100 protein-coding genes and 8 tRNA genes (2 of these 108 only partly in view) are annotated in these 115,343 nt (G+C 44.3%); 56 read left to right on the forward strand and 52 right to left on the reverse strand.

Annotation, left to right across the window (positions count from 1 at the left end; translation table 11 throughout):
• The 3 genes from katG to CDG61_RS15200 all read right to left on the reverse strand — a co-directional run.
• Positions 1–851, reverse strand: partial view of a catalase/peroxidase HPI gene (katG, locus tag CDG61_RS15190; RefSeq protein ID WP_087550484.1) — the start only. The gene continues 1,339 nt to the left of window position 1, outside the view; the window shows 851 of its 2,190 coding nt (coding positions 1–851); its start codon is at positions 849–851; its stop codon lies beyond the left edge, outside the window.
• A 514-nt stretch (positions 852–1,365) separates the two neighbouring features.
• Positions 1,366–2,421 (reverse strand): MBL fold metallo-hydrolase, encoded by a 1,056-nt coding sequence (locus CDG61_RS15195; protein ID WP_087550483.1) that lies wholly within the window; start codon positions 2,419–2,421, stop codon positions 1,366–1,368.
• Between the two features lie 62 nt (positions 2,422–2,483).
• Complete coding sequence (locus tag CDG61_RS15200; protein ID WP_087550482.1) at positions 2,484–3,422, reverse strand: cation diffusion facilitator family transporter; 939 nt, start codon at positions 3,420–3,422, stop codon at positions 2,484–2,486.
• 196 nt (positions 3,423–3,618) lie between these two features.
• Here CDG61_RS15200 and CDG61_RS15205 point away from each other — a divergent pair, with 196 nt between their 5' ends.
• The gene (locus tag CDG61_RS15205) at positions 3,619–4,068 is read left to right on the forward strand and encodes a GNAT family N-acetyltransferase (RefSeq protein ID WP_087550638.1); all 450 of its coding nucleotides are present in this window, start codon (positions 3,619–3,621) and stop codon (positions 4,066–4,068) included.
• Positions 4,069–4,073: 5 nt separating this feature from the next.
• Here CDG61_RS15205 and CDG61_RS15210 read toward each other — a convergent pair whose 3' ends face one another.
• The 7 genes from CDG61_RS15210 to hcaE form a co-directional block, all read right to left on the reverse strand.
• On the reverse strand, positions 4,074–4,976 hold the full coding sequence (locus CDG61_RS15210) for a DMT family transporter (RefSeq protein ID WP_087550637.1): 903 nt from the start codon (positions 4,974–4,976) through the stop codon (positions 4,074–4,076).
• Positions 4,977–5,113: 137 nt separating this feature from the next.
• A complete protein-coding gene (gene hcaD / locus CDG61_RS15215; protein ID WP_087550481.1) occupies positions 5,114–6,346 on the reverse strand; it encodes a 3-phenylpropionate/cinnamic acid dioxygenase ferredoxin--NAD(+) reductase subunit in 1,233 nt (410 codons plus the stop codon).
• Positions 6,347–6,362: 16 nt separating this feature from the next.
• Positions 6,363–7,325: a 3-carboxyethylcatechol 2,3-dioxygenase gene (locus CDG61_RS15220; protein ID WP_087550480.1), complete on the reverse strand. Its 963-nt coding sequence runs from the start codon at positions 7,323–7,325 to the stop codon at positions 6,363–6,365.
• Positions 7,326–7,391: 66 nt separating this feature from the next.
• Positions 7,392–8,210, reverse strand: a complete 819-nt coding sequence (hcaB, locus tag CDG61_RS15225; RefSeq protein ID WP_087512711.1) for a 3-phenylpropionate-dihydrodiol/cinnamic acid-dihydrodiol dehydrogenase — start codon at positions 8,208–8,210, stop codon at positions 7,392–7,394.
• Positions 8,211–8,212: 2 nt separating this feature from the next.
• Entirely contained in the window at positions 8,213–8,539 is a 327-nt protein-coding gene (gene hcaC, locus CDG61_RS15230; protein WP_087512710.1) for a 3-phenylpropionate/cinnamic acid dioxygenase ferredoxin subunit, read from the reverse strand.
• On the reverse strand, positions 8,539–9,057 hold the full coding sequence (hcaF, locus tag CDG61_RS15235; RefSeq protein WP_087512709.1) for a 3-phenylpropionate/cinnamic acid dioxygenase subunit beta: 519 nt from the start codon (positions 9,055–9,057) through the stop codon (positions 8,539–8,541). Before hcaF ends, hcaC begins: the two co-directional genes overlap by 1 nt.
• The gene (hcaE, locus tag CDG61_RS15240; RefSeq protein WP_087512708.1) at positions 9,054–10,421 is read right to left on the reverse strand and encodes a 3-phenylpropionate/cinnamic acid dioxygenase subunit alpha; all 1,368 of its coding nucleotides are present in this window, start codon (positions 10,419–10,421) and stop codon (positions 9,054–9,056) included. Before hcaE ends, hcaF begins: the two co-directional genes overlap by 4 nt.
• Positions 10,422–10,701: 280 nt before the next feature.
• Between hcaE and hcaR the strand changes: the two genes are divergently transcribed.
• On the forward strand, positions 10,702–11,601 hold the full coding sequence (gene hcaR / locus CDG61_RS15245) for a DNA-binding transcriptional regulator HcaR (RefSeq protein ID WP_087550479.1): 900 nt from the start codon (positions 10,702–10,704) through the stop codon (positions 11,599–11,601).
• 289 nt (positions 11,602–11,890) lie between these two features.
• Positions 11,891–12,568, forward strand: coding sequence for a DUF1345 domain-containing protein (locus tag CDG61_RS15250; protein WP_087512706.1), 678 nt, complete (start codon positions 11,891–11,893; stop codon positions 12,566–12,568).
• Positions 12,569–12,648: 80 nt separating this feature from the next.
• Here CDG61_RS15250 and CDG61_RS15255 read toward each other — a convergent pair whose 3' ends face one another.
• The 7 genes from CDG61_RS15255 to CDG61_RS15285 all read right to left on the reverse strand — a co-directional run bounded on the left by CDG61_RS15255 (position 12,649) and on the right by CDG61_RS15285 (position 20,800).
• Positions 12,649–13,506: an alpha/beta fold hydrolase gene (locus tag CDG61_RS15255; RefSeq protein WP_087512705.1), complete on the reverse strand. Its 858-nt coding sequence runs from the start codon at positions 13,504–13,506 to the stop codon at positions 12,649–12,651.
• Between the two features lie 284 nt (positions 13,507–13,790).
• Positions 13,791–15,032, reverse strand: coding sequence for an OprD family outer membrane porin (locus CDG61_RS15260; RefSeq protein ID WP_087550478.1), 1,242 nt, complete (start codon positions 15,030–15,032; stop codon positions 13,791–13,793).
• 611 nt (positions 15,033–15,643) lie between these two features.
• Positions 15,644–16,663: a 4-hydroxy-2-oxovalerate aldolase gene (gene dmpG / locus CDG61_RS15265; protein WP_087550477.1), complete on the reverse strand. Its 1,020-nt coding sequence runs from the start codon at positions 16,661–16,663 to the stop codon at positions 15,644–15,646.
• Between the two features lie 11 nt (positions 16,664–16,674).
• Positions 16,675–17,574 (reverse strand): acetaldehyde dehydrogenase (acetylating), encoded by a 900-nt coding sequence (locus CDG61_RS15270; protein ID WP_087550476.1) that lies wholly within the window; start codon positions 17,572–17,574, stop codon positions 16,675–16,677.
• Positions 17,575–17,645: 71 nt separating this feature from the next.
• Complete coding sequence (locus CDG61_RS15275) at positions 17,646–18,443, reverse strand: fumarylacetoacetate hydrolase family protein (RefSeq protein WP_087550475.1); 798 nt, start codon at positions 18,441–18,443, stop codon at positions 17,646–17,648.
• 484 nt (positions 18,444–18,927) lie between these two features.
• The gene (locus CDG61_RS15280) at positions 18,928–19,596 is read right to left on the reverse strand and encodes an HAD-IA family hydrolase (protein ID WP_087550474.1); all 669 of its coding nucleotides are present in this window, start codon (positions 19,594–19,596) and stop codon (positions 18,928–18,930) included.
• Positions 19,597–19,849: 253 nt separating this feature from the next.
• A complete protein-coding gene (locus CDG61_RS15285) occupies positions 19,850–20,800 on the reverse strand; it encodes an RluA family pseudouridine synthase (protein WP_087550473.1) in 951 nt (316 codons plus the stop codon).
• A 758-nt stretch (positions 20,801–21,558) separates the two neighbouring features.
• On the opposite strand from CDG61_RS15285, the gene CDG61_RS15295 reads away from it, so the two are divergent.
• The 6 genes from CDG61_RS15295 (at position 21,559) to CDG61_RS15320 (ending at position 27,865) form a co-directional block, all read left to right on the forward strand.
• Positions 21,559–24,885: an Rne/Rng family ribonuclease gene (locus tag CDG61_RS15295; RefSeq protein WP_087550472.1), complete on the forward strand. Its 3,327-nt coding sequence runs from the start codon at positions 21,559–21,561 to the stop codon at positions 24,883–24,885.
• Between the two features lie 175 nt (positions 24,886–25,060).
• Positions 25,061–26,902: a long-chain-acyl-CoA synthetase gene (locus tag CDG61_RS15300; RefSeq protein ID WP_087550471.1), complete on the forward strand. Its 1,842-nt coding sequence runs from the start codon at positions 25,061–25,063 to the stop codon at positions 26,900–26,902.
• Between the two features lie 128 nt (positions 26,903–27,030).
• Positions 27,031–27,106, forward strand: a tRNA-Lys gene (locus CDG61_RS15305).
• A 115-nt stretch (positions 27,107–27,221) separates the two neighbouring features.
• A tRNA-Lys gene (locus CDG61_RS15310) sits at positions 27,222–27,297 on the forward strand.
• A gap of 144 nt (positions 27,298–27,441) precedes the next feature.
• A tRNA-Lys gene (locus CDG61_RS15315) sits at positions 27,442–27,517 on the forward strand.
• 272 nt (positions 27,518–27,789) lie between these two features.
• Positions 27,790–27,865, forward strand: a tRNA-Lys gene (locus tag CDG61_RS15320).
• 54 nt (positions 27,866–27,919) lie between these two features.
• On the opposite strand, the gene CDG61_RS15325 is transcribed toward CDG61_RS15320, so the two are convergent.
• Positions 27,920–28,555: a hypothetical protein gene (locus tag CDG61_RS15325; RefSeq protein ID WP_147387799.1), complete on the reverse strand. Its 636-nt coding sequence runs from the start codon at positions 28,553–28,555 to the stop codon at positions 27,920–27,922.
• A 297-nt stretch (positions 28,556–28,852) separates the two neighbouring features.
• On the opposite strand from CDG61_RS15325, the gene CDG61_RS15330 reads away from it, so the two are divergent.
• A complete protein-coding gene (locus CDG61_RS15330; protein WP_087550469.1) occupies positions 28,853–29,122 on the forward strand; it encodes a PspC domain-containing protein in 270 nt (89 codons plus the stop codon).
• Positions 29,123–29,192: 70 nt separating this feature from the next.
• On the opposite strand, the gene CDG61_RS15335 is transcribed toward CDG61_RS15330, so the two are convergent.
• Together CDG61_RS15335 and CDG61_RS15340 are read right to left on the reverse strand one after the other, a co-directional pair.
• On the reverse strand, positions 29,193–30,299 hold the full coding sequence (locus CDG61_RS15335) for an HPP family protein (protein WP_087550468.1): 1,107 nt from the start codon (positions 30,297–30,299) through the stop codon (positions 29,193–29,195).
• 97 nt (positions 30,300–30,396) lie between these two features.
• Positions 30,397–30,819 (reverse strand): lysozyme inhibitor LprI family protein, encoded by a 423-nt coding sequence (locus tag CDG61_RS15340; RefSeq protein WP_087550467.1) that lies wholly within the window; start codon positions 30,817–30,819, stop codon positions 30,397–30,399.
• Positions 30,820–30,843: 24 nt separating this feature from the next.
• On the opposite strand from CDG61_RS15340, the gene CDG61_RS15345 reads away from it, so the two are divergent.
• The 9 genes from CDG61_RS15345 (at position 30,844) to CDG61_RS15385 (ending at position 38,517) form a co-directional block, all read left to right on the forward strand.
• A complete protein-coding gene (locus CDG61_RS15345; RefSeq protein WP_087550466.1) occupies positions 30,844–31,278 on the forward strand; it encodes a hypothetical protein in 435 nt (144 codons plus the stop codon).
• A 139-nt stretch (positions 31,279–31,417) separates the two neighbouring features.
• Positions 31,418–32,410: a glycine--tRNA ligase subunit alpha gene (glyQ, locus tag CDG61_RS15350; protein ID WP_087550465.1), complete on the forward strand. Its 993-nt coding sequence runs from the start codon at positions 31,418–31,420 to the stop codon at positions 32,408–32,410.
• Positions 32,410–34,479 carry a glycine--tRNA ligase subunit beta gene (gene glyS, locus CDG61_RS15355; protein ID WP_087550464.1) on the forward strand — a complete coding sequence of 690 codons (2,070 nt, stop codon included), beginning with the start codon at positions 32,410–32,412 and terminating at the stop codon, positions 34,477–34,479. The genes glyQ and glyS overlap by 1 nt, the downstream gene beginning before the upstream one ends.
• Positions 34,480–34,549: 70 nt before the next feature.
• Positions 34,550–35,269 carry an adenylate/guanylate cyclase domain-containing protein gene (locus tag CDG61_RS15360; protein ID WP_087550463.1) on the forward strand — a complete coding sequence of 240 codons (720 nt, stop codon included), beginning with the start codon at positions 34,550–34,552 and terminating at the stop codon, positions 35,267–35,269.
• The gene (locus CDG61_RS15365) at positions 35,262–35,876 is read left to right on the forward strand and encodes a hypothetical protein (protein ID WP_087550462.1); all 615 of its coding nucleotides are present in this window, start codon (positions 35,262–35,264) and stop codon (positions 35,874–35,876) included. Before CDG61_RS15360 ends, CDG61_RS15365 begins: the two co-directional genes overlap by 8 nt.
• A 58-nt stretch (positions 35,877–35,934) precedes the next feature.
• Complete coding sequence (locus CDG61_RS15370; RefSeq protein WP_087550461.1) at positions 35,935–36,324, forward strand: hypothetical protein; 390 nt, start codon at positions 35,935–35,937, stop codon at positions 36,322–36,324.
• A gap of 327 nt (positions 36,325–36,651) precedes the next feature.
• Positions 36,652–37,191, forward strand: a complete 540-nt coding sequence (locus CDG61_RS15375; protein WP_087550460.1) for a hypothetical protein — start codon at positions 36,652–36,654, stop codon at positions 37,189–37,191.
• Positions 37,192–37,347: 156 nt separating this feature from the next.
• The gene (locus CDG61_RS15380; RefSeq protein ID WP_228199588.1) at positions 37,348–37,881 is read left to right on the forward strand and encodes a hypothetical protein; all 534 of its coding nucleotides are present in this window, start codon (positions 37,348–37,350) and stop codon (positions 37,879–37,881) included.
• A gap of 111 nt (positions 37,882–37,992) precedes the next feature.
• Entirely contained in the window at positions 37,993–38,517 is a 525-nt protein-coding gene (locus tag CDG61_RS15385; protein ID WP_147387800.1) for a hypothetical protein, read from the forward strand.
• A 22-nt stretch (positions 38,518–38,539) separates the two neighbouring features.
• Here the strand turns inward: CDG61_RS15385 and CDG61_RS15390 are convergent, their stop codons facing one another.
• On the reverse strand, positions 38,540–39,493 hold the full coding sequence (locus tag CDG61_RS15390) for a 2-hydroxyacid dehydrogenase (protein WP_087550458.1): 954 nt from the start codon (positions 39,491–39,493) through the stop codon (positions 38,540–38,542).
• Between the two features lie 65 nt (positions 39,494–39,558).
• Complete coding sequence (locus CDG61_RS15395) at positions 39,559–40,257, reverse strand: TetR/AcrR family transcriptional regulator (protein ID WP_087550457.1); 699 nt, start codon at positions 40,255–40,257, stop codon at positions 39,559–39,561.
• An 83-nt stretch (positions 40,258–40,340) separates the two neighbouring features.
• On the opposite strand from CDG61_RS15395, the gene CDG61_RS15400 reads away from it, so the two are divergent.
• Together CDG61_RS15400 and CDG61_RS15405 are read left to right on the forward strand one after the other, a co-directional pair.
• Positions 40,341–41,444 (forward strand): fatty acid desaturase, encoded by a 1,104-nt coding sequence (locus tag CDG61_RS15400; protein ID WP_087550456.1) that lies wholly within the window; start codon positions 40,341–40,343, stop codon positions 41,442–41,444.
• A 58-nt stretch (positions 41,445–41,502) separates the two neighbouring features.
• Positions 41,503–42,018 carry a hypothetical protein gene (locus CDG61_RS15405; RefSeq protein ID WP_087550455.1) on the forward strand — a complete coding sequence of 172 codons (516 nt, stop codon included), beginning with the start codon at positions 41,503–41,505 and terminating at the stop codon, positions 42,016–42,018.
• 58 nt (positions 42,019–42,076) lie between these two features.
• Here CDG61_RS15405 and CDG61_RS15410 read toward each other — a convergent pair whose 3' ends face one another.
• A complete protein-coding gene (locus tag CDG61_RS15410; protein ID WP_087550454.1) occupies positions 42,077–43,339 on the reverse strand; it encodes a hypothetical protein in 1,263 nt (420 codons plus the stop codon).
• Between the two features lie 123 nt (positions 43,340–43,462).
• On the opposite strand from CDG61_RS15410, the gene CDG61_RS15415 reads away from it, so the two are divergent.
• Together CDG61_RS15415 and CDG61_RS15420 are read left to right on the forward strand one after the other, a co-directional pair.
• Positions 43,463–44,239, forward strand: coding sequence for a class I SAM-dependent methyltransferase (locus CDG61_RS15415; protein ID WP_265936247.1), 777 nt, complete (start codon positions 43,463–43,465; stop codon positions 44,237–44,239).
• A gap of 19 nt (positions 44,240–44,258) precedes the next feature.
• Entirely contained in the window at positions 44,259–44,813 is a 555-nt protein-coding gene (locus tag CDG61_RS15420) for a hypothetical protein (protein WP_087550452.1), read from the forward strand.
• A 75-nt stretch (positions 44,814–44,888) separates the two neighbouring features.
• Here CDG61_RS15420 and CDG61_RS15425 read toward each other — a convergent pair whose 3' ends face one another.
• The 3 genes from CDG61_RS15425 to CDG61_RS15435 all read right to left on the reverse strand — a co-directional run bounded on the left by CDG61_RS15425 (position 44,889) and on the right by CDG61_RS15435 (position 47,226).
• On the reverse strand, positions 44,889–45,299 hold the full coding sequence (locus tag CDG61_RS15425; protein ID WP_087550451.1) for a GFA family protein: 411 nt from the start codon (positions 45,297–45,299) through the stop codon (positions 44,889–44,891).
• A 63-nt stretch (positions 45,300–45,362) separates the two neighbouring features.
• Positions 45,363–46,586 (reverse strand): TIGR03862 family flavoprotein, encoded by a 1,224-nt coding sequence (locus CDG61_RS15430; RefSeq protein WP_087550636.1) that lies wholly within the window; start codon positions 46,584–46,586, stop codon positions 45,363–45,365.
• Positions 46,576–47,226: an SAM-dependent methyltransferase gene (locus CDG61_RS15435; protein WP_171405653.1), complete on the reverse strand. Its 651-nt coding sequence runs from the start codon at positions 47,224–47,226 to the stop codon at positions 46,576–46,578. The genes CDG61_RS15430 and CDG61_RS15435 overlap by 11 nt, the downstream gene beginning before the upstream one ends.
• Positions 47,227–47,299: 73 nt before the next feature.
• On the opposite strand from CDG61_RS15435, the gene CDG61_RS15440 reads away from it, so the two are divergent.
• A complete protein-coding gene (locus CDG61_RS15440; RefSeq protein ID WP_087512677.1) occupies positions 47,300–47,485 on the forward strand; it encodes a DNA gyrase inhibitor YacG in 186 nt (61 codons plus the stop codon).
• 79 nt (positions 47,486–47,564) lie between these two features.
• On the opposite strand, the gene CDG61_RS15445 is transcribed toward CDG61_RS15440, so the two are convergent.
• The 5 genes from CDG61_RS15445 to CDG61_RS15465 all read right to left on the reverse strand — a co-directional run bounded on the left by CDG61_RS15445 (position 47,565) and on the right by CDG61_RS15465 (position 51,998).
• Complete coding sequence (locus tag CDG61_RS15445) at positions 47,565–48,209, reverse strand: MBL fold metallo-hydrolase (RefSeq protein ID WP_087550449.1); 645 nt, start codon at positions 48,207–48,209, stop codon at positions 47,565–47,567.
• Between the two features lie 19 nt (positions 48,210–48,228).
• Entirely contained in the window at positions 48,229–49,242 is a 1,014-nt protein-coding gene (gene hemH, locus CDG61_RS15450; protein ID WP_087550448.1) for a ferrochelatase, read from the reverse strand.
• Positions 49,243–49,306: 64 nt separating this feature from the next.
• The gene (locus CDG61_RS15455) at positions 49,307–50,335 is read right to left on the reverse strand and encodes a DUF4062 domain-containing protein (protein WP_087550447.1); all 1,029 of its coding nucleotides are present in this window, start codon (positions 50,333–50,335) and stop codon (positions 49,307–49,309) included.
• Positions 50,336–50,466: 131 nt separating this feature from the next.
• Positions 50,467–51,339 carry a glutamate racemase gene (gene murI / locus CDG61_RS15460; RefSeq protein WP_087512673.1) on the reverse strand — a complete coding sequence of 291 codons (873 nt, stop codon included), beginning with the start codon at positions 51,337–51,339 and terminating at the stop codon, positions 50,467–50,469.
• 47 nt (positions 51,340–51,386) lie between these two features.
• Positions 51,387–51,998 carry a DUF1285 domain-containing protein gene (locus CDG61_RS15465; RefSeq protein WP_087550446.1) on the reverse strand — a complete coding sequence of 204 codons (612 nt, stop codon included), beginning with the start codon at positions 51,996–51,998 and terminating at the stop codon, positions 51,387–51,389.
• A gap of 189 nt (positions 51,999–52,187) precedes the next feature.
• Between CDG61_RS15465 and CDG61_RS15470 the strand changes: the two genes are divergently transcribed.
• Positions 52,188–53,900 carry an electron transfer flavoprotein-ubiquinone oxidoreductase gene (locus CDG61_RS15470; RefSeq protein ID WP_087512671.1) on the forward strand — a complete coding sequence of 571 codons (1,713 nt, stop codon included), beginning with the start codon at positions 52,188–52,190 and terminating at the stop codon, positions 53,898–53,900.
• A gap of 111 nt (positions 53,901–54,011) precedes the next feature.
• Here CDG61_RS15470 and tusA read toward each other — a convergent pair whose 3' ends face one another.
• Positions 54,012–54,269 carry a sulfurtransferase TusA gene (tusA, locus tag CDG61_RS15475; RefSeq protein WP_087512670.1) on the reverse strand — a complete coding sequence of 86 codons (258 nt, stop codon included), beginning with the start codon at positions 54,267–54,269 and terminating at the stop codon, positions 54,012–54,014.
• A 186-nt stretch (positions 54,270–54,455) separates the two neighbouring features.
• On the opposite strand from tusA, the gene CDG61_RS15480 reads away from it, so the two are divergent.
• From CDG61_RS15480 to CDG61_RS15490, 3 genes are all read left to right on the forward strand, one after another.
• Positions 54,456–55,295, forward strand: a complete 840-nt coding sequence (locus CDG61_RS15480) for an HlyC/CorC family transporter (RefSeq protein WP_087512669.1) — start codon at positions 54,456–54,458, stop codon at positions 55,293–55,295.
• Positions 55,292–56,848 carry an apolipoprotein N-acyltransferase gene (lnt, locus tag CDG61_RS15485; RefSeq protein ID WP_087550445.1) on the forward strand — a complete coding sequence of 519 codons (1,557 nt, stop codon included), beginning with the start codon at positions 55,292–55,294 and terminating at the stop codon, positions 56,846–56,848. The genes CDG61_RS15480 and lnt overlap by 4 nt, the downstream gene beginning before the upstream one ends.
• 192 nt (positions 56,849–57,040) lie before the next feature.
• Positions 57,041–57,475 (forward strand): GFA family protein, encoded by a 435-nt coding sequence (locus tag CDG61_RS15490; protein ID WP_087550444.1) that lies wholly within the window; start codon positions 57,041–57,043, stop codon positions 57,473–57,475.
• A gap of 43 nt (positions 57,476–57,518) precedes the next feature.
• On the opposite strand, the gene CDG61_RS15495 is transcribed toward CDG61_RS15490, so the two are convergent.
• The 3 genes from CDG61_RS15495 to gspF form a co-directional block, all read right to left on the reverse strand.
• On the reverse strand, positions 57,519–57,854 hold the full coding sequence (locus tag CDG61_RS15495) for a hypothetical protein (RefSeq protein ID WP_087550443.1): 336 nt from the start codon (positions 57,852–57,854) through the stop codon (positions 57,519–57,521).
• A 557-nt stretch (positions 57,855–58,411) separates the two neighbouring features.
• On the reverse strand, positions 58,412–58,849 hold the full coding sequence (gene gspG, locus CDG61_RS15500) for a type II secretion system major pseudopilin GspG (RefSeq protein WP_087512664.1): 438 nt from the start codon (positions 58,847–58,849) through the stop codon (positions 58,412–58,414).
• 49 nt (positions 58,850–58,898) lie between these two features.
• Positions 58,899–60,104 carry a type II secretion system inner membrane protein GspF gene (gspF, locus tag CDG61_RS15505; protein WP_087512663.1) on the reverse strand — a complete coding sequence of 402 codons (1,206 nt, stop codon included), beginning with the start codon at positions 60,102–60,104 and terminating at the stop codon, positions 58,899–58,901.
• A gap of 150 nt (positions 60,105–60,254) precedes the next feature.
• Here gspF and CDG61_RS15510 point away from each other — a divergent pair, with 150 nt between their 5' ends.
• From CDG61_RS15510 to CDG61_RS15550, 9 genes are all read left to right on the forward strand, one after another.
• The gene (locus tag CDG61_RS15510; protein ID WP_087550442.1) at positions 60,255–62,477 is read left to right on the forward strand and encodes a primosomal protein N'; all 2,223 of its coding nucleotides are present in this window, start codon (positions 60,255–60,257) and stop codon (positions 62,475–62,477) included.
• A gap of 32 nt (positions 62,478–62,509) precedes the next feature.
• Positions 62,510–64,351, forward strand: coding sequence for a monovalent cation:proton antiporter-2 (CPA2) family protein (locus CDG61_RS15515; protein ID WP_087550441.1), 1,842 nt, complete (start codon positions 62,510–62,512; stop codon positions 64,349–64,351).
• A gap of 49 nt (positions 64,352–64,400) precedes the next feature.
• Positions 64,401–65,276, forward strand: coding sequence for an Hsp33 family molecular chaperone HslO (gene hslO / locus CDG61_RS15520; RefSeq protein ID WP_087550440.1), 876 nt, complete (start codon positions 64,401–64,403; stop codon positions 65,274–65,276).
• 171 nt (positions 65,277–65,447) lie between these two features.
• Positions 65,448–65,885 carry a DUF2147 domain-containing protein gene (locus CDG61_RS15525; protein ID WP_087550439.1) on the forward strand — a complete coding sequence of 146 codons (438 nt, stop codon included), beginning with the start codon at positions 65,448–65,450 and terminating at the stop codon, positions 65,883–65,885.
• A 245-nt stretch (positions 65,886–66,130) separates the two neighbouring features.
• Positions 66,131–66,586: a DUF2147 domain-containing protein gene (locus tag CDG61_RS15530; protein ID WP_087550438.1), complete on the forward strand. Its 456-nt coding sequence runs from the start codon at positions 66,131–66,133 to the stop codon at positions 66,584–66,586.
• Positions 66,587–66,784: 198 nt separating this feature from the next.
• On the forward strand, positions 66,785–67,246 hold the full coding sequence (locus CDG61_RS15535; RefSeq protein ID WP_087550437.1) for a DUF2147 domain-containing protein: 462 nt from the start codon (positions 66,785–66,787) through the stop codon (positions 67,244–67,246).
• A gap of 144 nt (positions 67,247–67,390) precedes the next feature.
• Complete coding sequence (locus tag CDG61_RS15540; RefSeq protein WP_087512656.1) at positions 67,391–68,359, forward strand: DnaJ C-terminal domain-containing protein; 969 nt, start codon at positions 67,391–67,393, stop codon at positions 68,357–68,359.
• Positions 68,360–68,369: 10 nt separating this feature from the next.
• Positions 68,370–68,708 carry a chaperone modulator CbpM gene (locus tag CDG61_RS15545; RefSeq protein WP_087512655.1) on the forward strand — a complete coding sequence of 113 codons (339 nt, stop codon included), beginning with the start codon at positions 68,370–68,372 and terminating at the stop codon, positions 68,706–68,708.
• An 85-nt stretch (positions 68,709–68,793) separates the two neighbouring features.
• On the forward strand, positions 68,794–69,054 hold the full coding sequence (locus CDG61_RS15550; protein WP_087550436.1) for a YdcH family protein: 261 nt from the start codon (positions 68,794–68,796) through the stop codon (positions 69,052–69,054).
• A gap of 45 nt (positions 69,055–69,099) precedes the next feature.
• On the opposite strand, the gene CDG61_RS15555 is transcribed toward CDG61_RS15550, so the two are convergent.
• The 3 genes from CDG61_RS15555 to rpsO form a co-directional block, all read right to left on the reverse strand.
• Entirely contained in the window at positions 69,100–70,323 is a 1,224-nt protein-coding gene (locus CDG61_RS15555) for a magnesium transporter CorA family protein (protein ID WP_087512728.1), read from the reverse strand.
• Between the two features lie 118 nt (positions 70,324–70,441).
• Complete coding sequence (pnp, locus tag CDG61_RS15560) at positions 70,442–72,529, reverse strand: polyribonucleotide nucleotidyltransferase (protein WP_171405479.1); 2,088 nt, start codon at positions 72,527–72,529, stop codon at positions 70,442–70,444.
• A 248-nt stretch (positions 72,530–72,777) separates the two neighbouring features.
• The gene (gene rpsO, locus CDG61_RS15565) at positions 72,778–73,047 is read right to left on the reverse strand and encodes a 30S ribosomal protein S15 (protein WP_010111798.1); all 270 of its coding nucleotides are present in this window, start codon (positions 73,045–73,047) and stop codon (positions 72,778–72,780) included.
• A gap of 237 nt (positions 73,048–73,284) precedes the next feature.
• On the opposite strand from rpsO, the gene CDG61_RS15570 reads away from it, so the two are divergent.
• Positions 73,285–74,583, forward strand: coding sequence for a serine hydrolase domain-containing protein (locus CDG61_RS15570; protein ID WP_087550635.1), 1,299 nt, complete (start codon positions 73,285–73,287; stop codon positions 74,581–74,583).
• Positions 74,584–75,089: 506 nt separating this feature from the next.
• Here the strand turns inward: CDG61_RS15570 and recD are convergent.
• Genes recD through CDG61_RS15585 form a run of 3 tightly spaced genes read right to left on the reverse strand, consistent with a single transcriptional unit; the run spans position 75,090 to position 84,308 of the window.
• Positions 75,090–76,865, reverse strand: coding sequence for an exodeoxyribonuclease V subunit alpha (recD, locus tag CDG61_RS15575; protein ID WP_416240692.1), 1,776 nt, complete (start codon positions 76,863–76,865; stop codon positions 75,090–75,092).
• Positions 76,866–76,893: 28 nt separating this feature from the next.
• Positions 76,894–80,625: a UvrD-helicase domain-containing protein gene (locus CDG61_RS15580; protein ID WP_087550434.1), complete on the reverse strand. Its 3,732-nt coding sequence runs from the start codon at positions 80,623–80,625 to the stop codon at positions 76,894–76,896.
• Between the two features lie 2 nt (positions 80,626–80,627).
• A complete protein-coding gene (locus CDG61_RS15585; protein ID WP_087550433.1) occupies positions 80,628–84,308 on the reverse strand; it encodes an exodeoxyribonuclease V subunit gamma in 3,681 nt (1,226 codons plus the stop codon).
• Between the two features lie 179 nt (positions 84,309–84,487).
• On the opposite strand from CDG61_RS15585, the gene CDG61_RS15590 reads away from it, so the two are divergent.
• A complete protein-coding gene (locus CDG61_RS15590; protein ID WP_087550432.1) occupies positions 84,488–85,000 on the forward strand; it encodes a hypothetical protein in 513 nt (170 codons plus the stop codon).
• 615 nt (positions 85,001–85,615) lie between these two features.
• Here CDG61_RS15590 and CDG61_RS15595 read toward each other — a convergent pair.
• Positions 85,616–87,034 carry a phosphate--AMP phosphotransferase gene (locus CDG61_RS15595; RefSeq protein WP_087550634.1) on the reverse strand — a complete coding sequence of 473 codons (1,419 nt, stop codon included), beginning with the start codon at positions 87,032–87,034 and terminating at the stop codon, positions 85,616–85,618.
• Between the two features lie 199 nt (positions 87,035–87,233).
• Here CDG61_RS15595 and CDG61_RS15600 point away from each other — a divergent pair, with 199 nt between their 5' ends.
• From CDG61_RS15600 to CDG61_RS15685, 17 genes are all read left to right on the forward strand, one after another.
• Positions 87,234–87,941: an FFLEELY motif protein gene (locus CDG61_RS15600; protein WP_087550431.1), complete on the forward strand. Its 708-nt coding sequence runs from the start codon at positions 87,234–87,236 to the stop codon at positions 87,939–87,941.
• 151 nt (positions 87,942–88,092) lie between these two features.
• Positions 88,093–89,037, forward strand: coding sequence for a bifunctional demethylmenaquinone methyltransferase/2-methoxy-6-polyprenyl-1,4-benzoquinol methylase UbiE (ubiE, locus tag CDG61_RS15605; protein ID WP_087550430.1), 945 nt, complete (start codon positions 88,093–88,095; stop codon positions 89,035–89,037).
• Between the two features lie 43 nt (positions 89,038–89,080).
• Entirely contained in the window at positions 89,081–89,746 is a 666-nt protein-coding gene (locus CDG61_RS15610) for a ubiquinone biosynthesis accessory factor UbiJ (RefSeq protein ID WP_087550429.1), read from the forward strand.
• An 8-nt stretch (positions 89,747–89,754) separates the two neighbouring features.
• Positions 89,755–91,374, forward strand: coding sequence for an ABC1 kinase family protein (locus CDG61_RS15615; RefSeq protein ID WP_087550428.1), 1,620 nt, complete (start codon positions 89,755–89,757; stop codon positions 91,372–91,374).
• A gap of 561 nt (positions 91,375–91,935) precedes the next feature.
• Positions 91,936–93,444, forward strand: a complete 1,509-nt coding sequence (locus tag CDG61_RS15620) for a hypothetical protein (protein WP_087550427.1) — start codon at positions 91,936–91,938, stop codon at positions 93,442–93,444.
• Between the two features lie 65 nt (positions 93,445–93,509).
• Positions 93,510–94,610, forward strand: a complete 1,101-nt coding sequence (locus tag CDG61_RS15625) for a hypothetical protein (protein ID WP_087550426.1) — start codon at positions 93,510–93,512, stop codon at positions 94,608–94,610.
• Between the two features lie 114 nt (positions 94,611–94,724).
• Complete coding sequence (locus tag CDG61_RS15630; RefSeq protein WP_087550425.1) at positions 94,725–95,807, forward strand: patatin-like phospholipase family protein; 1,083 nt, start codon at positions 94,725–94,727, stop codon at positions 95,805–95,807.
• A gap of 344 nt (positions 95,808–96,151) precedes the next feature.
• The gene (locus tag CDG61_RS15635; protein ID WP_087550424.1) at positions 96,152–97,423 is read left to right on the forward strand and encodes an FAD-dependent oxidoreductase; all 1,272 of its coding nucleotides are present in this window, start codon (positions 96,152–96,154) and stop codon (positions 97,421–97,423) included.
• A gap of 560 nt (positions 97,424–97,983) precedes the next feature.
• Positions 97,984–98,775, forward strand: coding sequence for a bifunctional phosphoribosyl-AMP cyclohydrolase/phosphoribosyl-ATP diphosphatase HisIE (gene hisIE, locus CDG61_RS15645; RefSeq protein WP_087550422.1), 792 nt, complete (start codon positions 97,984–97,986; stop codon positions 98,773–98,775).
• Positions 98,776–98,795: 20 nt separating this feature from the next.
• Entirely contained in the window at positions 98,796–100,298 is a 1,503-nt protein-coding gene (locus CDG61_RS15650; RefSeq protein WP_087550421.1) for a UvrD-helicase domain-containing protein, read from the forward strand.
• 24 nt (positions 100,299–100,322) lie between these two features.
• Positions 100,323–101,681, forward strand: a complete 1,359-nt coding sequence (locus tag CDG61_RS15655; RefSeq protein ID WP_087550420.1) for an ATP-binding protein — start codon at positions 100,323–100,325, stop codon at positions 101,679–101,681.
• Positions 101,682–102,068: 387 nt separating this feature from the next.
• On the forward strand, positions 102,069–104,909 hold the full coding sequence (locus CDG61_RS15660) for a monovalent cation/H+ antiporter subunit A (RefSeq protein ID WP_087550419.1): 2,841 nt from the start codon (positions 102,069–102,071) through the stop codon (positions 104,907–104,909).
• A gap of 1 nt (position 104,910) precedes the next feature.
• Complete coding sequence (locus CDG61_RS15665) at positions 104,911–105,276, forward strand: Na+/H+ antiporter subunit C (RefSeq protein ID WP_087512636.1); 366 nt, start codon at positions 104,911–104,913, stop codon at positions 105,274–105,276.
• The gene (locus CDG61_RS15670; protein ID WP_087550633.1) at positions 105,276–107,084 is read left to right on the forward strand and encodes a monovalent cation/H+ antiporter subunit D; all 1,809 of its coding nucleotides are present in this window, start codon (positions 105,276–105,278) and stop codon (positions 107,082–107,084) included. The genes CDG61_RS15665 and CDG61_RS15670 overlap by 1 nt, the downstream gene beginning before the upstream one ends.
• Before the next feature lie 2 nt (positions 107,085–107,086).
• Positions 107,087–107,608 (forward strand): Na+/H+ antiporter subunit E, encoded by a 522-nt coding sequence (locus tag CDG61_RS15675; protein WP_087550418.1) that lies wholly within the window; start codon positions 107,087–107,089, stop codon positions 107,606–107,608.
• A complete protein-coding gene (locus tag CDG61_RS15680) occupies positions 107,605–107,880 on the forward strand; it encodes a monovalent cation/H+ antiporter subunit F (RefSeq protein ID WP_087550417.1) in 276 nt (91 codons plus the stop codon). Before CDG61_RS15675 ends, CDG61_RS15680 begins: the two co-directional genes overlap by 4 nt.
• Before the next feature lie 11 nt (positions 107,881–107,891).
• Complete coding sequence (locus CDG61_RS15685; protein WP_087512633.1) at positions 107,892–108,281, forward strand: Na+/H+ antiporter subunit G; 390 nt, start codon at positions 107,892–107,894, stop codon at positions 108,279–108,281.
• Between the two features lie 90 nt (positions 108,282–108,371).
• Here CDG61_RS15685 and CDG61_RS15690 read toward each other — a convergent pair whose 3' ends face one another.
• The 10 genes from CDG61_RS15690 to tpiA all read right to left on the reverse strand — a co-directional run.
• The gene (locus CDG61_RS15690) at positions 108,372–108,779 is read right to left on the reverse strand and encodes a ribosome-binding factor A (RefSeq protein ID WP_087512632.1); all 408 of its coding nucleotides are present in this window, start codon (positions 108,777–108,779) and stop codon (positions 108,372–108,374) included.
• Positions 108,779–111,466, reverse strand: coding sequence for a translation initiation factor IF-2 (infB, locus tag CDG61_RS15695; RefSeq protein WP_087550416.1), 2,688 nt, complete (start codon positions 111,464–111,466; stop codon positions 108,779–108,781). Before infB ends, CDG61_RS15690 begins: the two co-directional genes overlap by 1 nt.
• A gap of 10 nt (positions 111,467–111,476) precedes the next feature.
• Complete coding sequence (gene nusA, locus CDG61_RS15700) at positions 111,477–112,961, reverse strand: transcription termination factor NusA (protein ID WP_087550415.1); 1,485 nt, start codon at positions 112,959–112,961, stop codon at positions 111,477–111,479.
• Positions 112,962–112,997: 36 nt separating this feature from the next.
• Entirely contained in the window at positions 112,998–113,522 is a 525-nt protein-coding gene (rimP, locus tag CDG61_RS15705; RefSeq protein ID WP_087550414.1) for a ribosome maturation factor RimP, read from the reverse strand.
• Between the two features lie 214 nt (positions 113,523–113,736).
• Positions 113,737–113,813, reverse strand: a tRNA-Met gene (locus CDG61_RS15710).
• Between the two features lie 94 nt (positions 113,814–113,907).
• Positions 113,908–113,984: transfer RNA gene (locus CDG61_RS15715), tRNA-Met, on the reverse strand.
• Between the two features lie 70 nt (positions 113,985–114,054).
• Positions 114,055–114,131, reverse strand: a tRNA-Met gene (locus tag CDG61_RS15720).
• Positions 114,132–114,178: 47 nt separating this feature from the next.
• Positions 114,179–114,263 (reverse strand) — tRNA-Leu (locus tag CDG61_RS15725).
• Between the two features lie 53 nt (positions 114,264–114,316).
• The gene (gene secG / locus CDG61_RS15730; protein WP_087550413.1) at positions 114,317–114,649 is read right to left on the reverse strand and encodes a preprotein translocase subunit SecG; all 333 of its coding nucleotides are present in this window, start codon (positions 114,647–114,649) and stop codon (positions 114,317–114,319) included.
• Positions 114,650–114,662: 13 nt separating this feature from the next.
• Positions 114,663–115,343 carry the 3' portion of a triose-phosphate isomerase gene (gene tpiA, locus CDG61_RS15735; RefSeq protein ID WP_087550412.1) on the reverse strand. Its footprint extends 111 nt past the window's final position, so 681 of the gene's 792 nt are visible here — the last part of the coding sequence; its start codon lies off the right edge, out of view; its stop codon occupies positions 114,663–114,665.

Here is a 115,343-nt window from a genome sequence, read left to right on the forward strand (position 1 = left end):
TCCGCACCGAGGTTTTCAGCTTTACCATTACCATGTGCTTTACCCACTGTATGACCACCAACGGTGAGTGCAACAGTTTCTTCGTCATCCATCCCCATACGGTCAAACGTGACACGCATGTCCTGCGCTGTACGCAGTGGATCCTGTACGCCATCGACACCTTCAGGGTTAACATAGATCAAGCCCATTTGTACCGCAGCAAGTGGATTTTCTAAAGATGAACGATCTTCATCACTTGCATAACGTTCTTTGGTTGGTGCAAGCCATTGACGCTCTTCACCCCAGTAAATGTCTTTTTCAGGTGCCCAGATGTCTAAACGACCGCCGCCGAAACCAAAAGTTTTTAAACCTGCAACTTCATAAGACACTGTACCTGCAAGGACGATCAAATCCCCCCAGGAGATTTTATTGCCATATTTCTGTTTGATTGGCCAAAGGAGACGACGACCTTTATCTGTATTGACGTTATCAGGCCAGCTGTTTAAGGGTGCAAAACGCTGGTTCCCAGTGTTGGCACCACCACGACCATCCTGTTTACGGTATGAACCCGCCAGGTGCCATGCTGTACGTACAAACATACCGATATAGCTACCATAGTCAGATGGCCACCAGTCCTGGCTGGAATTGATCAGTTCACGTAAATCCTGCTTCACCGCTTCCAGATCCAGTGATTTAAATGCTTTGGCATAATCAAAATCAGGATCCATCGGGTTGGTTTTCTGGTCATGTTGAGAAAGAATATCGAGATTCAGTGCATTCGGCCACCAGTCAGTATTGTTAGTGCTGGCTACGCTGGTCTGCCCACCGGCTTGATGGAAAGGGCAACCTGAAGCTGGCTTATTGTTATCCATATATAATTTCCTCATTCATCAATTCTGATTAAAACTTTAACCGTTTAAAATTTCTGCTACAGCATCAACATAGCTGTTTTTTATGACAAGCTAAAGAGAATTTAACGAATAAAAACAATCGGATTTTTCAATTTAAAGCATTATTTTTTAATGAGTTATGAAATTACAGTGTTTTAGCTGCATTTTAGCGCCAAATTCCATATAAACTTTATGTGATTCATTATTTTTATCAGACTTTTCGGTTATTTCGATGGTGATTTATTTCACATATTTCGCCTTTTTTTTAAACATATCTGTTCATAACAACCATCACATAACGCTGGCAGAACATCACTGTTGCGTGCTGTGAAAATACAGCTGAATTTTCGGCTTCAAACTCATGCAGCCCAGTTTGGTGGATATATTTAAGCGGGACAACCATAATCAGATCATAAAAAATGGTGCTGAATTTCATTGAGATCATTCTGACCTGAATAAAATGCAGCACCAAATTCTTTAACCTGAAACTCAGTGATCAAACCACGAGCCTGCGCCCTTCCTTGACACAGTAAAATGGATTCATCAGTTTGGATGAGTTTTTCATGGCTTTATGCAGATCCAGTTCGGGTTGTTCACGGCTTTCATCTGTTAACTGGAAAGTCCGGTAGTGAATCGCCATTGAACATTTTGAATGCAGATCTTTATGTGCCTGAAAGGCATCTTCAGGATTCATATGCAGGTATTTCATCAAAGCCCGTGGTTCATAGGCTCCGATCGGTAACAGTGCAATTCTTGGTGCACCATATCTTTGGTGAATTTCCCTGAAATGCGGACCATAGCCTGTATCACCAGCAAAGTAGCAATGATCTGTTCCATGCAGAATCGAAAAACTTCCCCAGAGCGCCCGGTTCTGATCACGGATACCGCGTCCTGAACTGTGCTGTGCAGGGGTATATACAATTTTCAGTTCATTAAACAGCGCTGACTGCCACCATTCCATTTCAATCACATTCATGTAAGCAGGTAAATACCAGCCATTGCCCAGACCAGTATAGACCGGCATGGCAAATTTTTCATGCAGCCATTTTAAACTGGCGATATCCATGTGGTCATAATGGTTATGACTGAGTAAAACAGCATGAATTTCTGGCAGTTCTTCCAGCGCAATACCTGCCGGACAGACCCGTACAGGACCTTTACCACGTGCAGGACCTGCGTAGTCCGCCCATACAGGATCTGTGAGCAGGTTATAAGGACCGATCTGAATCAGTACTGTTGCATGCCCGACAAACCATACCTGCCAGTCATCCAGTGCTGCATTGGGTCTGTTCTGTGGCAGACTCCGTTTTGAAGCATGAAATTCGCTGTGCTCCTGATTTATATCCACATTCCATGTGTAGGACTTTCGGCTGATCAGCCATTTAAACAGGTCGGATCGCTTCCAGCCTTGTGGAGCCCGTTGCTGATTAAAAAAACGTACCCCATTGAAGTGATCTGACTCCATAAAATGAAATACTGGCTGACGCCATGTGTGTGACCAACATGCTTCGGTTGGTAACTGAAAATGAACTTGTTGCTGATTTTGTTTCATGTACTTCAATTTCTAAAATTAATCACACTTCATTCGCATGAATGAAGTTCAGCGGAATATATTCAGTTCAGACGCCCTTTCATCCGTTCCAGCCATACTTCCTGAGTCTGAGGCTTCACAAACAATGCCACAATTTCAGGATGAATCTGTCGGATTCTTGCTTCAATTCGGTTAACACACAGTTCTATGTCATCCGAAGTCAGATTGTCTTTAAACTCCAGACTCAACGATGCGATCACCTGATGCGCCCCAATCTGCTCAGTCAATACACCATTTGCTGACTGAACTGCAACATCATCCTGTGCGATCTGCAACACATTATGCCTTAATTGTGGGTCTGCCGTTTCACCAAGTAATAATCCTTTGGTCTCACGGGCAAGTAAAAATGCTGAAACCGCCAGCACCACACCAATCAGAATGGAAGCTACCCCATCCAGCACAGGCATGTCCAGCTGATGTGCAAGAAAAATCCCCAGTAAAGCAATAAAAAGCCCGATCAGTGCTGCTGAATCTTCAAACAGTACTGTAAATGTCGTCGGGTCTTTACTGCGACGGAACGCTTCAAAATAGCCCAGACTCCCCTTGGTTTTCTTAAAGGCTTTTAAAGCCACAAACCAGGATGTCCCTTCACACAGAATAGCAAATCCCAGCACAATATAGTTTACCAGTGGGTTTTTCATTTCCTCAGGATGAAGAATATGCAGCACACCCTGATATACAGATACAATTGCACCCAGTGCAAACACCATCAGCGCAACAATAAAAGCCCAGAAATACAGTTCCCTGCCATAACCAAAGGGATGTTTTGCATTGGCAGGTTTCTGAGATTTTTTCATGCCGTGCAGCAGCAGGATTTCATTCAGCGTATCCACCACTGAGTGAACTGCTTCACTGAGCATGGCTGAACTGTTGGTGATATATGCCGCAACAAACTTCACCACAGCAATCGCAAGATTACCCAGCAATGCCGCATAAACAACAACCTTATTTGAATCTGACACCAGGAATTATCCTTGATAAAGAATTGAACGGCGGGATATTTTCATCATTGATTTTTATTTGAGCCTTCAAATATATTAACCAGGCTGGACTGAAGATATTGTTTATTTTTGATGTCAGATTCTGGCTTATCCCTCTGTTTTGGGCATTTTCCAGCAAACGTTTTTCTATTCAACCGATCAGTTAAAATCAAATATTATGAAAATTGTATCATCCACACCTGAACAACATGCAGAACTGCTGAAACTGTGGGAGGCTTCCGTCCGTGCTACACATCATTTTCTGAATGACAGGCAGATTTCAGAAATCAGACAACAGATTATTGACCATCAGTATTTTCAGCATGTAGCACTGTTTCATGTGGAACAGGAGCATGAGATTCAGGGCTTTATTGGACTGTCTGAAAATAAGATTGAAATGCTTTTTATTGCACCCGATCTGCGAAGACAAGGCATAGGTTTACAGTTGCTGCAACATGCACTGAGACTAGGTGCAACTCAGGTCGATGTAAATGAACAGAATCCTGAAGCGACCGCATTTTACTTAAAACATGGTTTTGAAGTGTATCAACGCTCTGAGACAGATGATGCAGGCAACCCATTTCCCATTCTGCATATGCAGCTGACCTCATCACATCAGCATGCATAGTCCGATCAGGATGAACGGTGCTGTTTCCGCCATTCCACCCAGAAGTACATTACAATCCCCATCATGACCACAGCAATACCTATAAAAGCATGACTGCTGATCTGTTCATGATTCAGCCCTGCACCGAGTACCAGTGCAATAACTGGGGTGATTACATTGCTTAAGGACACCGTAGATGGTTTAAGCCTCCTGATCAGCCAGAAATAGCAGAGCATTGCCACAATGGATGACATGATCATGGTGAACAGAAAACCGATGATGGTCTGAGTTCCAGGCAGACTGACAGGCATGTGCTGCCAGACAAAAGGCAATAAAAATAGCGAACCCAGTGCTGAAATCAGTAGAGAACCCGTTGCCTGAGACATAGCACTCAGGGGTGCATTGATCTGTTTAACCCAGAAAATGGAACTGATATAAGACAGCATACTGATCAGCATCAGTAAAATACCAATCGGGTTCACTTTACTGTCCGCTGATGCCGCAAAGACAAAAGTCAGCCCAGCTGTTGCAATCAGCATGCCTAGCCATTGCAGGGCAATCAGACGCTGTGTTTTTAAAATAACGTGTCCAATTAAACCGGCTAGCAATGGAGAAAAACCGAAAATCAGTGCCATCAGACCTGATGTCAGATAATTCGCTGCCAGATAAATAAACAATTGTGCTCCGATCAGATTCAGACTGCCTGCGACATAACTTTTCAGAGAAATACGGTCAAAAGGCAAAGGATTCCGCAGAACCAGTAAAATCAACACAGCAATTAAAGATGCACCAAAGTAACGGATGATCAGCACCCACATCGGATGCACTTCCTGCACACTCCAGACAATGGCAAGCGGTGTCGTCGCCCAGATCAGAATCAGCAGAACATAAACAGCTGCTGTGACAGGCAATGCAGAGGAAGATTTCATTTCAACAGTATCCTGATCCATAACCGTTTCCAGTTAATGGAAAGTAAAAAAACCGGTTTTCGGGGGTCCTCCAAAAACCGGTTCAGTTTGAATAGCCAGTTCAGCACATCATCGACATAAGATGTGCCGTGAACCAATTACACAACTTTTTTCAGATCAACAGTCAGATCCAGATGTCTGTCTGCATCAAAAACTGTATTTTTTGAAATCATTTTCTTTAAGAAACGCATTTCCTTCGCTGCATTGACTGTAATGCCTGCAACAACCTGCCCCTCACTGACTCCGATCATCACAAAGGAATTGTCGGCTCCTTTGGCTTCATCCATCTCACCACGGACCTGCCATTCATTTGCTGCCATATCGCCAGCAAACTGATAGTTGATGTCCAGCTGATCTGTCCAGAACCATGCAGGGTTCGGTGTCGGATGCTCTACACCCATCACGTGACGGGCAAAAATCCCTGCCTGGAGGTTGGCATTTTCCCAGGTTTCGACACGACCATATTGACCATTGCCACGCAACTGAGTCGCCACATCACCTGCGGCATAAATGTCAGGATGTGATGTCTGGCAGTTTTCATTCACCTGAATCGCAAAGTCTACGTTCAAGCCTGCATCCACAGCCAGCTGCGCATTTGGGATAATCCCGATGCCGTAAATGACAGCATCTGCACGAAGTTCTTCACCACCTTCAAGTGTGATGACCACTTCTTCATCCTCAAGCTTACAGTCCGCAATCCTGGTTTCAAGGCGTACATCGACACCTGCAAGGCGTTGTTGAGCCAACAGGAATTCACTCAAAATACGTGGCGATGAACGTCCCATCACCATGCTGCCCATTTCAATGACCGTCACCTGACAGTCTTTAAAACGCGCAGAAGATGCAAGCTCCAGGCCGATCACACCACCACCGATTAAGACAATACGGCGACCTGCCTGTAATACAGGGACAAGTGCCTGCGAATCTTCAAGATTACGCAAGGTATAAACGTGTTTACCTAATGCATCAAAATTCGGTAAACGACGTGCCGCACCACCTGTGGCAAGCAGTAACTTATCAAAGGCAATAATTTCACCATTTTTAAGTTCAACTGTTTTTGCCTCAGCGTTGATTTTCACCACACCATTGTCACAGATATGCTGAACACCTGAATCTGTCAGTTTCTGTTCTGACAAAATCTCAATTTTGGTTTCATCAGGCTTTAAGATCACATCTTTGGACAAAGGTGGACGTTCATACGGCAGATGTGTTTCATCTCCCACCAGAATGATATTGCCTTCATATTTGTTGGCACGAAGTTCTAAAATGGCGCTCGCACCTGCTTGACCTGCACCAACAATAACAATGGTTTTCGTCTCATTCTGGCTCATGGGAGATTTCCTTTATTTATTTCAATTCAGCAGATACGATGCCGAAGCCCGCAATCCACTCACTAATATCTTCGTAGCAATGTGTGGTCATGTCGTATTCACCCACTTCATGCATAGCTGCAAATGCTGCCATCCATGAACGGACTTCCTGACCACCACGACCGCCATCTTTACGGATTTCAGCTTCAGTCATCGCTTCAATCGCTGCAAAGTCAGCTTTAGCAAAAGTCTCAAGCAAGGCACGATCCCATTCAGGATTCAGCGGTACAGAAACTGATTTATCTCCCGCAGCCAGGCGTTGTCCAACTGAAATGACTTTTGCCTGGCGGTTGTTACGCGCTTCTTCACTTGGATTACGTCCACAGATCAGAAACTCTTCCACTTCAGGTGGTACTGAACCCATCTGTGGTGTTGGTGGATCGTGTGATAAGCCACCTGTTCCTAAAATCAGGACACGTTCATTTTCAAGGTTCAATGATTTAACAAACTGCCCCACAGCACGACCTAAAGCCACTGTGCGTTTCGTGGTTGGCATCGGTGCAGCAGCACCATTGATAAAAATCGGAATGGTTGGGTAACGATCCAGTTTTCCACCGCACAGGAAATGCAGGGGTTGAGTCACACCATGATCGGCCTGCATACGGTATGAATAGGCAACATCAACACCCTCATCCAGTACACGCCGCACTAAATCAATCGCTGTGTCTTCAGGAACATTGATATGATCATTGTCTTTACCATAGTCCCAGTCCCCTGCTGCTGTGGCACGAATCCCCACGCAGAAGCTCGGCATCAGGTCATAGAAAAAACCATTAAAATGGTCTGGACCAAAGGTGATGATTAGAGTCGGATCGTAATTTTCAACTTCTTTTGCAAGTCTGGCAAAAGTCTCACGGACTTTTTCCTCTTTGTATTTCTCTTGCGGAGAAGCAAATTCCATTAAGGGGCTGTGCGATGCACAAATAAGTTTAACGGCCATGTGTAACTCCTGAACGGAAGGCAGCCAGAGTCGGCTGCCGAGTAAGTCCTTTACGTTTCAGACGGATTAAATTTCGTCAAAGAAGCCGGCACGCGGTTGACGTAAACCACGGATACCTAAGCCACATTCTGCATTGATTAAAACACCCGTCAGTGGACGGTTGTTCTGACGGGATGCCAGTAAAACGTAAGAACCAGTCATATCTTCGGGTTCTGGTAAGAAGTTGAGCGGCATACCGCGGGCAATCTTCTCAGGATCACGCGCATCCAGTAAGCCAAGATTTTCCTGACCCAGAGATGCAGCGCCTTTAATGTTGACATTCATACCTGAGGGCGCCACAGCGTTCACTCGTACTTTAGGCGCAAGCTCATAAGCCAGTTCCTTCATCACACCCACACCAGCATGCTTGGATGCTGTGTACACAGGGCCTCCGCCTGCTGAATACAGTGCAGAATTAGACAAAGTAAATATGATGGAACCTTCAGAAGCTATCAATGCATCAAGCGCAGCCTTGGCACCCAGAATTAAAGACTTGGTGTTAATGCCCATGATTTCATCAAAGGCTTTTTCAAGCTGTTCACCTGATGTATTGACGATATCTGCGTAGTGATCCCAGATACCTGCATTTCCAACAAAACAGTCAAGCTTGCCATAATGTTCCACAGTCGCCTTTACAGCACGGGCATTATCTTCATAGCTGGCTACATCTCCTGCAATCGCCAGTACGCGGTCACCAAAATGTGCTTTCAGTGCATCCACTTTTGACTGTGAACGCTGAAGCACGGCAACCTTCGCACCTTCTTCAAGAAAACGCTCAACCAGTGCCCAGCCTAAACCAGAACCACCGCCGGTAATCAGTGCAACTTCGCCCTGTAGCCAACCCATGATCACTCTCCTGCCATTTCTACAAACAACTGCCCATCTTCCACAATCACAGGGAATGTTTTGATTGGATCAGTTGCAGGCAGACACAATGCTTCACCTGTTTTTAAACAGAAACGAGCTGAATGTAATGGACATTCCACAGTACCGTCATCTTCAAGATAACCTTCTGACATCGAAGCATTACCATGCGAACAACGGTCATTCATGGCGAAGAACTCTCCGCCATTATTAAATACTGCAAGCGCTTCAATACCATTCACGCCACAATCCACTTTCAGCGCGTCGCCTTCATCCAGATCATCCACCTGGCAAACAAAAATCTTATTCATCAGAAGAACACACTCAGGTTATGTGAGTTATAAGTCACCTGATCAAGGGTGATCTTACGGTTGAAAATCTGGAAGCCTAAGCCACCTTCAACTTTACGCAGTTTGTCGTGACGCTTACCGCAGTAGATGGTGACATCTTTCTCTTTCTGTGTGCGGTACAACAGGTAAGTGACATAGACATCGTATTCACCATCCACTTCAGTCGGCTCAATGATCACATTTGAAACCATGTGCGTGGTGCGTGACGGAGGTTCTTCAGCCCATGCCATACCTGTTTCCAGACGTGCAACACGGCGTTCCAGCAAATGTTTGTTGTCGTTGAATACCCACGTCGTTGGTGGTTCAACTGAACGGCGGCGGTCACGGGTCTGTGCATTTGGCGTCGTACGCAAGGTATACGAAATATCCTCTGCAAATACTTCCAGCCAGTCACGGAATTTCCAGTCATCCAGCAATTTTGCTTCACGGTATAAAAACTGGCTGATCTGATGCTGAAGTTCTAAGCTGACTAAACTCATTTCACAAGCTCCTTCTCATACGCTTCTGCAGCTGCTTCCACGTCTTCCCATTTTTCATGAATCAATAAATCTGCCCAGCGACGGTACATGCCACGTGCTGCTGTTTCAGAGAAAATGTAGTTGGTAATCCCTGGAATACCATCTTCACGGACTTTTTCATTCCCCAGACCCATTTCCATGATCAACGGGTTTTTACGTGCTTTATAGCCACGCAGAACTTTCTGAATTTCGATCCAGTTTTCCGAGTCATCCTGCTCAAGGAAACCGGCAGGACCAAAAGCACGGGTCGCAGAACGTTCAAAGGCTTCTTTGACTTCCTGAGAAGCTTCAGCATCTGCAATACAGAACGCCCACACTTCAGTTTTGTTTGGACCACGTGGATGCCATACACGAAGCGTTGCAGTACCGTTCAACCATGACATGGTTGGGAACATGGTGTTGTGACCCGCCAGACGTAATGCACGGACTTCACCTAAACGCTCTTTCACTTCATCAAATGTTTCACGGAAATAGTTGGCAACCTCACCATCCACCCAGACGTTTGCATCCGGTTTTTCAGTAAAGAAGAAGCCTGAACCATGACCACGTGAACCGTACTGGATCGCATCTTTAGCCGTTTCCCACACAGGACGTGCAGTCTGTGCAGCACCTAATTTTTTAGATGATTCATCATCCGGTTTTGCACCCAGTACCTGGATTGCAGATGCATGAGAGAACAGAGCGTGATACTGGTCAGATGCAAACTGCTCTGCTGCAAATTTCCAGTTACACTCGATTTCCCACTTGTGTACACCACCGATGATTTCAGTACCGCCAGGACGACGATCAATCACACCATCCAGATACCAGGCAATATCACCCATATATTCGATCAGATCAGGTGTAGACTCATCCCAGCACCCAAAAATCAGTCCTTTATAAGACTCAACACGGTTAACCTCTACCAGTCCCCAGTGCTCTTTACAGGCACCCTGTGGAAATGCACGGTCTTCCAGTGGAATATCTTTCAATGAACCATCCACGCCATAAGACCAGCCATGATATGGACAGGTAAATGCACGGGTATTCCCACAGTCAGCAAAGCTGACACGCATGGAACGGTGACGGCACTGGTTTAAAAATGCTTTGATTGAGCCGTCTTTCTGACGCGCCACGATGATTGGATCTTCACCCATATAGGTATTGAAGAAATCACCTGCCTTAGGAATCTGGCTTTCATGGCAAAGGAATAACCATGTACGACCGAACACACGTTCAAGTTCCAATTCGTACAGATCAGGGTCGGTATAGATGGATGGCGAGATACGTCCATTTTGCGCATCGACTAAAGCGTCGATTTCACGCACATCAATTTTTCCACTCATGAAAGCTCTCCTGCGACAAACGTGGGGTCACAAACTTAATTGCTCAACTTTCATGGATAATGGATTTTCAGATGATTTTGGTGAAATATTTTTTTTGTTTCAATTAATACGTTTTATCAATTATTAGCACAGTTATTTCTTATATGGAAAAGCTAATTGATTCTCACAAACCATTTATTATCTAAATGGCAGAATAATCTTCACCTCATAGTTGTTTATAGATTATACTCTTTCGAAATTATAGTAAGACATTTTTTGGATTACTCATCGGACTGTTTATATGGAATTACGTCACCTTCGCTACTTCATTACTGTTGCCGAAGAACTCAACTTCAGTAAGGCTGCACTCAAACTTTATACCGCACAACCCTCTTTAAGTCAGCAGATCAAAGACCTCGAAGAAGACGTTGGTGTAAAGCTTCTGCATCGTACCAAGCGTAAAGTCGAACTGACTGAAGAAGGTGCTGTATTTCTTGAACAGGCACGTCTGACCCTGGCGCAGGCAGACAAAGCCATTGCCATGGCCCGTCAGGTGTCCAAAGCCAAACAGCAGATGCTCCGCATCGGTTTCGTTCCTGTCGCTGAAATGAAAATTTTCCCTTATGTTCTGCCCAATTTACGGGTTCAGAATCCGGACCTGAAAATTGAACTGCTCAGTATGAACAACACTGATCAGATGAAAGCACTGAAAAAAGGTGAGCTGGATATCACCTTTACACGGCATAACTTTCACAATGACGAAGTGGAAAGTCAGTTTGTACTGCGTGAACCTCTAATTTTTATTCTGCCCAAAGATCATCCTTTAGCAAAATACGAAAGAATTCCAGTTAAAGCACTGAATGGTATAGATTTTATTATCCCTGCTGCGGAGCAGTCCCTGACCCTCCATAATACGATTCTCGATTTTGCAAAAACCAACAGTATTGAATTCAACATTGTTCAGAAAGCTGACAATATTCTGTTCAATATCAACTCGATTGGTATGGGACTGGGCTGTACGATCCTGCCGGGTTATATTGCCCCTCTGACCATGAGCAATACCGTAATCCGCCCTCTGGATGTAGAGCTGCCTTACCTGGATCTTTATGTCAGCTACCGCAAAAACAGCACCTCTGAATCCGTCAATAAATTTATTGAATTACTGACCCGTGTTTTTTATCTGAATATTAATCGTGACTGATTAACTTTTAACTCGTGGCTTATACTGTTTTCATGCACCAGTATTTTTAAATTGAATACTGGTGCTTTTTTTTATACAGATACGATAACATTTGATCAGATAAATACATCTGACTGCAAAATAAATCTCCTGAGACTGAACTGACTTATTGGAAATAACGTATAACTTTTATTTCCGAAACTGATAACCACCTAAAAATAAAACAGCTTTACAACTTAAGTCTAATGAAGCCCGTGGATATGAATTAAAATAATATTAAAGAATCAGAATAAATAAGGGATAAAACACTATGCCTATGCGTCATATTCATCGGATGAAAACAGGAATTCAGTCCCGCCCTTACTTTTTTGTTACTTTTCTGCTCACCGCACTGCTTTATATAGTCATCAGACTGATCAGTGAATGGCACTGGTCCAGTGCTGTATTACTGAGCTGGAATATTTCAGTATTTATCTACCTGAGTATTACCATGAAAATGCTCTGGTCCACGACTCAGCAGCATATTCTGAAACGGGCTCAGCAGCAGGACGGCAGCAAATGGATTATTCTGTTACTTGTTCTACTGACCTTAATCATGTGCTTTATTGCCATTTTTGTTGAACTGTCAGATCTGCCCACCGATCATCTACTGAAAAGCCGACATCTCATTCTCTCTATCAGCACCATTATTTTTGCCTGGTTTTTTATGCATACTGTTTTTGCTGTTCATTATGCACATGACTTTTATCTTGCACTGGACAAAGACCAGGATGGTGGACTGGATTTCCCAAAAACACCTCAGCCCTTGTACCCTGATTTTATTTATTTCAGCTATGTCTGCGGTACGTCTGCACAGACTGCTGATGTGTCCGTGACATCGCGCAACATGCGTGTACTGAACACTTTACATATATTGCTGGCATACGGATTCAACACCACAATCCTGGCAATCTGTATTAATGTTGCAGCGAGTTTGATTATGGGGTGAAATACTGACTGCTGAGAGAAACAGGCGGCCATAAAAAAGGACAGCTTGCGCCATCCTTTAGATGAATCAATATATAAAACTTACACGCCACGTGCGGTTAAATAGTCTTTGATCACGGTATTGAATTCTTCAGACTTTTCCACCTGTGACCAGTGACCACACTGACTGAAAATATGTGCATCAGCATGAGGTACCGTATTTAAAATATCCCATGAACGAGACACTGGAATCACCACATCCTGAACACCATGAATCAACAGTACAGGCACAGTAATGTCTTTCATTTTTTCAAAATCAAGCGGAAACTCAAAACGGTCACGGTCACGTGCGCCAACCACATCCATCAGACGGTCAGATGCGTAGTCATTTTTAGCTGCTTCATAGCGAACTTTCACCAGTTCATCTGTGATCAGGGATTTATCAACTACAAACATGGACAAAGTTTTTTTAATGCCTTCTTCGGTCAGTACAGGGTTTGCATGTGCTTTCAGTGCAGCAGTCTGTTTAGCACCGCCAGTCCCCATAGACACAATACCGAGCACACGATCCGGATAGTCCAGTGCCAGCTGGAATGCCAGCCATCCACCCAGTGAATTACCCACCAGCCATGTTTTTTCAATCCCCAGTGCATCCAGGGTACGGATTGCATGATCCACCCATGCACGGATACCATAAGCGGTATTTGGTGCAACAACCGTCTGACCATAACCAATGGTATCAATTGCGATACAACGTGCCTGCTCTCCAATCTGTGGCAGGTTCAGCCACCAGTTTGCAGCGGCAGAAACACCTGTACCAGAACCATGTAAAAACAGAATCGGAGTTCCTGTTCCGACTTCATGGTAATGGGTCAGCTCACCTTCCGCAGTTTCAATCCATTTGTCTTCAAGACCAAAAAATGCATCCGTTGTATAATCAGGAATCTGAACTGTGCTCATACTTACTCCTCGTATTGCTGCTGGCTGTTCAATCCAGTCTGCCTGTTTTTAAACATGGACAGACCAGAATACTTATCTCTGTTCCCCAATATTACCTGTTCAAAGCAATGAAACTGATACAAATTTACGATCACTACAAATAAAAAAACTATAATTTAAATACATGATTTTAAAAGTTTTATTTTATTGAACACCCTTAATTTATCCAGGGTGTTCAGCTTCTGAAGCTTCCGTTTCCATTGAGTAAAAAAGAGCGGCTGATCTGCCGCTCTTTTTATCTGTTCTTAGAATTTATAAGTGTAGGTTGTTGCTACACGGTATTCTCTTAAATCAGACTTCCAGTCAAAATTGGTATCAATGAACATACCCTGTACACCCAGACCTTTCAGTTTTCCTTCTGGAACGGTGTAATTCACAATCACATTCCATTCATCAGACTTCTGATCTTTTTTCCCAGCCACTTCTGCATCGTAGCCTGTGAAATAAATAGCAGTTGCATTCAGACCTTTTGCACCCAGTTCAGAGAAATCATAGCCATAAGTGAAGCCCCATGATTTTTCATCCACATTGGTAAATGTCGCAATGCCCCAGTTCACCAAATCAGGCTGCGGCACCCATCCACCAATGGTTGGGAAGGTATTATCGCCCATCATCTGCTGATAACCCAGACCCAGCGTATGTGCGCCATGTGTCAGTTTTGCACCCAGTGAAACGGCCTGATTATCAATTTTTCCGTACAGCTTGTCGCCAGATTCTGAATTGTCAAAATAACGTGCATGGGTATTCAGCTTCGTCTTCTGTCCAAACTGATGGTTGTAGTTCAGCCCGACATAATGCTGCTGATAGATATCACGCACATCTGCATACCAGTAACTTGCACCGATATCTTTAGTAAACTGGTGATCCACACCCGCAATATACATGCCGTCTGCTTCTGCACCATTGTCATAGGTTGGCGGAGCAAACTTCGTCAGATCACGGAACTGATTGTCATAACGGTTGTTGATCCCATCAATATAAGCCAGAGTCAGCTTGGTATCTTTCAGATCTTTAGACTCCAGCCATGCGCCACTGTATGTGGTCAGCAGCTGGCGTGATGGATCAAACACCAGCACAGGTGAAACAGGAAGTAACTCACCTACTTTTAATTCAGTCTGAGCTACTTTGGCTTTTAAAGTCGCACCGACTTTACCGAAGTTGTCTTTAGATTCTTTACCATCATGAGGCAGAACCCAGTCTGGATTCTTATCACGACCATTCAGTTTGAAGGCATGCTGTACCAGCACATCTGCACCGACCTGAATGCCCGCACCAATATCCTGATAACCGGATTTGGCATCCAGTGTAATGCCTTGTGACCAGCTTCCCCAGTTATTCTGCGGTGCAGAATCATACTGACGGTCCAGATAAAAGTTTTTCAGTTTTAGCTGTACCTGGCTATCGTCAACAAAGTCTGCATAAGTTGCAGATGTTCCTAATGTTGCTGTCGCAGCAAGAATTGCTATCCATAAATTTTGACGACGCATGGCTTATTCCCAGTGATCAAATTAAGCTATAACGCCATCATGCTGAACTATAAAGTTAAAAAGAATCCGACCACAGTATTAAGGATTCTGTTAAATACTGAACCTGACTGTAAAAATAATCCCTGACTCAAAAATCTTAATATTTTTTAACAATAAGACATGATATGAAACGACTACTGTTTATTGCATATTATGATTAAAGCTCAGATATTATGATGAATTGATTTATGTTTTTATATTTCCCTTAAGAGGCTATTAGCGTTTTTTTGTTTAAATCTTTTTTTAAATAATAAAATCCACACAACCGACTTATAAGTGAAAGATTGTTTATGACATTTTTTTTCTATAATTCTGCTTCAGTTATTTTAAAGCTGATTACCTTATTTAAAACAGCAGCATTTAAATAGCCACATAACAGCATTTATACAGCTCTGACTTAAACCGTCCATTTACTGTTTTTTATCCCGTAGAATTTACATATATTGCGCTCCAGCAATTAAAATGAAAAATGACCTCACACCATAACAGTTCCAATATGGTTGATTTCCCCATATAAAAAAGCGCCCTTTCGGACGCTTTTATTACTTAATTTCCAATACAGTGACTAAAAATTAAGCATTGGCTTCTTTGGCTTTAGACATGGTCAACGCTAAATCTTCGATCATATCTTCCTGACCACCCACCGTACCACGGCGACCCAATTCAAGCAGAATTTCACGTGCAGATACGCCATATTTTGCTTCGGCACGTTTAGCAAACAACAGGAATGATGAATATACGCCTGCATAACCCAAAGTCGCTGCATCACGATCCGCACGAATCGGTTGTTGCATCATCGGTACAATCAACTCTTCAGCAATATCCTGTACTTTGAACAGATCCACACCTGTTTCCATCTGCATACGGTTCGCCACCGCTACAAACAGTTCAAGTGGTGTATTGCCTGCGCCTGCACCTAAACCTGCTGAAGCTAAATCGACACGTTTTGCGCCTGCATCAACCGCAGCCACAGAGTTTGCCACACCCATACCTAAGTTATGGTGACCGTGGAAACCAATTTCGATATCAGCGGCTAAGTTTGCACGCAAGATTCCAACGCGATCAGTTACGTCTTGCGGAAGCATATAACCTGCTGAGTCAGTCACGTAAATACAGTTCGCACCGTAAGACACCATTTTCTGTGCTTCTTCGAGTAATTTCTCAGGAGTAGCCATGTGTGCCATCATCAGGAAGCCCACGGTGTCCATACCAAGTTTACGTGCAGCAGTAATATGTTGTTCTGAAACATCAGCTTCCGTTGAATGCGTTGCTACACGAATGGTTGCGACACCCACATCATGTGCCATTTTCAGATGGTCAACCGTACCGATTCCAGGTAACAGTAAAGCTGATACTTTAGCTTGTTTTAAATTCGGAATAACGGCTTTTAAGTATTCTTCATCAGTTGCAGCAGCAAAACCGTAGTTAACCGAGTTACCACCTAGACCATCGCCATGTGTCACTTCGATTAACGGTACGCCCGCATCATCGAGTGCAGTTGCAATCGCAACCATTTGCTCAGGGGTAGTTTGATGGCGCATCGGGTGCATACCATCACGTAAAGTCATATCATTAATAATAATCTTAGACATGAAGATGCTCCTTATGCTTCTACTTGGTTAGCGATCAGACGTTCTGCAAACATTTCTGCGGTACGTGCAGCAGCTGCGGTCATGATGTCGAGGTTACCGGCATATTTAGGTAAATAGTCACCCAGACCTTCAACTTCCAGGAACATAGATACACGGTTGCCATCAAATACAGGACCATTGACAAGTTTGTAGCCAGGGACGTATTTCTGAACTTCCTTGATCATGGCATGCACAGATTCAGTGATTGCTGCCTGATCAGGCTCGCCTTCCACCAGGCAATGCACTGTGTCACGCATCATGAGTGGTGGCTCAGCTGGGTTAATGATAATGATCGCTTTACCCGCTTTTGCACCGCCCACCTGCTCAATCGCGCCCGCAGTCGTACGGGTAAATTCATCAATATTTTTACGTGTACCAGGACCGACTGATTTGGTCGATACTGTCGCAATAATTTCACCATACTCAACAGGCTGAACACGTGAAATCGCAGCCACCATCGGAATCGTTGCCTGACCACCACAAGTCACCATGTTCACGTTTGGCAAATCACCTGCTTCAAGCAAAGCTTCAAGATTCACAGGAGGTACGCAGAAAGGGCCAATCGCCGCAGGCGTTAAGTCAATCATCTGTACGCCAAGCTCGTTGAGCTTACGGCTGTTTTCAGCATGTACGTATGCAGACGTTGCATCGAAAGCAATTTTAATATCGTCAGCAATCACATGAGGAAGAAGACCATCGACACCTTCAGCAGTGGTTTTAATGCCCATTTTTGCAGCACGTGCCAGACCTTCAGATGTTGGATCAATCCCCACCATCCATACAGGTTCTAAAAACTCACTGCGTTGTAATTTATAAAGTAAATCAGTACCAATATTCCCTGGACCGATCAATGCACATTTAATCTTTTTCATGAACAATATCTCTTAACGCTACGTTGTAAAATGCAGGCGTTGTAAAACTTAAGACCTGGTAAAATTCAGATTTATTCAGCCGCAAAAGCCGCAGTCACTGAACCAAAACCCTCGATTTCCACAACAAATTCATCACCCGCATGTGCCACAACCATTGGACCAAGCGCACCAGTTAAAATGATGTCACCTGCCAGAAGTGGACGACCACGACGTACCATTTCATCTGCTAACCAAACGGCTGCATTCAATGGATTTGAAAGACAGGCTTTACCCACACCTTGCGAAACCACTTCACCACTACGCGTCATGGTCATTTTGCAATTTACAAGGTCAAGATTTTCAAGTTTTACAGGCTTAGAACCGAGTACATAGGCTGCAGAAGACGCATTATCGGCAACAGTATCAATCAGTGAAATTTTCCAGTTTTCGATACGGCTATCGACCACTTCAACCGCAGGCAAGGCATATTCAGTCGCACTGATAATGTCTGCGTAAGTGTGTTTTTCCTGGGTTAAATCTTTATTGATCACTAACGCAATTTCAGCTTCAACTTTCGGCTGAATCAATAAACCTGCAGGAATGGCTTCACCATCACCAAATGCCATATCGGCAAACAGCATTCCAAAATCAGGAGAATCAACACCTAACTGCTTTTGTACTGCAATTGAAGTCAGACCAATTTTGCGCCCTACTAAACGACGACCCTCAGCAATCGCACGTTTGGTATTTTCTTCCTGAACGGCATAGGCGATATCTACATCGGCACTTTCACCCCCAAGTTGTGGACGAACAGGCGCAATCGCCGTTTTTGATAATTCAGCTTCTCTTAAAGCCAAAGCAACCGTTTCAACAACAGCAGAATTCGACATCATGTTTCCTTAAACTGCAAAATGGACTGAATACCGTTTTAGATGGCTGAACCCCAGCATCAGCGAATGTGGGATTTTGCTTTGTATGAATCAGATCAATCTTTGCAGTTTCACTGCATCTGACCATGTATTTAAAACGTGTACTTTTATGAACAGTTTAAGCATCAATAAATTGCTGTTTTTGTGCCAATACTTATTTTATTTATGACAATAGTTAGAACCTATAAATTCACCGCAGTTTTTTATGCACATTCCACAAGACTTATAAATCAACAACAAACAAGACTGTTTCACTCAGAATTAGGAATATGGCTTTTTTCAGGAAAACAGTACCTACGACTAAAAGCTAATACGAGGCTAAAAGAGCAACCCATTTTTTTAATTCAGATACAGAATGTGAATACAATGTTTCAGATATAAAAAAAGAGCAAAACAAGTGGCTTTGCCCTTTTCCATGAGATGACAAATTGATCATTCCCAATACTTAAATCACTTGTTTAAGCTGAACCTGTTTAAGCAAAAAATCATGCAGTGCTTCGACATCATGAGCAATACTGAGTGGATTAAAACTTTGTAAAACATCAATACTATGCACACCATAACTCACGCCGACACGTGGCATGGCAATATTTTTTGCCATTTCCAGATCATATGAGGTATCACCGACCATAATCGCATGATCTGCCTGAATCCCTGTGTGTTGTAAAATTTCTGCCAGCATTAAAGGATCAGGTTTAGATTTCGTTTCACTGGCGGCACGGGTGACAGTGAACAGATCACGACTGTTGGTTTGCCCTAACACACGATCCAGACCTTTACGGCTTTTACCTGTCGCCACTGCCAACTGGATGTCCTGACTTTTTAAATCATGCAACATTTCTGACACGCCTGCAAACCACTGATCACCTTTGGAATGCTCCACATAATGATCGCCATAGGTTTTTAAAATTTCCGTATGCAGTTCAGGTACAGCTGGAAATAAAACCTGAGCCACTTCAGGCAAACCTAAACCAATAATACTTTTTGCAGCGTCATCCGTTAAAGGCTGTTCAAATTGCTGTGCTGCAAATTTCAGACTCGCCACAATCTGCCCGACAGAATCAAACAGTGTCCCATCCCAGTCAAAAATAATCAGTTCTACAGGTTTTTGCATGTTTATTTCCAATAAGTTCCCTCTCCTCTCAGGAGAGGGTTAGGGAGAGGTGAAGCCTAAATTTGACTCTTTCTTGCATCCCTTCCCATCAGGAAGATAAAGAGTTCTCCTTTAAAAAAAGGAGAGAGGACCTTTCATTATTCGACAAATACTATCAATTTTAAAATTGAAATCCCCTCTCCTGAGCAAGTTTTAAAGCACTGCTTTAAAACGAAGTGCAAGTGAGGGTTCGGGAGAGGTAAAAAGCTATTAATTAAACAACAGGCTTATCCGCTTTCTGCGATCTTAACTGCGCCACCAAACTCTGCATATCTTCAGGCAAAGGCGCTTCAATCGTTTCATAACCCGGAATTTCCAGACGCATCGCATGCAGGCACAGACGGCGTGGATTTGGTCCACGATACTCAGTTTCATGACCATACTTATCATCCCCAACCAGCGGATGACCAATACTCAAACCATGCACACGAATCTGATGGGTACGCCCAGACAGCGGTGACGCATACACCAGCGTCGCATGCATAAAGCGTTCAGCAACTTTCCATTGTGTCTTAGAATCTTTACCATCTTTTGACACACGTACACGACGTTCGCCATTAGCCAATTCATAACGCAGCAATGGCTGATCGATCAGCTGATTATCCAGACTGACCTGACCTTTAACGATTGCAGCATAGGTTTTCTGAATTTTGTGCTCACGCAGCAAATCCTGTAAGGTTTTTAAAGTACTGCGCTTTTTAGAAATCATCACCAGACCTGAAGTATCACGGTCAATACGGTGAATCAGTTCCAGATATTTTTTACCCGTCGCAGCACGCAAACCTTCAATCAAGCCATACGCCACACCACTGCCACCATGTACTGCGATGCCTGAAGGTTTATTGACCACCATTAAGCCTTCATCTTCATAGACCACACGGGTTAACAGACTTTGTGCCACTTTATCTGACACAGGTGCAGCACTTTCATCTTTCTGTTCAAAGCGGATCGGCGCAACACGGATCTGATCACCAATGGCAAGCTTCGTTTCAGCTTTAACGCGCTTTTTATTGACCCGAACCTGACCTTCACGGATCAGTCGGTAAATACGGCTTTTCGGCACACCTTTGAGACGGGAAAACAGAAAATTATCAATCCGTTGCCCTTCCTGGTGTTCATCCACTTCAAACCAGGTGACACTTTGCCAATCTTGCGTAGAATTCATACAGTTATGATGACCCAATAAAACGAAATTTTGATTAAAAAATGACCATTTAGACTATACTTTTCATACAAATTCACGGTATAGCCCATAGGCAGATGATGCAAGGTTTGCTATAGTCAGCGCACGGAAACCACCGAAGTGTAAAAATTTAATGCTGCCTGTGAAACAGGAACAACCGCTTAAATTTAAAACCCACCCAGAATCGGAAAGGTCCTTAAAGAATTATGCCGACGCCGAAGGCTTATTATATCGGCAAAAAAGCAGACTGTTGCGTTTAATTGTACCTCAGGTACATAAATCAGTCTGCCCAGAAAAATATGTCGCCAGTCTCAGACTGGTTTTAAACGTAAACTGATACAGAACAGATCAGTCGCTCCCTGACGTTACATTCAGGCTACGGCGTTGATGTACTGGAACTGCACAGATTGTAAAGATACGACGATAATTCCGTATCAAGATACTCTATCAGTTCATGAAGAGATGATCTTCGAGCATTGTGACAGTGAAAGTTGCATTACATCCAGTACACCGCCAGTCCGCCAGTGAATCACGCAGGAACTTTAACCGTTTAAAGGTGAAGTGCGCAAAGTCATCATCAGAACGTCAATCATGTACCAGACCCATAACTTAAGGCTGGTCGTTCTGTTCAGACATCCACAGTCATACTGTAAGTAGTCTGCACAGCTGATCCGTATATCTGATGTCCTCTGCGTAAAAGGCGGATCGTCTGTTGTGTATCACTATTAGGTGTTACACCCATGAAACGTATGTTGATTAATGCAACACATGCCGAAGAAATTCGCGTTGCACTTGTCACTGGTCAGCGTCTTTACGATTTCGATCTTGAAAATCGTACCCGTGAACAAAAAAAATCCAATATCTATAAAGGTCATGTGACCCGTGTAGAGCCTTCTCTTGAAGCCGTATTCGTTGAATATGGAGCACAGCGCCAGGGCTTCCTGTCCATGCGTGAGATTGCAAATTCTTACTTCAAGGCAGATCCACGTCAGACTTCAAACATCCGTGAACTGATCACTGAAGGTACTGAGCTATTGGTTCAGGTCGAAAAAGAAGAACGTGGCAACAAAGGTGCTGCCCTGTCCACGTTTATTTCTCTTGCTGGCCGTTATCTGGTTCTTATGCCAAATAACCCGAAAGGTGGCGGTATCAGCCGTCAGATTTCAGGTTCTGTCCGTGAAGAACTCAAAGAAATGCTGGCAGCGCTGAATGTACCCCGCGGTATGAGCGTGATTGTCCGTACAGCAGGTATCGGTCGTTCTCAGGAAGAACTTCAGCTCGATCTTCAGCATCTATTGGACTTATGGGCTCAGATTCAGAGCACTTCATCTTCAGGTCCATCTCCAATGCTGGTTCACCAGGAAGCAGGTGTTGTGACCCGTGCAATCCGTGATTATCTGCGTGATGATGTTGCTGAAATCCTGATTGACTCTGAGCAGGCTTATAACGAAGCCTATAACTTTGTTAAAGCAGTCATGCCTAGTCAGCTGGACAAACTGAAAACTTACACACTGAATGAGCCGTTATTTGCTCACTTTGGTATTGAAAGTCAGATTCAGACTGCTTATGAACGTGAAGTAAAACTTCCTTCAGGCGGTTCTATTGTCATTGACCAGACAGAAGCACTGGTTTCAATTGACATCAACTCTGCAAAATCCACACGTGGTCATGACGTAGAAGAAACTGCGCTGAACACCAACCTGGAAGCAGCAGAAGAAATTGCGCGTCAGTTACGTTTACGTGATATCGGTGGTCTGGTTGTCATTGACTTTATTGATATGACCAAAGACCGTAACCAGCGTATGGTTGAAGCCAAACTTCGTGAAGCGACCCAGAGTGACCGCGCACGTATTCAGTTCGGTCAGCTGTCACGTTTCGGTTTAATGGAAATGAGCCGTCAGCGCTTACGCCCATCGCTTGAAGAAGCGACCGGTTATGTCTGCCCTCGCTGTCATGGTACAGGCATGGTTCGTGACCTGCGTTCTCTGTCCCTTTCCATCATGCGTAAAGTGGAAGAAATTGCACTTCGTGAACGTCATGGTGAAGTTCAGGTGGAAGTACCTGTTGAAATCGCTGCATTCCTGCTGAATGAAAAGCGTCACAGCCTTGTTTACCTGGAACAGACTTCCAATGTTCGTGTGACTGTATTACCACACCCACATTTAGAAACACCGCATTACGAAATTTCGTATAACCCTGAAGGTTTTGCTCCAACCAGTTACGAGCGTACAGAAGCAACCCGTTCAAGCGAAAAAGAACTGGGTTATGAAGCATCTGAATGGCACCTGGAAGAAGAACAGCATTTTGCTCAGACCGCTGCACCTCAGACTGAAAAAGGGCAAAAGAAAAAGCCTGCTCAGCAACAGCCTGCTGCAGCTGTACAGCCATCAGCTGCTGCACCGTCTGCAAGCCCATGTGCATGGCTTGAAAATCTGTTCGTTCAGAAACAGGCTGCAACTGTAGATCAGTCCCGTACAGCAAACAATGCTGCTGCTGCGATTGAGCAGATGGTAAATAACGGTTCTGTCAGCCGTGGTCAGATGGGACAGATCAGTACTGCACCTGTTCAGACGGCCGCTGCTGCACCTTCTGCAGGAAATGCTTACCTGGTACCAAGCACTGTTCAGAAGCCTGAACAGCGTGAGCAACCTGAAAAGCATGCTGACAAAGAAGAAAGAAGTCAGCGTCACAATAAAAAACAGCGCAATAACAAGCACAGAGAATCACGTGAGCAACAGACTGAACAGAATACAGTCGTTGAAGAAGTGGTTCAGGTCACCCGTCAGGAGCAACGCCAGGAACAGCGTCAGGAAGCCCGTGACAACCGCCGTCAGGCTCGTCGTCAGCAAAACGACCAACAGCCACAGGCTGCTGAACAGAACGAACAGCAGAATGCCGTTCCCCGTCGTGACCGTCGCCAGCAGCGCCCTGAACGTCCAAACCGTCACCGTGACCAGAGTGTTCTGAATGAGCAGCAAAATGCAGCTCCTGCAGCACAGCCGGCTGACAACCAGCAGCTGCCTAAAGTAGAAGTATTTGACGCACCTAAGCAGGATGTCATTTCTACTGCACTCGTGGTCAACGTTGAACAGGCTAAAAGTGAAATTGTTGCACTGAACAGTAACGTTCAGATCACTGAAACACCTGAGGTACAACAGGCAATTCAGGCAATGGCTGTTGCCAAAGCTGCTGAAATCCAGCCTGAAGAACCGCAGAATCAGCCTGAAACAGCTCAGGCTCATGAAGAGCAGAAACCTCGTCAGGCTGTAAAACGCGCAAGCAATGACCCTCGTCAACGCCAGCGTCAACAGCGTCAGGCTCAGAACCAGAAAGCTGCTCCTGCACCACAACTGCGTCCTTCTCAGGTACCGACCCTGGGTCTGTACACCATCAGCAGTCTGATCCGCCATGTTTATGGTGATGACTGTGCGGTATTGATTGAACAGTTCGGTTTAATCCCAACATTCAATCGTGCACTTGAGAAGTTTACTTCTGAATATGCAGCAAGCCTGAGTGCTCAGCCTGAAGCAACTGCTGAAGCTGAGAAAAAACCAGTCACCCGTGATGCAAGCATCACCAAGGCTGCACCAGAAGCTGAACCAGCACCTGTACTTGATCTGACACCACCTAAACCTGAGTCAGACAAACGTGTAGCCAACGATCCTCGTGAGCGTCGCCGTCTGGCTAAACAGGCTGCCGAACAGGCACGTAAAGCACAGACTGAAGAAACAGCAGCACCTGCAGCTGAATCCGTTGAAGCACCTGTTCAGGAAATCGCTGAAGCTGCTCCTGCTGTAGAAACACCGGTTGCAGCAGTGACTGAGCCTGGAGTTTCTGCAACTGCCGAGACTGTGGAAGCATCAACTCCTGCTGAACCTGTTCAGGCAGAACTTGAAGTAGAAGCTCCTGCAGAGGTCTCACCAGCTCCTGAAGCTGCGGTTGAAGCTGAAACAGCATCTGCTGATGCAGCAAGCGATGAAAAAGCGAAAGACGATAAAGACAAACAGGCTCGCCCTCGTCGCCCTCGTGGTCGTCCACCAAAGAAAACAACACCTGCTGCTGAGTAATTCATTTGCTCAATTGCAGCTGAATAAAAAAACCCGGTCATTCATATGATCGGGTTTTTTTGATATTTTTTGTCAGATTAGGTTGATTGCACTGGACTGAAACGATTAAAAGAACAAGTGTATATTCACTATGCCCAATGACCGTACGGACTACGCAAAAATAAACAGGATTCACATGAGTCAAACAACACAAAATGATCTTATCGGTATCGCAGACGTTGCTGCAAAAATACCAGGCCTTATCCGCAAAGTTCCTAACTTATTAAATGGTCTGAAACAGGCTTATCTGCGTACGCCTACCACACCGGCAGGTTTGGGGCTGGCGTTTGAAAAGACAGCGAAACGTAATCCTCATGGTATTGCACTGCTGTTTGAAGATCAGAAATATACCTACCAGGATCTGAACAGCTGGGCTAACCAGATTGGTCATTTTTATCTTTCCATGGGTGCCCGCCGAGGCGATGTCATTGCCGTCATTATTGAAAACAGACCTGAGCTGATTGCAACAGTCATTGCCCTGGCTAAAATTGGCGTGACGGTTGCACTTGTAAACACCTCCCAGGTTGGAAAAGTACTGGCTCACAGCATTAACCTCGTCAAACCGATTGCTGTAATTACCGGTGAAGAATGTCGTGCCGCTGTGGATGATGTCCGCTCTGAACTGCTGATTGCAGCAGATCGTTTCTTCTGGGTTGCCGACCAGGATACACAGAACAATCCTGGCAAAGCGCCCAAAGGCTACATTAACCTTGCAGAAAAAGCCGATCAGTTTCCAAAATTCAACACCCCGACCACGCACAGCGTGCAGGGTAAAGATGGTCTTTTCTATATTTATACATCGGGTACAACCGGTCTGCCTAAAGCAGTTGTTTTCTCCAACAGCCGATGGACACTGGCGTATGGAACCTATGGGCACGTACTGAATCTGAATGAAAATGATGTCATGTACTGCACCCTGCCGCTTTACCACGCAACAGGCATGGTCGTGTGCTGGTGTGGCGTGATTGCAGGCGGTGCGACACTTGCCATCCGACGTAAATACTCAACCTCAGGTTTCTGGAGCGATGTTCAGAAATTTGATGCATCGGCTATCGGCTATGTGGGTGAACTGTGCCGCTACCTGATGGATGCCCCTCCATCAGACCTGGATCACAGCCATCGTGTCAGAAAAATGATTGGTAATGGCATGCGCCCGAATATCTGGGGCAAGTTCAAAGAACGCTTTGGCGTGGAAGAAATTCTGGAACTCTACGCATCCAGCGAAGGCAACGTCGGTTTCAGTAATATTTTCAACTTTGACAATACCGTGGGTTTCTCTCCGACACCGTATGCGATTATTGAGTTTGATAAAGAAAAAAATGAAGCTGTACACGACCCGAAAGGCTACTGTAAAAAGGTCAAAAAAGGCGAAGTAGGCTTACTGGTCGGCAAAATCACCAGCCGCTCTCCATTTGATGGTTATACCGATCCTGAAAAAAACAAATCGGTCATCATGAAGGATGTCTTTAAAAAAGGCGATTCCTACTTCATTACAGGCGATCTGGTTCGTGATATCGGCTTCCGTCATGCACAGTTTGTTGACCGTTTAGGAGATACATTCCGCTGGAAAGGTGAAAACGTCTCCACCACTGAAGTGGAAAACATGGTCAGTGAATACGATAAGATTGCAGAAGCAGTTGTATATGGTGTGGAAATCCCTGAAACCAATGGTCGTGCAGGTATGGCAGCCATTACACTGGCGGATGGTGCAGAACTAGATGAACAGGATCTGAGTCAGATGCTGACAGAGTTCAAAAAGTATCTGCCTGCTTATGCCGTCCCGGTATTTTTAAGAGTTCAGAAACAGGTTGAAACAACAGGTACCTTTAAGTATCAGAAAAATAAACTGAAAGAACAGGCTTATGACCCAGAAAAAACAGATGAACGGTTGCTGGTTCTTCTGCCGGGTGCTACAGCTTACTGCGATATCAACCCTGAAATTTATGCCAGCATTCAGGCATATAAATACCGTTTCTAAAAAAATGGCGCACATTTTTTGAGTTCACGGCACAAAGTTGTTGTATTTATAATCAAACATCAACAACTTTGTGATTTTTTACTTGCGCTCAAACCATATCTTGCTACAATACGCTCCATCAAATAGATGGGTCGTTAGCTCAGCTGGTAGAGCAGCGGACTTTTAATCCGTTGGTCCCGCGTTCGAATCGCGGACGACCCACCATTTATTTGTTTAGGCTTTCCTGAAAGCGGTTAGATTGCATAAGTTATCTAACATCCAAGACTATGCGCTTCGCTTGTCTTGCAAAATTTTAAAATGTTATTTTAAAATTTTCTCAGGGTCGTTAGCTCAGCTGGTAGAGCAGCGGACTTTTAATCCGTTGGTCCCGCGTTCGAATCGCGGACGACCCACCATTTTATTATTATAGAATTTAATTCTATAATACCTGCTCAGGATAATAATCCGATATTGCAAATATAGGTTATTTATATACCTATAGAAAATCACAGATTTTCTCTTGCGCTCGGGTGAAACGTTGTTTCACACATCCTCGCTCAGGGTCGTTAGCTCAGCTGGTAGAGCAGCGGACTTTTAATCCGTTGGTCCCGCGTTCGAATCGCGGACGACCCACCATTCTTTCTTAGGGCTTCTTTCTGTACTGCTTCAGTACGACAATAGAAATGAAACCTGCAAATTCCGACCACGACCAAACATCTCCTTTCAGATGCTTCGCCATTCTCGAAATTTTGCTACATCGATGTTGCAGAGTATTGTGTTTAATGCGCTTTTAAAAATCACCGATTTTTTTGCACCTGAAACAGAATGCAGCCTTTGCATACAACGATAGAAAATCACAGATTTTCTCTTGCGTTCGGACAAAACGTTGTTTTGTTTATCCTCACTCAGGGTTGTTAGCTCAGTTGGTAGAGCAGTAGACTCTTAATCTATTGGTCGTGGGTTCGAACCCCACACAACCCACCAGATGATTCTTCTCCATCCATCTGTCACATTTACGTTTTACAATGTGCAGGTGGATTATTTTTTATCCTTGATCAGTACATAATATTCCGAAGGCTGAGGATAGCCCCTGGCAAACAGTTCACGGTTCATAATATTTTCAGGGTTATTGATTTTATCCAGATTCATGATCAGGTTGCCTGATGGATCTATTTTAAAATAGAAATTTGCCCCTTCCACAAGATGCACAACCACCTCCTGTTCTGTTTCATTGACAAACCAGCTATCTTTTCTGTAATTGATTGCAGAGTTATTTATTGTTTCATCCTGAGCATCAGCTACAATTTTCCCATAATGAATAATTGTTCTGTGCGCTGTTCCATCAGGCAACAGATTTAAAATGTATTCAGCACTGCCTTTATCACATCTTGCAAAATCATCCTGGCAGGACATCCTGCCCATATAGCGACCTGCCAAAGGTTGCTCATAAGCTTTTATATCCCGCCCTGATACCCTGCCCTCATCCATAGGAACCGATGCCTTACCCGCCACATCTGTCAGCTTATGTGCATTTTCAGCATCCTGCTTCAGGGCGGATTCTGTATTGCCCTGCCCTGCATTGTCACCAGTCGCAGTTTCCTGGTGCTGGGATGGACTGCACGCGGTCAATCCCCAGCAAGCCAGGATCAGACACCCTGAATGGATATACTTCACACAATGCACATCAGGAACCTCAAAAGACAAATAAAAAATTTAAACCGTTAAAAAACTGATAAATACTCAATTTCAGGCTTTTCAATATATGTTACTCGTTACATATGATACTGAACCCTGCTTATTTTTATCACTTTCTGCCTGATTATTTTAATTTGAGACTCCATCTCAGAAAATGGGCTGTTACATAACAACACGTTTTTCGCATCGCCCTCCCTTTAAAAAGAAGAAAAGTATCTCCATATAAAAAGTATGGCAGTTGACTGCCGATGACTGATTTCTCAAGAGGAGGCCTGCATGGCCAATATAGGTTTATATCGCTCTTATCGACAAAATATGGTTGCCGGTGTGATGGGAGGTATTGCTGAACGTTTTGGCTGGAATGCAAATTTACTGCGCATTATTTTTGTTCTGATTTCCATTATGAGCGCAGCTTTTCCAGGTATTCTGGTTTATCTGATTTTATGGCTCGTGATTCCAAAAAAGAATGAATCAGATACACAGCATCATGGCTATGCACGACCTGTTCGCACTGTTCAGAATGAATCAGGCTCAGACAGATACTGATCCAAACTTACTTTTATTGATCCTTTTTACAGCTGTGCCTCCCTCCCCCGGATGCACAGCTTCTTTTTGACTACTGTTTCAGTAATGTACTCAGCTGACGATCCAGTACAGCAATCATATCTGCACGACTGATAATCCCCACCAGACGCTGCTGTTCCACCACCGGTATATAATTAAATGAACGTTCCACAAAATACGGAATCAGATCATGCACAGGCTGCATTGGCTGAACCGTAACGACCTTTTTACTCATGATATGCCTGACTTTATGTTCCCATCCTGCCTTAGGATCGGCTGCACGTTTAAACCATTCCACTACTTCATACAGTGCCAGTGTTCCCACTAGTACCCCTTCAGCATTGATCACAGGCAGACTCATCAGATTCATATCTTTAAATTTATTCAGTGCCAGGTGAATATCATCTTCAGCATGCAAACTGATCACATCACGGCTCATAATATCCTGACAACAGAACTGACTGACCGCTCTGGCACTGGCTTTTTCCTGCGCCTGTAAAATGATTTTCTGTAAATCATATTCACTGATATCGAGCAGCTCTGTCTGCTGATCCAGCACTTCCTGAATGTCTTTAGGCTGAATACTGACTTTCTGCGTTGGTGTCGGATCTTTGGAACGGGTATTGACCTGAGCCACCTGGGGATACTGTTTGCCAAGCATACGATTAAAAATAATCGCGACAACCAACAGCAAAACCGAATTTAACAGAACGGGATAAAAGATAAAGGCATACCCCAGCTGATGCACAGGCTCTCCGCCCAGTACAGCTGTTATTGCCACCGCACCACTGGGTGGATGCAGTGAATCTGTGGTCATCATCAGAAAAATGGACAGAGCGACCGCAATACTGAATGCTTCTGTCTGACCGGGAATGTACATGGCACAGGTCACGCCAATGACTCCAGCAATGATATTTCCCACCACCATGTTCCAGGGCTGCGCCAGAGGACTGGCAGGTACAGCAAACAACAGTACGGATGATGCACCCATTGGGGCGATATACCATGCATTGAAACCACCCAGCACATACCAGCTGATGAATGACGATATTGCCAGTCCCAGTAATGCCCCGATTCCACACAGCAATCGTTCTTTCAGCGGTAAAACTTTAAAATTGGGTTTTAAGGTATTTAACCATTCAAGCTGGGTATGAAACACGGTATTCCTTTGTTTTACACATTTGAGCCGCAATTATACGATGTTGTTCCCATAAGATATATTCAATATCCATCTTCATTTTAAAATGACTGATATATCAGGACGATCCACCCAGATATTCCTGCAGTTGATCCACTCTGTTCTTATATTCGACCATCGGGCAGAACTCGTACATGGGAGAACCCACATAAGCCCCTGCATTTCTGCATTCCTGATCAATATAACTTTTCCATAAGCGCTGCGATTTTAAAATATCTGTGTAACGCTCAGGCTGCTGATATTCCTGACTTTGCTTTTTGATCCGATCCAGCAGACTGACAATCTGCTTTTCATAAATTGCACGGCTGTAATTACTGCATGCACTCACCACACCATTATTGATTCCCTGTAACTTCATTTTATCAATCATGCTGTCTACACACTGACTGTAAACGTCATCATCCTTTTCCGTCTGAGCCAGCACCATCTGACTGAAAAACAGACTGGTGATCATGATTATTTTCAAGCATACTCTTTTCATACTGACCCTTTTTATAATTTTTCCATGCCTGACTATAGCAAAGAAACCATCATCAAATCGCTGTTGCTGGCTCCCTGCGCTCTGCTCATTCTTCTGACTTTGTCTTTTATGTATCTGAACAATGAATTCAGATTTCAGTCCATTCCGTTTATTCTGGCTGCAAATGCACTGATTTATTGTATTTACTGTGTTTTTACCATCCCGATCAGCTATACCTGCTCCATGCTGCTGGCAGGAAAAAATCAGCTGAATATCGTCACGATTATCACTGGTTCAGTGCTGACCTGCTTTCTGATTACTCTCATGGGTTATCTGATTTTTACACACAGCCTGCCAGAACCATTGTCCCGACTATTTACAGACTGGTTTTTTTACAGTTTTGCTGTTTTTACCGGTATTTGTTACTGGGGGTTGTTGCACTATTTTCAGCGAAAGTCTTCACGGACTTCCAGCGCATAAATATAATCCACCCAATATGTTCGCCAGCTTTATTATGCCGTGAATAAAATTCGGCTGTACTCCCCTATACCCTTTGCCACTCTCCCCCAAAATCCTTATACTTAGAACCAATTTTTCTAATACTTATAGTGGATGCTGCATGAGTCGCGCCATATCGCATATTGATACATTCCAGGGCTTAATTCTTGCCTTACAAAACTATTGGGCTGAACAAGGTTGTGTAGTGTTACAACCTTACGATATGGAAATGGGTGCAGGGACATTCCACACTGCAACATTCTTACGTGCACTGGGTCCTGAAACATGGAACGCAGCATACGTTCAGCCATCCCGTCGTCCGAAAGACGGTCGTTATGGTGAAAACCCAAACCGTTTACAGCACTATTACCAGTTCCAGGTCGTGCTTAAGCCAAACCCAGACAACATTCAACAGTTGTACTTAGATTCATTAAAAGCAATCGGCATCGATACACTCGTCCACGATATTCGCTTCGTAGAAGACAACTGGGAATCTCCAACACTTGGCGCATGGGGCTTAGGTTGGGAAGTTTGGCTTAACGGTATGGAAGTGACTCAGTTCACTTACTTCCAACAAGTCGGTGGTGTTGAATGCTACCCTGTCACAGGTGAAATCACATACGGTCTTGAACGTCTGGCAATGTACCTCCAAGGCGTAGATTCAGTTTACGACTTGGTTTGGACGAAAGGTCAGTTCGGTACAGTGACTTACGGTGACGTATTCCATCAAAACGAAGTTGAACAATCGACTTATAACTTTGAATATGCCAACGTTGAAAAAATGTTTGAGCTTTTCGATTTCTACGAAGCTGAAGCAACTCGCTTAATGGAAGCTGAACTTCCATTGCCTGCATATGAACAAGTCATCAAAGCATCACATAGCTTTAACTTGTTAGACGCTCGTGGTGCGATTTCTGTGACTGAACGTCAACGTTATATTTTACGTGTTCGTACTTTGGCGCGCTCTATTGCGCAAAGTTATGTGGCTGCACGTGCAAAACTTGGTTTCCCAATGGCTGAACCACATTTACGTGATGAAGTACTGGCACAGTTAAAAGCACAAGTTGAAAGCGACGCAAAAGCTGAGCAAATTGAATCTAAGGAGAGCAAATAATGTCTAAACATACAGTATTGTTCGAATTAGGCTGTGAAGAACTTCCACCAAAAAGCTTAAAAAATTTACGTGATGCATTACAAGCAGAAACTGTAAAAGGCTTAAATGATGCAGGCTTAGCGTTTGATTCTATCGAAGCATACGCAGCTCCACGTCGCTTGGCATTGAAAATTGTCAATGTTGATGGCGCTCAAGCAGATACACAAAAACGTTTCGATGGTCCTGCAAAACAAGCGGCTTTTGACGCAGAAGGCAAACCGACTAAAGCACTTGAAGGCTTTATGCGTGGTCAAGGCATCACTGTAGATCAAGTCACCACTTTCCAGGCAGGTAAAGTTGAAAAAGTTTGTTATTTAAAAGATGTTCAAGGTCAAAGCCTTGACGTTTTATTGCCACAAATTTTACAAACAGCTTTGGACAATCTTCCAATTGCAAAACGTATGCGTTCAGCGGCAAGCCGTACTGAATTCGTTCGTCCTGTAAAATGGGTTGTATTACTTAAAGATAATGATGTTGTTGATGCAACCATTCAGGATCACAAAGCGGGCAATGTGACTTATGGTCATCGTTTCCATGCGCCTGAAGCGATTACATTGGCAAATGCAGAAGACTATTTAGCAAAATTAAAAGCAGCGCATGTTGTGGCGTCTTTTGAAGAACGCCAAGCGATCATCGACCAACAAGTCAAAGCACTTGCTGATGAAGTGAATGCGATTGCGATTGTACCAAGTGATCTCCGTGATGAAGTAACAGCATTGGTTGAATGGCCTGTTGCGCTTCGTGCAAGTTTTGAAGAACGTTTCCTTGCTGTTCCGCAAGAAGCTCTCATCACAACGATGCAAGACAACCAGAAGTATTTCTGTTTGGTCAATGCGGACAATAAACTGCAACCTTATTTCATTACCGTTTCAAATATTGAGTCTAAAGATCCGACTCAAATCATTGAAGGAAATGAGAAAGTTGTACGTCCTCGTTTGTCTGATGCTGAATTCTTCTTCTTACAGGATCAAAAGCAACCGCTTGCATCTCGTAAAGAAAAACTAGCCAATATGGTGTTCCAAGCTCAATTGGGTACGCTTTGGAACAAGTCTGAACGTATCGCAAAATTGGCTGTGGCTTTATCTGCAATCACAGGTGCAAACCCTGCTGATGCTGAAAAAGCAGCTTTACTTGCTAAATGTGACTTAACATCTGAACTCGTGGGTGAATTCCCAGAACTTCAAGGGATTGCGGGTACTTACTACGCACGTATTGAAGGTGAAAATGATGAAGTTGCGGAAGCTTTAGGTGAACAATATTTACCTAAATTTGCTGGTGACGTTTTACCACAAACCAAGACAGGTACGACCATTGCCCTTGCTGACCGTTTAGATACACTCACAGGTATTTTTGGTATTGGTCAAGCACCTACAGGTTCTAAAGACCCGTTTGCTTTACGTCGTTCAGCGATTGGTATCTTGCGTTTGGTGACTGAAAACAATCTTGATGTTTCGATTGAAGAATTGATCAAGCTTGCTTTAGCAGCGTATGGCGATGTGATCAAAGATCATGACAAGACTTTAACGGATGCAGTTGCATTCCTTGAAGGTCGTTATCGTGCGAAGTATGAAGATCAAGGCGTTGCAGTTGATGTTATCCAAGCTGTTCAAGCACTTTCTCCAAAATCTCCTTTAGATTTTGATAAGCGTGTCAATGCTGTGAATCATTTCCGTGACTTGCCTGAAGCTGCTGCACTTGCTGCTGCAAACAAACGTGTTGCGAATATCTTAGCGAAAGAAGCTGCACCGACTGGTGAAATCGTTGAATCTAAATTGGTTGAAGATGCTGAAAAAGCACTTTATGCCGAAATTCAAAAGTTGCTTCCTGTGGTTCAACCACTTTTAGCTGCAAAAGATTATACCGAAGCGCTGTCTAAACTTGCTGCATTACGTGCGCCGATTGATGCTTTCTTTGATGGCGTCATGGTGATGGCAGATGATAGCGACTTGAAAGCAAACCGTTTACGTTTACTAGCTCAGTTACGTGATTTGTTTACCAGTGTTGCGGATATTTCAGTTTTGCAGCACTAAAGTCTTAGTTACTTGAATTTAAAAGAAAACCCTGCTTGAATAAGTGGGGTTTTTTTAACAATGAAAAGAAATGCACGCGAACTATAAAACTTATGATTTTGAAAAAAGTCGTGACCGAATAGATGAAATTTTAGATTCTTCTGATTCTAATTATGTAGAATCAAAAACTATTCCTAATAGGGATAATTTAACTTTTACTAATGGATACTATATTTGCTGTTCGGCTCTTTTCATTGATATGAGAGGGTCTAAAGAATTTGCCAGCAAACATAGACGACCTGTAACAGCTAAGATATATCGAAGTTATATTTCTGAATTAGTTGCAGTATTAAATGGAAATTCAAATTTAAGAGAAATTTATATCGAAGGTGACTGTGTTTGGGGTGTTTTTAATACACCAAACAAAGCCGACATTGATTCAGTATTTGATACGTCTGCACAAGCTGCATCTTTAATTGATACTTTAAATATAAAATTACGTAAGAAAAAATATTCCGAAATTAAAGTAGGAATAGCAATGCATGATGAAGATGTATTAATGATTAAAGCGGGCTATAAGAATAGTGGAATCAATGAAGTAACTTGGATTGGCAAGCTTGTTGGTGAAACTGCAGACCTATGCTCTAAAGCAAATAAAAATGGTCGAAAAAGGCTTTTAGTGTCCAATTCTTTTTATAACAATCTAAATACACATAACAAAAGTCTTTTAACTAAATGCACCTCTGTTAATTGTTATCAAGGTAGCTATATAAATACAACAATGAATAAATGGGTTAATGAAAATGGATAAGATTGAATTTCTTCACTCTGCTATTCAAGATACCCAACAAAACATAAGAGCAATCGATTTTAAAATCGGTGCATTACTAGCTGGCTGTATTGTTCCTTTTCCACAAATAAGAGAAATTTTCAAATTTTTAACACTAAATGAATATTGGTGGCAGCATGCGATAGCAGCAATTATCTTTGTTATTTGGCTAGCGACCGTCCTAATTTTACTTTTTGCTCTTTCTGCTATAGATAACCCTAGTAAACATATTAATGATAGTACAGATCAAAAAGGTCTATATTTTAATGCTGGCTTATTCAAATTTAATTTACTCAACATTGTTTGGAGGAGTAATAATTTTTCCAAAAAATCAGTTCAAAGCTATAAAAATGAAATAGACGATACAAACTTAGATATATCCAAAGAATTAGCTTTCGAACACTTAAAGTTAATCTATATTCGTGACCTAAAACTTTTTCGCTTACGCCATGCGGTTGTTCTTATTTTCATACTTATTATTGGCGGATCAATCAGCTTCCTTGCAACACCCAATACAAAAAAAGTGGACGTTATAAATCAAGCTCCTCAACACCTTCACCCTAAACAATATTTAGACTATTTGTTATAGCCAATTTGCACTCGCTTCCCTATACTCAACCTAACAACTCGCAACAAGAACGAACCTTATGAAATTAAAAACTGTACTTTTCGCTACTTTTACTGCCCTTTCTATTACAGCATGTACATCTCAACCAACAATTCCACAGTTGACAGCGGGTGTCCTTCAGGAAGTTCAGAATCTTGATGTGTATCCAGATACAACCGACAACAAAGCAAAACTGACCAAATTCAGTGATAAATGCGTCATTGAATTTTCTGGCAACATGAAAGGCGGTAAAGCCGTAGAACAGTGGTCATTTAAAGGCAATTCACTGATTTCTGGTGGTTCAGCTGTATTTGCAAAAGACGGTACAAGTAAAGCGACCAGTTTTGATCTGAACGATGCCACCGTACAGCAGAACTTCCTGTTACTGCGTAAAAATTTTGCGAAAGAAGCGATTGCTCAGTGTGACTGATTTAGCAATACCACTTAAAAAAGCAACCACATGGGTTGCTTTTTTATTTCTGAAAATAAAGCGTCATGCGAGAAACAATGCTCTACTGAAAGAACTGCTTTTGTATCCTGAAAATACAGGCTAAAAATTAAACCATCCAAAAACAAAATCTTATAAATATTCCTTTGTAATCCATCTTCACAATTTCTTAATATTTGTAAAACTGCTGTTATTTCCGTGTGTGACTTTCATGACAAAATCAGTTTTATTCCATTTTTTCTTTATGATGAAAAAGTCTTAATTTAACCGGAAAAAATTCCTGTGCTGTTCAGACAGGATCACAATGATATGAAAACAATCAAAACAGTTTTAATCACTACCACTCTTTTAGCGACGTCTCCTTTATTTGCCAACACTGCAGTAAATGCAAGTGCAAATGCTGAAGTCAAAACAGGTGAACAAGGTGTATTGCACAGTATTACCAGTGGTGTAAGCAACACAGCGCATAAAGCAGGCGAAGGCATTCAGCATACCGCTGAAAAAGTCGATCAGAGTGTAGCCGTGGGTGTAGATAAAACACGTTCTACAAGTAAAAAAGTATGGGATGGCACGAAAACATTTACTGAAGAAAAAACAGATGCTGTGAAAGATAAAGCTGAAGATGCAAAAGACTTTACTGTTGAAAAAACCAGAGACACCAAATCTTATGTTGGAGGTAAAACAGATAAAGTCAAAAGCTTTAGCAAAGAAAAATGGCAGAAAACTAAAGATGCTCTGACACCTGCATCAGGAAGCACGGGTATTCAGGGTGGTGCTCAGGCAGAAGTCAGTACTCCAGTTGCTAAAGCTTCTGTGGGAACAAATGTAGAAGCTTCTACAACTCAATAAGCACCCCATGTTTTAAAAGCCCACTTCTGTGGGCTTTTTTAATGCTCAACAAAAATTCTGTACAAATCCTGATGAAGATTACATTCTCTCCCATGCAATTTCTGCCTCATTTCTTATAATGCATATAAAGATTGATAAGACTGAGAAATTCTGACCATGAAACTGATAAAAACTGTACTGGGCATCAGTCTTCTGGTGACTGCTCCCACGCTTTGGGCGCAACCTGAAGATACATCTGGGCAAAATCAAGGGACTCAGAAACCGATTGCTGCTTATGGTGATAATCCGAATATCTTCCATGTATGGGCTTATAAAGCTCAGGAAGGAGTCATTGGAGCTGCAAAAAATGCAGGTGCACTGACCGAAAAGGGTGTCGCCAAAGTTAAACCTTCTGTGGATCAGGCATGGAACAATTCGAAAGAACTGGCTTCATCTACAGTACAACAGGTCGATCAGTCTGCTCAGCATGCAACACAGCAGGTCAATGCAAAAATTCAGGAAACCCGTGAAGTGATGGGTGGAAAACCTCAGCAGTCAGCTCCGATTATTCAGGGTTCACTGAGTGACGAAAGCCCTGCCCAGATCCAGCAATCATCGTCATCTGTTCAGCATGCTCCAGCTCGACCTACTGCAACTCAGACACCTGTACCTGCTGAGCCTGAAGAAGAAATCAAAGTAACACGCCTTTAAGCACTGCGTCAGGTAAGTCAAAGCGTACAAAGCCTGTCTCTGACAGGCTTTTCATTTGCACACAAAATCAATTAAACTCGTTGGATTCTTCTTCATTCAACTAAAAAAATAATGAAAATAATATTTGGGCTGCTAGTCGGCTTAATTGTGGGATTTTTTACTGCCCAATTGATTGTGTCATCTCAAGGACAGAGCGCCCAGGCAAAAACTCCACCTCTCACCTTAACTGATCCTGCTGTCATTGCTGAAAAAAAGCAGGAACATAATTACATTCATGGAAAAGAAGGACAGTATCTGCAAATGGTGGAAAAACTGTCCAGTGAACAGTATCTTTCAACTGAGGGGAATGAAGCCACGCTGTTCAGACTGAATGACAGCTGCAAAATCACGATCAGCGTGGTGGGTGAAACCTACTATATGTACCGTACTTTCTTTTTCCATGACGGAAAACTTCTGCATGTCATGGAAAGTACCTATCAGTATCCGAATGGTGGACTGACCAATCCAGAAGGTAAAGACCCGTTTAAACAGGAACTGTATTCCGAAACCACTTTCAATACACACTCAAGATCCATTCAACAGGAATTTACCGAGCTGCTGAAAAACTTTAACTCTGAACTGACCAAAGGATGCTGACTGTTTCAGCTGAACAGAATAATCAGTTCACCCGACGCAGGGACTGACCCTGTTTAAAAGCCTGAGTATTCTGCACCATCTGCTGAACGATCCGCTGTCTTGCATCAACACTGCCCCATGCACTATGTGGTGTGATAATTAAGTTAGGAATATCTTCAGCCAATAGGACATTGCCATCCTTTGGTGGTTCTACTGAAAGAACATCTGTCGCTGCACCTGCGATTTCGCCATTCAGTAATGCCTGCGCCAGTGCCTGTTCATTGACGATACCACCTCTTGCACAATTGATCAGAAATGCTGATCGCTTCATCAAATCAAAAGCTTGCTGATCTATTAGATCACGGGTTTCATCAGTCAATGGACAATGTAAACTGAGAAAATCCACCTGAGGCAATAACTGCTTAAATGGGATGCGTGATTCACTTTGCGGACGATTCGGCAAAGCACCGACCAGGACATTCATACCAAAAGCTTCTGCTAACTTAGCAACTGCTTTGCCCAATTCACCATAACCAATGATGCCCAAAGTTTTCCCTGACAGTTCGATAATCGGGAAATCCAGTAAACAGAAAATCGGTGATGTGTTCCACTGCCCTTGTTTTACCGCTTGATCATATTTTAAAAGTGAAGTCGCTAAAGTCAGCATCAAGGTCAGTGTATGTTGTGCAACCGCAGACGTGCCATAACCTTGACAATTACAGACCACAACGCCCTTTGATTTAGCAGTGACCAGATCAACGTTATTCGTCCCCGTCGCAGAGATCAGGATCAGCTTAAGATTTTGACATTGTTCAATCATCAACGCATCGACAACGACTTTATTGGTGATAATCACATCAGCATTTTTTACCCGTGCCAACACCTGATCTGAGATTGTCGCAGGATAACGTTCAAGATCATCAAATTCTGCTTCCAGTAAACTGAAATCCAGATCATTTTTATCTAAAGATTCATAATCTAAAAATACAGCTTTCATTTACATTCCTTGTTTGGCTAAGCACAAAACGATAGTTTTTAAATATACCAGTTATTTATCACAAGCTACTGAGCTGTTGCAGGAATAAAGTTAAATGATTTATTTTTTAATGCGGTTAAATAGGCAATTGCCATCCGATAGGCTTCCTGAATAATTGCTTCAGAAATATAACTTTCATTGTAGTAGCCATGTTTCATACAGGTGAAAATCAACTCCATGAGAATGGTTAATGTATCGGGTTGTTGTGGCACATAATTATCCACTTTAATCATTTCCAAAGCTTTACGAACTCCCTCACTGACCTTTTTCAATTCAATCTGATATTCCAGATAGGCTTGTCGCGTAAAAGGTCCACTCAGAATCAATAAACTGGCAATTTCAGATTCATTAAAAAACTTTGCAGTTGTTCGGATCATACTTTCTGTGAGTAATCGTCCATACTCATCAATACTGGCATTCGGGTTTTCAGTCAAAATACGTACAGCAGCTTGCCCCAGTTGTTTAACCAAACCATTCAAATGTGCCAGTGCTATATGACGGAAAATATCGTATTTCGTCGGAAAAAATTGATAAATACTGGTTCGAGGCACACCTGAAGCATTGGCAATCTCAGGAATAGAAACTTTTTCAATTCCAATAGATAACAGCAACTTCTCAGTGGTTTCCAACATCGTTTCCATGCGTTTTTGTGAACGTTCCTGCTTAGGCTTGTTCACCTTTTTCGTCACTTTTTTCAACACAGATGTTGACGGTATTTTGATCATTCAGCTATTCTCTTTAAAAATCCAACAAATGTTGGTTTTACTTCTTCCTTGTAGTCATACAAAAAATATAGAGGAAAACGGAAATGAATTTACCCCTTTCCGATGTAAAAATGTCAAAACAAAGCAAAATTAAACTTTTTGCAGATCCAGAAGATGAATTACGCAATCAAAGAATCCGTAAAGGGATTATTGACGTGGGTAATCAATTACGTGAGCGTCATCCGTGGTTAGTTCAACACCAGGATCAAATTGGTCTCGGTATTTTAGCAACCGCAGTCACTGGAATTATTTTCAATATAACACAGTACTCCAGAGGGAAAATGCCATGGTATGTGGCAGTTCCGCTTTCTGCATTCTGGATGTCGATCCTGCATGAACTTGAGCATGATTTAATCCACCAGATGTATTTCCGTAAAAATAAGAATATGCATAATTTGATGATGGGTGCGGTCTATATGTTCCGTCCAAGTACCATCAGCCCATGGGTTCGTCGTGATATTCATTTGCATCATCACAAGTCATCAGGCACGAAAAGCGATCTTGAAGAACGTGGTATTAACAATGGTGACAAATGGGGCTTAAAACGCCTGCTCATGACGGGTGATAATATGCTGGCGGTTTATCTACGCCCGATCACCATGATGAAAACCACCCAGCGTTTTATCAATGCGCAGAAGAATTTAACCAAATTAGAAAAAGTAAAATTAAGAGCTAAAGTTTCAGCGGGCTATACACCTTTAGGACATATTCACTATGCCTTATGGCATGGCTTTATCCTGATGTCTGTCGCAAAGCTTTTGATGAAAGCAGTCGATATGCAACAGCCAACAAATAAGCTGTGGAAACTGGCAGATAAAAGCACCAAATTTTATGCCGTGAGTATCGCTGCACCGAATTTTCTCAGAACGCTGAGTCTGCATTTCACCAGCTCAAATATGCATTATTACGGTGATGTTGAAGATGGCAATATCGTTCAGCAATGCCAGGTGTGGACAGACTGGCGCATGAAACCTTTACAGGCATTCTGTTTTAACTTTGCAGGTACACATGCGATTCATCACTTTGTGGTACGTGATCCGTTCTATATTCGCCAAGCGATTGCACAGGACTGCTACCCAGTAATGAAAGAAAATGGCGTGCGTTTTAATGACTTCGGTACATTCAAACGTGCTAACCGTAGATTTTAATCAGGAAAATCATGAAAAATAACAACAATAAATAAAAATGTAAGGAACTTTCCGATTCATGAGGGCTCGTGCATGTGCCCTCTTTTTATTTGATATTGGCTCAATTCAATCTATAGTAAGCAAAATAAATTACGACTCAATATCCATAATGACATTAAAAACATCCAGACAATTAACAATTCTAATCTTCTGCTTTTGCACAATTTCAACAACTGTTAGTGCTGCTGAAAAAATACTACAATCCTTAAGCAATCTCGAAGAATACCAGACACATGAAGGTAATACCTTCAAACTCATCAAAATAGAACAAGGTTGTCGAATCGAGGCACATTTCTTTTTATCGTTTGAACAGAAAATCTATAACTACTATTTCAACACCCAAACTTTATACAAAGCGACTGAAAAAACATTACGTTATGAATATAAAAAAGATCTTGAAGGGTCTTTAGACGCTGTCACTAAAATCCATCCCTATTCAAGTGCAATCTATCCATTGACTGATGTTGAAATGCGTCAAGATTTCAATGAATACAAAGCACTCTTTCCTAAAGCACAGTTAAAGAAATGTACTTAACTGTGCAATATTGATTTAAACATTTTAAATCCAGGCAAATGAATCGTAGTTAATCAATCTAAGCAATTTTAAAATGACAGAACTCATTCAGGCTTTCATCATCAAAACTGACCAGTCCCTGAATATCACAACTCATATAAAAGTTTTTATAACTCAGCACATAAAAGTCTGTGGTCTTTTTAATCACAATTGGATTCATATCCAAAGATAAAGCATCGTCCTGTTTAAATAATTTGGTCACACGGCGGTCATTCATACAGATCAGATAGTTCTGCTTTTTAATTTCCACCTGTGCCAGACCACTGTTTTCCACATGCAATGGAATAATATATTTTCCATTGACATCAATGACCTGCTGATCATAACTTTCCAGTTTCTGGGTAATAACATTGAAAACCAGAATATTGCCAAAGCTGTCTTTGAGCTGCATTCTGTCTTCAAAAGCAAAATTGACCTGAATGCCCAGTTTTTGTAAATCCTGTTCATCCACCCGTTTATTGGTCAATAAAATACGGGTGATGGTCTGTTTCAGACTGGCATCAAAAAAGTTACTGTCCAGCTGAATATCAGTCCCTTTCAGAATTTTCCCGAGGGCTTCGTTATGTGTCCCCAGTAAATGGGCAATCACACTGCGGTAATAAAACTTGCTGTTTTTCTTCACCTCACGGATCTGCTTATAAAAATAGGTCTGATCGTAAGGATGTTCAATAAAGTCATGCAACAGAGCAGAGTTTGCCAGTACAGCAATGGCATCATGCCCTGTATAAGGCAGATGCAGTGTGTGTAGCTGAGGAATCAGAGGTTTGATTTTTAAATAATGCTCTTTATCATTTTCAAAATACGGGTCATAAACAATGATGTATTCACAATCACTCACAATGTCCTGAGCCTGAATCCGCATGTCTGCATTCAGCGTTTCATCGTAGAAATCGGTATAGCGTTTATCATCGACTTCAGCAGGATTAATCGAATACTGTGGCACCATCGCAACCACACGGTTCATTTTCAGGACACGTGCATACTTAATGGCAGCATATCCACCCATGGAGCCACCATATCCGACGATATTTTTAAACTGGCTCAGAATCGGGCTCAAATGTTCCATCAGTGCCGATATACTGGATGCAGGAAACCATGATTTCTGCTTGGGCATAATACCCACCACAGCATAATCATATTTCATCAAAGACTTTTCTGCGTTAATCGAAAGCCCTTTAGCACGTGTAATCAGATCACCAAAGGACAGGACTAAGGTGTCAGAGTTTCCCTGTAAATAGATTGCTCTGATATGTTCGTCTTCAAAAATAATGTGTTTTTCCATACCCACACCGACTATAAGCGGCCCTTTAATTTTCCTTTTCGATTGAACAAATAGACCACTGTCTATTTATCAGAACTGAATGAGTTATTTTATAGATGCCCCGGAGATAAAAAAGCGCAAAATATGACACAATCACTCCACCCTGCTGCTCAAAAAGGCTTCAGTTCTGCTGCAGAACTCTATCAACAGGTGCGTCCAGGCTATCCTCAGGACATTGTCAGCTGGCTGAAAGACCAGCTTCATCTGAATGAAAATTCATCAGTTGTAGACCTGGGTGCCGGTACTGGCAAGTTCTTAAGCTCTCTGCAACAGATCACAACACAGATCACAGCGGTGGAACCTGTTGCAGAAATGCTGACACAGCTGAAACAGGCTTTCCCTGATGTTAACACTTTACAGGCTTTCAGCAATAATTTGCCCTTAGCATCCGGAACGATTGATGCTGTTGTGTGCGCTCAGTCATTTCACTGGTTTGCCAATATGGACACACTGACTGAAATTCACCGCATACTGAAATCCAAAGGTCAGCTGGGGCTGATCTGGAATCAGCGGGATACCCGTGTTGACTGGGTTCAGGCACTTGCCGAACTGATTGTGCCAATGGAGCAGGACACTCCAAGATTTCACAGTGGGTTATGGCAAAATGTATTTTCAGATCAGACTCTGTTCCATGCTGAACCGCTTCATCAGTTTGAACACCACCAGACAGGAACGGTGGAACAGGTGGTTTCAAAACGTCTGCTGTCCACAAGTTTTATTGCTGCCATGCCACAGGAACAACAAAGTCAGCTGAAAGCTCAGTTTGAAGACATTGTGTTTCAGCACTGTGGTAAAAGACCTCAGGACGAAATTTCGTTTCCTTACGTGACTTATGCTTATAATTTTACAAAGATTGATTGAAAAATAAGGACTGGAATATATGACCATCAAGCATTTATCTCTTGCTGTTATTATGGGGAGCATGATCGCACTGAGTGCCTGCGGTAAAAAAAATTCTGAACCCACAGAGGATATTCGACCTGAAGATAAAGTCATGCAGGAACTGGCTTCCGGCCCTGTGAAAGAATTTCCACAGACCGCCGATGATCAGCATGATATTGCCCAACTCAGCGACTATGATGATCGTTTCACCCAGATGAGTGATGAAATGGAAGATGAGATCATGAAAATGAAGGATGCCGGTACGCTGACACCTGAATTTGCATATGAACGCAAGCGTGATAATGTCCGTTCCGCACTGAGCATGCTCAAGGAGCTTGAGCTGAAAACTGAACAGGGACGATATATTCAGGGCTTAATGGCAAACTATTGGGAAAATCAGTTCCGCATTCTGGAACAGCACAAAAATGACGCTGAAACCACCACAGTAAAAGACGAAGAGAAAGTAAAAGGACTGGGGGACTTTATTCAGGCACAGGAACAGCTTGAAGCCTGGCGTGCAAAATATCCTGAAACTGCCCAGAACCCGTCATAAACTCTAAAAACTTTATTAAAAAAAGGATGCATCAGCATCCTTTTTTTTAATTCTGTGAATATCAAACAGCCAGACTTAAGGACGCTCTTCATACTGAGGCAAGTCATCACAGATGCTTTCCCACTCTGCTTTATATGCCGTGAAAATATGCATCACAGGTTTCTGCTCAAGAGGTGTATCCAGTGTTCCCAAACGAAGTCTATAGGTGTCCGGTGTTTCAGCTTTGATACTGATAATTGGTGAAGCACATTCTGCACAGAAACAGCGGGTCGTTGTCGGTGTCGATTCAAATTTTTTCAGTAAATGCTCGCCCTGCACAATTTTAAAATCGACTTTGTTAATCGGGGCATTGGTTGCATAAGCCGTACCATTTGCTTTACGGCAACGCTTACAGTGACACTGAACCATCTCACCAATTTCGCCATGAATTTCATAGCGCAAGCCACCGCACAGACAGCTTCCTGCATACACTTTTTCTTCGGACATCTTTCGCTTCCCGTGATTTATGTAGCAATCAATTTAGCACAGCACTTCACACTTAATAAAAACTTAATCTCTATTCTGATGATTCATAAACAAAGCCTGCTGTACGCCATGCCCCGCTGCCCGCCCAGTTGCAAAACAGGCTGTCAGTAGATATCCGCCTGTCGGTGCGTCCCAGTTCAGCATTTCACCACAGCAGAATACAAATGGACTCGACTTTAACTGCAGATGCTCTGTCAGCGCTTCAGAGCGGACGCCACCTGCACAGCTGATGGCTTCTTCAATAGGACGGAAACCCTGTAAAGGAATCTGCAGATTTTTAATCTGTTTTGCCATAACGTCAGGCTGATGCCACAGACTTTTATCCACCAGTTCACGGACCAGACTGGCTTTTACCGTATCCAGTCCTGCTTTGCGCCATACATTACTCAATGACTGTTTCTTTGAGGGCTGAAGTTTTTGCTGTAACTGCGCCACACTCTGATCAGGCAACAGATCCATAAACAGCTGCAGGTCGAGTCCATTTTTCTGCATGTTACGCAGTGCCCGTCCCTGTTTGTAAATCAGTCCGCTTTCCATGCCATAGTGACTGATAATCACATCACCCTGAGTTTTCAGCTGTGGATCAGTCCAGACATCCACCCGCTTCAAAGGCTGACCAAAGACACTCTGCATATAGTCAGACCAGTCATGTAACACCCCAGCATTGCTTGCCTGAAAATCTTCTGTTTCATCTGCGGACAGCCATTTCTGCCATGCACCATCACTGCCCAGGCGTGACCAGGACACTGCTCCACAGGCCAGAATAATGGCATCAAAACGCTGTGAGGTCTGCACGCCATCTTTGAGATTTTCTATGGTCAGAGTCTGCTGTTTTAAATCCCGGACTGCATGACGGTAATGAAACTGCACACCTGCGGTATTCAGGCGTTGTAACCATGCCCGTAGTAACGGCGCTGCTTTCATTTCATTGGGAAAAATACGACCAGATGTGCCTGTATAGGACGCTATGCCCAATCCTGCCATCCACTGCTGTATCCAGTCAGCATCCCAGCGTCTGACCCACGGCGCCAGCCATTCAGGACAGTCATAGCGCTGTATAAACTGCTCAATATTTTCAGCATGAGAGATATTCAGTCCTGTTTTTCCAGCCATTAAAAATTTACGGGCAGCTGAAGGCTTCTGTTCAAAAATGTGAATCTCAACAGCTTCACCAGACTGACTCAGTACTTCAGCAGCCATTAACCCTGCTGGACCTGCCCCAATAATGGCAACCTTTTTACTGGTCATCTGCTGGCTCTGCATTCTGCCCGTTTAAAGGCTGAAAGCTGTCAAAACGGGTGCTGTAACTTTCAGGTTTGCAGATGACCAGCTGCTGGCACAACTCGCCACGCTCCAGATATTTAATCTCAAAATGCGTCCGTGCTGAGTCACTGGCAATGATCTGTTTTTCATAAGGCAGTTTCCAGACTGCTTTCAGCTGCTGCTCTGCTTCCTCAATATATTCAGGAATATTACTGGCCAGTGTCACCGTGCCATTTGCCTGTAAACGGGATAATAAAAATTCAAAAAAAGGCATATTTAACCAGCGCTGTGCCGGATTATGCGGTTCAGGATTTGGATACAGAATAAACAGCTGCTGCACCTGAGCCGGATATAAAGCATGTACCACCCATGGCAATGCATCTGCATGTACAGGTGTCAGATTCTGCTGCCCTTCAAGCCCATGCTGTTTCTGCATTGCCACAAATTTTTCGCGGGTTCGCTCCACGGCTATCAGTTTCAGTTCAGGATGCTGACCCGAAAAAAGCAAGGCATGTTTTCCTTTACCTGCTCCAATTTCCACACAGACTGGCGCATTTTCTACAGGCTGAAAATTACGTGGAGCCTGCATACGCTGGGCTTGAAATTGACGAATCGGCATAATCAGATCAAACTTGTTAAAATCGGCACAAGTTTAGCAATTCCTGAATGGATTTGCTGTTCAATTTAAGGATTTCAGCATGTCTCACACTTTCCCTTGTCCACGTTGTGGCGAACTGTCCCAATGGGAAAACAATGAATTCAGACCTTTCTGTTCTGAGCGCTGCAAAATGATTGACCTGGGTGCATGGGCAAATGAAGAATATAAAATGCCCACACAGGATGCTCCTCAGGCAGATGGCGGTGATGAGCGGGAATTTTTCTGACAGCCGTAGTGCATCTGCAAACATTCCGGCAATAAAAAATCTGCACATAAGCAGATTTTTTTTAACACAGCTGACTGATTTATCCCGCTTTACCTGCAACAAAGGGATTATGCAGCTTTTCAAAGCCAATGGTACTCAGCGCTCCATGTCCAGAAATAAACTGCGTTTCATCTGGCAGACTGAAACATTCTCTGTGAATGGAATCAATCAGCTGCTGATGGTTCCCTCGAGGGAAATCTGTGCGTCCGATTGAACCTTTAAACAGTACATCTCCGGTCCAGAGCAGACCATAGTTTTTATTATAGAACATGACATGACCTGGCGTATGTCCTGGCGCAAAACGGACTTCAAACGTTTCACTGCCCAGTTTCAGCACCTCACCACCCTCAAGCCACTGTGTCACATGAACAGGTTCTGGTACAGGAAAACCATAACGTGCTGATACTTCCTGAATCATGTCCAGCCAGAACTGATCTTCTTTATGCGGACCAATCACAGGTACATTCCATGCCTTCGTCAAAGCACCTACCGCGCCTGCATGATCCAGATGTCCATGCGTCAGCCACAGCGCTTTAACGGTCAGTCCCAGCGCTTCCACCTCAGCTTTAAGTTTTTCAGGCTCCCCACCCGCATCAATCAGGACTGCCTCTTTTGTTTCTGCATCCCAGACTATGGAACAGTTTTGCTGAAATGCCGTAACAGGCACAATTTTCACTTGCAGCATCTGGCTAAACCTCAGGGTTTTAATTGGCTAATGTGTGCTTTAAGGCTTCAAGATTAGCCTGAAGTAATGAATTGAGCAATTGCAGATGATCTTCACGAGCATTCAATGCAGGAATATAGTCATACTGCTTACCCCCTGCATTCAGAAACAGTTCTTTATTCTGAATCGCAAGCTCCTCAAGAGTTTCAAGGCAGTCTGCGGAAAATGCCGGACTCATAATCTGAACCGATTGAACGCCCTGTTCAGCCCATTCTGCCAGCAGCTGATCTGTATAAGGTTTGACCCATTCCTGCTTGCCAAATCTGGACTGAAAACTGATTGCCCATTCATTGTCCTGCAAATTCAGTGCTTCTGCCAGTTTCTGTGCTGTGACTCTGCAACGGTCTGCATAAGGATCGCCTTTATCTGCATAAGGCTGAGGAATACCATGAAAGGACATCAGCAGTTTTTCCGCCTGCCCATGCGTAGCCCAGTACTCCCTGACACTCTGAGCCAGAGACTCAATATAAAGCGGATGCTGAAAATAATCACGGATCAGGGTTAAACCTGGCAGATTCCGCTGTTTCAGCGTCCATCGTGCAAAGGCATCATACAAAGGTGCCGTTGACGTTGCAGAATACTGTGGAAATAAAGGCAGTAAAACAATGTGATCCTGAGGATGCTGTGCAAGCTGTTCAAGCACATCCTGAATACCAGGATTTCCATACGTCATGGCTGGAACGACATTCAGTTCAAATTCAGGAAATGCAACCGTCAGATTCTGTCTCACAGCATCGGTCTGTGCATAAATAATTTCACGCATAGGTGAGTCATCAGACCAGATGGATGCATACGCATGCGCCACTCTGCGGGGTCTGAATGGAAGAATGAACAGTCTTAAAATAATCTGCCAGAGCGGGACAGGGATTTCAATCACCCGATGATCGGAAAGAAACTGTTTCAGAAATTTTCTTACCGCAGGAACCTCAGGTGTATCTGGCGTTCCCAGGTTGGCAAGAACAACGGTTACTTTCGGTTTGGATGCAGAAAACATTCAGTCCTCTCAGATCTGTTCAGTGTCCTTACTTTAACAGTTTTCTGCACTTCCGCTAAACAAGTTAATACGTTGACTTCAATTGTAGAACCCGATCAGCATCCAGCAGATTGCTTTCCAGCAGTTTCTGTCCTTTTGGAGTCAGTTGCCACAGCATTCTCTGGCGCTCATCACGCCCAGACTGAATAATCCATTCATTCTGCCGCATCTGCATTTTAATACTGTGCAAAGCCCTGATATTGATCTGAGAGCGGGCAACAGCATGTGCTCTTGGCATTTCTCTGCGTGCATCATTCAGTCCGGTATCATTCAGATATTCATTCATCCTTTTGGAGAAATATTCTTCAGGTGTCGGATGAATAAATGTCGCACCCAGTATGCCCAGCAACTGTGCCCAGGTCATCTTTTTCTGGATTTTCAGTTCTTTAAAATTACCATCCTGATAGGCATGCATTCTGTATTCAAAACTGAAATCTTCGTGCATGGCGACTTTAGGCAGGCTCAGAAATGGATCCACTTCACGCTTACCTGCTTCCGTTTCCAGCTGTTCAAGTTTTGCTTTCAGGCTGTCAATCTCATCATGCAGCGCCTGAGTATTCTGCGGACGCACCCAACCCTGTACAGGATAACGCTCAAGCATCTGTGGCATATTAAAACGTACTGCCATTTCCAGATCACGCATGCTTCGGTAGGTAAAAACCTGATCCACTTCCTGCTGTAAAAGCTTTCGGAATTCCTGAAATTTTTCTCTGAGTTCAGGCTTCGAATCCTGTAAAGAAATATCCCGTGACAGTGGATCTTCATGCATGAATACAATCATGGGCTTCTGCTTGGTCACCGCATAAATATATTCAAGATGCATATAACCGACACCTGAGACAGACTGTTCCCCATACTGACTGCCCAGAAGAATTATAACATAATCACAGTCGTCCACCTGTCTGCGGGCAAAAGCCGTGCTGAGTGGTGTACGCTGTTCAAGTCCCCATGAAAAAAAGCCCATACCTACTAAAGTCTGGGCAAGAATCATACGCTCAGGCTGCATTTCACTGCCTGATGTAGAAATAAAAACCTGATAACGCTTATCGAGCATTGGTTATCCTCATTATATCTTTGAGCACTGCAACGAATGCAGAATCCCGTCGCGGCTACAGTGCCCCACCCCAATGATAAAAATCAAAAAATAAATAAATTCAGTTCTCAGGACTGTTTTAACCCATGAAGTCACACAACCGCAATATTTGCAATACTCCAGGAGATATTTCCCTGAATCATGTGCTCCAGTACGGGTTTTAACTGATCTGCATTATTGCCACTGACAAAACACTGCAGTCTCAGACTGTCCTTTCTGCTTTGTTCAAATAATAACTCATTTTTTATTAAAATGCGGGCTGTTTGACGCGCAACGGCAACCCCAGAGTCAATTAATGTCAGTTTATGACCAAAAATATGATGAATGGCGGGCTTTAAAAACGGATAATGCGTACATCCAAGCACCAGATAATCGGCATTCTGATCCACGACAGGCTGTAAAATATCTTTCAGCACCTGCAGACAGACAGGACTCATCTGCGCACCACTCTCAACAAAAGGCACAAGATCCAGACTGGTGACGGGAATCACCTTAACATTTGCAGGCTGAGCAAAACGTAGCATGACATCCTTGATCAGCTTGCCACGAAAGGTTGCCGGTGTTGCAAGGACAGCAACAGTACCCGTTTTTGTCTGAAGCACAGCAGGTTTCAGCGCAGGCACCAATCCAATAATGGGAAATTTTTCACCATAATGCTCACGCAGATAATCCAGACTGAAAGCCGAAGCCGTATTACAGGCAACTACAGCCACTTTACAGCCTTTTCGGTACAGCCACTCAATTGCCCTGGCTGTCAGTTCCCTGATTTCCTGATCCGATCTTGGACCATACGGCACATGCGCTGTATCGGCAAAATAAACAAACTGTTCATCCGGCAGATAGTTTGCAAGTTCCTGCGCAACAGACAGCCCACCAATTCCTGAGTCAAATATCCCAATCGGTGCTTCCGGTCGGGCTTCAGGCATTGGATCAGTCAATGGGCTGGCAGGCAGAATGGCGGTCATGAGGTCTCTTCTGGCAGTTCTTAAAACAGATCTTTTAAGATTAAACCTCAGGTGCTTAATTGCAAGTGAAAATCACCGCTCTGTAAGCTTAAAACAGTTTCACCCTGTGCATTTTCAACCAGATGACCCATTTCCACCAGATGAAAAAACACATGCCGCTGAATCAGGGCATTCAGTCCCAGACGCACATGCACATAAGGGCGCAGCTGCCCTGCAAATTCACGCATAAACACAGGATGCTCAGCATCGACAATCACCAGATCCTGACTGGTGGTCTGTAACTGCAAAAACAGCTGACCTCCAATTTCCACCTGATCCACCTGATTGATCAGCAGTGGTTCATCCTCAACTTCTATTTCAATCTGCTCGACAGGTGTTTTCAGATAAAATTTATTGTCTTCTTTCCAGAGAACGCTGGAAAACAGATCAATCATTGCCTGCCGCCGGATCAGTTGACCTTCGTGCCACCATTCTCCATTGGCTTTTATCGCCAGATTCATTTTGCCACAATGCTTTGGATGCCATAGCTCCAGTGGGGGTATTGACCTTTTGTGACCGGACTGTGCATCTTTTAAGTATTGTGCAATGTCCATTAAATTCCTATCATTTCCATATGATTTTTTTTTCGTCGGATTTTCGGAGTTATTCTGACTGACCATGGTGGAATACCTTACTGACGGAAAAATAATATGATTCAGCCAATTGGCTGGATCAGCGTTTAAAACTATACTAGCCCACAATATAAAAGGCACAACAGTAAAATTTGTGTCTGGAATCCAGAACACTCATGGCAGCACCGTAATTCTGAGTCAGCGGTTGCCACCTTTAAGTCATATGAGGAGTCCTACATGGAACACATCGAACGTGAATCGATGGAGTTTGACGTAGTTATCGTCGGCGCAGGCCCTGCTGGTCTGTCAGCTGCAATCAAGATCCGTCAACTTGCGATTGAAAACAATTTACCTGATCTCTCTGTCTGTGTGGTAGAGAAAGGTTCCGAAGTCGGTGCGCATATCCTTTCTGGTGCTGTACTTGAGCCACGTGCCATGAATGAACTTTTTCCGAACTGGAAAGAAGAAGGTGCGCCATTAAATGTACCTGTGACAGAAGACAAGACATTCTTCTTAATGTCTCCTGAAAAAGCTCAGGAAGCACCGCACTGGATGGTTCCTAAAACCATGCACAACGATGGCAACTATGTTATTTCATTGGGTAACGTTGTCCGCTGGTTAGGAACAAAAGCTGAGGAACTTGAAGTTTCAATCTTCCCGGGCTTTGCTGCTTCTGAAATTCTGTATCATGCTGATGGTTCTGTAAAAGGCATCCAGACCGGTGATATGGGAATCGGTAAAGATGGCGAACCGACTCACAACTTTACCCCTGGCTATGAACTGCATGCAAAATACACAATTTTTGCAGAAGGCTGTCGTGGTCACTTAGGTAAACGTCTGCTTGCTAAATTTAACTTAGACAAAGATGCTGATCCGCAACATTACGGTATCGGTATTAAAGAACTGTGGGAAATTGATCCTGCTAAACACAAGCCAGGTCTTGTGATGCATGGTTCAGGCTGGCCGTTGTCTGAAACAGGTTCTTCAGGTGGCTGGTGGTTATACCACGCTGAAAACAATCAGGTGACTTTAGGTCTGATCGTAGATTTATCTTACGAAAATCCAAATATGTACCCATTTGCAGAAATGCAGCGCTGGAAAACACATCCACTGATCAAGCAGTATCTTGAGGGTGGTAAGCGTATTTCCTATGGTGCACGTGCAATCACCAAAGGTGGTATCAACGCTTTACCTAAACTGACTTTCCCAGGTGGCTGTCTGGTGGGTGATGATGCAGGTTTCTTAAACTTTGCAAAAATCAAAGGCTCCCATACTGCAATGAAGTCAGGCATGCTGTGTGGTGAAGCAGTATTTGAAGCGATTGCTGCCGGTGTTGAAAAAGGCGGTGATCTGGCTGTTGCCCGCGTGACTGAAGGTGAAGACTTCTTTGCTAAAGAACTGACGGCTTATACCGACAAGTTCAACAACAGCTGGTTGAAAGAAGAGTTACACCGTTCACGTAACTTCGGTCCAGCAATGCATAAATTCGGTTTATGGTTGGGTGGTGCATTTAACTTTATTGATCAGAATATCTTTAAAGTACCATTCACATTACATGATCTGATGCCTGACTTCAGCGCATTAAAAGCAGTGGATGCATCTACATTCAAGCCAAACTATCCAAAACCAGACGGTAAAATCACATTTGACCGTTTATCTTCTGTATTTGTATCCAATACTGTACATGAAGAAAATCAGCCTGCTCACCTGAAACTGACTGATGCAAGCATTCCTGTAAATGTAAACTTACCAAAATGGGATGAGCCTGCTCAGCGTTACTGCCCTGCCGGTGTTTACGAAATCATGGAAAATGATGACGGTTCAAAACGCTTCCAGATTAACGCAGCAAACTGTGTTCACTGTAAAACCTGTGATATTAAAGACCCATCACAGAACATCACCTGGGTAACACCTGAGGGTGGTGGTGGTCCAAACTATCCAAACATGTAACTTAAGACATAAAAAATCCCCTGAATATTCAGGGGATTTTTTTATTAAATACTTAAATCTTTTCACAGATGAATATCATCTGAAAGCAGATACAGAAACTGACCTTTAAACTCAGCCTTTCTTCACTAGATAATGAAACTCTTTGTTGCCAGCTTCATCCAGTTTTTCTTCCTGTAATAACAGCTCATGTCCAAGATGCATACAGAATTTTGGAATATCCCAGGAGGTGGAGTTGTCTGTTGCAAAGACTTCAACGACATCACCTGATTTTGACTTACGGATTGCCTGATGCAGCATCATCACAGGTTCAGGACAACGCAGACCACGGGTGTTCAACTGAATGGATGGAGTCATGCTGGATTCGGACATCGTGGATTTCCCTGGAAAAATTCCAGCCATTTTAGCATATTTTAAAGTCCGCCAGAAATCAGTGAGATAAACCGTCTCAGATGACCGACCGTTTCATCCAATATCACCATTTAATAGATAGACATCTGTATTTTCTTCGGTATGATAAATTTACATTTTTGATATTAAGAGTCTTCAGGAAAGATCATGCACGAGGAATCAGGCACGTCGTGGGGTATGCGTGGCTTACGTAAATGGCTGGGAACAGCACCCGAAACCCGCGATGAACTGCTAAAATTAGTACAGGATTCACGTCGTTTTTTAGAACCGGATACCGTTGCCATGCTTGAGGGTGTTCTTGACCTTCCGGCAACAAAAATACGTGAAGTCATGACTCCACGTACCGCTATGATCAGTTTACAGGAAGATGATCAGTTACTCGATATTCTGCATGTACTGATTGAGTCAGCTCACTCCCGTTTCCCCGTATTTTCCGCTGATCAGCCGGACAATGTCGTCGGTATTCTGCTGGCAAAAGATCTGTTGCCGTTTCTGACTGAAAAAACAGCCCATGTCGATATCCGCGCTCTGATGCGCCAGCCTTTGTTTGTCCCTGAAAGTGCCCGTTCCGATCAGGTTCTGCGCATGCTGAAAAACACGCAGACCCATATTGCTGTTGTGATTGATGAGTACGGTACAACCTCAGGACTGGTCACACTTGAAGATATTCTTGAAGAGATTGTCGGTGAAATCGAAGATGAGCATGACAATGTGGATGAAGAAGCTGAATATATCGTTCCAGACCAGGATCCAGCCACATTAAATACATGGATTGTTCAGGCACTTACACCAATCGAACACTTTAACAATGTACTTGATGCAGACTTTCCAGAAGATGAAGTTGAAACTATGGGCGGACTTCTGCTTCAGGATATTGGTCTGGTCAGCGACTTACAGGGACAGGTGATTGCACTGGATAACTGGGAGTTCACCATACTTGAAGCAGATGCGCGCACTATTCATCTGATTCGAGCTGTACGTAAATGAGGACTTACTTCGACAAACTGCTGAATACTAAAGAACAGAAGCAGTTACCTGTCATTTTTCCCTTACTGATTTCACTGTTCTCAGGGGCAATTTTCAGTTTCGCACTTGCCCCATACCATTGGTGGTGGCTTGCCATTCTTTCACCTGCACTACTGTACGCTTCGTTACGCAAGCGTTCGGCTAAACAGGCATTTTTCATCGGATGGTCTTATGGCATAGGACTGTGGTTTGTCGGAGCATTCTGGCTGTACACCTCCATCCATGTCTATGGCGACACCAATGCAGTGCTCAGCGTACTCATGATTGCCATTATGGCACTACTCATGGGGCTGTTTACCGCCGTTCAGACCTGGCTTTACCGCCGGTTTTTCCCTGAGACACCATTAACCTTTGCACCGCTGTGGGTGTTGTTTGAATGGTCCAAAACCTGGGTGTTCACAGGTTTCCCATGGCTGTTTGCAGGCTATGCATTCACCGAACGCTTCATTGATGGTTATGCCCCTCTGTTTGGTATTTTTGGCATATCTTTTGTTGTCATTGTACTTGCCTGTGCTGTTGTCGAAATATTAAACCGACGCCTGTTCTGGGCTGTCCCGTCTGCCCTTTTATTACTGGGTGCATGGGGTGCATCTCAGCTTTCATTCGTGGAAGCTAAAAATGAACGCCCACTGGAAGTCTCGCTGATTCAGGGAAATATTCCTCAGGACTTAAAATGGCTGACTGAATATCAGATCAAGACACTGGAAATCTATGCAAATCTGACCCGTACTGAATGGGGACGTGATCTGATTGTCTGGCCTGAATCATCCATTCCGATGTTTCAGAGCGATATTGAACCTTTCCTTGAAGCCATGAAAGTTCAGGCTGATAAAACAGGTTCAGCATGGGTCACCGGTATTCCCTACTGGGATTTAAAACAGTCGCAGGCTGAAGGCTACCCAATGTATTACAATACCTTGATGGCAACTGGCTTTGAGTCTGAAGGTCTGTATAAAAAGCAGCGTCTGGTACCCTTTGGTGAATATATTCCCCTTTCAGGATTACTGAGCTGGGTACTGCCCGCATTGCAGAATGATCCTTCCATGAGTGGTTTCTCCCGTGGTGAAAAAGATCAGAAACCGCTTTCAATCCGTCATCACCGTCTGGGTTCAGCGATCTGCTATGAAGTTGCCTATCCCAATCTGACACGCCGTAATGCCGCTCAAAGTGACTTCCTGGTGACAGTATCCAACGATGCCTGGTTTACAGGAACTGCCGGACCACAGCAGCACCTGCAAATGGTTCAGATGCGTGCCAAAGAAAACGGCAGATGGTTTATCCGTGCAACCAACACGGGCGTTACAGCGATCATTGACTATCAGGGGCATATCGTGAAGCAGGCACCTATGGATCAGCCTGCGGTATTACGAGGCAACCTGCCAGCCATGCAAGGTGAAACGCTGTATACACGCTTAAGTGACTGGCCTGTACTCGGCTTCTCTTTATTGCTGCTGATTTTAGGATGGCTTTATCGTCCACGGAAAGTGGATGTCAGCTTCAAATCCCGCAGATAACCGACAGTATCCCTTCATTTCAATGAGGGGATATTTTTTCAGCGCCTTCCATGTGCCCTGCCAGACCATTTCAGTCATTGCCCATACCTGTTCCATTTTCCTTGCTCATCATGCTATTTTTCAATCACTGAAATCTGATCACTCAGATCAAAAGCTGAAAATACGAACCTGCACATATATGGATATCAGATCATGCTGAACGGGCAATGCTTATGCGGCGAAATAAAATTTCAACTGCACCAGAACATTAAAACAGTTTATCAGTGCCATTGCAGCTTATGCAGAAAACAGTCCGGCACGCATGCCAATCATGCAACCATGATTAATCAACAGTATTTTGAATGGTTACAGGGGATATCACTGATTCAGACCTACAGAAAAGCATCCGGATTCTGTTCCTGCTTCTGTACCCAGTGTGGCTCACCTGTTCCCAATCAGATTGGAAGCAGCGTTTATATGTGGATTCCACTGGAACTGCTTGAGTCTGTAACAGCCCCCGAACAAAGAGTGAATTTTTGTCTGTCTTCAAAAGCTGACTGGGAAGTTTCTGGCTTTGCCAGCACGACAACGGATTATATGGAACTTCCCTCATGGACTGAACTCAGCTTACTGTTTGATGCTGAATAAAACACAAAAAAACCGGGAAAGACCCGGTTTTCACTGAACTGTTTTAAAGCTGTATGGCGAGGTAAGACAGTATCGAGGAAAGGAACAGCATTGGGATATAACGGTAAACCTTTACCGCATACTGCTCCATCAGGGATGCATATTCCGATTTGAGCTGCATCACGGTTGCATTCAAGGCACTGTAAAAACTGATAATGGACAATGCACTGAACATACTGATGGCAAGAAAACCAATCATGATCTGACTGTTTGCATCTGCGCCTTGCCAGATGTTCATAAAAAACTGGCTGACAGGCAATAAGCTTAAAATCAGCAATACCGATTTCAATACAGTCCAATGGAACAGATTGACTTCATCTGAAAAAATTAATGTTTTCATCCTGCTCCCCTATATCAAATCAGTTGCTGTTATTTACATTATGCAAAGTTTGAACAAAATAAAAAGCTTATTTCTCTCCATATTTTAAATGAATTGTAAGTATTACATATGGGAATAATTCTTATTATATCTCTCAAGTATCAATAAATAAATATATTTATAATTTTCATAATCTTAGCATTGTTTTAAATACTGAGATTTATTATCACTTCACTTTTCATGGGTAAAACCAATTCTGTGAAGTGATATATTCCATCAGCTGTTTTATTTTATCTGGATTATTTTTCTATAAAACATGAGTATGGACGGATAAAACCAGAATGATATTAAATCTCCTGCGAAAGTCGATGAACCATAAAATCAGTTCAGTCACGAATATGCCCACTCCTTTCAGGATGATAAACAGTTTCGCAAAAGGGAGAGGCTTTGATGACAGAAGCCCCTCTGCCTGATCTTCTCCCTGAGCCCTATATGGCGCAAGAGAAGGAACTTTTCAGCATTAAATTTGAATACCATTCATGATTATTTTTTGACTTTTACAGGAACTCTGTTTTCAATCAAGGCTGATAATAAATATCAGCATCATTTCCTTCGCCGCCTTCTTTACCGTCAGCGCCAAAAGAATACAGGTCAAATGCACGTCCTTCCTGTCCAGGAACAACATACTGAAGATCGTTATCCCAGCTGTCTTTTGGATATCCACCTTTGACATAACCGCCAGGCATCCAGTTTTTTGCAGATGCAGGCTGATTCACCAGGGCATCGAGACCGCCATCCTGCATGGATGGGTATTTACTGTTATCGAGTTTGTACTGATCAAGCGCACCAGCAACCCCTTTAAGGGTAATCACTGTCGTATCCACTTTGGCTTTTTCACCACGTCCCATGACATTAGGAACGATCAGCGCAGCAAGCACCCCCAGAATAACAATAACCACCATGACTTCAATCAGTGTGAAACCGGTCTGTCTGGTCTGATACATTTTCCGTTGCATTGAATTTTCTCTCATCAAAATCATGTTCTTTTCAAAGTTTATGGGACAGTTAAATCATATTATTCATATTTACAATCGGCAGCATGACTGCAATCACAATCACCAGCACAATACTTGCCATGAACACCAGCATCAGTGGCTCAAGCAAAGCAAGCAGGGTGGAAATAAATGCTGTCACTTCTCTGTCCTGCATACCGGATGCCCGCTCGAGCATGCGGTCCAACTCACCGGAAGCCTCTCCACTTTTGATCATTTGTACCATCATTGGTGGGAAATAACCACTTCGCTCCAGCTGAGTTGCAAGGTTGCCACCTTCTGTCACTTTTTCTGCTGCTGCATTGACTGAATCGCGTATGACCCAGTTACTGCTGACCGCAGCACCAATTTTCAGTGCATCCACCAGTGGAACACCTGATCGGGTCAGAATGGACAGTGTACTGGCAAATCTGGCTGCATTTATACCACGGGATAATTTACCAAATAATGGCAGTCTGAGTGTTAAACGATCAAAGGCATAATGTCCTGCTGTGGTGTTCAGAAAGCGGATCAGCAGGAACATTCCCACCACACTGCCCACCAGCAGAAAAGGCCAGGCAACCCGAATGAAGTCACTGGCTTTCATTAAAGCTACCGTAATCCAGGGTAAGGCATCTTTGCTCTGATCAAATGTTTTGACAATGTCCGGTACGACATAGGTCATCAGTCCCATCACAATGGCAAAAGACATCAGCATCAGAATGACAGGATAGATCATCGCACCCTGTACTTTTTTCTGCATGGCAAAACGGTTTTCGGTATAGTCAGAAAGCTGATCCAGGATCAGATCCAGATGCCCTGAACGTTCTCCTGCTGCGATTGTTGCCGTATAAAGCTCTGGGAAACGTCCAGCCTGTTGCAGTGCACTGGCCAGTGAATGTCCTTCCAGGACTTTTGAACGGACAGACATCAGTAAATTCTGAACATGTGGTTTTTCAGTCTGTTTTCCGACAGCCCGAATGGCTTCTTCAAGCGGAATGGATGCAGCCACCAGTACTGAAAGCTGACGGGTCAGCAGAGCAAGATCGTAAGCTGTGATTTTTTTCTGAAACCATTTGCTTCCTGTCTGCCTGTCTTTCTGCTCTACAGGTTCAACAGCAACCGGTATCAGTGCCCTGTCACGCAACTGCTGACGGATCTGACGTGCTGAATCACCTTCCAGCACTCCTTTTTGCTGCTTTCCTGAAGCATCAATGGCAGTAAATTGATATGCAGGCATTGTAATGCTCTAATTGTCCACTATTTTCTTCAGCGCTGTTGCGTCTGACCACCAAAATCATTCATATTCTTGGATATAAACTTTTCGTTCACTCTAACATAACTCCAGTGACTGCACGACGAAATTTAATCAGGACGACTTGACCATTTTATGCCAGACCTAACTTCCGCCTCTGCTCCAGTTTTTCGCATTCGGGTTGCTGTACCAGTTTACCTGTATGACAGTTTTGACTATATGCTCAGTGAACAGGACTATCAGAAAGCCCAGCCAGGTGCCCGGGTGCTTGTGTCATTTGGAAGACAGAATCTGACGGGGATTGTGACTGAAAAAATTGCGCCCGATGCTCCACTCAGTTCAGAGTTTAAACTGAAATACATTACTGAACTGCTGGATGATGAACCACTGCTGGATACTCAGACCTTAAATTTACTGACATGGTCGGCACAGTACTATCAGTTCCCTATCGGTGAGGTCATGCACACTGCATTACCTGCGCTGCTGCGCCAGGGTAAACCCTATAACCTGCTCGCCAGGATGTGGAAACTGCTGGATGAACATGCAGATGCCCGTCTGAAACGCTCTGAAAGACAGCAGGAAGCCTATAAGATTCTTAAACTGCACCCGTCTGGAACAGCAGAAAATATTCTGAATCTGGCAGGCGTTGAAACCGCCACACTCAAAGCTCTGGAAAAAAAAGGCATCTGTGAATGTGTGCTGGAAGCACAGAATTTCAGTCCTCAGGCTGTCAGCCTGGCTCAGATGCCGCTGACTGCCAACGAAGATCAGAAAAAAGCAGTTCAGAGCATTCTGAAAGCACAAAAAAAATATCAGGCATTTCTGCTCGATGGTTTAACAGGCAGCGGTAAAACTGAAGTGTATCTTCAGGTGATGCAGGAAGTACTGAAACAGGGTAAACAGGTGCTGGTACTGGTACCTGAAATTGGTCTGACACCTCAGACCATCAGCCGTTTTCAGTCGCGTTTTCATTGTGATATTGCCATGCTGCATTCGGGTCTGAATGATTCCCGACGTCTTCAGGCATGGCAGGCAGCTCAGACAGGTAAAGCCTCGATTATCCTGGGTACACGTTCAGCCATTTTTACCCCGCTGCCTCGATTGGGACTGATTGTGCTGGATGAAGAACATGATCTTTCCTTCAAGCAGCAGGAAGGTTTCCGCTACCATGCCCGTGATGTCGCTCTGTATAGAGCACATCTTCAGAACTGTCCTGTGATTCTGGGTAGTGCCACACCAAGTATAGACAGCTATGCCCTTGTGGATCAGGGTAAAATGACTGTGCTGGAGCTGAATCAGCGGGCAGGTTCTGCTCAGATGCCTAAAATTCATATTCTTGATTTAAAAATTGCACAGAAAGAGCATGGCATCAGTAAAATTCTGCTGGCTGAAATGAAAAAACGGCTGGATAAAAAAGAGCAGGTACTGGTGTTTCTGAACCGTCGTGGCTACGCTCCTGTGCTGATCTGTGAAAGCTGTGCCTGGCAAGCCCGATGTCCACACTGTGATGCCAATTTTACGGTTCACTATCAGCCGTATTCACATCTGCACTGCCATCACTGCGGTACCATACACCGTTTACCTGAGCACTGCCCTGCCTGTCAGCACACTGAGCTGAAATCCATTGGAATGGGCACAGCCAAAGTAGAGGAAAGCCTGAACAGCTTATTCCCTGATCATGAGGTGATTCGGGTCGATCGGGATTCGACCAGTCGTGTTGGCAGCTGGCAAAAAATTTATGACAAAATTCATAAAAGTGAACCCGTCATTTTGCTCGGAACACAGATGCTTGCCAAAGGGCATCATTTCCCTTATGTGACCCTGGTTGCCGTACTGGATATAGATGCCGGACTGCTGAGTGTTGATTTTCGTGCGCCTGAACGCACAGCTCAATTGATTGTTCAGGTTTCAGGACGTGCAGGACGCGGTGAACACAAAGGAGATGTTTATTTACAGACGCTCAGACCTGATCATCCTTTACTGCTGACTCTGGTCAATGAAAACTATCGGGCTTTTGCACAGCAGACACTGACCGAACGTAAAAATGCTTTACTGCCACCCTATCGCTATGCAGCCCTGATCCGCTGTGAATCATCCAGTCAGCAGCAGAATCAGGATTTTTTACAGGAACATGCAGGGCTGTTACGTCAGCGCAGTGACCTGAATGCAGATATCTGGGGACCCATTCCTGCACCAATGGAACGCAAAGCAGGACGCTGGCAGGCACATATGGTACTGTTATCGCAGGATCGGGCACGACTGCATTATCATATGCGCAGCTGGTGGCAGAACATGCTGCATCAGAAACCCTCCACGATGAAACTGACACTGGATATTGACCCTCAGGAACTCAGCTGAGTCAGCAAATACAGAATAACTGGAACAGCAACATGTCTTTATTACTGCAGATCACCATTTTTATTGGTGCCTCACTTTTGCTGGTGCCACTGGCCAAACGCTTCGGTATTGCCACAGTACTGGGGTATCTGTTTACGGGTATTGTACTGGGTCCCAGTGTACTGAATATTGCCAGCGATCCTGAAGCCATTCAGGAACTTGCCGAATTTGGTGTCATTCTGCTGATGTTCATAATTGGACTGGAACTGCGTCCACAGCGTCTATGGGAAATGCGCAAATCCATCTTTGTGATCGGCAGTGTCCAGGTAGGTGTCAGCGCACTGTTTCTTGCCATTGCGGTCTTTTTCGCCCTTCAGCAATCTGTGGCTGCCAGCCTGATTATCGGTTCAGCACTGGCACTGTCATCCACCGCATTTGTACTGCAGCTGCTCAGCGAAAAACAGCAACTGAACACCACCTTCGGTCAGCAGTCATTTTCCATTCTGCTGTTCCAGGATATTGCCGCTATTCCACTGATTGCCGTGATTCCACTGCTCGCAGGTACAGAATCCACCCATCACGGCATTGCTTATTTCGCAGCAATTATTGCAACCTTTACAGGACTGTTTCTGTTCAGCCGTTATCTGATGCGCCCGTTTTTCCGCTTTGTTGCAAAAAGTGGCGCACATGAGCTGATTACTGCGGTGGGACTGTTTATTGTACTGGGCGTGGTCGTACTGATGGATGTACTCGGTATCAGCACCACGCTTGGAGCTTTTCTGACTGGTGTACTGCTTGCAGACTCCGAATTCCGTCATGAGCTTGAAGCCAGTATCGCCCCTTTTAAAGGGTTGTTGCTGGGTCTGTTTTTTATGACCGTAGGCATGACCACAGAACTGTCACTGATTGCGGAGTCTCCAGGACTGATCATTGGTGGAGCACTGGTTCTGCTGCTGATCAAATTATTATCCTTAACTGCCATTGCCCGTTATTTTCAGTACTCCTGGCGCAACAGCCTATTACTGGCAACCTGTCTGGCACAGGGCGGTGAATTTGCCTTTGTCGTACTGAATGTCGCACTCAGTGAACAGGTCATCACAAAGGCTGTGCTGGAACCTGTCAATCTGATGGTGACCCTTTCCATGGTGCTGACACCATTGCTGTACTGGGTGGTTACCAGATGGGTGCTGCCATTATTTGAAAAAGAAAGTACGCCTGAATACGATGACATTCCTGATGAGCACAGTTCAATCATCATTGCCGGTTTTGGACGTTTCGGACAGATTATTGCCCGTGTTGCCCATTTACAGCACCAGTCCTTTACCGCCATCGACAGCAACCTGGAAAAAGTGGATTTTGTCAGAAAGTATGGCGGTAAACTTTATTATGGCGATGCCACTCAACCGGAAATTTTACGGGCAGCAGGCATTGAGCATGCCCGGATTTTCATCCTTGCCATTGATGATATTGAAGACTCCATGAATGTTGCCCGGCATATCCGTCTGAATTATCCCGAACTGAAACTGCTGGTCCGTGCCAGAGACCGCCACCATGTTCATCTGTTACGTGACCTTGGGGTTGAGCATATATGGCGTGAAACCTATCTGTCTTCACTGGGCATGGCTTACAGAGCGCTGTGTGAACTGGGGATTGAGGAAGAAGATGCTTACCGCAGCATTGAGCTGTTCCGTGACTATGATGAAAAACTGCTGACTCAGCAGCAGCGGGTCTATACCGATGAACAGAAAATTTATGAAACACACCGTAACGCATTAGCCGAACTTGAACACCTGTTTGAAAGTGATGCACAGGCGCGTGAAGTCCCAGCTGGCGTCAATCTGAAGCGCGGACTGGAACATCAGCGGATAGATGTTACACGGGATGAATCTGAGTGACTTGTGTTTTACAATATAGTCACCATTAAGACAGGGTTTGGAGAACTTTATGTCTGATTTACGTCAACGTTTTTATATTGAAGATAGCCCTGTTCGTGGTGAGGTTGTGCATCTTGAAAATGCGCTGCAAACAATTCTGCAACAGCGTGACTACGCACCTGCCATTAAAGTTCTGTTGGGTGAAATGCTCAGTGCAACCGCTTTACTGGCAAGTACACTGAAAATCCGTGGACGGATCAGCCTGCAGATTCAGGCAACAGGTACACTGAAATGGGCAATGGCTGAATGTAACCACAATGGTGAAGTCCGCGCCCTGGCAGATTACGAAGCCGATCCCCGTTTTGAAGAAGCAACCAGCAGCAGTACTGTGCTGAAAAATCTGTTGAATCCGGTTCTGTTCATTAACATTGAGCCTGAACAGGGTGAACGCTATCAGGGGATTGTGCCGCTGGACAAACCCGATCTTGCCAGCTGCCTGATGCAGTACTACGACCTTTCTGCTCAGATTCCAACACGGATTGTCCTGGCGAGCGATACACAGCGCTCAGGTGGCTTACTGATTCAGCTGTTACCCCGTAACAGCGAAGAAGAACAGCGCTGGGTCGATGAAGACCTGTGGCCTCGTCTGACCATGCTGACTGAAACACTCAAACCTGAAGAGCTGATCGGACTAGATGCCAACGAAATTCTTTACCGTTTATACAATGAAGAAGAAGTCCGTCTACCTGAAACAGAACAGCTGAAATTTGGCTGTACCTGCTCCAAAGAACGCTGTTCGCTTGCACTGGTTCAGATTGGCTCAGTCGCTGTACGTGAAACGCTGGAACACCAGAACCCACTGACCATGGACTGCCAGTTCTGCAACACCCAGTACAGCTTTACTGCTGAAGAAGCACTGGCGCTGTTTGGTGAACATCTCAGCTGAATATAAAATGCAGCTCAGGGTGACCACGGTCACCCTTTTTTATGCACTGAAAATGGCTCAGTCCTCTGTATTGTAAAGTTTTAAAATTCGAGTAGAATGCCGGTTTTCCAGCCGATGCTGGAACATAAAAATAACTGAATAAAGACCGGAAAAACTAAAATGAAAACAATAATGCGCCTCGCGCTGATCCCCCTGTTCCACTGCTCTCTACTGCATGCTCAGGATCTTTCTGGCACCTGGAAAACCATAGATGATAAAACAGGTTATGCACGTGCAGAAGTTCAGATCAGTAAACAGAAAAATGGGCAATACACAGGAAAAATCATCAAAGTTCATGCCATTCCCAACCGACCTGCAATCAGCCACTGTGAAAAGTGTTCAGGAACACTGAAAAATGCCCCCTTACTTGGACTGCCCATACTGTCAGGTTTTCAGCAGAACCCTGATAAAGAAGGTGAGTTTATTCATGGTCAGGTGCTCGATCCATTAACAGGAAATATTTACAGTGGTAAAGGTCGGTTAAATGCCCGCGGAAATGTTCTGACTTTACGTGGTTATATCGGGACAACGCTGCTTGGCAGGACAGTTTCCTGGATCAAAGTGGAATAATTCACCACTGCCGGTTTCGGAATATTTTTTAACCACTCATTCGCACCCCTTTCCATGCACAAATTCCGAGTGCATGAATTGGTTATTTCATCACCAGAACACCCTCCTAAAGTTGCAGTTCTTTTGAACATTTTTGCCTATTCAACTTCCGTTTTTTCCATGTATAAGTTATTCCAAAGTTTTAATAAGTATTTAACATTATTCCTGTGTTTCAGGTATTTACATCATGTTTTAGGGAAAGCTTCATGAATAAACTACTGCTGACCGCAATTTTTACAGCAACAATAATCAGCCAGCCGGTATTTGCAGCAACAGATCCACTTGTAGGGAAATGGAAAACGATTGATGACCGTACAGGATTCTCTCTTTCCGACGTTACAATCACCAAAAACAAAGCCAATCAGTATACTGCAACCATTGTTGATGTACGTTCATCTCCTGGTGGAATCAAACAGGTACAGTGTGTGAAATGTACTGGAGACAATAAAGGTAAACCACTGATCGGTTTGACAACCCTTGCAGGACTGACCACCAATCCTGAAAAGAAAGATGAATTTATCAATGGAACACTGCTTGATCCGCATACTGGAAATATTTATCCAGCCCGTGCCCGCTTAGGCAGTAACGGCAAGCATCTGGTGATCCGCGGTCTTATTGATGGGACTTCTGTCGGTCGTAATATGACCTGGATCAAATACTGAAATCCACATCAGTTTATGCAGTCCACATCGCAGTGGACTGCAAATATCTCCTGCACATCTCACAACACACTACACAATTCACTCTTTAAGAGATTAAAGTCACACTTTATAGCGTTGATTTCACTTGATTTTTGGACTTTGTTTTAGGTATTTTACTCTAAAATTAAAATGGCATACTTTTATCAAGGGAAGGCCCGAATGAATAAACGTTATAAAGGGATTATTGCTGGACTGTTTCTGGCAACTTTATCTTCGATGAGCTTTGCTGACAGCGATCCACTGGTTGGAAAATGGAAGACCATTGACGACCGTACCGGCTATTCACGTGCCGATGTCGAGATCAGTAAAAAACCTGACGGCACTTATGAGGGAATTATTGTTGAAACCCGCAGTATTCCAGGTGCAGAAAAAGCGGTCATCTGCTCCAACTGCCCAGGTGCCCTGAAAGGAAAGCCATTTTTAGGACTGCCTTTCATCTGGGGTTTTAAACAGAATCCAAATAACCCTAAAGAGTTTATTGATGGTCGGGTACTTGATCCGATTGGTGGCAAAATTTACAAAGGCAAAGCACGTCTGAGCAGCAATGAAAAACGTCTGACCATGCGTGGCTATGTCGGTGTATCCGTCATTGGACGCAGTGTGACCTGGGTTAAATATTAATCCCGCTCCACCAGTCAGAGCCTTCCTTTTTCAGGAAGGCTTTTTTATTGTGGCTGAAACAATTAGCTACAGTTCAGGGCTGTTATAAGTCACTTAAAAGACTTAATAATAAATAAAAGATAATGACTCTGAAATTCAGGAAATATGCCTAAAAATCACTACGAAATTCTGGGCGTTTCACGCGATGCCACAGCAGACCAGATCAAAAAAGCGTACCGTAAGCTGGCAAGAAAATACCATCCCGATGTCAGTAAAGAAGCTGATGCAGAAAGCCGGATGCAGGAAGTCAATGTTGCTTATGACACCTTAAGCAATGAAGAAAAAAAGAAAGAATATGATTTTCAGCTGGATCATCCAGAAGGTTTCAGCAATTACGGGCAGTCCGCGGGTGCAGGTGGATTTGATAATGCACAATTTTACCGACAGCATACTGGACAGGGTAATGCCTCAGATTTTTCCGGTTTTGAAGATCTGTTTGGACGCTTTGGCTCAGGCTTTGGTGGGGAAAACTATCAGTACCAGCGCAGTCAGAAACAGCAGTCACGCAGTTATAAAGGTGAAGATCAGCATGCGAGCCTGGAAGTTGATCCTGAAATTGCTTTTCACGGAGCAAGCCAGCAGATCAGCCTGCAGATTCCATCACTGAATGCCTATGGTGAGCCTGAAGTTCAGCGGAAAACCCTGCAGGTGAAAATTCCAGCCGGCATGAAAGAAGGTCAGCAGATCAGACTTTCAGGACAGGGACAAAGTGGTGTCAATGGTGGAGAAAATGGCGACCTGTATATTGAAATCCGATATAAGGATAACGATCAGATCCGCATAGAAGGTGCTGATGTTTATTTCACCCTGAAGATCAGCCCGTGGGAAGCTGCCTTAGGTCAGAGTGTTGAGTTTACTGCACCAGGAGGCAATAAACTTCAGGTCAATATTCCTGAAAATGCACAGAATGGACAGCAGCTTCGCCTGAAAGAAAAAGGAATTCCCCATAAAACACCAGGGCATTTGTACCTGATTTTAAAGATTGTAAATCCACCTGTTCAGAATGAAACGGAACAGCAAGCATACAAAGCATTTGCTGAAGCCTTTAAGCACTTTAAACCTCGCCAGGGTTAAGGAGAACGCCATGACAACAATTCATTATCGTGAAATTATTTGTGAAGGCAGTAATCAGTCCGAATCTGTAGATGATTATCGCAGTTTTGATCTGAAAAATTTTGCTGCCACCTGTGGGCAAAGCCCTGAATGGGTATTGCAGTTACTGGAATACGATATTCTGCCCAACCGCCCCGATGAACGTATTCATCAGTTTTTCAGTGATGATGTCACCCGTGCCCGTAAAGCCTATCGCCTGCAGCGTGACTTCGATGCCAGTTTTTCCGCAGTCGCCATGATGCTGGATCTGATTGATGAGGTACAGAAGCTCAGACGTGAAGTACGCCACCTGCATTTGCCAGAATCCTGAGATTTAAGATTTGACCACACCGTAATCCCTGAAGATTGCGGTGTATTTTTTTTAAGACCAGTGACTATGGGGAGCCATACCCGATATGAAAGTTAAGGAATGTAATAAGAAAATTAAAAATATGTTTCCAGAGCATAAGGATTTAATTCCCGGATTACGTGAAAAAAATCCTCACTTTGCCAAAATTTTCGAAGATCATGAGCAGCTTGATCAGAAAATTATTCAGCTTGAACTCAATCCTGTTCATCTGATCAATGATGATATTGAATCGCTGAAACGCAAAAAACTGCATCTGAAAGATGAAATCTATCATCTGCTGCAACAGCATTCAAAACAGCAGGATTAAACCCGAGCACTGAACAGCCGAGCTGAAAACCTGTGCTGCCTGTGGTCATTTCATCCGGGTTATTTTTTCCATTTCTTTCATGGTCTGTTTGATGGGCTCATAATCCAGAAACCACAGAAGATTGACATGCTGATTTTTATGTTGCTGCGCCAGCATGTCCATCACACTGCGCTCTCCCCGTCCAACGAGATGACGGCGATAGAAATAAATGAGCAGTGCAATAGTACACAACAGCATTGCACTCAGCATAATCCAGAAGCCCACAGGACTTTTCAGACCCGGAATAAATTCAAAATTCATTCCATATACGCCAGTCAATAAAGTCAGAGGGGCAAAAACTGCGGTAATAATCGCAAGAATACGCATGTTTTCATTGGTCTGATTCGATATTGCAGAGAAATGCAGATCTATGGCTGACTGAATGGCTGTACTGAGTCGCGCAGTGTATTTCTGAATCCGCTCGACATGGCTGACCAGATCGTCCACTCGAACCAGGATCAGATCCTGCTTTTCAGCTTTCTTTCTGGGCTTTAAATGCCCAAAGTTTTCAACAATCTCATCACGCAGTTCCTGCAGGGCATCAATCTGTTCTTCACACAGATTTTCCATCTGCTGCAAAGCCATATTTTCCTGAAACAACTGCTGCCACTTGGTAAAACGACGGTTTCCCTGCAACAGTTCCTGTTGCCAGAACTCCACACGGCGGGTCAAAGGCATACGCAGATCAAGATATCCATCAATCATGGTATTTAACAGACGTAACTGTAAATCCAGTGAGGTGCTCGCCAGTTTCCGGGGTTTATTCTGCTCATCAAAGGGTTTCTGCACGACATTCTGAATGCGGTTGATATAGCTCTCCACCGCATGATTGCCCCGCTCCCTTATTGTGATGAGTACCTGATCCGTGGAGATGAAACTGATTGGTGACGTTGCCAGACCAAAGACCCGTTCATGCTGTTCAATCGCATTTTCACCACTGCTGATATGGTCGTCCGGAGTAATCAGTTTTCTGAAAATCAGCAGATCGTATTCATCCATCGCATCAAAAGCACAGGGATGTTCCAGATTCAGAATATCTCTGACATGGTATTCATTCATCAGCAGACCCGTCTGCTCAAAAATTTCTTTTTGCCACTCTTCTGCTCTGTTCACCACATCTTCACGGGTGCAGTCAATCCAGGTAAACTGCTGCTCCGTTTCGCTGACAGGCATTTTCTGGACGCAGATATTCTGATGATCTGGATGATGAAAAAAATAAAAAGTCTGCATACGGTCAATTATTCTGATTATCCCTGCCTGCATCATGCCCATAAAAAAAGCCCTGAGCAAGCCAAAGTCACGACTTTGGCACACACAGGGCTTTTTTTAGAAAAACTGAACCGGCAGATTAAGCCTGTTCTACATCTTTCATTGTCAGTTTAATACGACCACGGTTATCTACATCTGCAACCTGAACGTTAATCGCCTGACCTTCAGTCAGAACGTCAGTTACGTTTGCAACACGCTCATTTGAAATCTGAGAAATGTGCAGCAGACCGTCAGTACCTGGCAGAATGTTTACGAAAGCACCGAACTCGACGATACGGATAACTTTACCTGCATAGATTGTGCCTGGTTCGATTTCAGCAGTCAGTGCCTGAATTTTCGCAACAGCAGCAGAAGCAGCAGCTTTAGTTTCACCAAATACGCGAACTGTACCGTTGTCTTCAATATCAATCGCAGCTTTCGTTTCTTCAGTAATTGCACGGATTGTTGCACCGCCTTTACCAATGACATCACGAATCTTGTCAGGGTTGATGTTGATCACCTGGAATGTAGGCGCGTGCATGGAGATTTCAGGACGTGCGCGTGAAATCACCTGGTTCATTTCATTCAGGATGTGCATACGACCCGCATAAGCCTGGTTCAATGCAGCTTCCATGATTTCTTCAGTGATACCTTCGATTTTGATATCCATCTGAAGTGCAGTAATACCGTTTGCAGAACCTGCTACTTTAAAGTCCATGTCGCCAAGGTGATCTTCGTCACCCAGGATGTCAGAAAGAACTGCGAAACGCTCGCCTTCTTTCACAAGACCCATTGCGATACCTGCAACTGGTGCTTTAAGTGGAACACCTGCATCCATAAGAGACAATGAAGCACCACATACAGACGCCATTGAAGACGAACCGTTGGATTCAGTGATGTCAGATACAATACGGATTACGTACGGGAAGCGGTCAGCTGCAGGAAGAACTGCCTGAACACCACGGCGAGCCAGACGACCGTGACCGATTTCACGACGTTTAGGACCTGATTCACGACCAGTTTCACCTACAGAGTATGCAGGGAAGTTGTAGTGCAACATGAAGTTGTCAGTTTTTGTTCCCGCAAGCGTATCAACCATCAACGCATCACGTGTATTACCCAGTGTAGTTGTCACCAGTGCCTGAGTTTCACCACGTGTGAACAGTGCAGAACCGTGCGCACGACCCAGTACACCAACCTGTACATCGATTGCACGTACAGTTTTAGTATCACGACCGTCAATACGTGGTTTACCTGACAGGATATTGTCACGTACCGTACGGTATTTAAGGTCTTCGAATAATTCGTCAACTTCAGCAGCAATGCCAGTTTCATCATTTTCAGGAACGAACTGAGCAACAGCTTCTGCGTGAAGTGCATCCAGAGCCGCATAACGGTCCTGCTTAACAGCAATGGTATATGCTTCAGAGATTTTCGCTTCGAAAGCTTCTTTTAATTTACCAAGAAGTTCTTCGTTTTTAACTGGAGCAACCCATGTTGATTCAACTGCACCAGCAGCTGCAGCAAATTCTTTAATTGCCTGAATTGCAATCTGCATTTCATCATGACCGAAAAGCACAGCGCCCAGCATCTGGTCTTCTGACAGTTCTTTCGCTTCAGATTCAACCATAAGTACAGCAGCTTCTGTACCTGCAACCACAAGGTCAAGATCAGATTGAGCAAGCTGTTCATTGTTCGGGTTCAGGATGTATTCACCGTTGATCAAACCAACACGTGCACCTGCGATTGGACCTGCAAATGGAACACCTGCAATCGACATTGCAGCTGAAGCACCGATCATTGCAGCAATATCTGCATCCATCGTTTTGTCAGAAGAAACAACCGTAGCCGTTACTTGGATTTCATTATAGAAACCTTCTGGGAACAATGGACGGATTGGACGGTCAATCAGACGTGAAATTAAAGTTTCAGCTTCAGATTGACGACCTTCGCGCTTACCGTAACCACCTGGGATACGACCCGCAGCATATTGTTTTTCCTGGTAGTTCACAGTCAGTGGGAAAAAGTCCTGACCCGCTTTTGCTTTTGGTTGAGCAACAATTGCAACCAGTACTGTTACGCCGCCCATAGTAACTACTACAGTATTTGCCTGACGCGCAACACGACCTGTTTCAAGAACAACCTGATGCTGACCGTACTGGAATTCTTTACGAATAATATTAAACATCGACATGTATTTTTCTTTCCTGATTTTTTCTTCTGGTGGAGACCCCTAAGGTTTGGCATTCATATCAACAACATAAATGACAAAGCTTAGAAGCCGACCTCACCAGATATTCAAAACACTTATTTAAGACACAAAGAAGGAGCGAACAATCGCCCCTTCCAGTTACCCGATTTTACTCAGGTGTACTTTAGTTTTCATCAGTACAGCATTAATCATGCAATCTTCCGAAAATAAAAGTTTAAATCGAATTAACGACGTAAACCTAAAGCAGCGATCAGATCGCTATAACGAGTCGCATCTTTACCTTTCAGGTAATCAAGAAGCTTACGACGCTGGTTAACCATACGGATCAGACCGCGACGGCTATGGTGGTCGTGTTTGTGCTCTTTGAAGTGACCCTGTAAGTCATTGATTTGAGCTGTTAAAAGTGCTACCTGAACTTCTGGTGAACCAGTGTCATTTTCAGCACGAGCGAATTTAGCAACGATCTCTGCGCGATCTGTGTTAGTTAAAGCCATTCGATTTCTCCGAGATGCTTATGTAAATATTTGATACAAATCAGCTTAACTCTTCAAAATTAAGCTGACTGCCGTGCATCACTACAGCAAGCCGCTATTTTAAGGGAAATTGATGCTGAATGCAAAAGATCACTTGCATAATCGGCAACCATTTTCAGTCAGATGAGACACTGACAGCGCGTCATGAAACTGCAATATTTGTTCTTCTATAAAAAAAATGAATCATGGATGCCTGTTGTGAAACTTTTTTCCACCAATACCTGCTATGTACCCAAAGACCTGTCACAGGTGACCCGTAGCCTTGATGAGGTTGCACCCGAGCTTGGGGGTATGACTGATCAGCAGGTTTCAAAAATCTGGCAGAGCATTGAAAACCTGTACAAAACAGGAAATTATCCTCTGATCAGCTTCTGTCTGCGGCGTAAAGGGCAGATTATGCTGAACCGCAGTATTGGCTATGCGCAGGGCAATTCAGCCTCTGGTCTGTCTGATCAGGCAATTGTTGCCACACCTGATACACCCGTCTGTCTGTTTTCTGCCTCCAAAATGATTACTGCCATGCTCATTCACATGCTGGATGAAACAGGTGAAATCAATCTGCTTGATCCTGTCAGTTACTACATTCCTGAATATGCACAAAACGGGAAACGTCGGGCGACCATATTCCATCTGCTGTCACACCGTGGCGGTATTCCCCGTGTTGAAACCGAAGTCACACCTGAACTGTTATTTGATAAAGAACAGATTTTACAACAATTATATGCCTCTAAACCGATCTCTCCTGCGGGCGCGCATCTTGCCTATCATGCTGTCACCGCAGGGTATATTTTAGGAGAGCTGATTGAACGGGTCACAGGTCAGGATCTGCGTCAGTTTTTACATGAGCATATTGAGAAACCGATGGACATGCCCTTTTTCAATTATGGTCTGAAACCTGAGTTCCGTGACCAGGTGGCATTGAACTATCCGACAGGAATGCACCCTAAACTGGGTACCGATCATTATCTGAATCATGTGCTCGGTGGTGGATTACAGCTTGCTGTCGATGTCACCAATGATCACCGTTTTATGGATACCATCTGCCCTGCGGGTAATATTTATACCAGTGCAGAACAGTCCAACCGTTTTTTTGAAATGCTGCTGAATGGCGGCAGTTATAACGGTAAGCAGATCATGAGCCCTGAAACTGTTTTCCGCGCAACGCTGCCAACGTCCACGACAAGTATTGACCGGACTCTGCTTGCTCCGATGCGTTATGCACTGGGTCCAATGCTGGGCAGTAATCCCCTAGGGGTCTTTGGTCCAATGACAGGACAGGCATTTGGTCACTTAGGATTTTCCAATATTTTATGCTGGGCAGATCCTGAGCGGGACATCAGTGTCTCTTTCCTCAATACCGGAAAATCCGTGCTTGGTACACATATTCCAGCACTGGCTGCCTCTCTTTACCAGATCTCTGCGCAGTGCCCTAAAGTTCCCAAAGAACAACGTCGTTCTCTGTTTGGAACAGACCGGACTGAAACCAACCTCGTATGAAATGAAAAAGCCCCAGACCAGGTCTGGGGCTTTTTCTGCGCTGTAGTTTCTTTTATTTTAATTATCGTTGTTTTATTTATTGTCATAGTATCCGCTTCACGCGGTTTTTATTAAACATTCCATGTTTAACTTTTACTTCCCTATGTGTAAGATTTTGCCATATTCACTGAATGAAAAAAGTCCACTTTTACGTATCTGTTTGTAAGTATTTTCGTACAACAAGTAAACATTATATCATTGTGTAATTTCTGATAAAAAATAAAAAGCCCTGTAGTCTCTCCCAAAACTACAAGGCTTAGCGGCTGTAAGTTTCCTCTTTTCGCTTACGTCTCTGTAAGCTCGCTGTCTAAACGACTTTATTATTATAGTTTTGCGATTATTCTCAACATTCCTTGTTGAGCAATTTGTAGGGTCATCTTCTCAAAAAGTCCCCGTAAGCTCTATGCGCAAATCTCTTGAATTAATGTAAGCCATTTCGTACAAAGCCCAGTATTATTAATAATTCTTTAACAATTTAGTTTTTGATTAACTTTTGCTAATAATCCACTATTCCTGCAAGTCTGAACACTCAATGCCTGTACAAATGAATCTGCATTCACCAATAGTGTGACTGTATTTTTTGCCCGTGTAATCGCAGTATACAGTAGCTCTCTGCTCAGCAGTTTTGTTGCATTTCCATCCAGTACCACCGCGGTGTGCCTGAATTCAGAACCCTGTGACTTATGAATCGTCAGTGCAAATGCCGTTTCAATATTTTTAGGTAACCGCGTAACCGCTACCCATTTATCCAGACTCGGGAAATACACCTCAAACTGTGTACTGCCATTTCTGATTCTGTTCAGACAGATGCCAATATCACCATTGGACAGCCCCAGCTGATAATCATTGTAGGTCATCATGACCGGACGTCCCGTAAACCAGTCACCTTGCACTGATGCCGCGATGACCGGTCTCTCCAGCAGTCTTTTTGTTATCTGTAGATTCAGCTGATGTACGCCCGACTCACCATGACGGATGGCTGTCAGAATCCGGTAGTCATCAAAAACGGTCACTATCTGCTGTAACATGCTTTCATCATGATCCGCTTTCACATAGCTGCTGAGTATGTCTGCATAAGTACTGTAACCATACATCAGACGATCATAGCATTCAGACCACTCTGCGGGTGTCTGTCTGTGCGAAGGAAGATATTCAAGCTGCACAACATCCTGCATATCCTTCGACAGTGCGACGGGCTGTATGATGTCTGGCAAAGCGATCTGCTCAGAAAATGCTTTCAGTACATCTGCATCCGGCTGTTCTGCCTGCTGCTGAATAAAGGCAGCCATTTTTCCAATCAAGGCATCCTGCCCAAACCGACGGCTGTTGACCAGATGCACTCTGTTCTCAGCCAGTGCCGTCACCTGCTGCAAATCTGCCAGTACAGTTCCAACATCGACAGATGCCAGCTGATTGGCATCTCCCAGTAATATTAGCCGTGCCTGACCGGAGACAGCTGCCAGCAGCATCTGCGCCAGACTCAGATCCAGCATGGAGGCTTCATCAACCACAATGACATCGTAAGGCAATGGTTGTCGGGCGTGATATCTTGGCTTCTGTCCCGTTCCCAGTCCAAGCAAACGGTGAATCGTGACTGGTGTCAGCTGTTTCAGTTCATCTGATGCCAGTTCTGTCAGCTTCGGATCATTCAATGAATTCTGCAGTGCTTCTTTCATACGCTGGGCGGCTTTACCTGTCGGTGCTGCCAGCGCAATTCTCAGTCCGGGCTGTGCCTGATTAAGCACGGCAATAATACGGGCAAGTGTATAGGTTTTACCTGTACCTGGTCCTCCCGTAATGATATTCAGTGACTGCGTTACACTCATCTGCAAAGCCTGTCGCTGAAATGGATCTGTCAGCAGTTCCCGATAGGCTTCAATATTGACCGCTTCAAGTGTCTGTTGCTTTAAGCGTAAAACCTGATCTGAAAGCTGCTGCTCCAGAGACCAGTAACGGTATAGATACAGTCGCTCACCATCATGGACAAACGGAATCACACTGTTTTCTGCATAGGCACTGTTCTGCACCATCTGTCCCAGTGTCATGACCTGGTGTTGATTGACCAGAAGACAGCTGTCCCCCTGCTGTGCAGCCAGCAACAGCTGCTGAACCAGCTGTTTTGCACTGTCTGAAACGGGTTCAGTATTATAGGGTGCGCCCAGGATATAACTGCTCCATTGCTGAATCCATTCATCCACCTGGTTTTCTGTATCGGGCTGTGAAGTTATGCTCAAAGTTTCCACATGGTTATCCTCAAAGTTATCCACAGTTTTATACGGTTTCGTGCAGCAGAACAGTGTCCGCCTGAACCGTCAGATGTCCCAGCAGTGCATCCAGTCTTAAAATAAACTCCGAAGATGGACGCCAGTAAACATATCCCTGCTGAGCCTGCCCGTTCATTCCCCTGAGATACAGATAGCTGGCTCCGCCCAGGTCACGGTCAATCTCATAATCATCCAGCTGCACCTTCAGATAACGATGCAGTGCAACCAGATAAACCGCTGCCTGCAGCCAGTAGCTGGCAAAACTCATACTTTCCTGAATGGCTTCTGTCCTGTACTGCTGCTGATCTTTTCCTAAAAAATTACTTTTATAATCGGCAATGTGATACTGCTGTCCATCATGAAAAACAAGGTCAATTGAACCCTGTAAATAACGTGCAGCATTTGCAGCATTAAATTCAGGCATCACAATACCTTCATCTGCAAATAACTGGTGAATCCGTTTCACAGCTGGGACACGGTCTGCCAGTGCCATCTGAAATGGAAATTCTGACAGATATTGATCCGGCTTCAGCTGTCCCAGATGAAAACTGCCCTGCAAAGGTGTATCCATCACCTGCTGTAACCATTCAGCAATCCAGCTCAACAGAATATTTTCTGACTGTTCCTGCTCTGGAAAATCTGCCTGATAACGCGCAGTTACTTCTTTCAGCAAAATGGAATAATCATTTTTAAAGCGCCTGTGAATTTCAAGCAGCCACTCGCTGCTGTCTGCAAATTGAATGTGTTCAAAAATTTCATGCAGAAAGTTTCCTGCAACCGTACCCATTGGAAAATTTGCCTTGATCCACGAAACGGGTTGATCCTGTTCTAAAGCATCTTCCGTTTCAGGCACATAAACCGGCTCGTCTTCAGCCCCACCGATGGATAACTCTGCAACTGCCAGTGCATCCTGAATCTGCTGCCGGGTCAGGTGCTGTGCCAGAGCACTGAAGCTGGTTTTCGCTTTGGCATAAAAACGCTGGTCAGGAAAGACCTGTGCCTGAAGATCACGCTGAACCGGACTTTCCTGCACCATTTTACGGACTGGACGCTCCATCATCAGAGGCTCCATCACACTGCCCTGATGCTGAAAAATCTGTTCGGCCTGTCCCCGCCAGTAAGCCAGACCGCCTGTCGACTTTCCTTTGTCATCACTCAGCATGGCATAAACCCGATAGCTGGCACGGGTCAGTGCGACATACCAGATCCGATGATGCTCTGCCAGTGCCCGTTCTTCATGCTGAGTCACTGCTGCCTGTTCAACCAGATGTTTGTCATTGACAGCCACAACCCGCTGCTGTTCCATCTTTCCAGTCCGCTCATTGAGCTGTTCAATGGTAGAAAAATTCAGAGGTTTATCACGTTCTCTGAACGCTTTGTCTGCCTCAAGCAGAAAGACTATTCTGAACTCAAGCCCTTTGGACTGATGAATCGTCATCAGCTGAACTCCGGCTTCACTGGACAGACGACGCTCCATTTCCCATTCACGTTCCATCGGAGAAGTCAGCTGTTTTAAATACCAGTGATACAGATTCTGTGCCCCCTGATACTGTTCGCTGTGCTGACTGAGCACTTCATTCAGATGTCTTAAATTGACCACCGCACGCTCATTATCCCGACTGAAACTGCTGACGAGGTTCTGCCAGACACTGAACTGATCCAGGCAATAGTGCCATGCGGTCAGAAAACCCTGATTCAGCCACATTTCCCTGATCAGATCAAACTGTTCCATATAACGGCTCAGTCCGTCCGGAAGTGCTTCAAGTTCCATTAAAGTCTGAAGATTAAATCCACATAAACGGCTTAATAACGCCCGTTTCACCTTTGGCTCATCATAAGGAAACATAATCGCGGTCAGCACAGCACCTGTGTCTTTTGCCACCATGCTGCTGAACACACTTTTTCTGGATGGTCGGGAAGTGCGTATACCCATGTATTCCAGCGCAGACTGCGCCTGATCCAGCCCTCGATGTCCTTTGCACAGGATGGCAATATCATTTTCACAGACAGGTCGCTGGATGCCATTCTCTGAAAAAAACAGACTGCCATCCACACCCTGATTCAACAGCTGACAGACTTTCCACGCCACCTGTTCAGCTTCTTTACTTTTATCTTCCAGCTGTATCCAGCGAAGCGGCGATGGGTTGATCTGCTGTTCATCGACCAGGTCTGGATGTGGTCTGCTGCCCGCCTGTACAGGGCTGTAGATCACCTGCTCACCAAAGTCCGGTTGCTGCTGAAACAGTGCATCGACCACTTCAACCAGCGGTTTGACTGAACGATGGTTATAGATCAGGTTATACGTCCGACCACTCTGCCCTGATACGTCTGTCTGGGCTTTCAGAAAGGTCAGCATGTCCCCACCACGGAAACCATAAATAGCCTGTTTACGGTCTCCAACCATGATCATGCAGCCCAGCTTAACCCGTGCAGGATTCCGCCAGACCTGTGCCAGCAAATTATCCTGATCCTGATTGGTGTCCTGAAATTCATCGACCAGAATCAGGGGATATCGGGCATGAATATGTGCTGCAAAACGTTGACCACCTTCCTCCTGCAAAGCATCTGCCAGTGTCCTGATCTGCTGAGCAAAAGTGGTTTCACCTTTCTGCTGAAGTACCTGTGGCAAACGCTTTCTGACCTCAGTCGCCAGATGAAACTTCAGATAGCTGTCCAGCAGTTCAAGGTCAACTGTCAGCCTGTTCAGTTCCTCTATAAACACCCGCACAGCCTGAATCACAGGATGCTGTTCAAAGTCTGCCAGAACATTTTCAGGGCATTTGTTCAGTGGTTTTTTCAGCAGGTCTGTCAGCTGTTTCAGCGTTTCTGCATATTCGGGTGCATACAGTGCATAAGCTCCCTGTTGCTGAATCCCTGAGATAAAGGCAGGGAGTTTTTCCGTCAGTAAACGCTGCAGTTTTGCATGATCACGCCATTTTTTTGCCACAATGCCATGATATTCACCTTCTGCCAGATAATATGCTGACAGTGAAGTAAGCTGTGCCAGATCAAGCTGGCTGAATGCTGTCATCTGTGCTGAAAATGCTTCCAGCTGAATATCAGGCTGCGCCACTTCCTGAAATTTTGCTGAGGAAAAATTCAGACTGCTTTCCACAACAGAGACATACGCTTCCTGCGATTTCAGCTTTTTATTCAACAGCAGATAATCAATAACAGGCTGAGGCTGCTGCTGTATCCATTCACGTAATACATCATGAATCAGCAGAAAACTGTAACGACGGGCATCATCCGTTATTTCTGCACGTTCAATTTTCCCGCTTTCAAAAGCAAATTCCCGCAGCAGTTTCTGACTGAAGCTGTCCAGTGTTCCTACAAACAGTTCATCCAGCTGATCAATCACCAGTTTCAGACGTTCACAGGCGTAGGCAATACGGCCTGAAAAGCCTTTTAAAACTGTTGCAAATAACGGATCTTTTTCATTTTCCGCTTTGCGCTGAATGTCCTGTTCAGTCAACTCCCGGCACTGATCCAGATAAGCCAGTGTGTCCACTGCCCTGGCACGGATACGGCTTTTCAGCTCCGCTGCCGCTTTACGGGTAAATGTCGTTGCAATGACCTGAGCCGGCAGATATTTTTCCAGTAAGATACGCACCATCAGGCTTGAAAGCGTATACGTCTTTCCAGAACCTGCCGATGCTTCAATCCAGTGCAGTCCGGTAAAGTACATATCTTCAATAGGCTGTGTGGAAACCTGCGATGAGGAAAGTTTCTGAGTCATGCTTATGCTTCCTCTACAGACTGATACTGGTAAATCGGTTGATACAGCTCATGAGCAAACAGATCACAGCAATGCTCCAGCAAAGCTGTTGTATCCTGTTCCTGTAAAATAAACTGCCAGTCACGATGAAATTTTGTCGCTTCGTTGTCTTCAATTGAAAATGCACTGCTGAAACGGGCAGCATCTCCATTCCACTCTTTCAGCAGATCTCCCCGAAGCTCAGGAACTGCGTGTCCGAATTCATCCACCAGCCATTCCAGTTCTTTTGCTTTTTCTGCAGGTTTCATTAATAAAGCAGCAGGCAGAACCAGGGGCTGAGTCTGTCCATACGCAAAGGCTTTGAACCAGCCCTGCAGACAGTCGCGTGCCTGAGCTGAACTCAGTCCTGTATTGATCAGAGTGACATCACTGAATACCGCGATCCGCTTCAGGTGGACAGATTCCTCATCATTCAGACCTGCATAAGCCAGCCAAAGCAGATATTCAAGCCAGACTTTTGCCCGCCGTTTTGCCCGACCACTGGAAGCATCCAGACTGACCCACTGCTCTGCTTTCTGTTCAGGGACAGTCAGGCTGATGATCAGATCAGGTTGAATCCGCCACTGTTTCTGCGTGACAGGCGTCTCTTCTTCTGCATATCGGGACAGTCTTTTTTTCAGGCTGTCCTGTTCCGCCAGACTGATCTGCCAGGCACTGTGCTGAACTTTTCCAACAGGTAAACGATCCATCAGCAGATCAGGATGCACAGGCTGTTCACCCTGCTTTTTTAAATAATCCCGAATGACATAACGCCCCAGTCCATCCAGCACCAGCGGTTCATTATCTTCAGGAATATCTTCAGGCTGCAGATTGGCAACACCGAGGGTCTTTAAGTACAGACGAGCAGGGAAAATCATATCCTGAATCCACTGACCGGCATCCAGTACAACGGTTGAATCCTGTTCCAGCGGATATGCGCTGTTTACCCACCCCTGTCTGCTGTTCTGTACATTCTGCTGATGCAGCCGTGTTGCCACCTGAAACCACTGATCCTGATAACGGGTGTTTTCAGACAGCTCATAACCGACAGGATCGAAAGGCTGTAAGGTATGCACATGGTACAGAGACTTTAACTGAGCAGGGATTTCTATCTCATGCAGCCTGATCATTGTGGCAGTTTCTGCAACTTCAGCTGAGCTGTCAGAGGTGCTGGAAATCAGTGCCATGTGAGTGATCAGCTCCTGCACCACACTTGAAGGTTCTCTGACTTCGCCATCACTGACATCAAAACCGTTATAGAACATCCAGAAACTCTGCTTTGCCAGCAGGAGTGCATCCAGAAATGCACCCTGATCATCTTCAAGGCGGGAGCGGTCACCCAGCTGTGGTTTAAGCAGTGCCATCAGATCAAAAGGCAGATTCTGATTACGGTCAGGAAACTTACCGCTGTCCATATTCAACAGCACCACCAGTGAATAAGGAACCGGACGGATCTGACCAATCTGACTGAAAGTGATCTGTCCGGTAGGCACAGCCTGATCAAACTGATTGTCCAGGGTATTCTGAATTTCTGTGAGCAGATATGGCAATGGTAAATTGAGTCGTCTCAGTTCACTGGATCTGTCTGCATCCTGTTCATTCCGATAAGCCAGTGACAGCATGGTGTCATGCTTTTTCAGAATCTTTTTCACCACAGTCAGTGATTCGACTCCATACTGTTCAAATTCTTCAATTTCACGGGTCAGAATCACCAGCCACTTTTCCACACCGATCTCTGAGCCTGCAGATTTTTTCTCATGTGCGGTCATCCAGTGACGACGCAAAGCAAAATCCTGATAAATCTGAATCAGTTTACTGACCAGCTCAAAGTCCCCAGGCAGCACCTGTGAAAAACTTAAGGTGGTTCCAAACATGGCATGTTCAGGCACAGCAACTCCCAGCACCAGCCGATCCAGTGAAAATTTCAGACTGAAACGATAGTCCCTGTCATTTTCACTGAGCTGCTCTGCCAGATGCTGTTCATCCAGTCCGCGTTTAAATCCTGCCTGAATCAGCAGTTCCATCATTCTGGCGGTACTGTTCAGATCGAGTTCATAACGCAATAAAACTGCATTCAGATTCAGCCAGTCTGCAAAATCCTCAGTACTGAATCGCCCCTGCACCAGCTGAATTCTGCCGAGCACCGCACGCCAGGCATTATTGGCATCCAGCTGCGTCACTCCTGCTATTTTAATCGGCAGATAAATGCTGTTCTGTTTCGACACATGCGGAAAGACACTGCGGATTAAGGATTCAACCTGCTTGATATCAGGTACCAGCACCAGTACATCTGACGGGCGGCGGGGCTGTTCTGCGGTGCTTTGGGATAGCCACTGAATCAGCTGATCACGCAGTACTTCCAGTTGCCTTAGTGCCGAATGACAGACATGAATCTGCACCGAATCATCATCCTGTTCGAGCAGATACGCATGCTGTTCAGGTTCAGCCAGATACAGAATATCGGACTGAATTTTTGTCAGTAAGCTCTTTGGCACTTCATCCACAAAGGCATCAACCCACTGTCCCTCATCCCCTGATGACAGACTGGACAGCAAGGAAAAGTGATCCCGTGCCTGCTTGCCGAAACGGGTCAGCAAAGGGTGTCTGGACTCACGGATTTCGGCATTGAAATTTAAGGTAAATTCATCAAAGAATTTCTGGATATCTTCATCTGTGGCTTCCGGATGCCTGGCAATAAACCGCTCTTTGACTCTCAGATCGTACTGTTTCTTCCAGTTGGGATCGACACTGTCTGCCCAGTACTCCTGTGAAGGGTTATAGTGCAGAATCACAATATCAATATGCTGTCCCAGTCTGCGCAGAAAATTCAGCTGCGCAGGAGGCAGATCAAGCAGTGTAAATACGGTTACCTGGGCAGGCAGTTTTGACAGTGCTTCTTCCCGGAGAACAGCATTGTCCATGATCTGCCAGAAATCTGCATCAATACTCTGCATTTCCACAAAGTCTTCATGAAAAGTATGCTGCCACAGCCAGCGTTGCCATTCTTCCAGCTGCTGTGCCTGACTGAACGTAAAAGCAGAGACTTCATCCCGGGTTTTAAAAAACTGCTGTTCCAGATTCAGCGCTTTTCCCTGTCCCCATTGCACCAGCCAGTTGCCACTGCATTTACAGCCCTGCTGGCAGTTCTGCTGACACTCCCCCCGATACAGCATGTAATTACTGAAAAGAACCGAAACCCGTTCAGCCACCCAATAGAGCATGCTCTGTTTTTTCAGTTGCTTCTGTACGGGATCTGTCAGCTCAGCAGCGGCATCATAAATCCGTTGTACGATAGAAAATAAGGGATGATTTTCTGCCAGCAGATTATGTTCAGTTTCAATAAATGCTTTCAGTGTCTGATAAATCCGCCACTTCATCACCAGTCGGGGAATATTGGCTTTACGGACTTTGTCCTTATTACTTAATACCTGCTGGTAGGCATACCATTGAAAACCACGGATGCGTTGATGAAACAGTGTATTGGCACTAACCCCCTGATGTTCTGAAATCTTCAGCGTCAGCCACTCCTGCACCGCAGGACCAGGCACAATAAAATGCTGCGCCTTTAATACAGAAAATGCATGTCTGGATGGTTTAATACGACTTTTAAACACACCCTCCAGCAACACATCCAGTCGCTGACTCTGAATGACATGAATTCCCATTCTTCTGTTCCTACCTTTTTATTTCATCAACCGTGCACAAAACATAAACTTTGGCTACTGTACATCTTAATGGGACTGTGGCATTTTTACAGCAACATTTCGAACAACTTACCAGGTCTGGGCATAAAAAATAATTTCAGCAATTTCCTGCCCAGAGCCTGAAATCAGGTAGTGCTTCTATGAAAATTGATAAGATTCCAGACAACATTGACCCCAATCTAAACCTGGAACAGATCCGTCAGGAATGTCTAGGCTTGGTCAAAAAACGTTCCTATGTTTCTGCAGGTGCTGCAGTGATTCCTGTACCGTTTTTTGATGTTGTGATTGATGTCGGAATGTTGTCTTTCTTAATTCCGGAAATTAATGCCCGCTTTGGTCTGGCACCGGATCAGATCAGTGTGTATGACCCTGCAACCAAAAAAATCCACTGGAATGAACTGCGCAAACGTGGCTTTGAATTTTCAGGCTTAGTGGTGGCACGTACAGCTGTCAAATCATCTTTAAATAATGTTGCTGCCAAAGTCATTACCAAACAGGTAACCAAATTCATTCCGCTTGGTGGTTCGATCATTGCAGCCAGTCTGGGCTATATTGTGATGAAGAAAGTCGCTGAAGCGCATGTGGAAGAATGCTATAAACTGGCAAAAAACATTCAGCAGAAACAAAATGCGAGTGTAGTGAAGTATTCCTAATCTGAATATTCTTAGTCGCTTAGAGCATCGGACTCATAATCTGATGCTCTTTTTTATGCATTCCCGATTTTAACTAAACCAGTCTTATCAACAATAAAGTTTTTGCAATAAATCGAATTACAATCATTCTCTAATTCACAATGAAAGTACCTTCTCTCTTTGGGATGAGGAGTTTGACTCCGCAAGAGGAAAGATTTTTAACAATTTACCCAATAGTCTTATTTAACTGATGTTATGCAGTAACATCAAATGCATATTTAAAATCCAGAAAAAATGGATACGCGATAACGTCATCCGTATCTGTCTGAGGCAGGACTACTTTTGACTATAAATGTTTCTGCGATGTATTCCATATTTTGATGGTAGCTGGCGAGTTCTGCGGTGAGAAGCGAAGCTTCGCAAGATGGTTTCCTTGCGCAGTTTCACTGCTCATTTTCCCGAAAGAAAAGTAAGTCCAGCGGAAGGCTAATCCCTGAATCAAAACTTTTGATGTAAGACTCCGCCAATTAAGCTTTAAAACAATGCTGTTCTTTTGAAGTACGTAACACCAGTTACTTTACTAACATCACTCCTCCCTTTTTCAAAGGGAGGAGTATTACTCGGACTCAAATACCATCAATCTGCATTCAACTGCTTCAATATCGCCTTAAGCACCTGAATACGCGCCGAGTATTTGTCATTGGTTGCAATCACATGCCACGGTGCATACTCAGTACTGGTCCGTTCAAACATATCTGCAGCTGCATTTAAATAATCATCCCAGCGCCCACGGTTACGCCAGTCATCAGGGGTGATTTTAAAACGCTTATGTGGCGTTTCTTCACGGGCTTTAAAACGCGCTTCCTGCTCATCCTTACTGATCGCAAGCCATAATTTGATCACCACCGTCTGATTATCCGTCAGGTCTTTTTCAAATCGGTTAATTTCATCATAAGCCCTTTGCCATTCGGCAGGTTTCGCAAAATCCTCAATCCGCTCAACCAGAACACGACCATACCAGCTACGGTCAAAGATCGTAATTTCATTGGTTTCCGTCAGTTTCGTCCAGAAACGCCACAGATACGGACGACGTAACTCATACTGCTCAGGCGCAGCAATGGTATGAATTTCATATTCACGGGGATCCAGTTTTTTCACAATGCGTTTGATTGCACCACCCTTTCCTGCAGCATCCATACCCTCAAAAGCAACCACGACGTTACGTGAATCATTACGCAGTGCATCCGATACCTTACGGGTCAGTTTTTTCAGTTCTGCCTTATAATCATCCTCTACCAGAACTTCGGTAGATGGATGAAGTAAAGTTTCAGGAACAGCCGCCTGTTTCCATCGGGTTCTTACACTCGCTTTATGTTTTGGCAACTGTTTCAAGGCTTGCAGAATATACTGTGCAAACTGCTGATCACGTACAGTTTCATCCTCACAGTCAATCACAAACCAGTCTTCGGTAAAACGCTGTCTGAGTTTCTGCACGGTGTCGTACTGTTTTTTAGTGCGCCAGTCCAGTCCAAAAAGTTTATGCCATTTCTGTTCTGAGCCATCCATATCATCCAGACGCTTCTGCAGGCTCTTCCACGGCAGATCAAACCAGATTTTTATTACATCAACATGGTTATTTTTTAGATCCTGTTCAAAAGCTCTCATATTTTCAATATAGGCATCAAACATACTGTCATCCAGCGGTCTGGACACATGCATCGCGGTTGCCATCAGATCACTGTACCAGTTGCCAAAAAACACCTGTATCTGACCTTCAGCGGGTATAAAACGCGTATAAGGCTGCCAGAATGTCTGTTTGTTTGTAAATAAATGAGCAGGGTCTGCTTTCACTCTTAAATAACGCGGGTCAACCCATTCCCTTAACTGCTTGACGGCTTCTCCCTTACCGGCAAGCTCAATGCCACTGACCAGTATGACCAGGCTTTTTGCATTATTCTTATCCCGGGTATTTTTAAGTGCATACTGTGCTTCTATCAGATCAACCGAAAGTTCATCTTCTTCACGGACTGAAAACTGTAATTGTTGTTCGAGCATGCCCATCACTTCTCTTATGTTATCTGATCAGTTCAGTATAGTGATTTCCGCCGTACCCGCCATATCAATTATGTACATCATTCTGTAATAATCCTCCCCCAGGACTGACCATATTTCAGTATGGTTTCAGTTCTACTGTCATAGCAGTGCCGTTAAACTGCCATTATGCTTTTCAAAAGATGAATCATCGGGTTTAAATATGTCCAAACTTGCAGCACTGGATCAACTGCTGGAACAATACAAGCAACTCAGCTATCACTCAGATCCTGTCCTGGAAAAACGTCTGCATGAAGCTCAGGACTGGCTGAAACAGCGCATTCAGAAAACCCATCAGGAAATGTTCAGTAAACCTGAATACCAGCTGATGGCAAAATACTTTATTAACCGCCTGTACGGTGGTCCCGAGTTCGATGAGCTTTCCCTTCAGATTGAGCGCTTACTGAAATATGCCCACAAGGCTGAAAAAATCATTCCTGAAAATGCCATTAAAACCGGACTGAAATCGGTCGGACTGGCTGTACTTGCCATGCGGCTGGATGAACAGGTTGCTGCCCAGCTGTTAAAAAACTATCCGACAGATCAACCCATTGACGATGAAATGATGCTCCAGACCCTGATTCAGCTTGATCAGAAAGATGCCCGTCTGGAACAGCTGAATCTGCTAGATGACCTCGGCACAGCGCTGGATAAATACATGCGCTCATTCATCATGCACACTGCATTTAAAATGTGTAAAGGGACTGCAGCAAAATATAAGTTTGAGCTGATGTATGACTTTATTGGTGAAGGCTTTGTGGCAATGAAACCGATGAAATCGGCAGCAAAGTTTATTCAGGAATTTACAGCCAAAGAACGTACAATTGTAGAAAATGTACATGCAGGAAAAACAAATCCTTTTGAAATATGATAAGGTCGGTGGCAGATCCGCATGATGTCCCAGCATATTTTCGGTATATTTTTCATCACAACTGCATGATGATGACTGTAAAAATCCGTAGAATCTGTCATCATGCAAAACACTGCAAGATTGACTATTTTTGTGTTCAGGAGTGACTCGAATGTCGAATGAAAACCAGCAGCCAGATGCAACAGCAGCAACGGCAGAAAAAACAGACAAAGTGAGTCCATTTCTGACTGAGCCATTACCGCAGGGTGTTGCTCAGGGTCAACAGCAGACATTACAGCAACAGCTGACAGATACACCTGTTTCAGATACTGTTCCGAAATATAACCTTCCTCGTGGTGCAAATACCGGCAATGTCGGCGCAACCACACACTTTGGCTATCAAACTGTCAGCAGTGAAGATAAAGCCCAGAAAGTGGCTGAAGTTTTCCACTCTGTTGCAGCCAAATACGACATCATGAATGACCTGATGTCTTTCGGTATTCACCGTTTATGGAAGCGTTTTGCGATCAATATGTCCGGTGTACGCCGTGGTCAGCGTGTCCTCGATATTGCAGGCGGTACGGGCGACTTAGCCAAAGTATTCAGCCGTGAAGTCGGTCCTACTGGTCATGTGGTTCTGTCTGATATTAATGAATCCATGCTTAATGTCGGCCGTGACCGTCTGATTGATGCAGGCTGTACCAATGTCGATTTTGTACTGGCAAATGCTGAAACTTTAGAGCCATTTGAAGACAACAGTTTTGATCTTCTGACCATCAGTTTTGGCCTGCGTAACGTGACTGACAAAGATGCAGCACTGGCTGCCATGTACCGTGTGCTGAAGCCAGGTGGTCGCTTACTGGTTCTTGAATTTTCAAAACCGGTCTTCGAGCCATTCTCCAAACTGTACGATCTGTACTCATTCACAGCATTACCAATCATGGGTAAAATTATTGCCAATGACGCTGAAAGTTATAAATACTTAGCAGAATCTATCCGTATGCACCCGGATCAGCGCACCTTAAAAGACATGATGGAAAATGCAGGTTTTAAAAACTGCGATTACCACAACCTCACCGGTGGCATCGTAGCAGTACACCGCGGTTTTAAACTGTAATTGCTACAGTCCACTGAACAATATGAACAGTAAAGGTTGAATTATGTGGTCCATTCTGGCACTTGGTGCAGTTGAACGACTCATCAATCAATTTATCAATCTGGATGCAATCACCCGCATCCAGTTCAATCAGTTACAGGGTAAACTGCTGCGTGTGGTGATTGACTCACCACAATTGTCTGTGGATGTGTTTTTTGATGAACATAAAGTTCGTCTTGAACCGACTGTGACAGGCAAAAGTGATACACCATCTGTTTTTGAACAGCGCCCTTTTGATCAGACCACTGCAGTTTCGGAAGCAACTGCGACTTTACATGTCAAAAGTGTGGTTGAACTTGCCAAACTGTTTGTTGCCGATGATATTGGCAATATTCCCCTGCAAGGTGATTATCATCTGTTACAGGATATCCAGCGGATTATCCAGCAGGCTGAACCTGATTTAGCCTCGCATTTAAGTCCATGGATCGGCCCAGCGCTTGCACATGAAATCGGTAAAATTCAGCTTGCACCTAAACTGATCAAACGCTCATTACAAAGTCATTTATTTTTTGCCGAAGATTTTCTAAAAGAAGATACAGGTTTATTTGCACCGCGCTGGCAAATGGATGATTTACAGCACGATACACGTTCTCTTAACCAGAATATTGATCGGCTTGAAGCAAAAATTCTACAGCTTCAAAGTCAACTCAGTTCTGAACAATCCAGGTAAGACCATTTATGATTCCGCATATTTCCCGATTACTCGAACTGTGGCGCATTGCTGCTCACTATAGACTCGATACATTGGTTCCTGCGGAAGAATTACCTGAAAAAGCTCGCCACGCCTTGTCAATTATTCGCATGCACCCTGCTGCATGGTCAAGCAAAGAGCGTAAAAACCCACTGAAGCTCAAAGAAGCTTTAGAGGAAATGGGACCTCTGGCAATCAAACTGGGGCAATTGCTTTCAACACGCCGTGATCTGATTCCACCTGAAATGTTACAGCAACTGGTTTTACTTCAGGATCGCGTTAAACCTTTCGGTTCAGATGTTGCCAAAACCCGTATTGAAGAATCGCTTAAAGCCAGCATCAACACATTATTCACCCGTTTTGATGATGCACCTCTGGCTGCGGCTTCAATTGCTCAGGTTCATACAGCGGCCTTGCATGATGGTCGTGAAGTCGTGGTGAAAGTCACCCGACCTGATATCCGCAATCAGATTCTGCAGGATTTTGAAATTCTAAGATGGCTAGGCACAAGTTTAGAGAAGCGTCTTGAAGCGGCACGAGCTGTGCATATTTCAGAAATTATCGAGAACTATCGCCAGGTCATTTTAAATGAACTGGATCTGACCTTAGAAGCGGATAATACACGCCGTATGCGCCATTACTTCACAGGCTCAAGCATGATGTATGTGCCTGAAGTGTATATGGACAGCAAAGATGTGATGGTGGCTGAACGCATCACAGGTGTGCCGATTTCAGACATTGAAACCTTTGAAAAACTGGGCATGGATCGCAAAGATCTGGCTGAAAAAGGTTTAACGATTTTCTTTACCCAGGTGTTTCGTGACAACTTTTTCCATGCAGACATGCATCCAGGAAATGTCTTTGTTGAAACGCTGAATCCAAGCAAACCTCGTTATATTGCCCTTGACTGTGCAATTATGGGTGAGTTGTCCAAGTCAGATCAGATGACCGTTGCCCGTATGTTGCTTGCGGTGATGAACAGCGACTTTATGCAGCTGATTCAGATCGTGCATCAGGCAGGCTGGATTCCACCAGGCACAGATCAGGATGCCCTCGCCCGTGAAATGCGCCGCACAGTTGGACCAATGGTGTCTAAACCGATGCACGAACTGGACTTTGCAGGGATTCTGATTCAGGTCATGGATATTGCCCGTCGTTTCCATCTGGAAATTCCGCCACAGCTGATGTTATTACTCAAAACACTGGTACATGTGGAAGGTTTAGGCACAGACCTTTATCCTGATCTGGATATCTGGAGCCTGGCAAAGCCGATTCTGACCGAATGGGTCAAAGCACAGATGAATCCGCAGAAGAATTTAAAAGAATTAGGACAAAAAATCCCTGATCTGCTTTTAGGTGCTCAGGATTTACCAATGCTGATGATTGACAGTTTAAATGGTCTGAAAAATCAGTCCGCATGGCATTCAAAGCAACTGCATGAATTACAGATGATGCGCCTGGAGGTTGAACATCAACAGAAACGCAGCTGGATGTTCGGTTCTATCATGGCGATTTTATTATCCATTGCCATTATTGCGCCGTGGTATATCTCAATTGTGCTGATTGTACTGGCAAGTGTTTTAGCCGTCTGGCGGGTTGCAAAGTAAAGCCACATATTCAAATTAAAAAGAGAGCTCAGGCTCTCTTTTTTTAACTCACAGTAAAATAAATGATACTGAAATCACTTTAGCCAGATATTTTATTATCCTCATAAAAATAAAATTCACATAAATATTAAAAAAATTATTATTCAACCCAAATACAAACCTTTAACACAATAAATAAAAAATACATATCCCTGGTTTTGGTTATATTTAAGTTAAATATAAGACAAGCAACACAAAGATAAATAAAAACCATTATTTATTTTAAAATTTAAATACCTGGTTTTTGGTATTTATTGTTTAATTTCAACAACTAACAATTTACTATTTGCTATAATTTTCACATTTATTGACATTTTTAAAAAATCAAATCGAACAATAAATCCTTTTTAAAAACAATATAATAATTATAACAAAAATTTAAAATAAAAAAATTAATCAAATACAATAAAACAAAAAATTCATTTTTTTAAAATAAAAATAAACCTTACTTTAATAATAATTTTTTTTTGATATAAGTGATTAAAATTATTTAATTACTTTTTTATTGGGGAATAAATCAATATGTCTCGCTATCAAACAATCAAACATTCTGTATTAGCAATCGCTATAGGCTCATTAATCACTGCTTGTGGTGGCGGCGGTGGTGGTGGCAGCTCAAATCCATCAACACCGTTTACACCTAAAACAGTATCCGGGGTCGCTGTTGACTTTTATCTGAATGGTTCAACCGTTACCTTTGATGACTGTAATGGCGTAAGTACTACTACAGGCGCTCAAGGTACTTTCTCTTTCACAACTCTTGCAAACTGTACCAGTTCAGCACTGACAATACGTGGCGGCACAGATATTGTTACTGGTCAGGCTTTTACTGGAACGCTGAAAGTTAAAAAAACAGATCTTCAGAATTTCGCATCAGGCAAACTCGTTGCAAGTCCTCTGACTTCACTTGAATACTACCTGGGCTCAGCAGATTTACAGACGATACTGAACAACCTGGGTATCACCTCTGTCACAGCAGCAAATATCAGCACATTTGATCCAGTAACAGCGGGTACTGCAAAAGAAATGGCAGCCGTTTTTGTATTACAGCAACTGGCAACCCAGATTGAAGACAGTTTACAGGCTGTCAGCAAAGGTGATGGCTCTACAGCACTGACACAGGATGCCGCAACTAAAATTGCATTTGAATCCATTGTCAGTATTCTGAAAAACCAGAATACTGCTCTGTTTAATGCCAACGGTGATCTTCAGACGACTGTCCTTGCAAATATTGTCGACAGTGCAGTCAGCACTGCTGAAACCGTGATTGCAGATCCATCTACAGCAATTGATACCTCTGTAACAGATCAGATTCAGACAAATATCACCACTGTCTCAGATATTATACAAAGTGTTACTGCCAATGGTACAGGTGCAGACCTTCAGTCCGCTTTAGTTGCTGATCAGGCCAAACTCAATGAAATTAAAGAAAACCTGAAAACCCCTGTTTACAGTGATTTTTCCTTAGGTCATTACTCTTTGGCTGACATTAAGTCTTCAACTGCTGCGGCACCACTCAACATTGATCTTGGTGGTCTGCAGGCTGCTCTGTCTGCTAAATTCAAACTGGACAACACCAAGTCAGAATTAACCGACACCATTAAACTTGGCTTTAAAGTTGTTGCAACACGTGGCTCCCTGACTGAAAACATGGATATCAGTATCAGTAATCTACGTATCACCTTCAATACTGCTGGTGACATTATCAGTGCAACAGTACCTAAGGATGCGGTCATCACACTTCAGTCCAGCCTTAAAGGTATACAGCAAACTGAATTTGTCATGCTGAACGATAAGCCTCTTGAAATTCAGGCAGGTGCAGTTTCCCTGTACAGCATCATCAGCAATACCCCAACACTGCAAGGTTATTACAACCAGTACTTTAACCAGTTGGCTGTTGGCGATGTGATTGCAACAACAGCTTATGTACTTCCTATCACCTATGTAATTGATCCGTCACTAGGGCTTGGCACTGGAACATTTGGTGGCTTTACAGGTGCAAGTGTAACGGGTTACTTAAAACTGAACTGATTGTTCTCCAGAGTCAGCCTTAGGGCTGACTTTCCCTCTCCCTCTCCAATTCCCACGCCTTTCTTATGAAACGTTTTGTATTGACTCTGCTGGCAGGTTATACCTGCATGTCTGTATTACAGGCAGCTCCTTCTGATCCATTTCTTTTATCCAGCTTCACTACCGACCAGCAACCCAGACTGCATCTGACAGCCAGTTTGGATGCTGTGAACGATACTATTGATTTTGCGGACTTCAGGCAAAGTGAAGGACTGAGTGACAGCAGTACCGGTGACTATCAGGGCTTCCACCTTGCGGCAAATTATCAGTTCCATCCACAATGGTCTGTAGATGCTGAATACTGGAAAAGAAAAATAGATTTTGCTTCTGACACCAACAATATTGACAGTATGCTGCTCGCTGTTCGCTATAAACCTGAACTGAATCTGAGTAAAAAAAGCAGTCTCTCTTTACGTGCAGGTATATGGGGAAATCAGGCAAATGAGCTGAACAAATCAACGCCAACCCGTATCAATCAGCGTAATTATGAACAGGTTCAGGTCAGTCAGCCTGAAGATATTCAGTTCCAGCTGGATGGTATATTTTCACACAAAATTGATCACATGAACCAGCTGAATCTGTTTGCTGGAAGTGGTTACAGTAAAGTAAAAGTGAACCGTCTCGATATCCAGACTCAGTCCCGTGGCTGCCTGATGAATATCGCCATTCACTCAGATAACCGCTATTACGGACAGCTTGCCCGCCCCTGCCAGATCGATAACATGCTGATGACCAAAATGAATATTTCCGGCAATGCCACTGAATATGGTATTGATATCCAGAAAGACCTCAACTATGAAGCCTGGTTTGCTCATTTTGGAGGATCATGGAGCTGGCGCTACAGAGCATTTGAATCTCAACTGGCTTATCAGTATCAACACCTGTGGCGCAAAGATATAGATGATCGGGTCAGTTCTTTCGGCAGCAGCCCAATCAGCAACAATCATACTTTTGCAGCAAAAATGAGTTATGACTTCAGCCCACAGTTGACCGGATTTTTCCAGGGTGAACTGTACCAGCATAATTTCACAGGGAATATTCCATTTTTATATAATGGCGTCACAGCTTCACGTCTGGACCGTAGATATGGACTGGCATCCCTGGGGATCACTTTTCACGGTTTCTAAACATCTCCTGCTCAGCATCCAGGGTGACTCTCAAGTCACCCACTGACACCTCTCGCCATTGTCCATCACTCCCTCAGCACTAAAATAGCCCTATCCGTTTGAGTGAGTGAACCCATGACCCAGATTCTACAAAAACGCCCGGCTGCATTAAATATCCAGGCCGGCACACTTGCCAGACAACTCATTCAGAACGAAGGACTGCAAGCACATCATGTTGACATCATTCCTGGTGCGGCAGGTGGTCCCAAAGGCATTGGTTTAATGGGTCTGGACCAAGCCATTTTCGGTGATTTTCTGCAACGTGAAAAACAGCGCCGTTACCTGATTGGCTCATCTGTAGGTGCATGGCGTTTTGCAAGTCTTATTGCACAAGGTGAAAAAAAAGGCGCAGAACAACTGGCAGAACTGTATATCAATCTGCCCTTTAATAAAGGCATGAAAATCGCTGATATTGAGAAAATATCACGTGATATGTTACATGGGATATTAGGCGATCAGTCCGAAAAACTGGTCACTCATCCTGATTATCACCTTGCGATTATCGCTGCCAAGGCAGAGCATATTTTCCAGAGTGATCAGAAGCTTGCCTTATACAGCTCACTTTTGGGCATCATTGGCAGTAATGCTGTTTCACGTAATCACCTCAATAAATTTATGCAACGGGTGATCTGTCAGCCTGAACATTTCCCACAGTTTAAAATTCAGGACGATGCCTTTAAAACCCATTATGTCAATTTTAATACCAACAATGTTGCCGACTGGCTCATGGCTTCAGGTTCAATTCCAGGTGTCACCCCGGCGGTGAAAAATATTACCGATGCACCACAAGGCGCATACCGTGATGGCGGTCTGATTGACTATCACATCGACTTGCCTTTCAACAGTAAAGGGATTGTGCTGTACCCACATTTCACCGACAGTATCACCCCTGGCTGGTTCGATAAAATGTTCAAATCCCGCAAAGCCAATCCTGAAAATCAGGCACGGACTTTACTCGTTTCACCGTCTGCGGAATATCTGGAATCATTGCCTTTAGGACGTTTACCTGACCGTAAAGACTTTGTTATGAAAGGCTTATCAGACAGTGAGCGTAAGAAATTATGGCGACAGTCTGTAGCTGAAAGTCAGCGTATGGGTGATGAGTTTCTGGAACTGGTAGAAAAACAGAGTTTTGCAGATGTGATGGTGGATTTATAAATTACTGAAAAGTCCCCTGTGAAGAAGAGATCCATCAGTTAAGCAAAATGACTGGAAAATCCCTGAAACCCCTCCCAGCTCTGAGCCATGTATAGTTCAAGGAGAAAGAGAGGAACCTCCTGTAAGAAATTGATTTTTATTAATCTTACGTAGCTAAGCTACTCATCTCTCTTTAAAAAAAGGTGAGGAACAGTTCCACAGGAAAGATTCAAAAAATATTAACTGATCAGCATGACTCTGTAACATTAGGCTGAACGAGAATTAAAAATTTTCCATACATTTATAACTTGCTTAAGCTGTTTAATTTGCTAAATTTAAAACAATTAAAAATACACATCTGAATAATGATTCAAACAAAAAATCTAAATTTTGCCATCATCGGTGCAGGAACTGCAGGGCTTGCTACGGCAATCCTGTTTGCTCAACAAAATATTCATGTCACCTTATTTGAAAAAGCTGAAAAACTCGAACCTGTCGGTGCAGGCTTATTGCTACAACCCTCAGGACTGGCGGTATTTGAACACTTAGATGTATTGGACGATGCTGTAAAATTGGGTGCAATCGTGACAGGTTTAGAAGGACAACTGCCAAGTGGATCCAAACTGGTGGATAGTCATTATGCTCAGGCACATCCCGATTTTTATGGTCTGGGTATTCACCGAGCGACCCTCTGTCATGTCCTTGAAAATAAATGCCGTGAATATCCTGAGTTGATCACATGGCACATGAATGCTGATATCCAAAGACTTGAAGAAGCTACTGATGAAATTCGAGTGTATGGCACTATCAATGGTGAAACTTTCGAGCAGGCTTTTGATTGTGTGATAGTTGCCAATGGCGCAAGAAGTGAACTCAGACCCAAATCGTGGGTCAAAGTCGATCAAGCTTATCCATGGGGTGCAAAATGGACGATTGTTCCTGAATGTTTAGACTTCAATCCCCAGATCCTGCATCAGTTTTATGATAAATCCAAAATCATGATGGGAATACTGCCAACAGGTGCTGTACCGACTGCCCCTGAGCAACGGCTTTCAAGCATATTCTGGAGTTTACAGACAGATCAACTGGGTCATTTTTTACAGACCAATCAAGCACGTTCAGAATGGTTAAAGGAAGTTTCAAAACGTTGGTCACCCGTTGCTGAATGGCTGGAACAGGTCATTGCCAATCCAGAAGAAAAGCAACAATGGCTTTCGGCAAATTACCGTGATGTGGTGATGTCTAAATTTGGCGAGGGACGCATTGGTGTGATTGGTGATGCAGCGCATGCCATGAGTCCACAACTGGGACAAGGTGCAAATATGGCACTCCTTGATGCATGGGCACTGGGGCAAGCGGTACAGAATGCGAGGCAGAATGAAACCCTGGATTATCCACAGCTTTGGCAGACTTACCATCGACACCGTCAAAGTTCGACTGCTTTTTATCAATTTTTAAGTCGTTTACTCACGCCACTCTATCAATCGGAACATTGGTGGGCGGGCGGATTCCGTGATCTGACCTTTTCATGGATGTATCGCATTCCCTACTTCCGTAAAGAAATGGCGATTACCGTTTCAGGACTAAAATCGGGGATGTTCAGTCAGATGAAGTATGAGGATATTGCTAAAAAGTAAAATTTTATTGTGGATAAAAAATGAATCTAAAACAAATTTTTAAAAATAATTACTGGTCGATAATGGCAGGACATTTAATAAGTAATGTTTGTCTTTTTGGCTTTAACCTCTTATTTTTTATTTTTCAACTGGCTGACTATTTCTACTTTTTTAAAAACCAACTACACCTATTTTCAATACATAGAACGACTTTAACAAGGCTAAGTGAACATCCACACTTTTGGGGAATTATACTCATTGAATTGATTCCGTTCTTACTCACTTTTATCAATCAAGTTTTGCTAAAAAATCATGCTTTATATTTTAGTATTTTACATCGCTTACGAAATTTATTTTATCTGGAATATCGGAATCAGTCTAAGTCTTTTCATAATCGTGTGGGTATATAAAGAATTACGTGAAAATTTAGAACTTAAGCCACGACACTGAAATCATTTTCACCCAACATTGATCAAACATAATGCGGAACTTTCTCGGCAAATCGCTCCAAATCACGTAGACTATAGAGCGCTACGTTGACATAGTAGCGCTCTTAAAACTTATTAACCTGGTGAAATCCTATGAACAATCTGCAATGGCTCGATGAAGTAAAATTTAACGAACAAGGACTTATTCCTGCTATTGCACAGCATCATCAGACTGGACGCATTCTGATGGTGGCATGGATGAACCGTGAAGCGCTACAACTCACTGCTGAAAAAATGCGTGGCGTTTACTTCTCACGTTCACGCAATAAGCTCTGGTTCAAAGGCGAAGAATCCGGACATTTCCAGACCGTTTATGAAATCCGTTTAGACTGTGATGCGGATGTAATCGTGCTGCAGATTGAACAGGAAGGTGGCATTGCCTGCCATACAGGACGTGAATCCTGTTTCTACCGCAAACTCACAGCAAACGGTTGGGAAACTGTCGATGCGCAACTGAAAGACCCAGATTCGATTTATGGCGCAAAAGGCGAGCAGTCCACAAACCCACATACACTGGCGATGAATGCTTCAAATGCTCAGTCTGAACAGGTTGAAGTGCTGGATTACTTAGGCAAAATGATGGCTGAACGTAAAAAAGCTGATCCTGAATCGTCTTATGTTGCCAAGCTGTATCACAAAGGTTTAAACAAAATCCTGGAAAAAATCGGCGAAGAAAGCTTTGAAACCGTGATTGCAGCGAAAGAATACCAGGCGCATGCCAGTGAAGACAATAAAAACGATTTAATCTATGAGGTGGCTGATGTATGGTTCCATACTGTTGTCATGCTCGGTTATTTTGATCTGGATGTTCAGCTTGTACTGAATGAACTGGCACGTCGTCAGGGTCTTTCAGGTCTGGTTGAAAAAGCCAGCCGCAGCCATTAATAAACAGACCGATCAGTTCCATGTCCGGGCAGAATAAACCTAAAGCAACGTATGAGCAGGCAACCGCCATAGACAACGCTCGGCTTGGGAAATCATTCAAAGTCATTGCTTATGCAGGTACCGGAAAAACCACGACTTTACAGATGATCAGTGATGCCATGCCTGAGCGGCGTGGCATGTATCTGGCATTCAACAAAGCCATTGCATCTGAAGCTCAGAATAAATTTCATCGGGGTGTAGACTGCCGTACATTTCACTCCCTGGCATTCCGCAGTGTTCCCCGTGGCGTCACAGATAAACTGCGTTTACCCCGTTTAAGCCCTGGCTTTATGGCAAAGGAATACCGGCTTGAACCTGTAACTTTACGTCGCATGATGGGCGGACGCTATGAAAAATATGTGCTGATGCCCTCGCGTCTTGCCAGCCTGGTCTCCAATGCTGTCAGTTATTTCTGCTCAACCAGTTCACAGTATCCTGCGCCACGGCATTTACAGACACCGAGCTGGTTACATCCCGATGATGTCGAAGCCTTACAGAAACATTTATACCCTGCGATAGAACGTCGCTGGCTTGAATCCATTGATCCAGCTCATCAGGCAGGTATCGGTCATGATATCTATCTGAAATTATGGGCACTGTCGAGTCCGAACATACCAGCAGACTATGTTCTGTTTGATGAAGCCCAGGATGCTGATCCGCTGATGCTGGGAATTTTATTAAGACAGAAAAATACGCAGGTCATTTATGTCGGAGACGCACATCAGCAGATCTATGCCTGGCGTGGTGCTGTCAATGCCATGCAGCAGATGCCCCTGCCTGAATCCCGTCTGACCACATCTTTCCGTTTTGGTGAAGAAATTGCACATAATGCCAATGCCATTCTGGGAGCACTCAACGAAACTGTTCCTCTGATGGGAAATTCCCTGCTGAATTCAAAGGTCGTGAACAAACCCCATACCCGCCTGCGTGATGCTATTTTATGCAGAACCAATGCCCGCGCTATGGAGCTGTTGCTGGCGGGACTGGTGCATGGAGATAAAGTCAGTCTTCAGGCAGATCATGCCCGTCTGAACCGTTTTGTTGATGCTGCAAGTATGCTGAAACAGGGACGCAGAGTGACTGATGTACCTGAACTGGCCTGGTTCAATTCCTGGCATGATGTTCATGAATACTGCGAAACCAATGACGGCAGTGACATTAAACCACTCGTCAAACTGGTGGATGATCATGGAACTGACCCGCTGAAACGGGCACTTGCCAAAATCACTCCGATTGATCAGGCAGATTATATTATTTCCACAGCACATAAAGCGAAAGGACTGGAATGGAACCGTGTCCATATCGAGGACGATTACCAGTTCAAGGTCAATGAACATGACCATAAAATTACAGATGAAGAATTACGGTTACTGTACGTTGCCTGTACACGTGCTAAAGTAAGCTTAAACATTCATCATATTTACGATCTGATTCAACAATTAAAAAAACAGATGCCTGTTTCCCTGCGGACTAAAGCAGGATAACGGTCACTCATCCGCAGGTGCACCATGAAAGTCAAATCCATACAGCTTAAACATATTGGTCACTTTACAGATATACAGATTCCTTTCCGTCTACAGGATACTGCCATTACGGTCATCAGTGGACCGCAAGGCAGTGGGAAATCACTGATCCTGAAACATCTGTATCAGTCACTGACCTGGTTTTCTGCCCGTTACAGAGATCCACGTAATGCAGGTGTTGTGATTTCAGATCAGGATATTCTGCTGAACCGTCTACAGGCAAAAGTGGATATCCAGGTGAAGATTCCTGCCGAAGTTGGGCAGCTTCCCGAATCATCAGATAAAACTTCCGTACTGACTGCCGAATGTCAGTGGCAACTGTATAAAACACTGAACAGTAACGGAACTGGTATCAGCAAAGTTGAAACTCAGCAGCTCGAAGCACTGACCGTGCTGTACCAGCATGCTGTAAAACAGGATCCCTTACAGGGACTCCCCTTGATTGCCTACTATCCTGCAGACAGGTTCATACACGAAATCAATCTGCTCAGTAAAAACAATCCTGCGGTTTTTCAGCTCAGTCATGCCTACGACAATGCCATCATTCCATTCACCACCTTTTCCCGTTTTTTTGAATGGCTACGTGAAGTCAGTGACTGTGAAAATGCACAGACTGCACAGCTACTGCAACAATGGCTCGATGAACAGTCTCAGGCACCAGCCAGCCATTCACAGACTCTGTGGCAGACTCATGCCCAGTTACATGCACCTGGACTTAAAGCTCTGCGTGATGCTTTACAGACTGTATTGCCTGAAATAGAGCAGCTTTATATCCAGTATCATCCAGCTTTGCAGCTGATGGTTCGCTATCAGGGCAAAACCATGCTGTATCAGCAACTGCCAGGCAGTCTGAAAAACTGGATTGCACTGACAGGAGATATTGTCCGTCGGATGTGTCTGCTCAATCCGCTCAGTCTGTATCCGTGTCTGGAGGGTGAAGGTGTGCTGATGATTGATGCTGTAGATAATGGACTGGATGAAACCCACAGCATGGAAATACTGGACAGACTGCATCGGGCATTTCCGCAGTTACAGATTATTGTTTCCTGTTGCCGTCATGAAGTGATCGAGTCTGCTGAGCAGTATCAGTGTTTCCGTATCGAACAGCAGCAGTTACATGAAGTAAACTTCCATCAGTTTTCGAGCGAGTTTCAGCATCTTTACCAGGAAATTATGCAGTCAGCAGAAGTCCCTCTGAGTCTGAATGATCCATCATCCACAGAATCTGACCGGATACAGCAGATTCTTGAACAGATTCAGACTCTGAATCCATCAGAACAGAAACAGCTGCTGATGCTGATTCAGTCTGACGATGACACATCTTCCCATGAGCATCTGCAATAATTCTGCTGACGGATAAATGCTGGAAATACCTATTCTGTAAATCCAGCATTTTCAGAGATAAAATGTATGATTGCTTTTTAATCACACTATGCGTTGATCAGTCAATCCATGCCCAGTCAGACACATGAACCACTGAACAGTGGCGTAGAATAGAACAATGCGCAAAAAAGATTGATGTTGTTTTATTCATGTAATAATATCGAATTAGATTAGCTTTTTCATAGTAAAATCCGATTTACTATGACCTTTTTCAGGTTGCGCAACACAATCTGTATATTTTTAACAAACTCAATGCGGCTTTCAGGATTGAGAAATTTGGATCGTTCCTTGCGGCCCTGTAATCCCTGAAAGATAAGATTCATCCAGGTTTCTGACCTGCTCAAGACAATGGATACGAGCGTGCTGCCAATTATTGTATTGTTACCCTTAGTACTCGGCACAACCCTTGTCTCGTGGCTGAAGCAATTCTCTCGCGGGGTAACGGCTTTCGGAGCGATCGGAGTCAGTCTGACAGTCTTTGCACTGTTACTGACTCAAGCCAACAGTGTTTTCAATGGTGCTGTCATCAGCCAGAGCTGGGAATGGCTCCCTCAGGCAGATATAAATCTCAGCTTTCGCCTGGATGCCCTTGGACTGCTGTTCGCCCTACTGATCAGCGGCATAGGGACGCTGATCTATATTTATGCTTACTATTACCTTAGCCCTAAAAACTCACTCAGCAAATTATACTTTCTGCTCATGCTGTTCATGTCAGCCATGCTGGGAATTTCGCTGTCCAATAATTTAATTATTTTACTTGTGTTCTGGGAACTGACCAGTATTTCCTCTTTTCTGCTGGTCGGATACTGGAGCAATTATGAAGCAGCTCAGCGTGGTTCACGTATAGCGCTGACCATTACAGGTATGGGTGGTCTGGCCATGCTGGGGGGCTTTGTTCTGCTGGGGCAGATCACGGGAACCTATGAAATTGATCAGCTGTTCAGCATGAGCTCGCAGATTCAGCAGCATGCACTGTTTGTGCCTGCACTGTTGCTGATTTTACTGGGTGCTTTTACCAAAAGTGCGCAGTTTCCATTCCATTTCTGGTTACCCAATGCAATGGCAGCACCGACACCGGTTTCTGCCTACCTGCATTCTGCCACCATGGTCAAAGCAGGTATTTTCCTGCTGGCACGCTTACTGCCTATCTTTGCCGGTGCTGCGCTCTATCATAATATTGTGACTTTTACAGGTTTATTTACCCTGTGTATGGCTGCATTTTTTGCCATTTTCAAAGAAGATCTGAAGGGTCTGCTTGCCTATTCCACCATCAGTCATCTGGGGCTGATTGTCTGTCTGCTTGGAATCGGCTCACCGCTGGCCGTTGCAGCAGCTGTTTTCCATATTATCAATCACGCGACATTTAAAGCCGCCCTGTTCATGATTGCAGGTATTGTAGACCATGAATCAGGTACACGGGATCTGCGTAAACTCAGCGGTTTATGGCAGTTATTGCCGTTCACAGCAACCCTGACCATGATCACTGCGGCATCCATGGCAGGTGTTCCACTGACCAATGGCTTCCTGTCCAAAGAAATGTTCTTTACTGAACTGCTGGCAAATCTAAGCGGTCCGGTCATGGTGGTTTCTGCCATTACAGCAACTCTGGCAGGTGTTTTTGCGGTCGCTTATTCTGTCCGACTGGTTCACGGTGTGTTCTTTGATGGTCCAGTCGGCAAAGATGTTCCAAATAAAAATGCACATGAACCGGCTTTCGGCATGCGTGCACCTGCGACTCTGCTGGCTGTTCTGTGTATCCTGGTCGGTATACTGCCTGCCCTGCTGGTGGAAAAAATTGTCAACAGCACCACGCAGGCAAGTACTCAGTCTGCTGTATTTGAGGGAACTCACCTTGCCATCTGGCACGGTTTCAATCTGCCTTTACTCATGAGCCTGATTGCGCTGCTGGGTGGTCTGATTTTCTATTTTTCATTAGCCAAAGGTGGAAAAATCAGAGAGATAGATCTTGATCCTGCTTTAGGTAAATTACAGGGCAAAGTCCTCTTTGATCTGTTCCTGAAACATCTGCTTCTGACGTCCAGAAAAATCAAACGTGCAACCGAAAATGGTTCTCTGCAAAGCTATCTGGTATGGATTGTTGCTTTCAGCATTGTGATTGTAGCCATGCCGCTGTTATCACAGGGACTGACAACTGGAACCCGTGAGCTGACGCATGCCTCAGCCATTGCGATTGTTTTATGGCTGCTACTGTTCTCTGCCTGCTGGATGATGCTGTGGTTCCACCATGAACGGATTAAAGCAGTACTGATCAGTGGTGCTGTCGGACTGGTAGTTACGATGATTTTCGTGACCATGTCAGCACCGGATCTGGCACTGACTCAGATCACAGTTGATGTAGTTACAACGGTTCTTCTGCTGATGAGCCTGTCATTGCTGCCACAGTTAACCCCCTATGAATCCAGCCGTTCAAGACGCTGGCGCGATGCCATCATTGCCATCTCAGCTGGACTGGGTATTGGCTGGATTTCATGGCTGATTATGACCCGTGATCACAGTTCCATTTCATGGTTCTTCATGCAGCAGTCCATTCCTCTGGGCGGTGGTACAAATGTCGTAAATGTGATTCTGGTCGATTTCCGTGGATTCGATACCTTTGGTGAAATTACAGTCCTGGGTATTGCCGCTGTCGGCGTACTGTGCCTGATGGATGGTATGCGTTCACATGGTACGGTCATGACTCAGGGACTGACGTTCCGTTTCAATCCATCTCCACTGATGTTCCGCATGACGGCTTCGTGGGTTCTGCCGCTGGCACTGGTGGTCAGTCTGTATATTTTCCTGCGTGGACACAACCTGCCAGGCGGTGGATTTATTGCTGGGCTGATTACCGCACTGGCATTGATCATTCAGTATATTGCGCTGGGTCAGGATAAAGCAGAACAGTTACTCAAAGCAAAATCCGGACGGCTTTATGAAATCTGGATTGGAACAGGTCTGGTGATTGCAGGCCTGACAGGTCTGGGAGCATGGTTCTGGGGAAGACCGTTCCTGACCAGTGCTCATGTGTACGTCTCACCTCCTGTGATTGGTGAAATGCATCTTGCTTCAGCCGCATTGTTTGACCTGGGGGTCTACATTACTGTGGTCGGTGCAACCATGCTGATGATTTCAATACTGGGCGACTCCCGTCACTCCAGCATGTCTGGCCCATTGCCGAAGGGAGAATAAGATGATCAGTCTTGAATTTTTAGTCGCCTCTGCGATTGGCTTACTGGTGGCTACAGGGATTTACCTTGTTTTGAGGGCACGTACTTTCCCTGTGGTACTGGGGCTTGCCATGATTGGTTATGCCGTCAATATCTTCCTGTTCAGCATGGGACGCTTACAGATCAATGCGCCTGCTGTACTGACTTCTGCCACAAAAGCAACAGATCCTTTACCACAGGCACTGGTACTGACTGCAATTGTGATTGGATTTGCCACGACTGCATTTATTGTTCAGCTGGCATTGCGAAGCCGTTATGAGTCAGGTACAGATCATGTGGACTCCAAAGAAGAGCCCGTTATTACCGATTTACGTGAGGATGAGCCATGATGAATGATCTCCTCAGTTTCCTGAATCAGCACACCCCGGTTTTCAGTATTCTGATTCCTGCATTTACAGCATTCATTCTGTTATTACTGGGCAATCCAGGTTCTGGCTCACTCGCTCATGACTGGCGTCAACCCTGGAGGCGCAGCATCAGCTGTATTTCTTCCCTGCTCGGACTCAGCACAGCTGTTTTTTACCTGGTTCAGGCGAGCCACGGTCAGATCATTATTTATAATCTGAGTGAATGGGCAGCACCTTTTGGCATTATTTTAGTGCTCGATCAGCTGTCTGCACTGATGCTGGTTCTGACCTATGCCCTGTCCGTACCGATCTTATGGTTTGCCAGTAAACAGTGGGATACCCGTGGACGTTATTTCCATGCCATGTTCCATTTCCTGCTGATGGGGCTGAGCGGTGCATTCCTGACAGGCGATCTGTTCAACCTGTTCGTATTCTTTGAAATCCTGCTGATGGCGTCCTACGTCCTGTTACTGCATGGTCAGGGGAAAGCCCGTTTTCATCTCGGCATTCATTATGTCACCATTAACCTGCTCGCTTCTGCTCTGTTCCTGATTGGACTGGGTATGATCTACGGCAGTGTCGGCAGTTTAAATATGACCGATGTTGCCCGACTGATGCCATTGCTTGAAGCAGATCAGCACCGTCTGGCTGTTGCAGGTGGTTTGCTGCTGTTCGTTGTTTTTGGTATCAAGGCAGCAATGCTCCCTGTCGGTTTCTGGTTACCTAAAACCTATGCTGTTGCCGCTACACCCGTGGCTGCCATATTTACCATTATGACCAAAGTCGGTGTTTATGCGATTTTACGGGTCAACGGCACGGTCTTTGATGATCCTGTCAGCCAGAAGATTTTGAGCAGCTGGCTGTTGCCTATCGGACTGATCACTTCCCTTTATGGCGTGATCGGAGCTATTGGTGCTGAGCGTCTGCGCCGTTTTGTCGGCTTCATGATTCTGTCTTCAATTGGTACCATTCTGGTGGCACTGTCACTGTTCAATACTCAGGCATGGTCAGCAGCACTTTATTATCTGGTACACAGTACCATTATTGCAGCAGCTTTTTATCTGCTCAGTGGATGGATCACGTCTCAGCGTGGTGAATTCAAAGATCATTTCAGAATTGCACCGCAGATGAAACAGCAGAAAGCTGTCTCTATCAGTTTCTTTATTATTGCCATGATGATGGCAGGACTGCCGCCTTTCAGTGGTTTTCTCGGTAAAGTTTTTATTCTGCAGGCAACCGCAGGTCATGCATGGCAAGGCATCATTATTGCCGTTGTACTGATTGTCAGTCTGCTCAGTATTATTGCATTTACCCGTGTCGGCTTCATTCTGTTTTGGCGGGCAAGCCGTCCTGAAGAAAACACAGAACAGGCTGCGTTCAGGGAATACCAGGCTTTACCTGATAAAGCACCTTTACGGAATGATGTCACAATCTATGCCCTGCTGGCGGGACTGGTTTTATATGTTGTCTTTGCCTCACCTGTTCAGCAGTATACTTTCCAGGCAGCTGCTCAGATTCAGAACAATGCGCTGTATGAAGCAACTATCCTGAAACAGGATCATAACCGAGAGACCATCAGTGTTCAGCCATTTGATCCTGAAAACCTGCCTGAGACCAAATATAACGGTGAATCAGTCGACCCAAATGCTCATCTGATTCCTTATACCATCAGTAAAGATACACTTGAAGGCGAGCATATTTCAGAATTCAAGCGACGTCAGATTCTGAATCAGGACTCACAGATCAGCCCTGATAATGAACATGATCAGCTCAAACCGATGGAGCCATGAGTATGCAAGAAAAAACTTTCTGGAATCGCTGGCTGCCGCATCCATTTGTTTCTGTGATTGTCGCACTCAGCTGGATTATGCTGGCTCACAGCCTTGAAGCAGGTACCATCCTGATGGCGCTGATCCTTGCTGTTGCCGTGCCCCGTATGGTCAGCCCATTTATTGAAAGCACGCCCAACATCAACTGGATTGAAGCTTTGAAACTGTGCTTTGTTGTTTTATGGGACATTATCATTTCCAATATCCGGGTCGCAAAACAGGTCCTGGGTCCTATGGATAATCTGCATCCCAAATGGTTCAGGGTTCCTCTTGAAACACAGCATGATGAAGTGAACACGCTGCTCGCGATGATCATTACCACAACTCCTGGAACCGTTACAGCAGGGATTGACCAGGACAAAGGTGACATTCTGGTACATGCGCTGAGCAGTGATGATCCTGAGCAGGAAATCAGAGATATTAAAACGCGCTATGAACAGCCTTTAATGAAAATTTTCAATGTGCAACCAGGAGAATCATCATGAGCATTCTGCCTTATGCGCTCAGCTTCTGTATGTTCTGCATTACCATCTCCATGCTGCTTTGCCTTTACCGCATTGTGATTGGTCCATCCATTGTAGACCGCTTACTTGCACTGGATACCTTATTTTTAAATGCCACCTGCCTGATTGTCGTTCTTGGCATTTACTGGGTCAGCACTTCCATGTTTGAGGGGGCATTACTGGTTGCCATGCTCGGCTTTGTTTCCACAGCAGCGCTGGCACGTTATTTTACGTCCGGTCATGTCATAGATTAAGGAGAAAAGATATGCAGCTTCTGATGGAAATACTCGTCTCCTTCTTCCTGATCATTGGTGCTTTTTTTATGCTGGTCGGTGGTATCGGAATGGTTCGCCTGCCTGATCTGTTTATGCGACTTCACGCTCCCACCAAGTCCAGTACTTTAGGACTAGGCAGCTTCCTGATAGCCGCCATGATCCATGCAGCATTTAATGGCCGTTTTGGGTTTGCTGAACTGCTTCTGACTTTACTGGCGTTTATTACCGCGCCCGTATCTGCAAATCTGATTGCACAGGCAGCCTTACATTTACGTTTACGCTCCATGAGTGGCAATGTACCTGAATCACTTGAACGCCCTCTGCCATGGCAACGGAAACGCAAAAAAATATTCCGAAAATACCGCAACAATCAACAGTGACCGACTTTCAGAACAATCAATCTGAAAGTCGTATCCAATAAAAAAGCCACCCGAAGGTGGCTTTTTTATTGCTGTCTTTATAAAAACAGCTTATTCATCATCTTTTTTTGCTTCTTCAGCAGGAGGTAAATCTTTCACTGCTTCTGCAATCAGACCAAACATATAGTTACCATATGCATTGGTTTTGTCATAGTGGAAACGCAGACGTGGCGTAATACGTGTCTTAATACGATGCCCAAGTTCATGACGCAGGAACCCTGATGCCTTATTCAGGACATCCAGTGTTTCTTTATTTGCCACTTCACTCTGCTCATCGCCAAGCTCACGTCCCATTACAGTGACATAAACTTCTGCATAGCCTAAATCAGGGCTGACTTTCACCGCTGAGATGGTCACAAGACCACCCAGACGTGGATCTTTTAGCTCCTGACGGATCAGTTCAGAGAGCTCTCTCTGAACTGTGTCTGCCATACGCTTAAGACGCTGACTACCCGCCATTAAAGACTCCGTTTAATCAGTTGAACATCATACACTTCGATCTTGTCCTGTGCTTTGATGTCTTTATAACCTTTCACCGCAAGACCACATTCCATACCGGCACGAACTTCTTCAACCACTTCTTTATAACGACGAAGAGATTCAAGTTCACCCTGGAACACAACCACGTCATCACGTAATACGCGAATCGGTTTGTTACGGTGTAATGTACCCTCAAGTACCATACAACCCGCAGCAGCGCCAAATTTGCTTGAGTGGAACACTTCACGCACTTCAGCAACACCCAGAATCGTTTCACGGTGTTCAGGTGCAAGTTTACCGCTCATTGCAGCTTTCACATCATCAATCAACTGATAGATGATTGAGTAGTAACGGATATCAATGCCATCAGCATCAGCTTTCTGACGTGCAGTATTATCAGCACGGACGTTAAAGCCAAGAAGTACCGCTTCAGATGATTCGGCAAGTGTTACGTCAGACTCAGTAATTGCACCTACGCCTGAACCGATAATACGTACTTTCACTTCATCAGTCGCAAGCTCAGCAAGTGCTACATGAAGCGCTTCCAGTGTACCACGTACGTCTGTTTTCAGTACAACGTTCACGATAGGCACATCTTTCTTGCCCATAGACGCCATAATATTTTCAAGACGCATTGCAGATTGACGCTCAAGTCGTTTCTGACGTTCACGATCCGTACGGGCATCCGCAACTTCACGCGCTTTTTTCTCGTCAGTTACAACAAGAACTTCATCACCCGCCATTGGCGCTTCTGGAAGACCTAAGATTTCGACTGGAATCGAAGGACCTGCAGATTTGATACGCTGACCGTTTTCATCTGTCATAGCACGAACGCGACCGTAAGATGAACCTGCAAGGACAAGATCACCCACTTTCAGCGTACCGTTCTGAACAAGAATAGATGTTACTGCACCACGGCTGTTGTCAACACGTGCTTCAATTACAACACCTTGCGCAGCACCTTCTTCAGATGCTTTCAGTTCAAGCAGTTCAGCCTGAATTGAAATCAGATCAAGTAACTCATCAATACCCTGACCAGAATGTGCTGAAACCATGGCAACCGGTACATCACCGCCCCATTGTTCAGGTACGATTTCTTTTACAGTCAGTTCGTTCAATACGCGATCTGGATCAGCAGATTCTTTATCCATTTTGTTGATGGCAACAATAATTGGAGTACCTGCAGCACGGGCATGGTCAATTGCTTCCGCAGTCTGTGGCATTACACCGTCATCTGCCGCTACAACCAGTACCACGATATCAGTCGCTTTCGCACCACGTGAACGCATTGCAGTAAATGCAGCGTGTCCAGGAGTATCAAGGAAAGTAATAATTCCTTTCTCTGTTTTCACATGGTATGCACCGATATGCTGTGTGATACCGCCCGCTTCGCCCTGAGCAACTTTTGCACGACGGATACGGTCAAGAAGCGATGTCTTACCATGGTCAACGTGACCCATGATCGTAACCACTGGTGCACGTGTAGATTGAGCACCACGCGCGCCTTCAGCTGCTTCAAGTAAGTTGTCTTCAGCCTGCGTATCAGAAACAAGAACTGGGTTGTGACCCATTTCTTCAACGATCAATGCAGCGATTTCCTGGTCAATCGCCTGGTTCTGAGTAACCAGCTCACCCATTTTCATGAGTGATTTGATCACTTCACGAACTTTAATCGCCATTTTCGCAGCTAAGTCAGCAACAACAATGGTTTCACCAATTTCAACATCATAAACCTGTTTCTTAACAGGTTTTTCAAAACCGTGTTTACCTGTCTGACTTGTTTTCAGACCACGTTTAGGCTGCTTGCTGAAACTTTGCTCTTCCTGACCACGACGGCCACCTTTTTTCGGAGCACGGGCACCTGGAGTATTGGTACCACGTTTAATGTCACGGTCTTCTTTCGCAAATGAATCTTCATATGCCTGACCAACCAGACCTGCCGCCAGTGGAGAATCATCCACAACACGGATCGTCGCAGTTGCATCTTCAGAAGAATACTTGGAAGCCATCTGACGCATCTGCTCAAGTGTACGCTGTTGCGCTTCCTCAGCAGACTTGCGACGTGCTGCTTCTTCAGCTGCTTTTAATTTCGCAGCATCAGCTTCACGAGCTCTCTTCTGTTCAGGTGTTTCAATCACTTTAACAGTTGCTTTCGTAATCGGTTTGTTTGTTGATTTACGTTTTACAACAACCGCTGCTTTAGGTGTTTCTTTTGCTGCTGTCTGCTGTTTTGCAGCTGCACGCATTTTTTCAAGATTTGCTTTCGCAGAACTTTCAGTTTTCTCAGCTTCTTTTGGAGCAGGTGCTTCCTGATTTTTCTGCTGAGCTTCAGCCTTAGCTAAAGCTTCTGCTTTAATCTGCTCAGGATCAGGCTTCACAAACGTATGCTTTTTACGCACTTCAACGTTAATGGTTTTTGCCTTACCTGATGTACTTGCCACTTTAGCAGTACTGGTTGTTTTACGTTTCAACGTGATTTGTCCTGCCTGACCGCCGTCCTGACCATGAACCTTCTTCAAATGGTTAACGAGGGTATTCTGTTGTTCAGTGGAAATAATATCGTCAGCCTTACTTTGAGGTAAGCCTGCCTCACGAACCTGTTCCAGGAGCTTTTCAACGGGACGACCCACGCTGAGCGCCAACTCTTTTATCGACTTGTCCGTCATATATTACCTCCTAGTTAAACCATGATTCACGCGCTTTCATAATGAGCTGACCTGCTTTTTCAGCACCCAGACCTTCGATATCTGCAATATCATCTGTTGCCTGATCTGCAAGATCATCAACGGTAATGACGCCACGGGAAGCAAGCGCGTATGCTGTTTCCTGTGTCATTCCTTCCATAGCCAGAAGGTCTGCTGCAGGTTCCTGAACATTTTCCTGCTGCTGAAGTGCATCTGCAAGAGCAATCTCTTTGGCACGGCTTTGCAGCATTTCAACTGTTTCAGCATCCAGTTCAATTTCATCGAATGTTTCAGGCGGAACATAAGCAATTTCTTCAAGTGAAGTGAAGCCCATTTCCACCAGTGCCATTGCAAGATCTTCTTCAATATCAAGACGGGTTACAAACATGTCCAGATACTGCTGTGCTTCATCCTGCTGACGGGCACGATAGTCTTCTTCAAGCATCATATTCAGTTTGAAACCGGTCAGTTCAGATGCAAGACGTACATTCTGCCCCTGTGAACCGATCGCACGGGCCAACTGATCACTGGTTGCAAAAATGATGTCTGCTGTACGCGCATCTTCATCAATGACAATACCTGATACATCAGCGGGTTCCAGTGCACTTGCAATGTACTGAGCAGGATCATCAGACCATACCACCACATCAATACGCTCACCGTTCAGTTCTGACTGAACAGCCTGAATACGTGTGCCTCGCATACCGATACATGCACCAACCGGATCAATACGGTGATCATTGGTTTTTACTGCAATTTTGGCACGCACACCCGGCTGACGTGCAGCGGCTTTAATTTCAATGATTTCTTCAGAAATTTCAGGAATTTCTTTTTTCATCAATGCAATCAGCATTTCCGGTTTTGAACGGGACAACAACAGTTGTGCACCACGTCCTTCACGGTTAACACTGTACAGGATTGCATTCATACGCTGTTTTGGACGCAGAATTTCGCGGGCAATCATTTCTTCACGGGCAAGATAAGCTTCTGCATTATCACCCAGATCAATAATGAAACCGTCTTTGGTCTGCTTTTTCACTTCACCGTAAATCAGCTCACCGACTTTAGACTCATAAGCATCAGCGATCAGAGCGCGTTCAGCTTCACGAATCTTCTGTACAATCACCTGTTTGGCAATCTGTGCAGCAATACGACCGAAGTCAATGGATTCAACTTCCAGTTCACGGATATCACCAATAGACCACTGCGCTGGATCAAGATCAGAAATTGCATCCTGACAAGCCGGCATTTCATGATCCTCATCAGCAACCACTTCCCATTGACGGAAAGTACTGTATTCACCTGTTTTACGGTCAATTTCAACACGTAAACGAGCTTCTTCAGAGTGTGTGCCTTCGTAGAATTTCTTTTTAGTCGCGGCAACGAGAGCCTGTTCAAGCGCTTCAAAAATTGCTTCGCGACTTACACCTTTTTCGTTACTGACCGTTTCTACCACGGTAAGAATTTCGCGCGCCATAAGTCACCTATATCGTTCAGATTCTTATTTCCGGGATTAATCCTGGTAAATCAAATTTGCTTTATCAATATTATTACTGTCGATTTCAAGTACTTGCTGGTTGTCAACTTCTACCTGAATCAGCTCATTTTCCACGTCAACAGCGACGAGTTTTGCCTGAAATTTACGACGGTTTTCTACAGCACTGATCAGGCGTAAAGCCACCTGCTGACCAATGTATCCTGTCATCTGTTCCAGCTGGAAAAATGGACGATCCCAACCCGGTGAAGATACTTCAAGTGAAAACTCACCTGAAATAGGATCATGAACGTCAAGAAGAGCTCCAGCCTGCTGAGTCACACGAACACAGTCCTGTACACCAACACCGCGACCCTGCTCAAGCTCACCGTCTTCATTCAGAACAGGTTCTGCATTGTCATCAACGGCTTTGTCTATATATATACGTAACAGGGAACGTTTACCCTGAGGGATAAATTCAATCCCCCAGAGATCCACACCACAAGCCTGCACAGCTGGTGCAATTAAATCCTGAAGTGTCTGAGTTTTATTTGATAGCTTCATTTACTCTCGTCAAAGTTGTGCAATCCAATGGTCAGGATGACCACTACATACCGATCTTAACTATAGTAGTAGTGAATCATGACGATTTGACCAATTTGATGTCGGCACTACACGATAGCCAATAAAAAAGGGCGAAATCGCCCCTATTATCGCACAGAAAACCAATGTCCACTGTGCAAAAAGGCCCACTTTGTTGTGAGCCTCTTTAGAAACTTGGTAGCGGGAGCTGGATTTGAACCAACGACCTTCGGGTTATGAGCCCGACGAGCTACCAGACTGCTCCATCCCGCATCAACGTGCAAAATTATACCCAGATATTAAACATTTTTCAATCAGAATTACATTTAAGATCTGACTGTTCAGCTTTGCATGCTGATCAGTAAAATGGTAGCGGGAGCTGGATTTGAACCAACGACCTTCGGGTTATGAGCCCGACGAGCTACCAGACTGCTCCATCCCGCAACAACATGCAAATAAATATCTCAGTTTCTTCAAACTGTCTTTTTAAGTCTGCATCTTAAAAAGAGTTGATTGGTAGCGGGAGCTGGATTTGAACCAACGACCTTCGGGTTATGAGCCCGACGAGCTACCAGACTGCTCCATCCCGCATCAACAGATTTGCCGCTAACACCAACTTATATTCTGGATTCATAAGTTGGTGCGGAAGGGGGGACTTGAACCCCCACGCCCGAAAGCACTACCACCTCAAGGTAGCGTGTCTACCAATTCCACCACCACCGCAGCTGTGACGCATTCTAGTCGCATCACTGCAAAAAAGAAAGGCTTAAATAAACTTATTCGCTAGTTTTCGTTCCAGTTGGCGAAGTTCCAGGCAACCCACCCTGTATAGGTGCAGTTGTTGCCGGAACTGATTTCAGACTGTAGGCATCAGTGGTCTGTTTTTTTGCATAAACCGCCAGTGTCAGACTGGTCACAAAAAACAGTGCTGTCAGAATTGCGGTCAGGCGCGTCATAAAGCTGCCTGAACCTGATGCACCAAAAACAGTTGCGGCACCACCGCCGCCGAAAGATGCACCTGCATCAGCACCTTTACCATGCTGCACCAGAATCAGTGCAATCATCAATACAGCTAAAATAATATGTACCACCAGCACAAAAGTATGCATGCTGAACTCCTGATTATTCTGTTTCTGCAAATGCCTGGGCTATTTTATAAAAAGACCCCGCATTCAGGGATGCTCCACCAACCAGAGCACCATTAATATCTGGACAGGCAGCCAGCTCAACCGCATTTTCCGGTTTGACACTGCCACCATATAAAATTGCCATCTGCTGACCATAAGGCGTCAGTTGCTTCAGCCCCTCACGGATCGCTGCATGCATGGACTGAGCATCTTCCGGTGAAGCAGTTTTCCCCGTCCCGATTGCCCATACAGGCTCATACGCAACAATGATCTGCTTCCACTGTTCAGCTTCAATCACTGGCGCAATATCGCAGATCTGCTGCAATACCACCTGTTCCGCCTGCCCAGCGTCACGCTGTTCAAGACTTTCACCAATACAATATACGACAGTCAGACCCGCATTCAGTGCATTTTTCACTTTTTCGCACAGAATCTGAGGACTGTCTGCAAAAATTTCACGTCGTTCAGAATGACCAACCAGTACCAGCTGAATCTGACTGTCTTTAAGCAGTTCAGCACTCACTTCGCCGGTATAAGCACCCGTACCTGCAATCCTGGACACATCCTGCGCCACAGTATGGACAGGAGATGCTGCATTTTCAAAAGCAGCTTTTACATTCATTAAAGCAATGGAAACAGGCGCAACACCTATACGGCAAGCCTGTTCCGAAATATC

It is taken from the genome of Acinetobacter sp. WCHAc010052 (assembly GCF_002165295.2).
Classification (GTDB): Bacteria; Pseudomonadota; Gammaproteobacteria; order Pseudomonadales; family Moraxellaceae; genus Acinetobacter; species Acinetobacter chinensis.

Excerpts from the sequence above, each read along its gene's own strand:
- CDG61_RS15595 (WP_087550634.1), bottom strand. The coding sequence starts at position 87,034 with ATGCTCGAACAACAATTACAGTTTTCAGTCCGTGAAGAAGATGAACTT.
- murI (WP_087512673.1), bottom strand. The coding sequence starts at position 51,339 with ATGACCGCCATTCTGCCTGCCAGCCCATTGACTGATCCAATGCCTGAA.
- CDG61_RS15285 (WP_087550473.1), bottom strand. The coding sequence starts at position 20,800 with ATGAATTCTACGCAAGATTGGCAAAGTGTCACCTGGTTTGAAGTGGAT.
- CDG61_RS15405 (WP_087550455.1), top strand. The coding sequence starts at position 41,503 with ATGAGGGCTCGTGCATGTGCCCTCTTTTTATTTGATATTGGCTCAATT.
- CDG61_RS15415 (WP_265936247.1), top strand. The coding sequence starts at position 43,463 with ATGACACAATCACTCCACCCTGCTGCTCAAAAAGGCTTCAGTTCTGCT.
- CDG61_RS15255 (WP_087512705.1), bottom strand. The coding sequence starts at position 13,506 with ATGAGCACAGTTCAGATTCCTGATTATACAACGGATGCATTTTTTGGT.
- CDG61_RS15365 (WP_087550462.1), top strand. The coding sequence starts at position 35,262 with ATGGATAAGATTGAATTTCTTCACTCTGCTATTCAAGATACCCAACAA.
- hcaR (WP_087550479.1), top strand. The coding sequence starts at position 10,702 with ATGGAATTACGTCACCTTCGCTACTTCATTACTGTTGCCGAAGAACTC.
- CDG61_RS15340 (WP_087550467.1), bottom strand. The coding sequence starts at position 30,819 with ATGAAAAGAGTATGCTTGAAAATAATCATGATCACCAGTCTGTTTTTC.
- nusA (WP_087550415.1), bottom strand. The coding sequence starts at position 112,961 with ATGGCGCGCGAAATTCTTACCGTGGTAGAAACGGTCAGTAACGAAAAA.
- CDG61_RS15625 (WP_087550426.1), top strand. The coding sequence starts at position 93,510 with ATGAAACGTTTTGTATTGACTCTGCTGGCAGGTTATACCTGCATGTCT.
- CDG61_RS15445 (WP_087550449.1), bottom strand. The coding sequence starts at position 48,209 with ATGCTGCAAGTGAAAATTGTGCCTGTTACGGCATTTCAGCAAAACTGT.
- hcaE (WP_087512708.1), bottom strand. The coding sequence starts at position 10,421 with ATGAGTGGAAAAATTGATGTGCGTGAAATCGACGCTTTAGTCGATGCG.
- rimP (WP_087550414.1), bottom strand. The coding sequence starts at position 113,522 with ATGAAGCTATCAAATAAAACTCAGACACTTCAGGATTTAATTGCACCA.
- hcaF (WP_087512709.1), bottom strand. The coding sequence starts at position 9,057 with ATGAGTTTAGTCAGCTTAGAACTTCAGCATCAGATCAGCCAGTTTTTA.
- CDG61_RS15330 (WP_087550469.1), top strand. The coding sequence starts at position 28,853 with ATGGCCAATATAGGTTTATATCGCTCTTATCGACAAAATATGGTTGCC.
- hemH (WP_087550448.1), bottom strand. The coding sequence starts at position 49,242 with ATGTTTTCTGCATCCAAACCGAAAGTAACCGTTGTTCTTGCCAACCTG.
- CDG61_RS15480 (WP_087512669.1), top strand. The coding sequence starts at position 54,456 with ATGCACGAGGAATCAGGCACGTCGTGGGGTATGCGTGGCTTACGTAAA.
- CDG61_RS15590 (WP_087550432.1), top strand. The coding sequence starts at position 84,488 with ATGAAAATTGATAAGATTCCAGACAACATTGACCCCAATCTAAACCTG.
- infB (WP_087550416.1), bottom strand. The coding sequence starts at position 111,466 with ATGACGGACAAGTCGATAAAAGAGTTGGCGCTCAGCGTGGGTCGTCCC.
- CDG61_RS15270 (WP_087550476.1), bottom strand. The coding sequence starts at position 17,574 with ATGAAAAAGATTAAATGTGCATTGATCGGTCCAGGGAATATTGGTACT.
- CDG61_RS15360 (WP_087550463.1), top strand. The coding sequence starts at position 34,550 with ATGCACGCGAACTATAAAACTTATGATTTTGAAAAAAGTCGTGACCGA.
- rpsO (WP_010111798.1), bottom strand. The coding sequence starts at position 73,047 with ATGGCTTTAACTAACACAGATCGCGCAGAGATCGTTGCTAAATTCGCT.
- CDG61_RS15195 (WP_087550483.1), bottom strand. The coding sequence starts at position 2,421 with ATGAAACAAAATCAGCAACAAGTTCATTTTCAGTTACCAACCGAAGCA.
- glyQ (WP_087550465.1), top strand. The coding sequence starts at position 31,418 with ATGAGTCGCGCCATATCGCATATTGATACATTCCAGGGCTTAATTCTT.
- CDG61_RS15665 (WP_087512636.1), top strand. The coding sequence starts at position 104,911 with ATGATCAGTCTTGAATTTTTAGTCGCCTCTGCGATTGGCTTACTGGTG.
- CDG61_RS15440 (WP_087512677.1), top strand. The coding sequence starts at position 47,300 with ATGTCTCACACTTTCCCTTGTCCACGTTGTGGCGAACTGTCCCAATGG.
- CDG61_RS15600 (WP_087550431.1), top strand. The coding sequence starts at position 87,234 with ATGTCCAAACTTGCAGCACTGGATCAACTGCTGGAACAATACAAGCAA.
- CDG61_RS15580 (WP_087550434.1), bottom strand. The coding sequence starts at position 80,625 with ATGACTCAGAAACTTTCCTCATCGCAGGTTTCCACACAGCCTATTGAA.
- CDG61_RS15530 (WP_087550438.1), top strand. The coding sequence starts at position 66,131 with ATGAATAAACTACTGCTGACCGCAATTTTTACAGCAACAATAATCAGC.
- CDG61_RS15615 (WP_087550428.1), top strand. The coding sequence starts at position 89,755 with ATGATTCCGCATATTTCCCGATTACTCGAACTGTGGCGCATTGCTGCT.
- CDG61_RS15610 (WP_087550429.1), top strand. The coding sequence starts at position 89,081 with ATGTGGTCCATTCTGGCACTTGGTGCAGTTGAACGACTCATCAATCAA.
- CDG61_RS15430 (WP_087550636.1), bottom strand. The coding sequence starts at position 46,586 with ATGACCAGTAAAAAGGTTGCCATTATTGGGGCAGGTCCAGCAGGGTTA.
- CDG61_RS15210 (WP_087550637.1), bottom strand. The coding sequence starts at position 4,976 with ATGAAATCTTCCTCTGCATTGCCTGTCACAGCAGCTGTTTATGTTCTG.
- ubiE (WP_087550430.1), top strand. The coding sequence starts at position 88,093 with ATGTCGAATGAAAACCAGCAGCCAGATGCAACAGCAGCAACGGCAGAA.
- CDG61_RS15660 (WP_087550419.1), top strand. The coding sequence starts at position 102,069 with ATGGATACGAGCGTGCTGCCAATTATTGTATTGTTACCCTTAGTACTC.
- CDG61_RS15420 (WP_087550452.1), top strand. The coding sequence starts at position 44,259 with ATGACCATCAAGCATTTATCTCTTGCTGTTATTATGGGGAGCATGATC.
- CDG61_RS15220 (WP_087550480.1), bottom strand. The coding sequence starts at position 7,325 with ATGGCCGTTAAACTTATTTGTGCATCGCACAGCCCCTTAATGGAATTT.
- CDG61_RS15515 (WP_087550441.1), top strand. The coding sequence starts at position 62,510 with ATGTCTTTATTACTGCAGATCACCATTTTTATTGGTGCCTCACTTTTG.
- CDG61_RS15395 (WP_087550457.1), bottom strand. The coding sequence starts at position 40,257 with ATGATCAAAATACCGTCAACATCTGTGTTGAAAAAAGTGACGAAAAAG.
- pnp (WP_171405479.1), bottom strand. The coding sequence starts at position 72,529 with ATGTTTAATATTATTCGTAAAGAATTCCAGTACGGTCAGCATCAGGTT.
- CDG61_RS15390 (WP_087550458.1), bottom strand. The coding sequence starts at position 39,493 with ATGAAAGCTGTATTTTTAGATTATGAATCTTTAGATAAAAATGATCTG.
- CDG61_RS15550 (WP_087550436.1), top strand. The coding sequence starts at position 68,794 with ATGAAAGTTAAGGAATGTAATAAGAAAATTAAAAATATGTTTCCAGAG.
- CDG61_RS15400 (WP_087550456.1), top strand. The coding sequence starts at position 40,341 with ATGAATTTACCCCTTTCCGATGTAAAAATGTCAAAACAAAGCAAAATT.
- CDG61_RS15545 (WP_087512655.1), top strand. The coding sequence starts at position 68,370 with ATGACAACAATTCATTATCGTGAAATTATTTGTGAAGGCAGTAATCAG.
- hcaC (WP_087512710.1), bottom strand. The coding sequence starts at position 8,539 with ATGAATAAGATTTTTGTTTGCCAGGTGGATGATCTGGATGAAGGCGAC.
- CDG61_RS15495 (WP_087550443.1), bottom strand. The coding sequence starts at position 57,854 with ATGAAAACATTAATTTTTTCAGATGAAGTCAATCTGTTCCATTGGACT.
- hslO (WP_087550440.1), top strand. The coding sequence starts at position 64,401 with ATGTCTGATTTACGTCAACGTTTTTATATTGAAGATAGCCCTGTTCGT.
- CDG61_RS15525 (WP_087550439.1), top strand. The coding sequence starts at position 65,448 with ATGCGCCTCGCGCTGATCCCCCTGTTCCACTGCTCTCTACTGCATGCT.
- lnt (WP_087550445.1), top strand. The coding sequence starts at position 55,292 with ATGAGGACTTACTTCGACAAACTGCTGAATACTAAAGAACAGAAGCAG.
- CDG61_RS15555 (WP_087512728.1), bottom strand. The coding sequence starts at position 70,323 with ATGCAGACTTTTTATTTTTTTCATCATCCAGATCATCAGAATATCTGC.
- hcaD (WP_087550481.1), bottom strand. The coding sequence starts at position 6,346 with ATGAGCCAGAATGAGACGAAAACCATTGTTATTGTTGGTGCAGGTCAA.
- CDG61_RS15465 (WP_087550446.1), bottom strand. The coding sequence starts at position 51,998 with ATGGTCAGTCAGAATAACTCCGAAAATCCGACGAAAAAAAAATCATAT.
- CDG61_RS15205 (WP_087550638.1), top strand. The coding sequence starts at position 3,619 with ATGAAAATTGTATCATCCACACCTGAACAACATGCAGAACTGCTGAAA.
- CDG61_RS15655 (WP_087550420.1), top strand. The coding sequence starts at position 100,323 with ATGAAAGTCAAATCCATACAGCTTAAACATATTGGTCACTTTACAGAT.
- CDG61_RS15540 (WP_087512656.1), top strand. The coding sequence starts at position 67,391 with ATGCCTAAAAATCACTACGAAATTCTGGGCGTTTCACGCGATGCCACA.
- secG (WP_087550413.1), bottom strand. The coding sequence starts at position 114,649 with ATGCATACTTTTGTGCTGGTGGTACATATTATTTTAGCTGTATTGATG.
- gspF (WP_087512663.1), bottom strand. The coding sequence starts at position 60,104 with ATGCCTGCATATCAATTTACTGCCATTGATGCTTCAGGAAAGCAGCAA.
- CDG61_RS15260 (WP_087550478.1), bottom strand. The coding sequence starts at position 15,032 with ATGCGTCGTCAAAATTTATGGATAGCAATTCTTGCTGCGACAGCAACA.
- CDG61_RS15490 (WP_087550444.1), top strand. The coding sequence starts at position 57,041 with ATGCTGAACGGGCAATGCTTATGCGGCGAAATAAAATTTCAACTGCAC.
- CDG61_RS15280 (WP_087550474.1), bottom strand. The coding sequence starts at position 19,596 with ATGCAAAAACCTGTAGAACTGATTATTTTTGACTGGGATGGGACACTG.
- CDG61_RS15630 (WP_087550425.1), top strand. The coding sequence starts at position 94,725 with ATGACCCAGATTCTACAAAAACGCCCGGCTGCATTAAATATCCAGGCC.
- CDG61_RS15685 (WP_087512633.1), top strand. The coding sequence starts at position 107,892 with ATGCAGCTTCTGATGGAAATACTCGTCTCCTTCTTCCTGATCATTGGT.
- CDG61_RS15275 (WP_087550475.1), bottom strand. The coding sequence starts at position 18,443 with ATGTCGAATTCTGCTGTTGTTGAAACGGTTGCTTTGGCTTTAAGAGAA.
- CDG61_RS15675 (WP_087550418.1), top strand. The coding sequence starts at position 107,087 with ATGCAAGAAAAAACTTTCTGGAATCGCTGGCTGCCGCATCCATTTGTT.
- CDG61_RS15470 (WP_087512671.1), top strand. The coding sequence starts at position 52,188 with ATGGAACACATCGAACGTGAATCGATGGAGTTTGACGTAGTTATCGTC.
- CDG61_RS15585 (WP_087550433.1), bottom strand. The coding sequence starts at position 84,308 with ATGGGAATTCATGTCATTCAGAGTCAGCGACTGGATGTGTTGCTGGAG.
- CDG61_RS15425 (WP_087550451.1), bottom strand. The coding sequence starts at position 45,299 with ATGTCCGAAGAAAAAGTGTATGCAGGAAGCTGTCTGTGCGGTGGCTTG.
- CDG61_RS15650 (WP_087550421.1), top strand. The coding sequence starts at position 98,796 with ATGTCCGGGCAGAATAAACCTAAAGCAACGTATGAGCAGGCAACCGCC.
- CDG61_RS15370 (WP_087550461.1), top strand. The coding sequence starts at position 35,935 with ATGAAATTAAAAACTGTACTTTTCGCTACTTTTACTGCCCTTTCTATT.
- CDG61_RS15690 (WP_087512632.1), bottom strand. The coding sequence starts at position 108,779 with ATGGCGGGTAGTCAGCGTCTTAAGCGTATGGCAGACACAGTTCAGAGA.
- CDG61_RS15250 (WP_087512706.1), top strand. The coding sequence starts at position 11,891 with ATGCCTATGCGTCATATTCATCGGATGAAAACAGGAATTCAGTCCCGC.
- CDG61_RS15455 (WP_087550447.1), bottom strand. The coding sequence starts at position 50,335 with ATGCTCGATAAGCGTTATCAGGTTTTTATTTCTACATCAGGCAGTGAA.
- gspG (WP_087512664.1), bottom strand. The coding sequence starts at position 58,849 with ATGCAACGGAAAATGTATCAGACCAGACAGACCGGTTTCACACTGATT.
- CDG61_RS15535 (WP_087550437.1), top strand. The coding sequence starts at position 66,785 with ATGAATAAACGTTATAAAGGGATTATTGCTGGACTGTTTCTGGCAACT.
- CDG61_RS15620 (WP_087550427.1), top strand. The coding sequence starts at position 91,936 with ATGTCTCGCTATCAAACAATCAAACATTCTGTATTAGCAATCGCTATA.
- CDG61_RS15375 (WP_087550460.1), top strand. The coding sequence starts at position 36,652 with ATGAAAACAATCAAAACAGTTTTAATCACTACCACTCTTTTAGCGACG.
- glyS (WP_087550464.1), top strand. The coding sequence starts at position 32,410 with ATGTCTAAACATACAGTATTGTTCGAATTAGGCTGTGAAGAACTTCCA.
- CDG61_RS15295 (WP_087550472.1), top strand. The coding sequence starts at position 21,559 with ATGAAACGTATGTTGATTAATGCAACACATGCCGAAGAAATTCGCGTT.
- dmpG (WP_087550477.1), bottom strand. The coding sequence starts at position 16,663 with ATGTCTAAGATTATTATTAATGATATGACTTTACGTGATGGTATGCAC.
- CDG61_RS15380 (WP_228199588.1), top strand. The coding sequence starts at position 37,348 with ATGAAACTGATAAAAACTGTACTGGGCATCAGTCTTCTGGTGACTGCT.
- CDG61_RS15635 (WP_087550424.1), top strand. The coding sequence starts at position 96,152 with ATGATTCAAACAAAAAATCTAAATTTTGCCATCATCGGTGCAGGAACT.
- CDG61_RS15385 (WP_147387800.1), top strand. The coding sequence starts at position 37,993 with ATGAAAATAATATTTGGGCTGCTAGTCGGCTTAATTGTGGGATTTTTT.
- CDG61_RS15345 (WP_087550466.1), top strand. The coding sequence starts at position 30,844 with ATGCCTGACTATAGCAAAGAAACCATCATCAAATCGCTGTTGCTGGCT.
- CDG61_RS15670 (WP_087550633.1), top strand. The coding sequence starts at position 105,276 with ATGAATGATCTCCTCAGTTTCCTGAATCAGCACACCCCGGTTTTCAGT.
- CDG61_RS15300 (WP_087550471.1), top strand. The coding sequence starts at position 25,061 with ATGAGTCAAACAACACAAAATGATCTTATCGGTATCGCAGACGTTGCT.
- CDG61_RS15680 (WP_087550417.1), top strand. The coding sequence starts at position 107,605 with ATGAGCATTCTGCCTTATGCGCTCAGCTTCTGTATGTTCTGCATTACC.
- hcaB (WP_087512711.1), bottom strand. The coding sequence starts at position 8,210 with ATGGGTTGGCTACAGGGCGAAGTTGCACTGATTACCGGCGGTGGTTCT.
- CDG61_RS15410 (WP_087550454.1), bottom strand. The coding sequence starts at position 43,339 with ATGGAAAAACACATTATTTTTGAAGACGAACATATCAGAGCAATCTAT.
- tusA (WP_087512670.1), bottom strand. The coding sequence starts at position 54,269 with ATGTCCGAATCCAGCATGACTCCATCCATTCAGTTGAACACCCGTGGT.
- CDG61_RS15510 (WP_087550442.1), top strand. The coding sequence starts at position 60,255 with ATGCCAGACCTAACTTCCGCCTCTGCTCCAGTTTTTCGCATTCGGGTT.
- hisIE (WP_087550422.1), top strand. The coding sequence starts at position 97,984 with ATGAACAATCTGCAATGGCTCGATGAAGTAAAATTTAACGAACAAGGA.